We start from the raw sequence: 112,628 nt of genomic DNA, 5'->3' as shown, positions 1-112,628 counted from the left end.
GAGGGCACCCTGACCATAGGACGGGCCGATGGTACGGAACAGGCATGCTGTGCCGGGGTGGACGAACGGCGTTCCCGGAGCGCTCACCGGTCCCGCCGCGTCGGTGAGCGGTCGAATCACATCGACCAGCGGTCAGGGGAATCCTGACCGTTTCATGACAACGGTGGTAGCCGTCGGTGGTGCGGGGGAACACGGTCGGCGACGACGGTCACGGGGTCGCGGGCACCCCGGCGGGTGATGCCGCAGGTCAGACGTCTGAGCGCGGGCCCAGGCGGTCGACGGCGGCTGCGGCGTGCACCGCGTGCTCGCCGAGAAGCCGGGCGTGTGCCGCCTCAAGACTGAGGACGACCGCGCCGAAGACGGTGGCCAGCTCTCCGATGACGCTGCCGGAGACCACCAGGAACTCGTGCAGCGGCCGGGCAGCGGCCTGGACCGCCTCGACGACCTCGGGGACGTCGCCGATCTCGCCGCCGATCACCACGATGTCGGGATCGACGACGGCCGCCAGCGCGACACACGCCCTGGCCACGTCCCGCACGTACTCGTCGAGGACGGCCCGCACCTCGGCGGGGCCGGTCGCGACGTCGGCCAGGATCGCCCGCACCACGTCGCCGACGGAGGAGTCCTGGGCGCCGGGGGTACTCGACCGGTAGGCGTCGACCAGGCGGGAGGCCGCGAGACGGTCCTCCATCGCGTACCGGGAGGCCTGCTCGGCGCCGTCGGCCCAGGGGAACGGCAGCCGGGAGAGCTCACCCGCCGCGCCGTGGGCGCCCCGGACGAGGTGGCCCTCGTTGATGATCCCGGCGCCGACGCCGACGCCGAGCTGCAGGTAGGCCAGGCTCGGCACCTCGGCGCCGACCCCAAGCCGCATCTCGGCCACCGCCGAGCAGTTGACGTTGTTCTCCAGCCGGACCGGGCCGTCGTAGTGGTCCGCGAGCGCGCGGAGCAGGGCCGCGACGGCTCCCCGCTCCCGGTCGGCGTCGGCGGCCGAGACCTGGCGGCGGCCCGCGTCGACGATCTGCGGGACGGCGATCGTCACCGCGCGCAGCCGCCGCAGCCGGTCGGGCCGGGCGCACCACTCGGTGAGCTGCTCGACCGCCCGTTCCACGACCGAGGCGGACGGCTCCCGCCGCCGCGCGGTCCCGGGACCGCCGGGTTCGGTGACGGAGACGTGCGCGCGGTCCGTCCCGGCGAGGTCGACGGCCATCAGCTCGATGTGGGAGCTGCCCAGGTCGACGCCGAGCGCCCAGCCGACCTCCTCGGCCGCCTCGAACACCACGGCGGGCTTGCCCGTCGCCGGGACGTGCCTGCCGTTGCGGCGTACGTATCCGGCGCCTTCGAGCGAGCTGACGGCGTCGTTGACGCTCGGCTTCGACAGGCCCGTCGCCGCGAGCAGCCGGGGCCGGGTGGTCGACCCGTGCCCCAGCGTGTGACTCAGGACGTGCCGCTGGGTGGGGGGCAGTTCCAGGGGACGGACGTCGTCATGCAATCGAGGTCACACCGTCTCGGTCAGGGCGCGTACGGCGGCGGCCGAGCTCGCCCTGGACGCGCCGAAGGTTCGGATCACGCCGGTGGCGTGGGGGTACTCCGTCCCCGGGTATCCCATGTCGACGACGACCAGGCGCGGGGCCCGCAGCCTCTCGAAGACCTCCGCGCTGCGGGGGTGCAGCGGCAGGTCCCGGACCACCGCGACCACCACGTCGGACGGCGCGACACCGGACAGGTCGGGAAGGCCGTGGATCGGCGGGCTCAGGACCAGGTCGTGGAACGGGACGCCGGCCGCGCGCAGCTCAGGCCCGATGCCCCACGGGACGGGTCCCGCCGCGATGGAGGTCCGGTCGTCGAAGGTCAGGACGTGCACGGCGCCCCCGGCGATCGAGACGTCACCCTCGCGGACGGTCGCCCCCCACGCGGCCTCAAGGGCGATGGAACGCTCGGCCGTCGTGTCGGTCGCGCCCGGCGCGTCCGGAGTGCCGGGGTAGGCGCGGGCCATCGCCTGGATCCGCCGGTTGGCCTCCTCCAGCCGCTCGACGGGCAGCGCGCCGGACTCCGCCGCGGCGACGATCGCCTCGACGACGGCCCGGGTCGCCTCCTCGTACTGCTCGGCGCCCAGGCACAGCGCGTCGACACCGGCGCGCAGCGCGCCGACCGCGGCGGCGGGCAGCGACGAGGCGTGGTCGAGGACGCCGCGCATCTCCAGCGCGTCGGAGATGACGACGCCGTCGTAGCCGATCTCGTCGCGGAGCAGGTCGCCGATCACAGTCTCGCTCAGGGTGGTGGGGACACCGGGGTCGAGACAGTCAATCACGACATGGGCGGTCATCATGCTCGCCACGTTCGCGCCCGCGGCCCGTACGAAGGTCCGCAGGTGCTCCGACTCGAAGTCGGCGCGTTCGGCGGTGACCCGGCCGAGCGAGAGGTGCGAGTCGAGCAGGGATCCGCCGAGCCCCGGATAGTGCTTCAGGCAGGCCGCCACGCCCGCGCTCTGCAGGCCCTCGATCCAGGCCGCGGCGTGTTCGGCGTTGGCCTGCGGCGTACGGCCGTACGAGCGGGTGGTGATCGGGCTGGTCGGGCTGGTCACGTAGTCGCCGATGGGCGCGAGGTTGAAGTTGACGCCGAGGTCGCGCAGCTCGGCGCCGATGCCCCTGCCGACCGCCCTGGTGGCGTCGAGGTCGTCGTTCTCGCTCAGCACGCGGTTGCCGGGGTAGGGGCTGCCGCTGTCGTGGTGGATCCGGGTGACGTCGCCGCCCTCCTCGTCGATCCCCACGACGGCGTCGGGGCGCGCGTCCAGGATCTGCCGCACCAGCGCCGCGACCTGGGGCGGGGAGACGATGTTGCGGCCGAACAGGATGACGCCGCCCAGCCCCTCCCGCAGCAGGTCGAGCAGCCACTGCGGGGCCGTGGTCCCCTCGAACGCGGGCAGTACGGTGCCAAGGGCGAGATGACGCAGATGGGATGTCATGTCAGTTGTTCCTCATCGTTGCATGAAGCAGCGTTGCGCAGGGCCAGTTTGGCGAGCCGGACGGCCCCGAAGACCGGCTCCGTGTCGAGAACCGACAGCGGCAGCGTCACCTCCTGGGCGACCAGCCCGGAGGCGAACGCGGCCCGGAAGGAGGGCTGCTTGACCATGATCGCACCGGCGCCGACGACGGCGTCGGCCCGGACACCGAGGCGCAGCGCCGTCACGACGTTGCCCGCGAGCCGCCAGGCGTTGTCGGTTATGGCCTGCCGGGCGCAGGGCGAACCGGCCTCGGCGCACTCGAAGACGCCCGGCGCGAGATCTCCGAGGGTCTCCCGGGCGCGTCGCACGGCCCCGGGGAGCCTGCGGTCCTCGGTGACGCCGAGCGCCCCGGCCACGAACCGGCCGAACACCGGGTCGCTCTCCTCACGGTCCAGGCCCGCGGTGTAGAGCCGGAGCGCGTCGACCACGATGCGCGGCGCGCTCCCGTGGTCGCCGAGCAGCCAGCCCCAGCCGTCGGTGAGCACCGTGACCCCGTCGGCGGTCAGCCCGCCGACCACCGCGCCGGTTCCGGCGATCACCGAGAGCGCGTGCTCCCACCCCCCGGCCAGGCCGACAAGCAGGGCGTCGTTGCAGACCCGCACGGCCACGCCGGGACCGAACTCGGCGGCGACCGCGGCCTCAAGCTCCCTGGTCAGCGCCTCGGAGTCACATCCGCGCGCCCCGACGCCGACCGCGGCCAGGATGTAACCCCCGGGGGTGACCCGGCGCAGCGCGCCGTGGACCAGCCGGGCCCGCTCCACGGGCGACAGGTCGTTCCAGCCCGTGTTCGACCTGGTCTCCGTGACGAGCTGTTCGCCGGTGACCGCGTCCTCGACGCGGACCCTCAGGTACGAGCCGCCGATGTCGAGGCCCGCGACGCCGCGACGCGGCCGGTCGACCGTGCTCACGCGGCCGTCACGACCTTCGTGTCGAGGCGGGTGAACACCGGGTCCTCGGGGTGGCGGCCGGTGGTCGCGCAGGCCTCCTGGACGACCATCTGGAAGATCACGCTCGCCGCGATGGACAGCTCGGCGTCGGACAGCCCCGGCAGGTGGATCTGGTGCAGGGGGCCGCCTCCGCCGTACTCGATCGGGTCGGCTCCGATGAGGTGGACGGTGGAACCGTGGTCGGCCAGCTGCCGGGCGAGCAGTGCCTCCGACCCGCGGTTCACGATCAGGTGGACGGTGCCCGGCTTGGCGCTGTCCATGAAGCCGTGCAGGTAGGACCGGGTGTCGAAGGCGGAGGCGGGGATCGTGAGGCCCTCACGGAACAGCAGCGAACCCCCCTCGGCCGCGGCCAGCCCCGCCCCTGAGGAGACCAGGTCGACGTGGCCTGCGGCCAGCAGGTCGGCCGCCATACGGCTCGCGGCCCCGCGCCACCGCGTCACCGTGGCCAGCCGTCCGCCGAAGGAGCGCCAACGCTCCTCGTCGACGCCGCCGGTGAGGTGCTCGGCCAGCAGGGCCAGGGCCAGGGCGGTGGCGGTGTAGCCGACGGTCGAGACCCGGGAGTCCGCGACGTCGCCCAGCCACAGGTGCCGCGGCGTCAGGTCGGCCACCGGCGAGGGCACCCGGTTGACGACGCTCATGCGCGACTCGGCGGGAGCCACCGACAGCGCCCGCACGATCTCGACGCTGCGCCCCGACTGGGAGATCCCCAGGTACGTCGTCTCCGGCCGCACGTGCTCGGCGGTGAAGTCGGCCCCGGTCAGCAACTCGCACGAGACCCCCCGCGCGGTGAGCCCCGCCGTCAGCACGTGGGCCGCGGCACGGCTCGCCCCGATCCCGAACACGACCAGGCGCCGCGTCTGTGGCGCGGTGTGGCGGCGGAGCAGGTCCGGCAGCGTCGTGGCGAGCCGCGTCAGCGCCTCGGGCTGGCTGTCGAAGGCCTGGTCGAAGGTGTTCCATGGCGGGCTCTGAGGATTGCCGGTTGCTGTAGCCATGTTAGTAAGGTAGCTTACCTTACTCAGGATCGTCAAAAGCTCAGGATCCTGTGGAGGTACATCTCATGAACGACCGTCCGTCTCCGCTCCAGCCGACCCGTCGCTCGGTTCTGGCGCTCCTCGCCCTCTCCCCTGTCGCGGGCGCGCTGGCCGGCTGTGCCACCGGCGGCACCCGGCAGAGCGCCGCCCCGGCCGCCACTCCGACCGGGGCCGCGGCCGCGGGCAACCCGTTCGGGGTGGCCCAGGGCGCGCCCATCGAGGTCGTCGTCTTCGACGGCGGCTACGGCCAGACCTACATCAAGCTGCCCGTCGAGCTGTACCAGGGCAAGCATCCCAAGGCCAAGATCACCCAGACGGCGACCCAGCAGATCCAGCAGTCCCTCCAGCCGCGCTTCGTCGCCGGAAACCCGCCGGACGTGGTGAACAACTCCGGCTCCAACGCCATCGACTACGGCGCGCTCGTCAAGGACGAGGCACTGCTGCCCCTCCTTCCGCTGCTGGACGCCCCCTCGTGGAGCGATCCAGCGGCCAAGGTGCGCGACACCCTGCGCCCCGGTGTGGTCGAGGTGGGTACGCACGGCGGCCAGTTCACGGTCCTGAACTACTCCTACGGCGCCTACGGCGCGTGGTACAGCTCCGCGCTGTTCAAGGAGAAGGGGTGGACCTACCCCCAGACGTGGGACGAGTACCTCACGTTGTGCGACAAGATGGCCACCGCGGGCATCGCCCCGTGGACCTACCCCGGCCAGTTCCCGTACTACATGTTCTGGTGGCTGGCCTCGATGATCTACAAGGTGGCCGGCAAGGAGGTCATCGACAAGATCAACAACCTTGAGAAGGACGCCTGGACCGACGAGCGGGCCGTCGCCGCCCTGAAGGCCTTCGAGGCGATCCCCGCCAACGGCTGGGTGCTCAAGGGAAGCTCCGGGCTGAACCACACCGACGCGCAGATGCAGTTCCTGCTGGGCAAGGCCGGTTTCGTCCCGGGCGGCTCCTGGCTGGAGAAGGAGATGGGCGACAGCGTCCCGGCGGGCTTCGACATGTCGATCTGCCGCGTCCCGTCGATCACCGCGAACGACGACCGGCCCTTCGGGGCCCTGTGCGCCAAGGCGGGCGAGCCGTACATCGTTCCGCGCTCGGCGAAGAACACCGCGGGCGGCCTGGAGTTCCTGCGGGCGATGCTCTCCGACGAGAGCGCCGCGAACTTCATCGCCCAGGCGGGCACCCTGTCCTCCAACCGCAGGGCGAAGCTGCCCAAGGACGCCAAGCACGGTCTCGTGTCGATCGACGCCGCGCTGGCCGAGGCGGGCGACAACGTCTTCGGCGTCACCCTCGACACCCGTGACAGCCGGCTGTGGGGCGACATCGCCAAGGTGATGGGACGCTTCATGAACGGTGACGTGAAGGCGGACCAGCTCGCCAAGGAGGCTCAGCGCCTCACCGACGCGGCCCGCGGCTAGGACGAGCACCCCATGCGCAACCGGCACCAGAGCCGTGTCATCGTCGGCTTCCTCGCCGCGCCCGTCGTCCTGTACACGGTGTTCGTGGCCTCGCCATACGTGCAGGCGTTCTACATCGCCCTCACCGACTGGCGGGGCCTGTCAGCCGAGGTGGACCTCGTCGGCCTGGCCAACTTCGCCGAACTGTCCGGTGACCCGGTGTTCTGGAAGGCACTGCTCAACAACCTGATCCTGCTGGTGACCCTGCCCGTGGTCACCATAGGACTGGCGCTGTTCCTCGCCTTCATGCTCAACGCCGCGGGCGGGCCCCGCAGCGGAGAGATCCGGGGCGTGTGGGGCGCCGGGTTCTACCGGGTCGTCTACTTCTTCCCGTACATCCTGTCGATCGCGATCATCGGTGTGCTGTGGACGAACATCTACAACCCCATCAACGGCCTGCTCAACGGCGCGCTGCGCGCCGTCGGCCTCGAACAGGTCCAGCCGTCGTGGCTCGGTGACGAACGGCTCGCCTTCTGGGCCGTGCTCGCCGTACTGGTCTGGAACGGCGTCGGCTTCTACGTCGTGCTCTTCACCGCGGGCATCAAGGCCATCCCGGCCTCGCTGCTTGAGGCAGCGGTGCTCGACGGCGCGTCGAGAACCCAGATCTTCTTCCGCATCACGATCCCGCTGATCTGGGAGAACGTCCGGACGGCGACGGTCTATCTGGGAATCGCCGCACTGGACGCCTTCGCCGTGGTGCAGATCATGACCGCCGGCGGGCCGAACGACTCGACCCAGGTCGCCTCGTTCTACCTCTACCAGAACGCGTTCTCCTACGGCCGTTTCGGCTACGCCTCCGCGATGGGCGTCGTGCTCTTCGCCGTCACCCTCGCCCTGTCCGCCTTCACGCTCCGGGCGACCCGTAGAGAGAGGATCGAGTTCTGATGGCCACCGCCACGGGCCCGCGAAGGTCGTCCGGCCCCACGATCGCCGTCGCCCAGGTGTTCCTGGTCCTGTGGGCCGTGATCTCGACCGCGCCGCTGCTGTGGGCCGTCGTCAGCTCCCTCAAGTCGGATCCCGAGATCGTCGCCGACCCGTGGTCGCTGCCCGCGGCCCTGCGCTGGGAGAACTTCGCCCGGGCCTGGGACAGCGCCTCCATCGGGACGTACTTCGGCAACACCGTCATCGTGGTCGGTGGCGGCGTCACGCTGACGCTCCTGCTGTCGGCCATGGCCGCCTACGTGTTCGCCCGCTTCGAGTTCCGTCTCAAGGGAGTGCTCTACTACTTCTTCGTCGCCGGGATGACCTTCCCGGTCTTCATGGCGCTCGTCCCGCTGTTCTTCGTGGTCCAGAACCTGGGGCTCGGCGACTCGCTGCCCGGCCTCATCCTGGTCTACACGGCCTACTCGCTGCCCTTCTCCATGTTCTTCCTGGTGGCCTTCTTCCGCACGCTGCCGGGGGAGATCGCCGAGGCCGCCACACTCGACGGCTGCGGGGAGATCGCGACCTTCTTCAGGGTCATGCTGCCGATGGCCAAACCGGGACTCATCAGCGTCGGGATCTTCAACTTCATCGGCCAGTGGAACCAGTACCTCATCCCGCTCGTCCTCGTCAGCGACGACAGCAAGTTCGTGCTGTCACAGGGACTGGCCAACCTGGCGGTCGAACAGGGCTACGCCGGTGACCGCTCGGGCCTCTTCGCGGGCCTCACGATCGCCATGGCGCCGATCCTGATCGTCTACGCCCTCCTGCAGGGCAGGGTCCAGGCGGGGATGACGGCCGGTGCGCTCAAATAGGAGCTCGCCGGTCTGACCCGGAGAGCGCGGGCGGTGGCGTAACCTCCTGGGCGGAAGCCTGAGCACGACGGAGGGGACGGCGAAGAGGAACGTGGCGCAACGTCCGACGGCCGAGCAGATCGAGCGCCTGTTCGTCGGCACCTCGCCCCGCTACACCCGGGTCGAGGTCGCCGAGCTGGCGCGGCTGCCGCAGGAACTCACCGAACGGATCTGGCGGGCGCTCGGCTTCGCCACGCTGGCCGACGACGCGGTCGCCTTCACCGACGCCGACGTGGCCGCGCTCGGCCGGGTCAGGGCGATGCTGGAGGACGGCCCGCTGGACGAGCGGGCCGTCATCAGGATGACCAGGGCGATCGGCCAGACGACCGCCAGGCTGGCGCAGTGGCAGGCCGAGATCATGGTCGGCGCCGTGCTCGACGGGCAGGGACGGCCGAGCGACGCCGACCTCGCCGCGGTCCTGGAGGCCTCCCGCAGGCTGTTGCCCGACTTCGAGCAGGTGCTGGTCCACGTCTGGCGGGCCCAGCTCGCCGCGGCCGGGACCCGCCTGCTCGCCACGACCGACCTCAGCGAGGAGATCGTGCCGAACCGGCTGACCCTCGCGGTCGGCTTCGCCGACCTGGTCTCCTTCACCCAGCTCTCCCGCGAACTGGACGAGAACGGCCTGGCCGACCTGGTCGAGGGGTTCGAGTCGCGCGCCGCCGACGTGGTCGCCACGTACGGCGGGCGGCTGGTCAAGACGCTCGGGGACGAGGTGCTGTTCACCGCCGCGGAGCCGCGGACGGCCGCGGGGATCGCGCTCGGCCTGGTCGAGGCGATCCGCGACTACGGCCCCGAGGTACGCGTCGGGCTCGCCTACGGCCCCGTGGTGCCGATGATGGGCGACGTCTTCGGGACCACGGTCAACCTGGCCGCGCGGCTGACGGCCATCGCCCGTCCCGGCACGATCATCGCCGACGGCGAGCTGGCCGAGGCCGTCGAGGGGGCGGAGGGGGTCACGGTCCAGCGCATGCGCCGCCGTCCCGCGCGCGGGCTCGGCATGGTCCAGCCGTACGTGCTCAGAAGGGCCTGACGGGAGCCCGGTCCGGCCTGGTAAGCATGGACACCGGGGTGCCCGGTGAGGCACCGCCACGATGCCAGACGATCAAGGACGAGGTGCAGACATGCCGTACACCGTGCAGGGCGTGGTCGCGCGAGGCAAGGGGGAGCCCGTCTCCCTGGAGACCGTCCACGTGCCGGACCCGGGTCCGGGTGAGGCGGTGGTGAACGTCCAGGCGTGCGGGGTGTGCCACACCGACCTGCACTACCGCGAGGGCGGGATCAACGACGAGTTCCCGTTCCTGCTCGGCCACGAGGCCGCCGGGGTGGTCGAGGCGGTCGGTGAGGGCGTCAGCGACGTCGCGCCCGGCGACTACGTGATCCTGAACTGGCGGGCGGTCTGCGGGCAGTGCCGCGCCTGTCGCCGGGGCCGTCCGTGGTACTGCTTCAGCACCCACAACGCCACCCAGCCGATGACCCTTGAGGACGGCACGCCGCTCAGCGCGGCCCTGGGCATCGGCGCCTTCGCCGAGAAGACCCTGGTCGCCGCCGGGCAGTGCACCAAGGTCGACCCGGCGGCCCCGGCGACGGCCGCCGGGCTGCTCGGCTGCGGTGTGATGGCGGGCATCGGCGCCGCGATCAACACCGGCGGCGTGACCAGGGGCGACAGCGTGGCCGTCATCGGCGTCGGCGGGGTCGGCGGCGCCGCCGTGCACGGTGCCCACCTGGCGGGCGCGACGAAGATCATCGCGGTGGACATCGACGACCGCAAGCTCGCCTGGGCCAAGGAGTTCGGCGCGACCCACACCGTCAACTCCCGCGAGAGTGACCCGGTCGAGACGATCAAGGAGCTCACCGGCGGCAACGGCGCGGACGTGGTGATCGAGGCGGTCGGCCGTCCCGAGACCTACGTGCAGGCGTTCCACGCCCGCGACCTGGCCGGGACCGTGGTCCTCGTGGGCGTCCCGACCCCGGAGATGACGATCGAGCTGCCGCTGCTCGACGTCTTCGGCAGGGGCGGGGCGCTGAAGTCCTCCTGGTACGGCGACTGCCTGCCCAGCCGTGACTTCCCCATGCTCATCGACCTCTACCTTCAGGGACGGCTGAACCTGGACGGTTTCGTCTCCGAGACGATCGGCCTCGGCGACGTCGAGGAGGCCTTCGCCAAGATGCACCGCGGCGAGGTGCTGCGCTCGGTGGTGGTCCTGTGATCGACCGGGTCGTCACCTCGGGGACGTTCTCGCTGGACGGCGGGACGTGGGAGGTGGACAACAACGTCTGGCTGGTCGGTTCCGAGCGCGAGGTCGTGGTGGTCGACGCCGCGCACGACGCGGCGGCCATCGCCGGGCGGATCGGCGACCGGGAGGTCAGGGCGATCGTCTGCACCCACGCGCACAACGACCACATCGACGCGGCGGCCGACCTGGCCGCCCGGGTCGGCGCGCCGATCATGCTCCACCCGGCGGACCAGGTCCTGTGGGAGATGGTCTACCCGGACCTGCCGTACACGCCGCTCGGGGACGGGCAGGTGATCACCGCGGGCGGCGTCGAGCTGACCGTGCTGCACACCCCCGGCCACACGCCGGGCGCGGTGTGCCTGCACGCGCCCGAACTGGGCGTGGTCTTCACCGGCGACACGCTGTTCAACGGCGGCCCCGGGGCGACGGGCAGGTCCTTCTCCTCCTTCGAGACGATCATCGGGTCGATCGGGGAGAGGCTGCTCACCCTGCCGGGTGAGACGGTGGTCGAGACCGGCCACGGCGAGTCGACCACGATCGGCGCGGAGGCCCCGCATCTCCAGGAGTGGATCGCGAGGGGGCACTGATCGTCTGACGCGCCGGGACACGCGCGGCGGGGAAATGTTCTTCGTGTGGTCTACATCACATAGGAAAGCCTTACTGAATGCGTTATGTTAGGTATGCCTTACCTAGTTTGTAGTGCACCTGAGAAAGGCCTTTTCCCGCCGTGTATGTCTGCGTCTGCCGCGCTGTCACCGAAAACGAGGTGCATGACTGCATAGCGTCGGGAGCCCGCAGCGCGCGCCAGGTTCGTGACCGGACCGGTGCGGGTGGTGACTGCGCCTCCTGCGTGCGGAAGATCTGTGCGATCCTGAAGCGGTCTGAAGACTTGTTGCCGACCGCTTAGCCCGAGGAGCCCGCCATGCAGGGCGACAAGAAGATCATAGAGTTGCTGAACGAACAGCTCACGGCAGAGCTGACCGCGATCAACCAGTACTTCCTGCACGCGAAGATGCAGGAGAACTGGGGATACACCAGACTCGCGAAGTACACCCGCGAAGAGTCCATCGACGAGATGCGCCACGCGGAGAAACTGACGGATCGAATCCTCTTTCTCGAAGGCCTGCCCAACTATCAGCGGCTCGGTACGCTGCACATCGGCCAGACCGTCGAGGAGCAGCTGAGATCCGACCTCAACATCGAGCTTGAGGTCGTCAACCGGTTGAAGCCCGCGATCATTTTCATGCGGGAAAAGGGCGACGCCACCTCCGCTCGCCTCTTCGAGGAGATCCTTGAGGACGAGGAACACCACATCGACTATCTGGAGACGGAGCTGGGGCTGATCAGCAGCCTGGGCGAGCAGCTCTACCTGGCTCGCTACGCCGAGCCACCGTCGGCCTCCTGAGGTTGATCGTCCGAACACGCCCGCCGAATTCCTTTCGGAGGGCGTGTTCTGTTTTGTCGGAAACATTTGAGGGAACGGCCGGCGGGGCTGCCCTTTCCAGGCGGTTCTGATGCGGGAGCGCTACCGCGAAGGCTCCAGCCGTTGCGGGACGACTATCCGGGATTTATCAGTGTTTGCCCAGGTCAATGGATAGGTCAATGACGAGTCAAACCGCGCGCTGTGCCCGGGAAACGATCCCTTAAGGTCCTACGATCGCAACATGACCTGTGTACTTCTCGCCGAGGACGATACCTCGATCTCCGAGCCACTGGCGCGCGCGCTGCGTCGGGAGGGCTACCAAGTCGAGGTGAGTCCCGACGGCCCGCAGGCCCTGGAACGGGCGCTGTCGGGTGGCATCGACTTGATTGTTCTTGACCTGGGCCTTCCTGAGATGGACGGCCTGGAAGTCGCAAGACGCATACGCGCAGAGGGGCACGGCACGCCCGTGCTCATCCTCACCGCCCGTGTCGACGAGGTCGACACCGTGGTCGGCCTCGACGCCGGGGCCGACGACTACGTCACCAAGCCGTTCCGGCTCGCCGAACTCCTGGCCAGGGTTCGCGCGCTGCTGCGGCGCGGCACCTCTGAGACCCCCGTTGTCCAGGGGGTGCGCATCGACGCCGACTCCCGTCGCGCGTGGATGGGGGACAAGGAGCTCCACCTGACGACCAAGGAGTTCGACCTGTTGCGCGTCCTGGTCCGCGACGCCGGGAAGGTGGTCACCCGCGAGCAGATCATGCGCGAGGTGTGGGACACCAACTGGTGGGGCTCGACCAAGACCCTGGACATGCACATCTCATGGCTGCGCCGCAAACTGGGGGACGACGCCGCCAAGCCGCGATACATCACGACCGTGCGAGGGGTTGGCTTCCGCTTCGAACGCGAGTAGGGAATGCGCCGCCGCCTGCTCTCCTCAACCCTGCTTGTCGCCGTCATCGGGGTGTTGCTGCTGGGCATCCCCCTGGGCGTCGCGGTGAACCGGCTGATCGAGGAAGAGGCGACCCAGGAGCTTTCCTCCCAGGCCAAAAGCCTGCTGGGGGAGGTGGAGTATGCCCGGATTCAGGACCAGCCCGTCGATCCGGAGCAGCTCAAGCGCAAATACCCCGACCGATATATCCAAGTCTATGCGAAAGGGACTCCCCCCCAGGTGACGATGGTGGGGACCGAGCCCCCCGACAGTCGCAAGATGACCCAGGACGCCCAGTCGGAGAACGGCGTGTACGTCGCGGTCAGCCGGGACAAGACGCAGGTGGAGCGGGAGGTCAGGGCATGGCTCCTGCTCATCCTGGCGCTGGCCGCCGCGGCCCTCGCGGTCGCGGTAGGGCTCGCGGTCGTGCAGTCACGCCGGCTGACACTGCCGCTCAGCGACCTGGCCATGATCGCCGAGCGGCTGGGCTCCGGCGACGCGAGACCCAGCAAACACCGCTACGGCATCCAGGAGCTCGACCGGGTCGCCGAGGTGCTGGACCGCAGCGCCACCCGGATCTCGGATCTGCTGGCCAGGGAACGGGAGTTCGCGACCGACGCCTCGCACCAGCTCCGCACCCCTCTCACAGGTCTGACCATGCGACTTGAGGAGATCGTGGCGGCCGCGCACGAGCCGGGAATCGTCAAGGAGGAGGGCGAGGCGGCCATCGTGCAGGCGGAGCGGCTCACGGCGGTGATCGACGAACTACTGGCGGCGGCGAGAAGGCAGCGGCAGGCGCAGGCGGACGCCGTCACTCTGGACGACGTGCTCGACCAGCAGTTCATCGAGTGGGGCCCGGCCTTCCGCAGGGTGGGACGCAAGCTGAAGCTGTCCGGGACGCGCGGCCTGCAGGCGCTCGGCACCAGCGGAGGCGTCAGCCAGGTGATCTCCACGCTGCTGGAGAACTCCCTCGAACACGGCGGCGGCACCGTGACGGTCACCACCAGTGACAAGGACAGGTCGATCGTGATCGAGGTCGCGGACGAGGGGCAGGGGGTCTCCGACGAACTCGCCGGACGGATCTTCGAAAGGAACGTCAGCGGAGGTGGGGGCACCGGACTCGGGCTGACCCTGGCGCGGGCGCTGGCCGCCGCGGACGGCGGCCGTCTCGAACTCATCCGTCCTCGCCCGGCGGCCTTCGCGCTGTTCCTGCGCCAGGTGGACGACACCACGAGAAACCGGGTGGTCAGCGGCCCCGCGTGAGCCCTAGAGGACCCGGGTGTTCTCGTTCGGGAGCTCCCTGGGGATGTCCTCGGTCGCGGCCAGGAAGACCCACTTCTTGTAGGACCAGAACCTGAAGAGCGTCCCCAGGCCGACACCGACCAGATTGGAGATGTTGAAGCTCAGCGGGTCGGTCAGTTTGAGGGTGTACTGGGTGAAGCCGATGCACAGCAGCCCGATCAGCAGCCCGATCCCGTTGAGCAGGAAGAACAGGAAGTACTCCCTGGCCAGGCCGCTCTGCTCGCGGTGCCTGAAGGTCCAGTAACGGTTGCCGAGGTAGGCGAAGGTGGCGGCCACGGTCGTGGCGGCGACCTTGGAGGTCAGCGGCCCCTGGTGCAGGACGTACTGCATGAAGTTCAGCCCGCCGGTGTCGATGACGAAGGCGATGGCTCCGATGACCCCGAACTTGGACAGCTCGTGGATCAGGCCGACGAGCTGCTCGTAGGCGCGTCGCAGAAACAGCACGTCTCCCACACGGTCCCTTCGGATGGCTGAGGCCGTCGCTGGGAGGACCTCGGACGTTGTTCTGTCAGGTTACCGGCGCACCCGCTCGTCCCGTGTTTCGGCTGACCAGATGTTCCGCAAGCAGTCAGTTACGGTGTTTCAAGAAATATCGGATTTATGGCGATAAATCTAGGCGTATGGCGTTATTCCGGCCCGGGATGTCACACCTGGCACTCAGGGCAAAACATGACCGGCCCCACGCCGTACCCGGTGGCGCGGGGCCGATGCCCCTGCCGGTTCCCGTGCGGAGGGCCGGTAAACTCGACCGACGTGAGCAGCCCTTCCCCGGTCAGTCCCATCGGTCCCGTCGTCGGCGTCATCGGAGCAGGTCAACTGGCCCGGATGACCCAGCAGGCGGCCATCGCCCTCGGGATCGAGCTGCGGGTGCTGGCCAACTCCCTCGACGAGAGCGCGGCCAGGGTGATCGCCGACACCAGGCTCGGCGACTACCGCGACCTGGCGGTCCTGCGTGACTTCGCCAAGGGGTGCGACGCGATCACCTTCGACCACGAGCACGTGCCGACCGAGCACGTCCGGGCGCTGACCGAGGACGGCTTCGCCGTACACCCCGGTGCCGAGGCGCTGGTGCACGCCCAGGACAAGGCGGTGATGCGTGAGCGGCTGACCGCGATCGGCGCTCCCTGCCCGCCGTGGCGGCGGATCGCCTCCGTCGAGGACGTGACGGAGTTCGCCGCCGAGCACGGCTGGCCGGTCGTGCTCAAGGCGGTGCGCGGTGGCTACGACGGGCGGGGCGTGTGGGTCTGCCGGTCGGCGGAGGAGGCCGCCGAGGTGCTGGCCGGCGGGGTGCCGCTGATGGCCGAGACGTTCGTGCCGTTCGAGCGCGAGCTGGCCGTCCTGGTCGCCAGGTCGCCGCACGGACAGGGTGTCAGCTACCCCGTCGTGGAGACCGTCCAGCGCGACGGCATCTGTGTCGAGGTGCTCGCTCCCGCCCCGGGGCTCGACCCCGAGCGGGCCGCGCAGGCGCAGCGGATCGCCCTGAAGATCGCCCACGAGCTGGGCGTGACCGGGCTGCTGGCCGTCGAGATGTTCGAGACCGTCACCGGGCTGGTCGTCAACGAGCTGGCCATGCGCCCGCACAACAGCGGCCACTGGACCATCGACGGCGCCCGCACCTCCCAGTTCGAGCAGCACCTGCGCGCGGTGCTCGACCTGCCGCTCGGCTCGCCCTCGCTGGCGGCCCCCGTCGTGGTGATGGCCAACCTCCTGGGCGGCGACGACCCGGACCTGTTCTCCCGCTACGAGCACGTCATGGCGCACGACCCGGGAGTCAAGATCCACTTCTACGGCAAGGACGTACGGCCCGGCCGCAAGATCGGCCACGTCACCGCCCTCGGCACCGACCTGGACGAGGTCAGGGCGCGCGCCCAGCACGCCGCGGTCTACCTGTCCGAGGGCCGCTACACGTGAACGTCCGTAAGCGCGGCCGCGGGCCGCGAGGCGAGGAGAGAGCATGACCGCCGTCGGTATCGTCATGGGCAGCGACTCCGACTGGCCGGTGATGCGGCTGGCCGCCGAGGCGCTGGCCGAGTTCGACGTCCCCTTCGAGGCCGACGTGGTCTCGGCGCACCGCATGCCCGAGGAGATGATCGCCTACGGCAAGCAGGCGGCGGGGCGCGGCCTGAAGGTGATCATCGCGGGGGCCGGGGGCGCCGCCCACCTGCCCGGCATGCTCGCCTCGGTGACCCCGCTGCCGGTGATCGGTGTCCCGGTGCCGCTGAAGTATCTCGACGGCATGGACTCCCTGCTCTCGATCGTCCAGATGCCCGCCGGTGTCCCGGTCGCGACCGTCGCCGTCGGCGGCGCGCGCAACGCGGGGCTGCTGGCCGTACGGATTCTGGCGGCCTCGGATGAGGCGCTGCGGGTCCGGATGGAGGGCTTCCAGGAGTCGCTGCGGGACCAGGCCCACGCCAAGGGCGCCAAGCTGCGCGCCGAGGCCGCCTCCCTCGGCGGCTGATCCCTCCCTCCTCATCCGTGTGGATATCTCCCGCCCTTCGGGGCAGGAGAGGACCTTCGGCGGGATGAGGAGGGAGGAATCATGAGAAACGTGATACGGACCACCCTCGGGGTGACGGTCCTGATCCTGGCGGTCCTCGGCGGCATGGGAGCCGGCACCCGCCGCCCCCTCACCTCAGGGCAGGCGGCACTCCCGGCCCCCACGCCGGGAGAAGCGGGCAACAGCCGGATCCTCCAGCGGCGCGCCCCCGACGGGCTGGTCGAACACCCGGCGGGCCGCCACGTGCCCGGTCACCGCGACCCTGGGCTTCGGCCGGCGTGGTGACCGGTCACCGGGCAGACACTCCACGCACGACGCGGGGCGGCGCGGGCGGGTGGGAGACGGCCTAGCGGGAGCCCGTCGAGGCGGGCGGGGCAGGGGCGGAGCCGTACGCGAGGGCGGCGGCGACGCAGAGGTACGGCGCGGCGAACAGCGCGAAGATCACGCCATGCGCGGCGAACGGCGAAAGAGCGGCGTAGACGCCGTAGACCACCACCGTGCCCGCGTCCATGCCGATGCCCGCGAACGAGGTCACCGTGGCCCGGCTCGGCCCGGTGATCCGCCGCTGGAGCCTGGCGTCGGCGATCACGCTCGCCAGCTGGAAGACGCAGAAGCCCGCGCCGACCGCGACCAGCCCGGCGGGCCGCTCCGTCAGCGCCCCGGCCGCCATGACGAGCGAGGCCAGGGCGAGCACCGCGGCGAAGGCCCTGACCGGCATCCTGTTCGCGACCCCGGCCAGCAGGCCGCCGACCGCGACGCCACCCCAGACGATCAGCACGAGCAACGGCACGGTCGCCTCGGAGACGCCGGTCGCCGCCGCGAGCAGCGGGACGTACTCCTCAAGACCACCCCAGACCGCCGTCACCACCGCGACGAGCAGCAGGGCGACCCGGACCGGCCGGTTGTCCCGCACCTCGCCCAGGCCCGCCCGCAGCACGGCCACATACCCGCTCGCGTCCTCGTGCCGCGCCGAGGCCACCCTGTGCTCGGGCAGCGCCATACCGGTCAGGGCGCACAACACGCAGGTCAGCACACTGGCCACACCGAGGGCGAAATACCCGCCGACGCTCAGCACCGGGGTCGCCGCCGCGGTGGCCGCCGCGACGGCGACGAGCCCGATGGCACGGACCCTGCCCATCACCGTGGCATAGCGCCCGGCCTCACCCAGATGGTCGAGCTCCTCGTAGACGAGCGCCTCCATCGAGCCGGAGCGGAGCGAGGAACCCGCGCTCCAGAGCACGAACCCGAGCGCGAACGACCAGTAGGCCGGAACCAGGAACCACAGGGCGTAACCCACCGCGGACAGCAGCGGCCCCACCGACAGCAGCAGACGACGGGAGACGGCGTCGGCCCACGCGCCCGAGGGGACCTCCAGCAGCATGCCGCAGACGGCGCCGATGACGAACAAGGAGGAGATCTCGGGCACCGACAGGCCGTGGTCGGCGAACAGCAGAGCGTAGACCGGATAGAGGAGGACGAAGTCCTCAAGGGCCGCGTAGAGGTAGAGGGGACGGGTCAGCCGCTTCACACGGGCGCCCGACGCACGCGGAGAAAGTGCGATCATGAGGTCTTTCCACGAGACGAGATGGGACGGGGCTCCAGGTGCTCTGAGGCGCCAGGTGGCCCACGGCATCCGCTCTCGTTTCGACCTCTGGTCGTTCATCAATGTCGTCGGATCATGCCAGGATTATACGGACGTTCTGCCCGTGTCCGTCCTCCCGTTTTTCCCCTCGGCCGTCCGGCGGAACGCCCCGTCAGCCCTTGACCAGGTCAAGGATGTCGTTGTTCAGCTGCTCGCTGTGGGTGGCGAACAGGCCGTAACCGCCGGTGGGGTACTCCTTGTAGACGCAGCCCGGCACCAGCTGCGCGGTGCGCCTGCCGGTCATCTCCACGATCGCGGACTGGTCGGCCGTGCCGTGCACCACCAGCGTGGGGACGGTGATCGCGCGCAGGCCCTCGCGGTGGTCGGCGTGGAAGGTCGAACGCCACACCTCGATCGTCGCCCACGGCGCGGTGTCCAGGCACCGCCGCAGCGTGAGGTCGACCAGCGCGGGCGAGGCGTCGTTGCCCAGGTGGGTGGCGTAGAACCCCTGTGCCCGCTGGGCGAACCACTTGGGCCGGGGTCCTTCCTGAACTGGGCGATCACCGCCTCGCAGAGCATTTCGGGCGCGCCGTGCGGGTTGTCGTCCGTCCGCTTCAGGAACGGCAGCACCGCCGAGACGAACGCGACCCGCGAGACCCGCTCCTCACCGTGCCTGACCAGGTAACGCGCCACCTCGCCGCCACCGGCGGAGTGCCCGACCAGGGTGATCTCCCGCAGGTCGAGGTGCTCGACCAGGGTGGCGAGGTCGTCGGCCCTGGTGTCGATGTCGTATCCCCCCGAGGGACGGTCGGAGCGGCCGTGCCCACGCCTGTCGAGGAGGACGCACCGGTAGCCCTGCTCGACGAAGAACGGCACCTGGTACTCCCACATGTCGGCGCCCAGCGCCCAGCTGGCCACGAACATGATCGGCTTGCCGGTGCCGTAGTCCTCGTAGGCGAGACGGGTGCCGTCGGCGGTCTCGAAGTACGGCATGGCAATCTCCCCAGGATCTTTCGGTTGTTTCGCTGATCAGAACGTTATTGAAGTCCATCAAGGGAGGAATCGGTCATCCGTTAGGTAATCGCGTACGGTCCTGTCCGTCGCCGGTCGTCGCCGCGGATACTGTGTGCGGGAATCCGGCGCGGGGGAGAACGTCACCGGTCATCCTGGATCTCCGTATGAAGGTGCCCGGCGCGGCACCGACCCGACAGCGAAGGTGATGAGAGATGGACGTTGACCTGAGCAAGGCCGTCTGGCGCAGGGCGGTCACGGGTGACGACCCCACCGAGGACTGCGTCGAGGTGGCCGTGATCGACCCGGTCGACTCCGGCCACAAGGCGGGCCTCGGCTCGCTGTACGTGCTGCGCGACTCGAAGAACCCCGAAGGCCCGAAGCTCTTCTTCACCCGCTCGGAGTGGGAGGCCTTCGTGGGCGGCGTGAAACTCGGCGAGTTCGACAACTGACCGACGCCGGGGTCGAAGTTTGGGTCTGGTGGCGGGCCGGGTGAGGATCAACAATCCCGATCGTGACCTTGACTTCGATCGCTCTCGCCCTGTCCCTCGCCCTGCCCGGCGCCCTGTCCGGTGTGTCCGCCCCCGCCCAGGAGGCCACCTGGTGTCCTGAGGTTCCCGGCCACCGGGTCGAGTGCGGAACGCTTCCCCGGCCCCTCGTCCAGGGAAGGCCGGACCTGGGCGCCGTCACCGTCGGATACGCACGAATCCTCCGGCGGGAGACGGCCGGCCCCGCCAAGGGGACGATCCTCGTCAATCCCGGTGGCCCGGGAGGACAGGCGATCGCCCAGCACGAGACGTTCACCGCCCTGCTCGGGGGCCTGCTCACCGACCACGACCTGCTGCTCGTCGATCCCCGGGGAGTGGGCCGGTCGGGCCCCCTGACCTGCGGCGTTCCCGCGGGTGCCGTGGTGACCGAACCACGGGAGGGCCTGTTACGGCTGGTCGGCCGCTGCGCGGACAACCTCGGCCCGCGCGCCGCCGGCTACACCTCGGCCGCGACCGCCGACGACCTCGACGCCGTCAGGGCCGCCCTGGGCATCCCCAAGGTCATGCTGTACGGACTCTCCTACGGCACCTACCTGCTGCCCGTCTACGCCCAGCGGCATCCGGAGCGGGTCCAGTCGGCGGTGTTCTCCGCCGCCTACCCCATCGGTCTCGACCCGCTGGGCAGGGAGAGCGCCCAGGCCGTCTCCCTGACACTGCGGCGGATCTGCGAGCGGAGCGGGGCCTGCGACGGGGAGCGGGCCGTACGGGACCTGGGCAGGGTGGCCGCCAGGCTGCGGGCCGTACCCGCGCGGGTGCCCCTCACCGTCGGCGGACGGAACAGGTGGGTCGCGCTCACCGAGGACAGGTTCGCGCAGCTGGTCTACTCCTCGGCCAGCGTCGCCGTCGGGGCGGTGCCCTCGGAGGTCCCGGTCGTAGGCAGGCTGCCTAGGGCGTTGCGCGGCGCGGCCCGGGGGGACGACCGTGAGCTGGTCGCCCTGATGGGGGAGATCATGGCGGGAGACCTGGCGGCCTACGAGGGCATGGACATGGGCATCGCGGCCACCGTCTCGTGCAACGACTACCCCCGCCCGTGGCCGGTCGGGGCCTCGCTCGCCGAACGGCGCCGCCACTTCGAACGCGCGGTCCGACGGGCCAGGCCCGGCGAGTTCGGCGCGTTCAGCCCCCTGGGATTCGCCAGGGCGCAGGCCGACGCCGGGGACTACTGCCTGCGCTGGCCCGCCAAGGGCACCGGCAGGCCGTACGTCTCGACCGGGAGCTTCCCCGACGTGCCGGTGCTGGTGCTCAACGGCGACCTGGACGGCATCACCGCCGAGGCCAACGGGCGCAAGGCCGCCGCGCAGTTTCCCCGGGGGGTCTTCGTGTCCGTGCCCAACGTCGGCCATGTGTCGGAGTTCGAACCCAGCGGGTGTGTCGTGGGCGTTGTGACCGCGTTTCTTCGTGACGGCCGGACGCCGGACACCTCGTGCCTGGCGGCCATCCCCCCGGTCAAGGTCTCTGGGTGATCGCCGGGGTTTCGCTTTGCTGATCTTGACGTGTTTTGGGGATGCGCTTCCAAACGAGACGGTGTCACATTACCGTGCGTGATGCAGTTGTCACTGAAGGCATGATCGTGTCCCCTGATGACCGGTCATGCTGCGATACCGGTGTGAGACGTAAGACAGGAGTTCGGATGCCATCGTCGCGTGAGCTCGACAGCGGGTCAGGCCCGCTGGCGTTCTTCGCAGCAGAGCTTCGCCGCCTGCGCGACCAGGCCGGATGGACCCAGGAGCAGCTCGCAGAGGCGATCTCCTCCTCCGTCTCCCTGGTCGGGATGGTCGAGACCGCCAAGCGCAATCCGTCGCGTGACTTCATCGAGCGCTGTGACCGGATGCTCAACACCGAGGGGACGCTCATGCGGATCTGGCCGATTCTCAGCCAGGCCGCCTATCCCGTCTGGTTTCGTCCATGGGTGGGGATCGAACGCAGGGCGCACGTTCTCAAGAACTGGCAGCCGCTGGTCTTCCCCGGCCTGCTGCAGACCCCCGACTACGCCCGCGCCCTGCTGAAAGGCAGGCGGACGATGCCGGAGGAGCGGATCGAGGAGCTGGTCGCCGCCAGGATCGAACGGCAGAGCCTGCTGCACGGAGCCAATCCACCCCTGTTGTGGGCGGTGCTGGACGAGAGCATGCTCTACCGGCGGGTCGGCAGCCCCGAGATCATGCGCGGTCAGATCGCGGCCGTCATCGCGGCGATGGAGAACCGTCACATCTCCATCCAGGTGATGCCAGGGGACGCCAGCGTCACGGCCGGTCTGAGCGGGGCGTTCGTCATCGCCGGAATCGAGGGCACCACGGACACCGCCTATGTGGAATGCGCGATCGAAGGGCGGGTAACGGATCATCCGCGTGACGTGGCGGAGGTCAGCAGACGCTACGAGGAGCTTCGCACCGAGGCCATGTCCCCGGGGGCGAGCATCGATCTCATGACGAAGGTGATGGAGACATGGAAGCAGACCTGAGCGGGGCCGTGTGGCGTAAGGCGTCGTTGAGCAGCGACAACGGCGGAGAGTGCGTCGAGATGGCCGCGGTCGGCCCGCTGTTCGCGCTACGTGACTCCAAGGACCCCGACGGGCCGAAGCTGATCCTCACCCGTACGGCGTGGCGGGCGTTCCTCGGTGAGGTCAGGCAGGGTTCGTTCGACGTCTGATCAACCGGCCCCCTGACGCTCTCACGCGCAGGGGGCCGTCGCGTGTGTCAGGGGCGCCCCAGGGCGCGGTAGTGCCAGCCGGCCTCGCGCCAGACCTCGGCGTCGAGGGCGTTACGGCCGTCGACGATCTTGCGCCTGGCGACCACGGAGCCCAGGGCCTCGGGGTCGAGGTCGATGAACTCCTGCCACTCGGTCAGCAGCAGCACGACATGGGCGTCGCGGGCGGCGTCGAGGGCGGATTCGCCGTAGGCGAGCTGGGGGTGTGCCCGGCGGGCGTTCTCCTGGGCCGCCGGGTCGTAGACGGTGACCTGGCCGCCCTGCCGGCTGATCGTGACGGCGACGTCGAGGGCGGGCGAGTCGCGGATGTCGTCGGAGTTCGGCTTGAACGCGGCGCCGAGGACGGTCACCGTACACCCGTGGAAGGAGCCGCCGGTCAGCTCGCGGGCCAGGTCGACCATACGGGCGCGGCGGCGCATGTTGATCGCGTCGACCTCGCGCAGGAAGGTCAGCGCCTGGTCGGCGCCGAGCTCTCCGGCGCGGGCCATGAAGGCGCGGATGTCCTTGGGCAGGCAGCCGCCGCCGAAGCCCAGGCCGGGGTTGAGGAACTTGCCGCCGATGCGGTCGTCGAAGGACAGCGCCAGCGACAGCTGCTTGACGTCGGCGTGGGCGGCCTCGCAGACCTCGGCCATCGCGTTGACGAAGGAGATCTTGGTCGCGAGGAAGGCGTTGGCGGCGACCTTGACCAGCTCTGCGGTGGGGTAGTCGGTGATCACCAGGGGGGTCTGGCGTTCGAGCATGGCGGCGTAGACCTCGCGCATGACCTTCTCGGCCTTCTCCGAGGCGACGCCGAGCACGATCCGGTCGGGATACAGCGTGTCCTTCACGGCGAAGCCCTCGCGCAGGAACTCCGGGTTCCAGGCCAGCTCGGCGCCGGAACCGATGGGGGCGAGCCGTGCGAGCTTCTCTGACAGGCGTTGCGCGGTGCCGACCGGGACCGTCGACTTGCCGACCACCAGGCACTCACGTTCCAGGAACGGTGCCAGCGACTCGACCGCGGCGTCCAGATGGGAGACGTCCGCGCCGTACTCTCCGGGTTTCTGCGGGGTGCCCAGGCACAGGAAGTGCACATCCCCGAAGGCCGCGGCCTCCTCGTAGGAGGTGGTGAAGCGCAGCCGTCCGTTGGCGAGATTGCGCCGGAGGATCTCCTGAAGGCCGGGTTCGTAGATAGGCAGGTCCCCGGCCTGCAGGCGGGCGATCTTCTCCGCATCCACGTCGACGCCGAGGACTTCGAAGCCCAGCTCCGCCATGCATGCCGACGTCGTCGCACCCAGGTATCCGGTTCCCACCATCGTCAGGCGGTAGGCCACTGGTGTTCCTTTCGGTTTCTGCCCGATTCTGTGCCGTCAGAGTAGCGGCATCCACTTGTCTGTACTCTCACGCCACCTGCACAAACATCTAGCTGCACTGATCTACCACCCTGGAGCGGTCCATATTTTGTTGGACGTCCTAGTATTTCTCCATGAGCTTCCCTCTCTACGAGTTGCCCGAAGAGCACCAGATGCTCCGGGAGACCGTCCGTGCCCTGGCCGACGAGAAGATCGCTCCGCGGGCCGCCGAAGCCGACGAGACAGGGGAGTTCCCCTGGGACGTCTACAAGGCACTCGTCGCGGCCGACCTGCACGCCGTACACGTCCCGGAGGAGTACGGCGGCGCCGGGGCGGACGCGCTCGCGGCCGTCGTCGTCATCGAGGAGGTGGCGCGGGCGTGCGCCTCGTCCTCGCTGATCCCCGCGGTCAACAAGCTGGGCACCGTCCCGCTGCTGCTGTCGGCCTCCGAGGAACTCAAGCAGCGTTACCTGCCGCCGGTCGCGCGGGGCGAGGCGATGTTCTCCTACGCCCTGTCCGAGGCGGAGGCGGGCAGCGACGCCGCGGCGATGAAGACCCGAGCCGTGGCCGACGGCGACCACTACGTGCTCAACGGCGCGAAGATGTGGATCACCAACGCCGGGGTCTCCGAGTACTACACGGTGATGGCCGTGACCGAGCCGGGCGTGGGCGCCAAGGGCATCTCCGCCTTCGTCGTGGAGAAGTCGGACGAGGGCGTCAGCTTCGGGGCCAAGGAGCGCAAGCTCGGCATCCGGGCCTCCCCGACCCGTCAGGTCATCCTTGAGGACGTCCGCATCCCGGCCTCCCGCATGATCGGCGCCCCGGGCACCGGCTTCAAGACCGCGCTGGCCACCCTGGACCACACCCGCGTCACGATCGCCGCCCAGGCGCTCGGCATCGCCCAGGGGGCGCTTGACTACGCGATCGGCTACGTCAAGGAGCGCAAGCAGTTCGGCAGGCCCGTCGCCGACTTCCAGGGACTCCAGTTCATGATCGCTGACATGGCGATGAAGCTGGAGGCGGCCAGGCAGCTCACCTACGCCGCCGCCGCCAAGTCCGAGCTGGCCATGCACGGCAAGCCGCAGAAGGACCTCACCTTCATCTCCAGCGCCGCCAAGTGCGCCGCCTCCGACGCGGCCATGGAGATCACCACCGACGCGGTCCAGCTCCTCGGCGGGTACGGCTACACCAGCGACTACCCGGTGGAGCGCATGATGCGCGACGCCAAGATCACCCAGATCTACGAGGGCACCAACCAGATCCAGCGCCTGGTGATGGCCAGGCAGCTGCTGAAGTAGGTCGCTGAGAACCGTCCGCCGGTCTTCGTGGCCTCCATGAGGCTCTGTTCCGTCCCCGCTCCGTGAGACGCGGAGCGGGGCGGGACACGGGCGTCCCGTACCCGCACATAGGGAAGCGGAACGGGGAACGGCTTCGCCATCGGGTCGTTCCCGTGAAATCCACTGCCTGTGACCCTCTGAACTCACACGCTGGGCGAGGTTCAGGCTGAGTCATGGGGAAGGGCTCCCACGGGTAGACCGTGATGTCGGCTTCCTCCAGGGGGTCTTCGCGCTCCGGCCGGGCTTCGTCCAGGATCCGGTGCAGACCGATCGGGGGGTAAGGGGAGGCCGCCCTGCCGAATCGCAGCGGAAACGACCGGAATTCTTCGGTCGGTGGAGCGCCTGTCACCTCTTCAAGGGTCCGGACCTCGGGTTACGGCAGAGGCGAGACCGTTGTGAGCCGGCGATCTGGACGAATTCCAGGATCATTTCATCCAGACCGATGGTCGATCGCACTGTTCATTCCGGTCGGCTTGCGTCGACGGGAGCGGCGTATGAGTTTCCGCGGGCGACCGGAGATCGCCGGATACCGGCTTGGGTGATTGTATGTGTCGGGTTCGCGCGGGGTGAACCACTGACTGCGAAGGGTTGAGGTCGATCTCTCGTGTTCGACCCTGTGGGCCTGGGTTCGGAATCGATCCGTCGCTCGTCGGCATTTCTGAAATGCCGTAGTTGGCTGAGATCCGCTGACAAATTGTCTTCTCCCGGCGGGAATCATTAGCAGATCGACTGGGATTCGAGGTCGCGGACGGGGTGTTGGCGTGAACCAGCGTTCGTTGCGAGGCCGGTCGGCTGAAGCGCATGCCGTCAGGATATTTGCAGTACTTTAATTGGCAATGGAATCTCGTCCTATCCGTAGATAATGGGGAGGGAGTGGTCGCCACCTGTTTGTTATTGAAGGCAATCTATACTTTATTTGTATGTCGTGTGACGATTGCACCGCTTTGTCTCATCGTCGGAAAGGCTGGAGTGAACACACGACAACCGGCGTCTGATTTATCTGTTCGGACGCGCCGCCGTACCGTTCTGGTCGCTGTTCTCGCGATGCCGCTCTCGTTTGTGAGCGTGCCCGCCGTCGCTCAAGGACCCCCGCCGTCCCCTGTCCCGGCCTCCGGATCGACGACATCGTCGAACGCCGTTTCGGAGCCCACGCTCACGACCGCCTGGGAGAAGGCGGCCAAATCCGGCCGGCCCATCGAGATCCCCGCCCGCTTCACCGAGACCATGAAGGTTTGGGCGGTCCCCGACGGTAAGCATCTGAAGGCGGAGTTACACACCCGGCCCATACAGCTCAGGAACCCCACCACTCAGGCATGGGAGCCCATCGACCCCACCATCGTGATCCGGGGCGGGCGAATCCAGGCCACGCGGGTCAAGACCCCCCTGATCTTCGGCGGCCGAGGTAGCAAGAACCTTGTGTCCGCGGCGGGTGAGCAGGGCACGAGCGGTCTGAGCGTGACCAGGGCGTTGCCCGAGCCGAAGATCTCCGGCAACACGGTCACCTACCCTGACGCCGTGGCGCCCGGGGCGGATCTGGTGATTCTGGCCCAGGCCGAAGGGTTCGTCTCCCAAGTGGTCTTCCGGCGTGAACCGACCGGCCCGGTGAACGTACGGCTGCCGCTCACGCTCCCAAGAGGCACCACGTTCGGCAAGACCCCTCAAGGGCTGCCGCAGCTGAAGGACGCCAAGGGCAGGGCGAAGGCGGCGCCGATCGTGCTGACCGCAGTGGACGCCAAGGTGGAGGCCTCCCCGGAGGAGGGGAGGACCTCTCCGGTCCGGGCACGCGTCGAGACCTCCGGCGCGACATCGGAACTGGTGTTCTCGCCGGACGAGAAGTTCCTGTCGGACCCGGCGGTGACCTATCCGGTGACGATCGCCGCAGCCTCGGAGTACTTCGGCGGCGGTGTCCCCACCGACGCCTTCGTCACCAGGAACGATCCCTACAACAATCACGCCGCAGAAGGGTGGCTGCGCGCGGGAACCACGTCGACCAGCGCGGATGTCGCCCGTGTGTACCTGAAGTTCAACACCGAGGCCCCGGAACTCGAGGGGGCCACCGTCGTTGACGCGGACCTGAGAATGTGGAACTACAAGTCCAGCGGTCCCAACGGACAGTTGTGCGGGGACCCTCTGGGAGCGGGCATCGTGGCCGCGCGCGTCACCTCCCCCTGGACCCTCGACGGAACGGCCGACAGCCTGGACTGGTACAACCAGCCGTCGAGCACCGGCACCGAGGGGCTGAACCGGGCCGGTTACAACTACGACGCCCCCGCGAGCACTTGGTGCGCCAAGGACGAGGAACTCTTCCACAAGGTCACCGGTATGGCCCGTGCATGGATCGAACAGGACGTGCCCAACCACGGGCTGCTGCTGAGGGCCGCCAGCGAGACCGCGGCGATCAACTGGCGTCAGTACTACTCCGCCCAGTTCGGTGGTGGCGAGCCGTACCCGGGCTACCGTCACCCGCCCGCCCTCATCGTCGAGTACACACCGGCGCCCACGGTGACCGAATGGGTGAGGTTCGAGGGGGACGACCTGCCGGAGTTTCCCACTTACGAGCAGGCCAAGGCGATGGAGTCCGAGCCTCTGGACGCCGCCGCCAACTGGGGGCTGACCAACGAGGAGGCCAACGAACTCGAAAGTGCGGGCCTGGGCGTGCCCTACGAGATCTCCGCCAACCGGCTTGGGCCGCTGCCGGACGACGTCGAGGTCGATCCGGCCACCATGGAGCCCGACGAGGTTCCGGCGGGCAGTCTCCCGACGGACGAAACGAAGCCGACCGTCACCGACGTGCGACCAGCCGCCGACAGCACCGGCGTTCCGGTCGGCAGCACGGTCACGGCGACCTTCAGCGAACCCGTCTGGGAGCCGGAGATCGCCGTCAAGGACCCCGCCGGGACCGTGGTCCAAGGCACGAAGACCTTGGATACCACCAAGAAGGTCCTCACGTTCACCCCGGCTCAGCCGTTGAAGGCCACAACCATCTACAGCGCGGAGGTGAGCGAGGCCTACGACGACGACGGCAACAACATGGCCCCGCATTCCTGGCGCTTCACCACCGAGGACGACACGACGCCGCCGACGGTCTCCACGGTTGTCCCGCCGGCCCAGGCGACCGGGATCTCCGTCACCACACCGGTCACGGTGACGTTCGGCGAAGCGGTCACCGACGTCCTGCTCACACTGAAGGATCCGGCCGGCACGGCGGTCACCGGTACGACGGCCATGGATTCCACCCAGCAGGTGTTCACGTTCACCCCCGCTCAGCCGCTGGCCCCGGCGACCCCGTACACCGCCGAGGTGTCCGCCGCCAAGGATGTCGCGGGCAATCCCATGGCCGGGCCGTACACCTGGTCGTTCATCACCGGGGCGAACCCGCCCGCAGGGCTCGTGGCGGCCTACGGCATGGACGAGGGCGCCGGGACGAGCGTCGGTGACTTCTCCGGCCACGACAACACCGGAGTGGTCACCGCCGCGTCATGGCGCGACGGCAAGTACGGCAAGGCCCTGTCGTTCGACGGCTTGTCCAGCTGGATCACCGTGCAGGACGCCGCCTCGTTACGTCTGACGACGGGGATGACGCTCTCGGCCTGGGTCAACCCGACCACGGCGGCTTCCACGTGGCGCAGTGTGGCGACCAAGGAACTGGACGAGGGCGCCTCCTACAGTCTCTACGCGGCCAACGGCGGCGGATATCCGTCCGGCTGGGTGCAGGTCTCTCCTGAGGAACCTTCGACCGTCGACGGACCGTCGCCGCTGCCGGTGAGCGCTTGGAGCCATCTGGCGATCACCTACGACGGTGCCGCCCTGCGATTGTTCGTCAACGGCGGGCAGGTCGCCGAGACCGCGCTCAGCGGCGGCCTCCACGACGACGGCGGCGCGCTGCGGATCGGCGGCAACTCCGTCTGGGGGGAGTACTTCAGCGGCCTGATCGACGAGGTGCGCGTCTACAACCGCGCCCAGACCGACGCCGAGATCCAGACCGACATGAACACCCCCATCGGCTCCGGCACCTCAGGTCCCAGCCCCACGCCGACCGTGACTCCCACGGCGACCCCGACTCCCACTCCCACGGTCACGCCGACTCCGGTCCCGGGGCTGGTGGCGGCCTACGGCATGCAGGAGGGCACGGGCACGACCGTGGGTGACTCCTCGGGGCAGAACAACACCGGCGCCGCCACCGACACCACCTGGGCGGCGGGTAAGTACGGTACGTCGCTGTCGTTCAACGGCTCCTCCAGCTGGGTCACGGTTCCACACGCCGCGTCGCTGAGGCTGAGAGACACGCTGACGCTTTCTGCATGGGTACGGCCGGCGGCGCTGGGCGGTGTCTGGCGCAGTGTGCTCATGAAGGAGAACGCCGAGGTGGGTGGCGTCTACGGTCTGTACGCCGACTCCGAGTACACGGCGCCCTCAGGCTGGCTCCAGACCGCCCAGGAGGGAGGCGGGCTCACAGGTGAGGCCCCGTTGCCGCTGAACCAGTGGAGCCATCTGGCGGTCACCTACGACGGCGCCATGATGACCCTCCACGTCAACGGTGCCAAGGTCGCGCAGGCGCCGATAACCGGCGAGGTCGTCGATGACGGCGGCGTGTTGCGGCTCGGCGGTAACAGTTTCTGGGGCGAGTTCTACAGCGGCCTGATCGACGAGGTGCGCGTCTACAACCGCGTCCAGACCGACGCCGAGATCCAGATCGACATGAACACCCCGATTCCCGCCGCCCCGGCGCCGGCCGAACCACGCGCCGTGTCCGCCGCCACCCCGAGCATCGTGAAACTGGCGGTGTCAGGCGACAGGGGAGCCTCCGGCACCACGCCGCGACTCACCGTCTGGGTGTCAGACCGGCAGGGTCGTCCGGCGAAGGTCGAAGTGGAGGTGACCCGTCAGCCGGACAAGTTGTCGAAGTCCGCAGCGCCGAAGGGCAAGCGGGCGACGGGCGAGCGGCCGACCTGGTCGGGTACGGTGACCGGGAAGGCCGAGACCTCCCGCCACACGCTACGGATTCCGGCCGGCAAGCTCAGGAAGGGCCAGCAGGCGCGCTGGCGAGCGCGGGCGACCGTCGCCGGAGCGCCCGGCGCCTGGTCGCAGTGGCAGACGTTCACGGCCGGCGGTGATCGGCCGGACAGCGGGCCGCCGGTGCGGACCACCGCCCCGGCCCCTTCTCCACCATCCGTCACGGCCCCGACCGTGGCCTCGGACCCGGACACAAGCGGACCGTTCAGCTACGAGCGCATGAGCCGTACCGACTGCGACAAGGCGCGACGACAATCCCCCCGGCCCTGGCACGGATGGGGCTGGACCGTGCTCAAGCCCTACACAGGCTGCTACAGCAGGAAACTGGGCTGGGGTGACTGGAAGCTGAACCCGTTCACCCGCCAGCCGGTGAGCAAATGCCCGCAGACCCATGCCGTCATCATGACGGCCAACGTGCTGGTGTACACGAACCTTGGCACCAAGAACGGCGCACCGGTCGTCTACGGCGAAAACGACAAGGACCTCACGGCCCAGGACATCAGCGTCTGGACCAGCATCACCGATGTGTTCGTCGAGGATTCCAAATGCAGGATCACCACGGCGTTCGACGGTTTGGGAGTCCAGGTCGCGGTCGACGCCGTTGGGGCGGACGGTTCCAGTTGCACGATCGTCAAAGGACAGAACCGGAGCACGACGATCGGGGGCCTCAAGAGCGACGGTGAGGACGCCTTCGTCTTCCGGTCCGGTGGAGCGAAGATCAGCAACTGCACGCTGCGCCCCAAGCTGTATCCTCCACAGAACGTCAAGGACCTAGATCCGAGACCCTTCCACCTGTGGGAATACCTCGCCACCGAACAGGATCCCCCGACCAGGAAGGGCGACCTCCCCTTCGTCGCACGCTGTGACACCAAGCGCATCTCCTTCCTCGTCAAGGTCCCCAAGGGGGAGAACCCGTGGAGAGGCAACAGCGGAGGATGCAGACTTCTCGGCGCCGACCGGGTCTACACCATGTACACAGAAGACTCTTATCGAAAGCAGGTGGCTCAGCACATCCTGTTCGCCTTCCAGCATCCGCAGGACACGGACCCGAAGGTGGACCGGGAGGGCAAGGCCATCCCCAAGGATTTCCCAGGTAACTACGACAAGTGCGGGAAATCATTCGGTCCCCACCTGGAGCCCTGCGTCAAGGTTCCCCTGACCAAGCGATCCGGCACCGAACGCATTCCGGGTGGCGGCGCGAAATACGACTCGAAGAACAAGAGCGAGCGTGACAGGTACTGCAAGAACCTGCCCGGACGCGGCGAGGGCATGCAGTGCGACGAGTATCCGTTCGCATCCAGCTGGGAGGCGATAGGGGTCGATGGGAAACTTGAGAAGAGTACCTGGATTCCCACGCTCAATGCCTCACTTCGTTATGTCACCGCAGAGCAGAACGGGGCAGCCGGTCGTGATCTGAGCGCCTTCTACGCCCGCTATCGTGTGCTCCCCGACGAGACACCCGAAGGAGGACTACGAGACAAGCCGGGCAACGCCTTCTTCGTGAGAATCGTGGAAGGCCCTCCTCCGGCGCCTTCGTCGTAAGAATGTGAACAACCCGACAACCGGAATTCAGGAGGGGGCGTTCCCACGGGGCGCCCTCTCCTTCAGGAGGCGGCCATGCGATCACGCACCTACCTGCACGACCTTCTGGCCTCGACTCTCTTCACCGAGGACCTCGACAGCGACACGGACCTGTGGGCGCTGGGATTCACCGCCATCTGGGTCAAAGGCGCGGGTCTCGACACCCTCGCCCGAGCTTTCTCCCTGGACCTCACGACCCGTGCTCCATGCCATCTGAGCGAGATTCTCGATCACGCCATCGCCGACGGATCCTGCTGGGTCGCCGAGGTCAACGACTGGATCGGCATCGTACCGGCCGTCGCCGACGACGAGGTCTTGCGCTCCGTCACCGAAGGTGGTCATCAGGCCATCGGTTTCAGCATGGACATCAATCACAACGCCTGTTTCGGCTACGCCCGCGACGGACGCATCATCGTCTCCTTCGATCCGACCTCACCGGAGGATCGGTACGGCGAAAACCCATACGCGCTCGATCGCCTGACGGACGGCCTGCGCTTCCAGATCGACACCGAGGCCGAGAACCCCGACGATCTGGTGGAGGTGGAGGAGAGCATCAGCTCGGCGCTGGCACTGATCGGACGCGTCACGGAGACCGATATGGCCGCCGACTGGTTCCAGGCGTGGCACTCGCGCATCGGCAGGAGCCAGGAGCCGCGTGTCCCTGGAAACCGTGCCGAGATTCCGTGATCGTGCGTGAGCCGGAGAAACAACTGTTCGACGAGGGCGCCGGTATGGTCTGGTCCGTTGGTGGAAGAGCCCCAGGAGATCCTAAGTTCTAGTGGCCGTCGCGGTCGGCATGGACCAGGGAGGGTGGTGCCTCCTGCCGTGATGGAGACGAGGAACAGGCCATGCCAGGCGGTGATGACGATCACCAGGGCGGTCATGGCGAGCAGGCGGCCGATTGGGGACGCTGCGGTCTTCGGCGAAGCCGGCGGCTGCGCCAAGGAGCGCAAGCGGTTCGGCAGGCCCGTCGCCGACTTCCAGCCCTGTTCCGTGAGACACGATTTAAGGATGGAATCCGGTCATATCGTGGAGGGCTTTTTAGGAAGTCTCCGAACCCTGCTGAAGATCGGTGACCACGGCTGTGAACTCCTCACAGAACGATCTTTCGGGGCGTTGTGACGGTACGGTGTGCCGATGGGAGACGTCTACGAACTCGTGCTTTCGGCGGACATTCGCGCTGACGTGACCGACGACGAGCTCGCCGAGCTGCGGTGGCACGTGGGGGAGGGGCCGCGGCCTGAGCGGTTGCCGATCGGCTCCGACAGATACGTGGAAACCTATCCGCTCGGTGATCCCGATGACCCCGATTGTGAATGGGAGAACGCGGAGGCGGAGCCCGTGTTCGCGCAGCGGGGCGCTGCCCGGTGGGTGGGGGGCGCGCTCGTCGCCGAGTTGGTCGCGCGAGAGCGGTCGGACGGCTGGGCGCTGACGGTACGCCAGGAACTCCATCCCGACGACTTCTACCGGCTCCGGACATTGCTGGACTGGCTTGGCCGGTGTTCGGTTGACGCGCATGCCGGTGGCGCCGGATTCTTCGTCGGTTACCTGCGCTTCCACGAGAGCGTTGAGATCGCGCCACTTGTCCTGTCGAACGGGCGGATTCGCGTGCCGGAGGACATCGAAACGCACACCCCGTACTGGGAGGACACCGGGTTGTGACCGGCCAGGCCCGTGACACGTCGGAGGAGAAGAAACGGACATGGTGCTACCGGCAGATGTTCGTTCTGGGCGCCGCATTGCTGCTCACAACCGGAGACCATATGACCGACCGCGACGATCCGGGGAAGGCGAGACAATCGGTGGTCACACCGGCAGGGAAGGACGACACGTCGAACGCTAAGGTCATCGACAAGGACCAGCGCGTCGAGATTGACGAGAACAGCCCGCTTTGGCCGCTGTTCGAGGGGCTTCCTTACGGCGATTCCACCGCCACGGATTCCAAGAAGGAATGACCGCCGGTCTCCGGAGAAATCATCGAACGATCATGTTCCGGGTGACTGTGACCGAGGGGTTTTCACGGTTCGGAGCAGGTGCCTGATCGCTTTCCTGAAGCAGGCGGCTTTCGAACCGGCCATCGCCGCATGAAGGGCGGCCTCTGCCGGATCCGGCTCATCTGAATCCGGGGCCGGGTCCGCTGGTGGAAGAGCCCCAGGGCGATCGCGAGGAGGGCGCAGGCCGCGGCCGTCGTGGTCAGCACGGGCCAGGGGAGGGTGCCTCCTGCCGTGATGGAGATGAGGAACAGGCCGTGCCAGGCGGTGATGACGGTCACCAGGGCGGTCATGGCGAGCAGGGGGACCGTCAGGTGCCACCAGGCGGCCGGCCCGGAGGCGTCGCGGTCTTCGGCGAAGCCGATCCAGGCGGCCTGGAGCAGCGCGAACACTCCCACGAGGCCGAGTAGTGTCAGCCACGTCCCCAGCCCGGTCCGCCGGACCGCCCCGTCGATCCAGCCGCCGCCCGGGGCCGTGGTCTCCATCACGGGCAGCGTCGCGTAGGCCGCGCGGGCGACCCGTGGGTACTGCCCCCTGGTGTCGCTGACGACCACGACCAGGTTCCTGGTCCGTTCGGTACGGCCCCGGCCGACCTGGCCGGTCAGCGTCCGGATGCCGTACCAGCTCCGGAGCTCCTTCAGCCTGTCGTCCTCGTGGTTCCCGGGGACCAGCGCGCCGGTGCACGGCAGTTTCAGCATCCGGAGCGTCCGGCACGGCCCGACGAGCGTCGCGAGCCTGCCGTCCTCACCGATCGTCAGCACCGCGAGCGCCGACGTGCGGGGAAGGGCCCGGGAGAACCTCTCCAGGTCCGGGTGCCCCGCCGTACGCACGACCAGGAGGGTGTCACCGATGCGCCGCTCCGTCGTCAGGGCCGCTCTCGCCGTGTCTCCGATCCGTCCCTCCCAGATCTGGATGAGGGTCAGGACCCCCAACAGGACGACCAACGCCGTGAACAGGCGTACGAACGGGGCGGGCCGCACCGCGAGCCGCAGACCGCCGGTGAGGAGTCCGGGGCGCCCCGAGTCCGCGCCGCGCCTGGCGAGTTCGCGGCCCCCGGACACGGCGAGCGCGGTGGCCGCCGAGGGCAGCAGAACCCACAGGCCGGCCGTGCCCACGGCGAAGGCGATCAGTTTCCCGGCCGGAGGGAAGTACTGGCTGAGGGCGACGGTCCCGACCGCGAGAGCGCACGCCACGAGGCGCCGTTTCGGAACGGAGTACGGCGGGGCGCCGGGCCCTCTTTCCGCCTCTCGGTCTCCTTTCTGTGCCGTCTGGTCGTCCGTTCGCGCCTCGGGGGTCTTTCTCGCCGTCCGGCGCGGGGCGGCCACGAGGACGAGCCCGGTGGTGAGGCTCGTGAGGATCGCCGCACAGCCGAGAGGCCAGGCGGCGCGGATGTCGGCGGAGTTCAGCACGTAGCCGGTGGCCGGCACGGGCAGGTCGACGCACGCGGCCAGGACGAGCACGAGACCTCCCGCCACGCTGCCGATCACGAGCGGCGGAACCTCCTCGCCGAGCCCCGTCAACGCCCGGCGCCACCGTGGTCCGGTACGGTTCCCGGTTCGCGGGGCGCGTCGGGCGGCGACCGCCATGAGCGCCAGGGCGGGCACCAGCGTGAACGTCCCGAGCGCGAGCAGCACCTCGGACAGGTCACGCTGGTCCAGCGTCTCGACCAGCGGGAAGGGCCGTCCGAACCCGGTGATCGGCAACCATGATTCGCGTTCCACCGCGTTCGGGGAAGTGGGCGGGCGAACGTAGGCGAGCCGCTCCGAGGGTGACAGGAGCCCCTCCGGCCCGATGAGCCCGCCGAAGCGCCCGTAGCGGGTCCGGACCTCCTCCGTGGCCCCGCGTCTCAGCAGCTCCGGGGAGAGCATCGCCTCTCCCGGCGCGGGCCATCGGGTCAGCCCGGGAGGCGGCGGCGCCGAGGCGTCCAGTGGTTCGACGAACACCACGCTGTGCTGCAGGCCCCCCACCGCGTCGAATCTCGACGCCCACCAGGCGACGGCGTCTCGTGCCGTCTCGGCGATGACCGGGCCGCGCGCCCGGTCCCTGGCCGCGCGTCCCTCGTATGTCGCGACCGCGAGAACCATGGCCGACATGACCACGGCCAGCACGCACGAGGCGGCCAGGAGGGCCCACCGGCCCGTCACGGGGCCGGACTCCAGGTCTCCGGCCGGAACCGGCGATCGGCTCGTACGGCTCCGCGGTACGCCATGGGAACGCACTTGCCTCCCGCTGTCGGTTCCGGGCGTCAGGACGAAGGCCGGGTCGACGGTGCCGGCCCGGCCAGGTGATGGACTTCGGGTCAGGGGGAGACCCAGGGCCCGACGTCGTCGGGGGCGTGGTTGTTCTCGTCGATGGCGCGAAGCTTGATGATCTTCGATCCGCTCCCGGAGTAGGCGGTTCTTCTGTAGCCACTGTGGTTCCAGAGGGTCCGCTTGGTCCCCGGGCTGCTCTGCCGGTAGTACTCGGCCTTGACCGGGTCACCGTCGTCGCTGTTGTCCTTGACCGCGATCTTCCCCGGGTTGCCCTGCGCGGGCGCCCAGGCGTGGGCGCCGCCGCCGTAGGAGCTGACCGCGACCGCGTTGGCGGTCGGAATCACGAGTCCGGCTGTGAGCACCGCCCCCGCGACCCATCTGATCTTCACCATAATGCCTCCCGTAGCGCCGTTCTGGTTTTGGAACCACTCGAACTTGATTTGGAGAGTGGTCAATTAAAGAGAGCGGCTGTAATAACAGTATGTTTTTGCCGCGCTTCGTCAAGGCGGTGTGTGTTGTGAATCGGGTGGGCATTGAATTGTGTCCTGGCCGGTCAGAATGGCGCGGTGGTTGTGTCGTCGTTTATTTGTCTGCTTATTTCCACATAAAAGGGGATGTGGAAGAAGGTGGCGGACCCGGCCGGAGGGTGTTTCCCGTTCCGTGGAATACCGGCCCTGGTCGCCGGTCGGCTGATCGGCCGAGGCGTTTTCACGGTGACGGGCACGGGCGGGGCCGTCGGGGAGAGCGCGTGGTCGGTCTCGGGGTGGCGACTCGCTAGGGTGGGGCCTTCGATCTTGACCCCCTTCGATCTTGACCCCGGGAAGAGCCGCATGTTACGTCGTCATCGTTTCGGTGTTCCCGCCCTGCTCGTCATGGGCGTCTACCTCGTCGCGGTGGTGGTCGCCGCCGGGGCCGCGTGGGTCACCGGTGATCTCGGTGCGCTGTGGTGGCTGACGGTGTTCACCGAGGCGGGCGCGGGCGCGGCGGTGACGTGGCCGAACGTGATCGTCCTGGTCCTGGCCGGAGCGCTGTGGGCCTGGGCGCTGTGGCAGTGCCTTCGCGGGCCGCTGGCGGGGCCGTCGCCCACCCTGGACCGGGACGAACGGCGGCTGAGGGCGGCGCTGTACGCGACCGCGGCGACCTGGTTGCTCTACTTCGCCGTGCCGTCGTGGCCCTGGTGGGTGACGGTGCTCGACTCCCTGCTGATGGTGGTGGTCGTGCTGCTGTTCCGGCCGGTGCTGACACGCGGTGTGAAGGGCGCCGACCGCACGGGGGCCGTGGGCGTCCTGGCGTACGGGGGCGTCGCCGTCTCCGAGGTGCTCGCCCTCCTCGGCCGGGACACGCCCGGTCAGCTGAACCTGATCTGCGCCCTGGCGGCCCTGGTCTGGACGGTGCTGGTGCTGCGGGCGCAGTGGATGGACGGCCGCTGGCGGACGGCCACCGTCCGGTACGGCATCGCCTCCCTGCTGCTGCCCGTTCTCTGGCCGCTGGCCGGGCTGCTCGCAGGAGGGGAGGCCGTCCGCGACGCCCTGACGGTCGTCGACGCACTGGGCATGGTCTGGCTGATCCGTTCCGCCCATGACCTGGCCGACCCTCGGCCGGCGGCCGACTCCCCGCCCCTGCCGGTCGCGGCGGAGGGCTCATCACCTCACCGGTGAACCCGGGAGGTGTGGGCGGATCTCCTCGACGCCGGGAAACGGCTCGGCCGTCGTCCCGCTCTCCCGCAGGTTGAGGAAGTCGACCTCGAAGGAGACCGACAGGTCGTCACAGCGGGCCGCGAAACGCTTGACGTGCTCAAGCTCGCGGTGCGCCTCGAAGGCGGCGCGGTCACGGTACGGCTCGTGGAAGATCCGCTGGAGCGGCCGCCCCTCGACCGTGTGCGTGGTGTAGATCAGCGTGTCGGGTTCGCTCTCCCGGACCTTCGCCACGGTCCGGGCGGTCAACCGGTCGAACCGTCGGCGCCCGCCTGGTCCTCGCACGTGAAACGCACCATCGATCCGAACACGGGTCTCTCCCGCGTCAGCCGGTGGGGAAGGCGATCACGCCTGCCTCGGCGCACAGGACATCCTGGGCGGGGGTGGCGCCGCTCACGCCTATGGCGCCGACGGGATCGCCGTCGTGTTCGAGGAGGAGACCACCGGCCAGGGTGGTCGGGCGGAAGGGCAACTGGTCGCCCGCCAGGTCGAACACCTCGGGGTAGTTCTCCCTGAGCCCGGTCAGGTCGGCGCTGTCGCGGCGGAAGGCGGCGGCCGTACGGGCCTTGCAACGGGCGACCTCGGGGGTGAACCAGGTGGCGCCGTCACCGCGGACGACGAGGACGTCCCGGCCGAGGGCGTCGACCACCGCGACGCTGACCCGCAGGTCCTCCTGGGCGGCGCGGGCCAGCGCGGCCTCGGCCATCGCGCGTGCCTCGTCCAGTCTCAGTTCCCGTGCCACGACATGTCCCTCCCGCGTCGAGTCGTACGGTCCCACTATGTAGGACATCACAGCAAAAGTCGTATACGACCGGACCCGGTGGGAATCAGGGAAATCGGCGTCGTGATACTGGTTCTGACCCGAGCGCCCCGCCGGCTCCCGCACGGACCGGAACCCCGCGAGAAGGAGATCCATGAACGTCGGCACCCCCGGCCAGGACGGACGGCACCAGGACGGGCGGACGCGATGACGGTCGCCGCACGGCCCGCCGCGCTGTCCGGGCTCCGGCGGGTACGGGTGCTGGTCACGCTCGGCGCCCTCTCGGCCTTCGGCCCGCTGTCGATGGACCTCTACCTGCCGGTCCTGCCCGAGCTCGGCAGGGCACTGCGGACCACCGACGCCTTGGCCCAGATGACCATGTCGATGTGCATGGTCGGGCTGGCGCTCGGCCAGCTCCTGGCCGGTCCCATCAGCGACCGGATCGGACGCCGCCGCCCGCTCCTGCTGGGGGTCGCGACGTACGCGGTGGCGTCGGTGCTGTGCGCGCTCGCCCCCGGGATCTGGTCGCTGATCGGCTTCCGCCTGGTCCAGGGACTGGCCGGGGCGGCCGGGCTGGTCATCGCCAGGGCGATGGTCCGCGACCTGTTCGACGGCGACGAGGCGGCGAAGGTGTTCTCGCTGCTCATGCTGGTCGGCGGCCTGGCGCCGGTGGTCGCCCCGCTCGCCGGTGGCCAGCTCGCCCGCTTCACCGACTGGCGGGGCATGTTCGTCGCGCTCGCCGTCATCGGTGTGCTGCTGTTCCTGGCCGGGCTCACCCTGCCGGAGACGCTGGAGAAGCAGGCGCGGCACACCGGCGGGCTGCGCGAGACGGGACGGCAGTTCACGGTGCTCGTGCGCGACCGGGTCTTCGTCGGCTACGCGATGCTGCTGGCGCTGGCGGGCTGCTCGCTCTTCCTCTACATCACGCTCAGCCCGTTCGTGCTGCAGGAGGGCTACGGGGTGACCGCGCAGACCTTCTCGGCGATCTTCGCGGTCAACTCCGTCGGCATCGTCCTCGGCGGCAACGTCAACGGTCTCCTGGTCGGCCGGTACGGCGCCCGCCGGATGCTGGGCTCGGGACTCGTCGTCGGTCTGGTCGGGGCGGTGGCCGCCCTCGCCGGGGTGCTGGCGGGCTGGGGCCTCTACGGCCTGCTGCCCGGCCTGTTCCTGGCGGTCGCGAGTGTCGGCATGTCCACGCCGAACGCCAACGCGCTGGCCATGACGCCGCACGGCGAACGGGCCGGGACGGCCTCGGCGATGCTGGGCGTGCTGCAGTTCCTGCTCGGCGCCGTGGTGCCGCCGCTGGTCTCCCTGGCGGGCGCGAGCGCGCTGTCCATGACGCTGGCGATCTGCGTGACCTCCGTCACGACGCTGGCCGTGCTGTTCGCGACGCTCCGGGCGCGGCCCCACGCCGCCTGAGCTGGGGTACGGCCCGGCGCTGGGCGCGGGAGACCACCTCGCGCAGCACGTCGGGCCGGTTGGTGATGACGCCGTCGACCCCCTGGGAGATCACCCGGCGCATGGCCTCCCGGTCGTCGACGGTCCAGGTGAACACCTCCATGCGGTGGTCGTGGACGTTCCTGACGTAGCCGGGGGTGAGATCGCCGTACGTCGGATTGATCTGACGGGCGAACCTGGACAGATCGTCGAGCCGGGAGGCCGGGGGCGTGCCGAGCAGGCCGATCGGGACCTGGGGCATGATCCGGTGGAACGTCCGCATCGAGTCCCAGTCGAACGACTGCACGACGAGCCGTCCCGGGGCCAGCCAGGCCGGATGGCGGCGGAGCTCGTCGGCGACGCGCTCCTCGACGCCCGGATACAGGCTGGGCGCCTTGATCTCAAGCAACAGGCCGAGGCCGCTGTCGTCCATCGCGCGCAGCGCCTCACCCAGGGTGGGCACCCGCTCGTCCCGGTACTTCGCGGCGAACCACGAGCCCGCGTCCAGCCTGCGGATCTCCGCCAGCGTGAAGTCCCCGACCCGCCACGGCGACCGGCCGGGGAAGATCCGCTCGACGTCGGTGGTGCGGTTCAGGGTGGTGTCGTGCACCACGACGAGTTCGTGGTCCCTGCTCTCCTGGACGTCGAGCTCGAACAGGTCGGCGCGCTGCTCACGCGCCAGTTCGAAGGCCGTGACGGTGTTCTCCGGCGCGTACGCCGACGCCCCGCGATGGGCGACGACGCTCACCGGCCGTACGGCGGCAGCGGCGGGGGCGGCGGGGGTGGCCGTCAGCGCCGCCACGAGTGCGGTCGTGACGAAGAGGCCGAGTCGTCGGAACATGGGTCTCCTCGGGTCGGAGGGATGACCTACGATTCCAAGCTGACTGAGGCCTGTGACAACAAGTTGAGGAACAAGTAACCCGGCGATGCCGGGCAGGTGAGCAGACGCGACGGCGGTTTACCCGGACCCGGGCGGATCTTCCCCTCGGGGAGGGGAAGATCGCCGGTCTCAGCGGCGGCCGGACAGGTTCGCGGTGTAGGTGGAGTAGCCACAGGGGTAGCCCCCGAAGCCACGTATCGAGATCCGTCCGGAGACGGTGCCGTCGTTGCGGAAGGTGTAGGAGGCGCCGCCCTCCGTCGGGAAGTAGACGCAGCTGGTGAGGGTGCCGGTCGCGGTGAAGTTGTTCGAGCCCGAGGCGCTGATCCGGCTGTCGGGGGAGACGGTCGCGGTGTTCCCGCTGGTCCTGACATAGGCCATGTCGAGGGCCGCGGTGCCGCCGAAACAGGCCGAGTTGCTGCCGTACCAGATGGCGCCGACCTGCGGGGCTCCGGCGGGGAAGCCCGACTTCAGGCAGACGTCGACCGGGTTGGTCCCGTTCGTGGTGACCCGGGTGACGGTGCTGCGCAGGACGAGCGTGGCCGAACGCCGGAAACTCCTGCCGCTGACGGTGCCCGAGATGACGACGCTGTAACTGACGGCCGTGCTCGACCGGCCGGTGGCCGTGCCCGCGTGGGCGGTCGTGGGGAGTGTCGCGGCGATCAGTGCGGCACCGGCGAGGGTGGACGTGATGACGCGTGTGCGCATGGTGTGCTCCTGACGGAAAGGGCGGACCCCCAAGGGGATTTTGGGATGGCCGCTCCTTGGGCCGCCATCCCCAAACATGGGGATGCCACCGGGGGAGGGGGGACGGAAGGATCAGCACAGGCGCAGCTCCATCGCCCAGCGCAGCGCCGCGGCACGGGGGGAGAGATCCTTCTCCCCGGGGTGGGAGGCCAGGTACTTCCGCTTGGCCGCCTCCAGGTGGTCGGCGACGGTACCCGGCCTGATCCCCAGCTCCCTGGCGGTCTCCTTCAGACCCAGGCCCCGGCAGCCGACGACGGCGACCACGTCCAGCTCACGGGGGGAGAGGCGGTTGATCCTGCGGCGGTGGGCCGTCAGGGCGAACGCCCCCGCGAGCGCGGCCTCAAGCTCTGCCTCACCGGTCCCCGAGACGGTCCCCGAGACGGTCCCCGAGACGGGCCCCGAGACGTTTCCCGAGAGGTTTCCCAAGGCGGCGAGGACCTCCTCGTGGCCGTCGCCCTCGGCCAGCGCGCGCAACGCCGTACGCTGCCTGGCCGACAGGTCGCCCGCGCCCAGCGGGCGGGCCGCCGCGTCGTCGAGCAGGAGGGCGGCCAGCAGCGGGGAGACGTGGTGACGGCCCGCGCTGACCAGGCCGACGGCGTGGACGTACTCCGCGTGGGTGGTGAAGCGCTTCTCCACGTATCCCCAGGCCCCGGCGGCGACCACGTCGAGCACCTGGGCACGGCCCGCGACCCCGGAGGTGGCCAGCACCCGCCAGCCCCTTGAGGTCAGGTGGGCGACGGCCTCCGCGCCCGAGCGGCCCTCGGGAAGCGAGTGGTCACAGACGGCGACGTCCCCCGGGCCGCCCTCAGGCAGGGACTCCACGGCGGTCACCGGTTCGAGCACCGTGTGCCCGGCGCGGCGCAGGGCGTCGGCCAGCGGGTAGGACACGATCGGATGGTCGTCGACGATCCCGACCCGTGCCCGGCTCACCCCCGGTCCCCGGGCCAGCGCAGGACGACCTTGGCGCCACCGCCAGGGGGGCACTCGATCGTCCAGCTCCCGCCGTGCCGTTCGACGGCGGCGAAGCTGCGCGACATCCCGCCGCCCCGCCGTACGGGGCTCTCGGGCAGGCCGCGGCCCCGGTCGCGCACGACGACGGTCACACCGTCGTCGTGCGCCTCGGTGTACAGGTGCACGCCGTCCGGGTTGCCCGCGTGCCTGGCCACGTTGTTCAGCGCCTCACGGGCGGCGGAGGCGAGCGCCGCGCCGACCTCGGGGGGAGGGTCGTGGTGGACGCGCAGCACGTGGGTGAGCTCAAGTCCCAGGTCGGCGGCGCTCTCGGCCACCTCGGCCATCAGGTCGGCGAACGCCGTCGCGTGCTCGTCGGTGATGAACCGCCTGGCCCGCTGGGCGGCCCTGCGGGCGGCACGGGCGGTCGGCGGATCGAGGGACGGGCTGCCCGCGACCCGTTCGACGATCGGCAGCAGGTCGTCGTGGATGGCCCGGTGCGCCGACTCGCGCTGGCGCGCCGTCTCCTGGCGGCGTTTGTACTCGGCGATGAGCTCCTGGCGTTCCTCGGCCAGTCGCTGCGCCAGCACCGTCTGGCCCGCCAGGTCACGCAGCTCCCTGCCGATCAGTACCGCGATCAGGAACCACAGCGTGAAGCCCAGCAGGTCGGACAGCAGCTTCTGGGTGAGGTTGGGATAGATGGAGGCGGTCCACGCCACGGCCAGCACGGCCACCGCCGCCACGGCCCTGCGGCTCCAGCCGAACCCGAAGCCCAGCACCGCCGAGGCGGCAAGGCAGAAGGGCAGCAGGGCCGTCAGGACGACGTTGCGTTCGTGGGGGAGGGCGGCGCGTGAGCCGATCGTCATCACGACCAGGCTCACCAGGACGTCGGCCCAGACGAGCGGCGGGTCGTGCAGGGTGCCGTGCCAGGCCCTGGCCGTGAACCACACGGCCTCGACGGCGGCCAGGAGCGCCACGCAGGCCGCCGCCCAGGGAAGGGCGAGCCGGTCCCACGAGACCAGCGGGACGAGCAGGAACGCCGTGGTGCCCACCCTGGCGTAGATGATCATCCTGGCCATGCGCCGTTCGGTGGCGGCCTGGACGTCGTGCCGTAGCAAATCCACGTCTAGGCGACGTGCCTGGGCCCTCGACCGGGTTACCGCGTGCCCTGATCGTTACCCCCGCGCGGGCGCGCGGGGGTCAGGCGACGGACAGAGCCTCCCGCAGGCTGCCCCGGGTCTCGATGTACCTGTCGAGATTGGTCATGGTCAGCAGGCGGGCGACCATGCCGGGCCGTACGACCAGGATGAGGCGGCCCTGGGCGTCCCTGGCACGGGTGAGCGCGCCGACCAGGACACCGAGGCCGACCGAGTCGCAGAACGAGATCTCGGTCAGATCGAGCACCAGGCAGGGATGTTCGATCATGCCGAGGGCACGGCCGATCTCCGTGTCGAGACGCGGCGCGACCGACATGTCCAGTTCCCCCGCGGCGTGGACCACGACACAGGGACCCCTGCGCCATCTGCGGACCTCAAGAACCGTCATGGCCATCACCTCCTCACCGGATCCCTGCCCCGGGAGGAGGCGGACTCACTTCTTGCAGATGTTCTCGGTCGCGGTCTTCGCCTCGGGAAGCGTGCTCGCCGAGGGGCTCGGGGTCGGAGCCGGGGTCGAGGTAGGGGCTGAGGAGGGGGCCGTGACGGTGACCTTCCTGGCTCCCGGGTACTTCTGGCCGACGACCACCTCGATCCGGTCGCCGAGGTCGTCGACCACGCGCACCTCGGCTCCCGGCAGCGCGGCGGCCAGGGTGCGCGCGGAGTCCTCGCGGCCGGGGCCGTACCGGATGAGGGTCTTGTCGTGGTCACGCTCGCGGGTGTCCCCGGCGGGCTGCGGCACCCGGAACCCGGCCTTGATCAGGTCGTTCCTGGTGCGCGCGCCCAGGCCCCTGATCAGGGTTCCGTTGAGCACCTTGACGGCGATCCGCGACGGCGGCACGGTCAGCGGGGTCGCCGACGGCTTCGCGGACGGCTTCACAGAAGGGGTTACGGAAGGTTTCACGGAGGGGGTCGCCGAGGGGCTGTTCGTGGGCTTGGCGGGCTTGGTGAGCGGGTCGTCCGCGGCGATCCTGCGGAACATCTCGGCCGCGGCCTCCTTGTCCCACAGCACGGCCGACTCACCGGTCGGCGTCTTGTAGTCGACGTCGGCGAGCGGGACCGTCGCGAAGGAGACGTCGTCGGTCGAGACGTTCTTGAGCTGTTCGGCCAGGCCGAGCAGGTCCCTGCGGAGCGCGTCGTCGACACTGAGCGTGCCGAGGGTGCTGTTGACGAACGCGCTGAGCCTGACGGGATTGGCCAGCGTGCCGCCGCTCAGCGCCCGCTGCAGCAGGGCCGAGATGACCTGCTGCTGCCGGTCGATGCGGTCCAGGTCGGAGCGGGCGGTGGCCCGGGTCCGGGCGTAGGACAGGGCCTTGGCGCCGTCGAGGGAGTAGTTGCCCGCCTGGAGCTGCAGCCCGGTCTTCGGGTCGTCGATGGCCACGGGGGTGCAGACGTCCACACCGCCCAGGGAGTCGACGACCTGGATGAAGCCCAGCACGTTGACCTCGACGTAGTGGTTGATGGTCAGCCCGGTGACGTTCTGCACCGTCCGTACGGCCAGCTTGGGCCCGCCGAGCTGGTAGGCCGCGTTGATCTTGCGCATGCCCTGGCCGGGGATCGTCGTCCAGGTGTCACGGGGCAGGCTCACCACGGTGACGCGGGTGTGGTCCTCCGACAGGTGCAGGACCATCATGGTGTCGGTGCGCTGCCCGCTCTCCCGGCCGAGCTTGAGCTCGTTCTGCTGCTTGCGGGTGAGGTTGTCGCGCTTGTCCACGCCGACGACCAGGATGTTCATCGCGCCGGTGGCCTGCGAGCCGGGCACCCCCGCGTCGACCGACTTGATCTGGCTGCCCACGTAGTTGGTGAACGCCCAGGTCGTCCCGGAACCGCCGAGGACCAGGCAGGAGAGCGCGCCGGCCAGGACGAGGCCGCGCCGCCGTGACCGGGCACCCCGGGCGGGCCTGCGCTCACGCCGGGGGGCGACTCGGACCTTGCCGTAGGCGTCGCCGCCCACCCGCACCCCCGAGTCCTCTTCTCCCGACTCGCGCATGCGTGGCCCCCTAGGCTTGCTGGGTCGATGAGGTACCCGTCCGTACAGTAGCGTGAGCGACGCCATGAAGCAGTTCCCCGACTCGCCCGCGCCGGCGTCGTCTCCCGAGACACGTGTCTGGCCGCCCATCTCCATCGTCATCCCGGTGCTGAACGAGGAGCGCCATCTGCGGGAGGCGGTGCGCCAGGTCCTGTCGCAGCGTTACGACGGCCCGATCGAGGTCGTGCTCGCGATCGGGCCCTCGAAGGACCGCACCCAGGAGGTCGCGGACGCGATCGCCGCGGAGGACCCCCGGGTGGTCGTGGTCCCCAACCCGACGGGCCGCACGCCCAACGCCCTCAACGCCGCCATCGCCGCCTCGCGCAACGCCATCGTCGCCCGGGTCGACGGCCACGCCATGCTGCCCGAGGACTACCTCAAGGTCGCGGTCGAGACCCTTGAGGAGACCGGGGCCGACAACGTCGGCGGTGTCATGGCGGCCGAGGGCGTCACGCCCTTCGAGCAGGCGGTCGCCCGCGCCATGACCTCCAAGATCGGCGTCGGCGGGGCCAGGTTCCACACCGGCGGAACCGCCGGGCCCGCGGACACGGTCTATCTCGGGGTGTTCCGCAGGGAGGCGCTCGAACGCGTCGGCGGCTACGACGAGCACTTCCAGCGGGCGCAGGACTGGGAGATGAACCACCGCATCCGCGAGACGGGCGGCCTGGTGTGGTTCCAGCCCAGGATGCGCGTGTCCTACCGGCCGAGGCCGAACGTCAAGGCGCTGGCCAAGCAGTACTTCCACTACGGCCGCTGGCGCAGGGTGGTCGCCCGCACCCACGAGGGCACGATCAACCTGCGCTACCTGGCGCCGCCCGCCGCGGTGCTGGCCATCATCCTGGGGCTGGTCGTCTCGCCGTTCTTCTGGCCCGGCCTGCTGCTGCCCGGTGGCTACCTCGCGGCGATCCTCGCCGGGTCCGCGCTCACCGGGAGCGGACTGCCGACCTCCGCCCTGCTCAGACTGCCGCTGGTCTACATGACCATGCACATGTCGTGGGGATGGGGCTTCCTGACGAGCCCGCGCAGCCTGGTCAAGCCCGCCAAGGGCTGAGGTTCCCGGCGGGCCGTACGGCTCGCCCCGGAGTCTCAGCGGGCCGTACGGCTCACCCCGGAGACGAGGACGTCGACCACCGTACGGGCGAGGTCCGCACGCGACGGCTCGGGCGCCGGTGCCGTCAGGGGTCCCGCCGGTTCGGGGGCCAGGCAGCTGACGCGCACGCCGTCGGCCGCCCACTCCCCGGCCAGCGCCCGGGTCAGGGCGACCACCGAGGCCCGCGCGGCCGACCGCAGGGCGTGCCCCGCCCCGGGGTACGGCACGGCGGAGTGGAACAGCAGGTGACCCCGCCGCTCACGCAGGTGGGGCAGGGCGGCGTCGGCGACGACGACGGGACCGAGCTGGGCGGCGCCGGTCCTGCCCAGGTCACCGGCGGCCGGCGCCTCGACCACGCCGACGACGTGGTCGATCCCGCCGCTCTCCTCGGCCACGCGTGCCAGGGCCTCCTCGACGGAGCGCGGGTCGCTCACCAGCGTCCAGGGGAAGGAGAACACCGCGGCGCCGTGCCGTCCGGCCAGTTCGGCCACCGCCGCGCCCACCCCGTCCCCGTCCCCCTCGCCGAAGATCACCACGGTTCCGCCGTTCAGCGCCGCGCCGTACGCGGCGGGCGGCTGCTCCGGCACCCGCTCGGCGGCGAGCTGGAACAGCCGCTCGGCGATGAACACGTCGACCGGGTGGGTGACCTTCATGTTGCGCTCACTGCCGGGCACGACGTGGATCGGCACGTCGGGCAGGTAACGCAGCACGACGCCGCAGTCGTCGGTCGGCGGCCGGTCGGCGAAGCCGGGATCGGCGAACGCCCGCTCGTAGGCCTCGCGGATCACCGGCAGGCGGAAGCACTGCGGGGTCTGCACGCGCCGCAGCGCCGCCCGGTCCGGGACCTCACGGACGACCTCCCCGTCCGGTCCCCGCCCGACGACCACGATCGTGTCGGAGGTGGGGATCGCGACCTCGACGGCCCGGTGGGTCCGCAGCGCCTCGACGCACTCGGTGATGACGCGCGGTTCGAGCAGCGGCCGTACGGCGTCGTGCAGCAGCACGTCGCACTCGCGCTCTTCGTGCTCTCCGTGATCTTCAAGGGCCCGCAGCGCCCGCCAGGTGGTCTCGGTACGGCTGGCGCCGCCCTCAAGGACCCGGCTGACCTTCGTGAACCCCCCCGCCGCGACGACGCGCTCCACATCCTCGGTGAAGCCGGGCGTCATCAGCACGAGGATCTCGTCGATCTCCGGGGCGTCCTGGAACACGGCCAGCGTGTGCTCGATGATCGACCTGCCCGCGATCTCGACGAGCTGTTTGGGGGTGTCGAGCCCGACCCGCCTGCCGACCCCGCCGGCCAGGAGAACCCCGACGGTGTGCGGGCGTGGTTCAAGAACGGTCAAGGTCTGACTCCTCCAACGGTCTGGATACGGCGAGCGTAACGGTTGACCGTCCGATCCCGGCCCGCGGTCCCGTGCTATGCGGTCAAGATCTCGCTACCCTGAGTGCGCACTCCCCGATTCGTACGGCGAAGCCGTCGGATACGAAGGAGCTCTTCTTGCCCGATCCCGATGCCTCCCTCCCCGCGGAGGGCCTCCCCCCAGACATTCCATCCGACGGCTCCACACCTGTTCCCGCCGCCCGGACGGCCACCGTCGTGCTCGCCACGACGGACGCCGCGGGACTGCGCGGGCAGGGCGGCACTCTGCTCGACCGGCTGACCGCACAGCTCTCCGGGCTGCCCACCGGGGACGTGCACGTGGTCACCCGCTCAGGTGACGTCATCCGCGCGCCCGGCGGCGCCTACATGATCGGCTCGGAGGGGTCCGGCGGCCTGGCGGACGACCTGCGCAGGGTCGCGGGCGTCGCCCGTACGGCCACGGGACCGGTCGCGGTGCTCGCCGGGAACCTGGTGGCCCACACCGAGGCGCTGGCGCTGCTGCTCGAACGCCCGGGACGCGACACCGGCGCCCTGGTCACCAGGGGGGACGGAACCCCGACGGTCAGGATCGACAGGGGGCTGGTCTCCGCGGCGGGGACCTCCCTCCACGACGTGGAGGGCCCGAACGGCGCCTTCCACGGTGCCTTCCAGGTGGGCGCCGACGACGTGCGGACCCTGGCGGCGACCGCGGAGACGCTGGCCGACCTGGCCGAGGCCGGTGGCCTCGGGACGACGGACGGCGCGGAGGCGGGCGAGCTGCTGCTGTCCGGCCTGCTGCGCTCCGGTGTCGCGGTGCGAGCCGTCGGGCTCGGACGGCTGCGCTGCGACCGGGTGACGACGCAGGAGGAGGCGAACGCGGCCCTGCGGCGGCTGAGCGAGGTGGACGAGTCCGAGGCCCGGCTGGACGCGGCGATCAAGAGCGACGACGGCTTCTTCGCCACCTTCTTCGTCAGCTCGTGGTCCGGACACGTGGTCAGGGTCGCGGCGCTGCTGGGCCTGCGGCCGAACGCGGTCACCGGTGTCTCGGTCGGCCTGGCCGTACTGGCCGCCGTCTGGTTCTCCGCGGGCACCCGTCCCGCGCTGGTGACCGGGGCCGTGCTGGTCTACCTGTCGTTCGTGCTCGACTGCGTCGACGGCCAGCTCGCCCGCTACACCCGGCTGTTCTCCCCGCTCGGCGCCTGGCTCGACGCCACCTTCGACCGGGTCAAGGAGTACGTCGTCTATCTGGGACTCGCCCTCGGCTACCAGGGGGAGGGCATCTGGCCGCTGACCGTGGGGGCGCTGATCCTGCAGACGCTGCGGCACACGGTCGACTTCTCCTACGTGGGCGCCAGGGCGGACGCCGAGCGGGCGGGCCACGCCTGGGCGGGGGCCGCGGGTTCGCCGGCCGCCAGGAGCGACGTGGCCGTGGCCGCCGAGGGGCCCCGGCGGCGGGGGCGCGATCCGTACGGACCGGTCGTGACGCCCGCCGAGCCGCCGGTGCCTCCAGCGCCCCCGGCGTCTCAGGTGCCTCAGGAGCCGCCCGCACGGCGGGGCAACGCGGTCGTACGGCTCTCGCACCGTCTGGAGCAGGACTCCCTCACCCGCTGGCTGAAGAAGATCATCGTGCTGCCGATCGGGGAGCGGATGGCGTTGATCGCGGTGACCGCGGCGCTCTTCGACGCGCGGGTGACGTTCCTCGCGCTGCTGGGGTGGGGCTGCGTCGCCATGCTCTACACGCTTTCCGGCCGGGTCGCCAGGTCGATGAGCAGGTGAGAGGGGAGCCATGGTCACCGTTCACATGACGCCGGTGCCGCGCGGCAACGTGGTCGCCTACCGCGACGACGGGGTGCTGTCGCGGGGGATGGGCGCGCTGGTCGTCGGGCAGTTGCCGCCGCTGCCGCCCGTGCTGGTCGGCACGTTCGTGACCGGGGTGCTGCTGCTGGTCGGGGTCGCGGGCACCGACGGGCTGGCCGTCCTGGCCCCCGCCGTCGCGCTGCTGCTGGCGGGCCCCGGCAGCTCACACCCGCACGACGGCCGCCTCGACTGGCTGGTGCCGCCGATCCTGCGCCTGACCGAGTACGGCTTCGTGGCCTCGGTCGGGTTCGCCCACGACGTGCCGCCCTGGTTGATCTTCACCCTGCTCGGCGCGATGGCCTTCCACCACTATGATCTTGTCTATCGTCTGCGGCAACGCGTCTATCCGCCGCAGTGGCTGGCGACCTTCGGGCTCGGCTGGGACGGCCGGATGCTGCTGGTCGCGCTCGGCGGGCTGACCGGGCAGGTCACGCTGGTGTTCGCCCTGCTTGCGCTGTATCTGTGGGGTCTGTTCGGGTGGGAGAGCGTTACCTGCTGGCTGGCCGTACCCCGCTCGAAGGCGGGCTCGGCCGGCCTGGAGACGCATGACTGAGAACACCCGGCAAACCTCCGATTACACGATCAAGGCCTGAAGGCAACTAACCTTTGGGACCAGGAGTGCCCGTCGAGGGGCTCACTTGGATGAGGAGTGCACGTTGCTGGGAATGGTGCTGGCCGCCGGGGCCGGACGACGCCTGCGGCCGTACACCGACACGCTGCCCAAGGCGCTCGTGCCGGTCGACGGTGATACCACGATCATGGACATCTCGCTGCGGAACCTCGCCGCGGCCGACCTCCGTGACGTCGTGGTCGTCGTCGGATACCAGGCGCAGGCCGTACACGAGCGCAAGGCCGAGCTGGAGCGGCGGCACGGCGTGAAGCTCACCCTCGTGCACAACGACAAGGCCGAGGAGTGGAACAACGCCTACTCCCTGTGGTGCGCCCGTGACCATTTCGACCAGGGTGTGCTCCTGGTCAACGGCGACACCGTGCACCCGGCCTCCGTCGAGGAGACGCTGCTTTCCGCGCCGGTGACCGGCGACATCCTGCTCGCGGTCGACAACGTCAAGAAGCTCGCCGACGAGGAGATGAAGGTCACCCTCGACGACGACGGTCACCTCAAGCTGATCACCAAGCTGATGGACCCGGCCGCCGCGGCCGGTGAGTACATCGGCGCGACGCTGATCCGTCCCGGTGCCGCGGAGCGGCTCGCCGACGCCCTCAGGGCCACCTTCGAGCGCGACCCGCAGCTGTACTACGAGGACGGCTATCAGGAGATGGTCACCCGCGGCGAGAAGATCGCCGTAGCCCCGATCGGGGACGTCCCGTGGGTCGAGGTGGACAACCACGACGACCTCGCGAGGGCCCGGGAGATCGCGTGCCGATACTAGCCAGGATGCTGCCCGCCCCGCTGACCATGGAGGTACGGCGGGGCGCGGTCGCCCAGCTCGGCACGCTGCTGGCCGACAGCAGGGTGGCGACCTCGGGGCGGGTCGCGGTGGCCGTCGGAGTGGGGCAGGGCGACCGGATCGCCTCGGTCATCGCCCCCTCACTCGGTGAGGCCCAGGTCTTCCGGGTGGCGAACGGCTCCGTCGACGCCGCGGTCTCGCTCGGCGCCGACCTGCGCAAGGGCGCCTACGAGGCGGTGGTCGGCATCGGCGGAGGCAAGACGATCGACGCGACCAAGTACGCCGCGTCGCTCGCCGGGATCCCCATGGTCGCGGTGGCGACCAACCTGTCGCACGACGGCATCTGCTCGCCGGTCGCGTCGCTGACCCACGACGGCGGCAAGGGCTCCTTCGGTGTGCCCATGCCGCTGGCCATCGTGGTCGATCTCGACTTCGTGCACGACGCGCCCGACTCCCTGGTCCGTTCCGGGGTCGGCGACGTGGTGAGCAACCTGTCGGCGATCGAGGACTGGCAGCTCGGCAACACCGAGCGGGGCGAGCCGATCGACGGTCTGGCCTGCGCGATGGCCCGCACCTCGGCCGAGGCGGTGATCGGCAGGAACGACTCCATCGAGTCCGACGCCTTCCTCACCGTGCTGGCCGAGGCGCTCATCATGTCGGGGATGGCGATGGTCATCGCCGGGTCATCCCGTCCTTCGAGCGGCGGAGACCATGAGATCCTGCATGCCGTGGATCAGCTTTTCCCCGGCACCTCGAACCACGGCGAACTCGCCGGAATCGGTGCCGCCTTCTGCTTCTTCCTCCGCGAGGACTCGCGGAGACTGACCCAGGTCGTCGAGTGCCTGCGCGGGCACGAGCTTCCGGTCACCCCCGGCGACGCCGGACTGACCGAGGAGCAGTTCACCGAGGCCGTCATGCTGGCGCCCTCGACGCGTCCGGGACGTTACACGATCCTGGAGCACCTGCGCCTGTCCGAGCCGGAGATTCGCGAGCGGGTGGGGGACTATGTCCGGGCCGTCGGTCGCTGAGTTCCGCGCGGTCGCCCAGCCGCAGTCGACCATGGGTCGCAACAGCGGCGAGCACTGGGCGGGCTCGCTGTACATGCGCAAGCTGTCGATCTACGTCACCTGGTTCCTCGCCAAGACGCCGATCACCCCCAACCAGACCACCTGGCTGATGATCCTTTCCGGACTGCTGGCGGGCGTGGTGCTCACGGTGCCGGGGTTCTGGGCCGCGGTGGGCGCGGCCCTGCTCATCCAGCTCTACCTGCTGCTCGACTGCTCCGACGGGGAACTGGCCCGGTGGACGGGCCGTACCTCGATCACCGGTGTCTACCTGGACCGGGTCGGGCACTACTTCGCCGAGGCCGCCCTGCTCATCGGTCTTGGCTTCAGGGCCTCGGAGGTCCTGCCCGACTGGTACACCGTGCTGGGCTTCGCCGCCGCGCTCGGCGCCATCCTGATCAAGGCCGAGACCGACCTGGTCGACGTGGCGCGTGCCCGCTCCGGGCTGATCGCGGCGACGGAGAGTTCGGCGGAGCAGTTCCGCTCGCGGGGCCTGGGCATGGCCCGCAGGGCCGCGGCGGCGCTGAAGTTCCACCGGCTCGTCCAGGCGGTCGAGCTGTCCCTCATCGTGGTGCTCGTGGCCCTGTGGGACGCCCTCAGCGGCGGTCTGGCCGCGACGCGGGTGCTCATGGTCGCCTGCGTGGTGGTCGCCGTGCTGCAGACCGCTCTGCACCTGGTGAGCATTCTGGCCTCCAGGCGGCTTTCGTGAGGAACCGGATGGCGTTTCGGTGCGTCGTAGGTGCGGACGTCCCACTGTTTGGTGGGTGTTCGCCGGAGGTTCCGATACGCTTATTTCCCGGTAAATCAGGAAGTTGTACTGAAGCCAGAATCGCCCCACCCAGCAGACTCGGTGATCATGAAAGTATGCCCCGCACGTGCTCTCGACGCGTCAAGGCGATGACGCGTTGAAGATCTCGTGCGTCATCCTCACCATGGGCAACCGGGTCCCTGAGCTGGCCCGGGCCGTCGAGTCGGCCGTCAACCAGGTCGACGGCGATGTCGAGATCGTCATCGTCGGCAACGGCGCGGACGTGCCCGAGCTGCCGGTCACCGTGCCCGCGGGATCGGCGGCCTCGATCAGGACCGTCCGGCTCAGCCACAACACCGGCATCCCGGCCGGTCGCAACCGCGGCGTCGAGGAGTGCTCCGGCGACGTCGTCCTCTTCCTGGACGACGACGGCTGGTACGGCGAGAGCAACGTCATCTCCCACCTTCGTGAGCGCTTCTCGACCGAGCCCGACCTGGCGGTCGTCTCCTTCCGCGTGATGGATCCCGAGGGCGGTGTCGGTCAGCGCCGTCACGTCCCGCGCCTGCGCGCGGGCGACCCCGAGCGGTCCTCACCGGTCACCACCTTCCTCGGTGGCGCCTGCGCCATCCGCCGGTCGGCCTTCCTCCAGGTCGGCGGCCTCCCCGAGCGTTTCTTCTACGCCCACGAGGAGACCGACCTGGCCTGGCGGCTGCTCGGCGAGGGCTACCGGATCGAGTACGACGCCCAGACGGTCATGTACCACCCGCAGGTCCCGCCGACCCGCCATGCGGACTTCTACCGCCTCAACGCCAGGAACCGCGTCTGGCTGGCCCGGCGCAACCTCCCCTGGCCGCTGGCGGCTTTCTACCTCCTCAACTGGATCGTTCTCACCCTGCTCAGAGAACGTTCCCGTCCGGCGCTGCGCGCCTGGTTCACCGGCTTCACCGAGGGGATGCGCGAGCCCGCGGGCGAGCGCCGTCCGATGGGCTGGAAGACCGCCTGGCGCATGCTCCGCCTGGGCCGTCCCCCGATCGTCTGAGCCGTCAGCCGGGCGCGGCGGCGTGCGGCTGACCGAGATCGTCTTCTCCTTGCCGAGGAGCGGTTCCACCGGGTTCGAACCGGTGGCCGCACGGGCGCGACCGGTCGGTCATGCGCTTCGGGCGTGCGGATCCTGCGGGGCTGTCAGGAGAGGGGCGAGGCGTTCGAGCTGGTCGACGGCGGAGACCAGGTCGTTCGCCAGGGGATGCACGAGGACGTGGTCGGCGCCCGCCTCCAGGTGGGCGCCGAGCCTGTCGGCGACGGTCTTCTCGTCCCCCCAGCCCAGGATGGCGTCGATGAGCCGGTCACTGCGTTCACCCGCGAGGTCGTCGTCCCCGTAGCCCAGGCGCCTGAAGTTGACGGTGTAGGGGGTCTCGACGTCACGGAACCGGGCGGGGGTCAGGGCGCGCATCCGCGCCCTGGCGGAGACCGGGTCGGTGTCGAGGACGACCGCCTGGTGAGGGATCAGCAGTTTGCCGGGCCCCAGCCGCTCGCGCGCGATCGCGGTGTGCTCGACCGGCTGCATGAACGGGTGCGCTCCGTCGGCGTGGTCGGCGGCGAGCCGGTGCGCCCGGGGCCCCAGGGCGGCCAGGACGAGGGGGTAGCCGATCTCCGGGAGCAGCGTCGTCGCCGCAGTCGCCATCGCCTCTAGATAGGCCTGTAGCTCTCCCAGTGGGCGGTCACCGCCGTGCCCGCCGAGACCGAGGACGAACCGCCCGGGGTAGGCCTCGGCGAGGGTGGCGGCGCCGCCGTGTGCGGCGAGGGGCTCGCGCATCCGGATGTTCGCCACCCCCGTTCCGACGACGATCCGGTCGGTCGCGGCCAGCATCACGGCGTGCTGGGTGAACACCTCACGTCCGGCGCCGAGGGAGGTCGCCGGGGGTTCGCCGCTCCACAGTGAGCCGTAGCCGAGCCGTTCGACGCGGGCGAACTGCTCACGTTGCACACCGACGGGGGTCCTCAGCAGGGTGGGCGGGGCCAGCCAGACACCGAACCGGCCCAGCCTCAGACGTGTCTCTTCCACGGTCACGATCGCTTGCCTCCGGGGTATGGGAGGACTCCCTACTATTCGGAGGAGTCCTCCGTTTTGTGTACACCACAATACGGAGACTGCCTCCGTTTGACAATCGACGCATGTCGTCGAGCGGCCTGTCACAAGGCGGCTGCTGTGTCGTGAGGAGAGGGAAGCCCTGTTCCAAGCGGCCGGGTTGCCCGGCCTCTCCCGAGGGCGGGTTGCCGGGGCCTTGTCCTGAGGAGGCCGGGTGGGGGCGCCTTGCGCCATGGACGGGCCCCGGGGCGACCGGAGGGGGTCGCGGTGGGGCGGACGGAGGGAGCCGTCGGCCTGGGCGCACCGGGCGGAAGGCGCCGGGTGGAGGGCGCCGGGTGGGGCGCGTCGAGTGGGGGCGCCGGGCGGAGGGTGTACTCGCCCACCTCGACCAGCCGCTGTTCCGGGTGCCGCTGCCGGTCGAGGTGGGCGAGGCGCCGATGGCGGCCGTCCGGGTCGGGCGGCCGCCATCGCTGTGGTCCGTGGACCAGCTCGTGGGAGGGACTAGGGAATCCAGTTGAAGGTGTCCGGGTCGGGGCCGACCCGCTCGTCGCGGTTGAGGGCGGAGATCGTGTTCATCTCCTCCTCGGAGAGCTCGAAGTCGAAGATGTTGAAGTTCTCCTGCATGCGCTCGCGCCTGAGCGACTTGGGGAAGACGATGTCGCCCCGCTGGATGTGCCAGCGCAGCGTCACCTGGGCGGGTGTCCTGCCGTGTCGTTCGGCGATCCGTACGATCGTCGGGTCGGTGAGCACCTTGCCCTGCGCGATCGGCGACCACGCCTCGGTGGCGATGTCGTGCTCGGCGTCGAACGCCCTGATGTCGTCCTGGGTGAGGTACGGATGCGCCTCGATCTGGTTGACCGCGGGCACGGTCTCGGTCTCCTCCAGGACCCTGCGCAGGTGGCTCACGTGGAAGTTGGAGACGCCGATGGCCCTGACACGCTCCGAACGGTAGATCTCCTCCAGGGCCCTCCAGGTCTCCACGAAGTCACCGACGGCGGGCAGCGGCCAGTGGATGAGGAACAGGTCCAGGTAGTCGAACCCCAGCTCCTCCAGCGTCCGGTCGAACGCCTTCAGGGCGTCGTCGTGGGCGTGGAAGCCGTTGTTCAGCTTGCTCGTGACGAACACCTCGCCCCGGTCGAGACCGGACGCCCTGACCGCCTCGCCGACCTGTGCCTCGTTGCCGTACATCTCGGCGGTGTCGATGTGCCGGAAGCCGACTTCGAACGCGGACAGCACCGCCGCCTTCGTCTCGCCAGGTTTGATCTGGTAGGTCCCGAACCCCAGCTGCGGGATCTCGACGCCGTTGTTCAACCTGATGATGGGTACCGAAGTCATCCGATTTCCCCTTGATGTCTGTGTGTTGAGCCCCAAGCATGCCGGTACCCGGCTTTGTGCCGTTTAACAGGTACCCCCTCGACATCGCCGACCGGCATCGTGACCCCGCCGACCTGGAGAGAAGGGACAAATTTCCCTTATGTGGTGATAAGTGGTGAGAAGCGGGAAGGGGTGCGGCACCCAAGGGCGGGGAAGAGCCCCCGGGCCGCAAGGTCCGCCGAAGCCGTACGAGGGCGGCGCCGGTGGTCGTCCGGCCCGGGGGTTCCGCGCGCCTCGCGGCCTCTCCGGGGTTCACGCGGCGGCGTCTGCGGGCTCCGGGTCGGAACGGGGAGACGGGAGGGGGCCGGAGGGCTCGGGAAGCCTCAGCGTGATCAGGACGGCCACGGCCAGGACCGCGACGAGGCAGACCAGCACGGTGCGCACCCCCCAGGCGTCGGCCAGGGCGCCGAAGGCGGGGGAGAGCAGGCCGCCGACCGACAGGGTCAGCCCCAGGGTGAGCCCGCTGGCCGTTCCCACCCGGTTGGGAAGGTAGTCCTGAGCCAGGGTGACCTGGGCGGCGAAGGGCACGAACAGGGCGGTGCCGAACAGCGCCGTACAGCACAGCACCCCCGCCAGGCCGGGTGAGAACACGACGCCCGCCACCGCGAGCGCGGCCGTCAGATAACCGAGGCGGATCGTGCTCAGCCGTCCCCGTCGTTCGGCGAGCCATCCGCCCGCGAGGGTGCCGACCACGCCGCCCGCGGTGAAGACGGTGAGCGTGGCCGTCCCGGTGGCGGTCGAGACGTGGAAGCGGCCGATGACGTTCAGGGCGGCGAAGGAGCCCATGACGACATAGGGGATCGACCAGAATACCGCCAGGGCCGACAGCCGGGCGAACGCCCGCCAGTCGTCGCGCCCCGTGGCCCCCTCCGCGCTCGCCGGGGCGGTCGCGGTTGCCGGGCCGGAGTCGGAGACGCGCCGGGCCAGGAGGTAGCCGACTCCGGCCACCACGGCGGGCACGGCAAGCAGCCAGGTGCCCCGGGTTCCGGCGGCGTTGAGGACGAGGGCGACGAACAGCGGGGCGAGCGCGCCTCCCACGTTGCCGCCGACGGAGAAGACGCCCATCGAACGTGCGGAGCCGCCGCCGGCGACCCGTGCGGCCTTGGCCGCCGCGGGATGGTAGGCGGCGACGCCCAGGCCGGAGACCGCGATGGCGAGCCATGTCCACGCGTAGTCGTCGACCAGGCCGGACAGGCCGACCCCGACGCCGGCCGCGATCATGCCCACGGCGACCAGCCAGCTCATCCGGCGGCGGTCCACGGCTACGCCGAACAGCGGCTGCACGACGCTGGACAGCCCCGTGGCGGCCACGACGATCCCCGTGGCCAGCGCGTAGCTGTAGCCGCGCTCGGCCACCAGGAAGGGGAGCAGGGCGGGGACGGCGCCCTGGTACATGTCGTTGACCCCGTGGGTGACTGTGAGCAGCCCCAAGGCCCTGCGGTTCTTCACTCTCTCGTGCGTCCTTCTCGTGAAAGTCCGAGGACTGTCCTCAGACCTCAGACAACATAAGGTGTCGATCGTCCCTGGAGTTCCGCAACTCCAGGGACGAGGTCAGGAGGTCGCCAGCAGGGTGGCGGCCTTGGCGCTCCAGCGGCCCTCGCTGCGGGTGATCCGCACCGGGTGGTCGAAGCACGCACTGATCAGGTCGGTGGTCAGGACGTCGTCAACCGGGCCGGAGGCCAGGCAGTGGCCCTTCCTGAGCAGCATCGCGTGAGTGGTGCTCGCGGGAAGCTCCTCCAGGTGGTGGGTGACCAGGACCGTGGCCAGTGAGGGATGCTCGTGCCTGAGCAGGTCGATGCTGCCGAGGAGCTGCTCGCGGGCGGCCAGGTCAAGGCCCGTCGCCGGCTCGTCGAACAGCAACAGCCGTGGCCGGGGCATCAGCGCCCTGGCGATCAGGGCCCGGCCACGCTCGCCCTGCGACAGCGTGGGCCAGCGCGCCTCGCCTCTGGCGCCCATGCCCAGCAGCTCGATCAGGTGGTCGGCGCGCTGGGTCTCCTCGGCGGTGGGCGCCCAGCGGGGCACGAGCGCGATGGTGTTCGTCAGGCCGGTCAGGACGACCTCTTTGACCCGCAGCGGGGAGTCGGGGGCGTGACGCGGGTCGACGTGACCCAGGTAGGAGCGCAGCTCCCGCATGTCGACCCGGCCCAGCCTGCGCCCGAGCACCTCGACGACGCCGCGGGTGGGGTGGGTGACCGCGCCCAGCAGGTTGAGCAGTGTGCTCTTGCCCGCGCCGTTGGCGCCGAGCAGGGCCCAGTGCTCACCCCGGTGCACGGTCAGGGAGATCTGCCGCAGCAGGTGGTTGCCGTCGCGCACGACGTCGACCTCCTGCGCGTGCAGGACGGGCCCGGTTTCCGAGGGCTGGGAGACGATCATCGGTCGGCCATCTCCGCCCTGATGAACGCCATGGTGCCCTCCAGGTTGTCGGCCGTGGCGGCCACCGCGGCCTCGGCGTCGCCGCGCGCCAGCGCCTCAAGCACGTCGGCGTGGGCGCACGAGACGTCGGGCAGGGCGGCCTCGTGGGTGACCATCTCGATCAGCGCCGCGCGCAGCACGGGGCGCACCACGTCGAACAGGCCGACGAGCACAGCGTTGCCGGACAGCTCCACGATCGCGTGGTGGAAGTCGAGGTCGGCGTCGACAAAGGCGGCAGGGTCACCGCCGACCCGCTCCTGGCGCTCGCGCAGCCTCGCCCTCAGCCGCTCGACGTCCTCGGGGCGGATGCGCCGCGCGGTGAGCCTTGCGGCCTCGACCTCAAGGGCCCTGCGCACCTCGTAGGCCTCAAGCAGCCGGGCCCGGCGCAGGAGCTGGCGCACGTCCGGCCCCTCGTGGGGGATCGCGGACAGGTCGGTGACGAACGTGCCCGAGCCGTGCCGTACGTCGACCAGACCGTCACGGGCCAGCAGGCGGATGGCCTCGCGCACCGAGGAACGGCCGACGCCGAGCTCCTCGGCGAGCCGCACCTCGCTGGGCAGCCGTTCACCGGCCTTCCAGCGCTGCTCCCTGAGCAACTCGCGCAGCAGGCTCTCCAGTTGCGGCACGACGGGTCCGTGCCGCAGGCCGGGTGACTCGGCCATCTCCCACCTCCCATGGGCTCTCCTCGATGCGAGAACCCTAACAGGTCCTCAGACCTCTGAAGACCGACGAAGGTCTTCCGGGAGCACATGAAGGCTTCCCGGGCCCCACGAAAGCTCCCAGGACCATGAGGCTCCGATAGCCGGGAAGGCCTTCCTGGCGAAGGCTCCCAGCACCCCTGGAGGTCAGAGCACGCGGAGATCACCGGCCGGTTGCTGTTGTGCTCCCTGGGGAGAGCGGGACGGGGAGAATCGCTAGAGTTCGAAAATCCGAACATGGCTCCATCGGCGTTCTACGGCGCCGCGAAAGGTTCCGGCGTGGACGTCTACACCCTCGGCGAGGCCTTCGCCATCGTCAGCAGCAGCCGGATCCGTCACGAGAACGAGGTCAGGCTGGACGTCACGGGATCGGAGTTCACCGTCGCGGTCGGCCTGGCCAGACTCGGCCACAAGGTCGCGTGGCTGGGCAAGGTGGGCGCGGACGAGCTGGGCCAGCGGGTGCTCACCGCGCTGCGCGGCGAGGGAGTGGACGTCTCCGACGCCAGGACCGAGGACGGCTCGGCGACCGGGATGATCCTGCGGGAGACCAGACCGGGGCAGGCGGCCAAGGTCACCCACTACCGGGGAGGCACCCGGCTCGCCCAGGGGAACGTTCCCATAGACCGCATCGCGGCCGTGCGCATCCTGCACGTCAGCGGGGTCACCGCCGCGCTGAGCGCGCGCGACGCCATGCAGGCCGCGGTACGGGCGGCACAGGCGGCGGGGGTCGTCGTCTCGGTGGCCGTGGACTACCACGACCGGCTCTGGCCCGACCTGCGGGAGGCGGAGGAGGTCCTCGGCGCCCTGGCAGGCTCGGCCGACCTGCTGTTCGTACGGCAGAGCGAACTCGACCTGGTCAAACCCGCCCTCGGCGGCGGCAGGCAGGTCGTGGTGCTCAGGGGGACCAGGGGGGCGAGCGTGCGGGTGGACGGCGTCCGCCACGACGCCCCGGGCATCGTGGCGCCCGTGGTCGACCCCGGAGGGTGCGAGAACGCCTTCGTCGCGGGCTATCTCAGCGCCCTGCTCGACCGGCTGCACCCGACGGACAGGCTGCGCAGGGGCGCCCAGCTCGCGGCCTTCGCCGCGTCGAGCCCCAGCGACTGGCAGGGCCTGCCGACCCGCGCCGAACTGCCGCTCCTCGAACTGGAGGGCTGACCTACAGCTGCTTGGCCTCGCCGAGCGTCATGGCCAGGTGGGAGACCGTACCGGTCAGCACCGCGCGCCTGGGCAGGCCGAGCTCGCTCAGCTCCTTGGCGATCGGGTGGTTGCCCAGGCGGATCAGCGCCCCGCCGAGGCGGGCCCGGACCCCGCGCAGGGTGGCCGACCAGGGGACACGGCGGGTGACACCGTCGAGCTGGCCGTAGGCCCTCGGCGGCGTGACCCTGCCCACGAAGGGGACGGCCGCCCCCGGCTTGACGAGCAGGTCGAGCACCAGGCGGCCGTCCCTGCGCACCACGCACCGCTTGTACGGCGAGGCCATCCGCAGGTCGATGTCGGCGACCTCCCGGGGGAAGCCCCAGATGGCGCGTCCCGCCTCCGCGGCGAATTCCCGGTCGGACGGCAGCCAGTGGACGAACGACCCCGCCCCGGCCCGGCGCAGCTCGGCGAGGTTGGCCCGCAGGCCACGAGCCCTGGGCGGCGGCCCGGCGTCGGGCGGCCTGGTCAGGAAGGAGACGGCGAACTCCCGGCAGGCCTCCAGGTCACCGTCGGCGTGCTCGGCGAACGCCAGTGTGCACAGGGCCCTGCCCGGCAGCACCTCGGCGACGTCGAAACCCGAGTAGGCGATCACGGCCCGGGCGGCGTCCGCTCTGACGAGATAGGAGGCCGCGCACGCCACCGCGTCGCGGACGCGGACGGGGGTGGATATCTCACGTCCCTGGATCAGATGGCGTGCCATGCCTCCAGTACACCAATCTCCACGGCGGACGTCACCGGTTTGCCGGCCCATTCCTCAAGGCGGCCGACGAACTCACCCGCGTGGTCGGGCCAGTGGTGCTCGTTCAGCGCCTGCTCGTACCCGCGCTTGCCCATCGCCGTGGCCCCGCCGGGGTCGTCCCGCAGCCCGAGCACGGCGTGCAGCGCCGCGTCCACGTCCCCGAACGGCACGACGACGCCGCAACCGACCCGCTCGACCATCGAGGCGGCGGCGGGCAACGGCGTCGTCACCACCGGGACACCCCTGGCCATGTACTCCACGACCTTGGTCGGCATCGACTGCCGGTAGTTGGGCACGTCGTGCAGCAGGGAGAGCCCGGCGATCGCCCCCTCGGCCATCCGCAACGCGTGCTGGTTGGGCACGTAGCCGTACCAGTCGAGCACGCCCTCCCGCTGCGCGTCCCGCAGCAGCGGCCTGATCTCCTGGTCGGCCGCCCCGACCAGGTCGGTCCTGATCCCGTGCGGCAGCAGCCGCCTGGCCAGCTCGACCAGCTCGACGGCCCCCCTGGCCGCCGACAGCTGGCCGACGTAGATCACCCGGTTCCCCCCGGGCGGGGCGGGCGGGCGCCGGGGCACGTAGGTGGTGTTGAGCACCACGGGATGGGGCCTGGAGAAGCGCTCCTGGTAGGCCTCCTCGGCCAGGATCAGGTGCATGCGCCGCTCGGCCCTGGCCTCGACCCCGCGCACCAGCGACGGCAGCGTACGGCGCAGCACCTCGGGCAGGTACGGCTTGGCCTCAAGGGCGGCGGCCGTGTCCTCGTGCACGTCCCACACGGTCGCGGGCCTGCGCCTGGGCAGCCGGAACAGCAACTCGATGTCGTGGACGATCAGCAGGTCGGCGCCCTCGATCCCGCGTTTGAGGGCCTTCCTGGCCGCCTTGAGCGCGCGCCTGCGGCGCCGCCCGGTCGCGCGGGGAACGTCGATCGCCCTGATCCCGGGATCGGGCGTGACGTTGCAGTCGGTGAAGGGCGCGACATAGGTGATGTCATGCCCGGCGTCGAGGAGCGCCCGGATCTGCCGATGCATGATCCGGGCGTCTTCGGGGTGATGGACGATCGTCCCGACACATACCCGCATATGCCGATGCTGAGTGCCGGTTCCGTCCGCACCGGATGCGTTGAGTGAACTACCGGGGAACGGCGGCTGAACTCTCCTTCGAGGAGGGCCTGCGGTACAGCCAGACCAGGCGGGGTTCGAGCAGCCATTTGAAGAGCGTGCGGGTCTGCGGCAGGCTCAGGATGATCGCCAGTACGAGCGAGCTCGACGCGATCGCCAGCACGCCGAGCGGGCCGTACAGCCAGGGGAAGCTCAGCCACTTCTGGTCCTTGGCGATGAGCACGACGACACCGTGCAGCAGGTAGGTGTAGAGCGTGCGGGTGCCCAGGTCGGAGAACCAGGTCTCGCGCCTCGGCACGAGCGCCAGCAGCGCGACCGAGAGCGTCAGGCCCGCCAGCAGCATGGCCGCGCGCACGCTCAGGCCCATCCACCAGCTGAGGTGCATGTACTTGAAGCTGTAGCGGTAGTAGACCGGGTCGAGGCCGACCCTGGGGGCGAGGTAGACGGCCACCGCGACGCCTCCGGCGACGACGAACCCGGCGGCGATCCGCACCCAGAACGGCTTGAGCAGGTCGAAGTGCTCGGGCTTGAGCAGCAGGCCGAGCACGTAGAACGGCAGCAGGCCGAAGAACCGGTCGAGGCTGAAGTCGCCGGATATCTCGGAGAAACCGGCCACCATGTATATGGTCACCGCGACCAGCAACGGCTGGCGCATCCGCGTCCAGATGGGGGTGGAGATCCGCCAGAGCACCAGCGCGACGAGATACCAGTTCAGCCAGGCCGGGTCGATGATCGTCAGGGTCCACTTCTGGCCGAGCGCGTAACGCAGCAGGGCGTACCCGATCTCGATGAACGCGTACGGCACCAGCATGGTGTCGACCAGCTTGTTGATCTTCGCGTTCGAGTTCCAGAAGTTGCGTCCCAGATAGCCGCTGATCAGCACGAACGCCGGCATGTGGAACGTGTAGATGAACAGGTAGGCGGCCCTGGAGGAGTGCGCGGCCAGGGTCGGCACCAGCGAGTGCCCGATGACCACCATGACGATCAGGACGAACTTGACGTTGTCGAGGTACGGCTCGCGCTTCTTCTTCGCCGGGGGAGCGGTGGGCTCCTCCTCGGCGTAGGCCCGCTGCTCCCACTCCAGGGCCGCCGGACCTCCGACGGACGAGGGGGCGACGGCCGGTCCCGCGGCGTGCGCGCCGACGGGAACCGGGGCCCTCTGCTGCTCGGTGACCTGGGGGTGTTCGTCCAGGTAGGCAGGGATTCTGGGCCGGGCGTTCAGGTGCGAGGCCGCCCGTGAGCCCCGGCGGCGCGGCGTGGTCCGCTCGGGGAGCTCGGCGGGAGCCGGTGCGGTGTACCCGGCCTGCTCGGCGGGCGCGGGGGGTTCCTGAGACGGGACGGGGTGGGCCTGCTCCCAGGGGGAGACGGTCGCCTCTCCCCACGCGGAGGGCCGACGGTCGGCCTCCTGGGGCTCGGGCTGCTGCCGGGCGGAGTTCTCCCAGTAGGAGAAGGTCTCCGAGGAGGGGGGCTCGGACGGGGTGCCCGAGGTCCACGCCCGTGCCTGGGCCGCGCCGAACTCCTGAGCCCACCGCGCGTCCCGCTCCCGGGACTCCGGCCTCTGGGGCAGGGGCTCCCGGGTCTCCGGCCTCTGCGACGCGGGTTCCTGGGACGCGGTGGTGTGCGGGGGGTCGTGAGGGCTGGGGTAGGGGCTGCGCGCCTGCCGTGCGGCGGACGGCGCCGCGCCCGCCCCGGAGGTCTCCTCACTCCCGAAAGCGGAGGACCCCTCCCAGTACGGCGTGCTCGTCTCCCCGCCGGGCGCGTTCTCCGGCTCCCGGTAGGCGGGGTAGCCCCACGCGGTCACCTCGCCCGCCCCCTCCGCAGGGTCGGGGGCCGGAGGCTGGGGCCACGGCGCCGCCCTTCCGTCCTGCCCGCCGGTTTGCCCGCCGCCTCCGGCGCCACTGGCGCCGTCGTCCCATGGGGCCGGTACCGGGGAAGAGGGTCGGGTGTCGCTCACGAGGAAAACGCTCAGCTATCTGTCGGAGACGGGGAAGCGGACCGGCGAGATCGCCCGGGACACGGACGGATGACGGAGTCGTCCACCGGTCGGACCACCATAAACGCTCTTGGACGCCCTGTCGCACGAGCTCGCCGCGTTTCACGGGGTTTCGTGACCGTCGGGGCGGCCCGGAGCTGGGAGAACGGCCCCGTTCCCGGAGGAACGGGGCACGGGGCGGCACCGGCGGTACCGGGGACAGGGCTCAGAGACAGGGGTTGGTGTTGGCGTCGACCACGTCGCCCTTGATGCTGTCCGGGATCTTGATGGGAGCGGCGACACCCTGCCAGTCGGCACCGATGACCAGCTGGATGACCGGCCCCTGGCCGTCCGTCGTGGTGGCCGGGGCGCTCGCCGTCGGCGTCGCGGTGGGCGCGGTCGAGGCCGTTCCCGTGGCCGACGGGACGTACGGCTCGCTGCCGCCCGGCTTGAGCTTGCCGCCCTCCGGCTTGACCTTCTCCTTGTTGAGGAGCTTGGCGGCCACCGGGGCGGCGTAGTCGGCGCCGTCCTGGGCGTTCCTGGCGTACAGGATGCGTGTCTTCGGCTGGTCGGCGCCGCTGGGCAGCCGCGCGTTGCCGACCTCGGTCACCGTGAAGCCCTGGGCGGCCAGCGCGTCGGCCACCTCCTGCGCCCTGCCGGCGACGCTGGTGCCGTTGAGCACCTGGACCCTGACCTGGGAGGGCTTGATCGCGGGTTTGGCGGGGGCCGAGGTCTGGCCTGGGCTGGCCGAGGGCTTCGGCGTGGCGGTCGGCTGCACCTCGATGTCGCTGCGGATCGCGGCGAAGAGCTGGTCGGCCTTCGGCTGGGCCCACTCGACCCGGCCGGGGTCGGGCGCGTACGGCTTCCAGGGGACGGTGACGGACTTCAGGCCCTTGGCGTTGAGGGAGGCCGCGCTCTGCGCGATCTCCAGGAGCCGTCCGGTGGTGAGGTTGCGGTCCATCGTCACCGAGGAGGTCGCGGCCTCAAGGAAACTGGTCAGCTTGCCGAGGTCGGTGAGCAGGTCGGAGCTGGTCGCCTTCTTCATCACCTGGGTGAGGAAGACCTGCTGGCGCTTGATGCGGCTGATGTCGCTGCCGTCGCCGAGCGTGTAGCGGGCACGGACGTAGGCCAGGGCGGTCTCGCCCTTGACGATGTGCTTGCCCTTCTTCAGTTCGAGCTTGGCCTTCTTGTCCGTGACGTCCTTGGGCAGGCAGATCTCGATGCCGCCGAGGGCGTCGATGATGCCCTTGAACCCGGAGAAGTCGACCTTGACGAAGTGGTTGATGTGGATGTCGGTCAGCGTCTCGATCGTCTTCCACGTGCAGGTGATGCCGCCGTCGTTGAAGGTCGCGTTGATCTGCCGGAGACCGGCGGGGATGATCGCCTTGGTCTTGGGGTTCTGGCACTCGGGCGCCTGGACCATCGAGTCGCGGGGAAAGCTGATCAGCGTCGCCTTGTCGCGGTTCGGGGAGATGTGCAGGAGGATGATCGTGTCGGTCCGCTCACCCGTTCCCTGCAGGTGCTGGCCGTACTTCTTGTTGCCCGCGCCGTCGCGGCTGTCGGAGCCGACGACGAGGACGTTGAGCGCGCCCGTCTCCGGCGGGCGGTCGGCGCCCAGCTTGCCCTCGACGTCCTCACGGGTGATGTTGCCCTCGATGTCCCGGTAGAACTTGTAGCCGGTGAGGGTGCCGACCACCATGACGCCGGTCAGCGCGACGCTGACCCAGGCGCCGACGCCGAGCTTGGCGGCCTTGCCGCCCGACCCTCTCGACCGGCCGCCGCCGTTCCTCCTGGGAGGTTCCTGGTAAAGAGGGGAGATCTCCTCAGGCGTCACGCCGTTCCCGGCCGCGCGCCTGGACGCCCTGCGCCCAAGGGCCGGCTGGGTGGTGTGATCGCTCATGGCGACGTGCCGCTGGTCGCTCATGCGATCTCCTTGCTCGGCGGCGACACCCGCTGTCTCGGCTCGCTCATAGCGCCCAAAGAGTAGGTCACGAAGTCGGCGTGGGGAGTCGTGATGGTACGAACTCAGCCATGATCTCCCCCCGGGGACTGCGCGGTGATCCGGCCGCCCAGCATACTCAAATACGGACATTTCTTGGAATGTTACTGAAGGAAGGTTTACTCGCGGCGAAAGCCGCAGCAAGGCAGGCCAGTGGTACGGCGGGCAGCACGTAGCGGTAGTCGAACTCCGCCACCGCCGCGGGCATGACCAGCAACGTCACCGCCGTCGCCCAGGGCAGCGCCCACACCACCGGGACGGATCCGGCCGACCTGGCCCGCCGTACCCCCGCGACGACCGGAGGGAGGAGCAGGATCACCAGCAGCGCGGCGCCGGGCAGCGCGGCGACGCCCTGGTAGGCCCGCATCCAGCCCGCGTACGGCTCGACCACCTCGGTCTCGATCGGCCCCCGCTCGTAGAGCCGGGCGAAGGAGGCGCCGACCAGGGCCGGGTAACGTCCCGGCGGCTCGGGCGTCGCGGCCGGGAAGAGGTAGTGGTCGTAGATCTCCTGGTCGGGGTAGACGGGCCGGTCCAGCGTGAAGGAGCGGCCGAGCTCCGTCAGGACCGAGCCCAGATAGTCCAGCGGCTGGCTGCGGATGGCCAGCGAGGCGAACTCCCCGGCCAGCGCGTCGGTCTCCCGGGTGAAGGTGATGCCGGGCAGCCTGACCAGCGGGGAGTCCTGGCCCCAGAGATACTCCTGCGAGGGGGGCCGCGACGCGGGCGGCCGGGGGTCGCACAGGACGGCCAGCTCCGCCGACGGCCTCATCACCGCGCAGTCGGCGAACGTCATCGTCTTGGCGTACAGGAAGGCGCCGTTCGCGCCGACCAGGCCGATCCTGCCGGTGGTCGCGTGGAACCAGACGCCGTAACCCAGGATCGGCAAAGCCGCCGCGGCCAGCGTCACCGCCGCGACCGCCACCCGGCCCCGCTGCCGGTAGAGCAGCCACGCGCCCAGGAGCGCGACCAGCGGCAGCCCGACCGTCCTGGTCAGCGTCGCCGCCGCGACCAGCAGGCCGATCGCGCACGCCCCGGCCATCCGCCCCCGCTGACTCCCGGGCTCCCGTACGGCCAGGCAGACGGCGGCCACCACGAGCGTCGTGAACAGCGTGTCGGAGACCAGCAGGTGCTCCAGCTCGATCTGGTAGGCGTCCAGCAGGACGGGGACGCAGGCGAGCGTCGCGGCCCAGGCGGGGGCGCGCAGCCGCCTGGCGGTGAGGTAGACCATCACGCCCGTCAGGAGCCCGAGCAGGTGCTGGACGCCCGCGACGAGGGCGAAGCTGTGCAGGGGCTCCAACAGCCGCAGGAACATCGAGTAGCCCGCCGGGCGCACCAGGTCGGGCCTGGGCCGCATCGCGGTGACCACGTAGGTGTAGGAGTCGGGGAACCACAGCGCGGGCCGGTAGCCGAGCATGGCGAGCGCCCGCAGGACGACCCCGAGACCGAGCACCACCAGGAACCACCGCTGCCTCAGCGGTTCCAGCGCGGCCCGCTCCGGCACCGGGAAGAGCCCCCTGCGCCCCCGCACCCACCCGACCACTACCGCCCCCTTCGCATGCTGCGCGTACGCTACCGGCTCGGCCCGCCCGTCGCGCGCCCCCGTCGCCGTCGCGCGGCGGGGCCGCTACGCTCGGGGCCAGCCATGAGGATCGGCCCGTGGGACAGCGCGCGCGGACCCACGGCGGGCAGGGTGCTCGCCGTGCTCTCGGCCGTGCCCGCGCTCGTCCTGGCGGGCTGGCTGCTAGCCGGGTTCGCGCTGCTCATGCTGGGCTGGTTCAGGCCGGTCGCCGCGCTGCCGCTCGGCCTGCTGGTCGCGGCGCTGCTGTGCCGCTACGGCCTGCGCCGCCTGCCGGAGACGGTCGAGGCGACCGCCGGGCAGACGGCCGCGGTCGTCGCCGTCGCGGCCGGTTCCGCGATCTTCAACACCGTGTTCGGCAGCGAGCAGCTCATCGTCCGCCGCGACCCGGCGACCTACGCGCAGTACGCCGTCTGGCTGGCCGAACACGGCTCGCTGCCGATCCCGTACCAGGAGGCGGCCTTCGGCGGGGCCGACCCGGCGCTGGTCTTCGGCAGCATGGGCTTCTACGACTTCGGCGGCGTGGTCGTGCCGCAGTTCATGCCGGGGCCGCCGATGATCCAGGCGCTCGGTCACTGGCTGGGCGGGCTGGGCGGCCTGCTGCTGGTCCCCCCGCTGCTCGGCGCCATGGCGGTGCTGGTCGTCGCCGGGCTCGTCGCCAGGTTCGTCGGCGCCCGCTGGGCGCCGCTGGCCGCCCTGGTGTTCGCGGTCAGCCTGCCGATCCTCTACACCTCGCGCACCACCTTCAGTGAGATCCCGTCCCTGATCATGCTCTTCGGCGGGCTCGTCCTGCTCCACGACGCACGGGCCAGGCTGCGTTCGGGCGTCATGGGGCTCGGCTACCTGCCACCGGTCCCCTCGGGGGAGCGGCCGGGGCTGGTCCGCGCGGCCCAGGCCTACGGCGCCGTCGCGGGCGCCGACCTGGCGGGCCTGGTGTTCGGGCTGGCCGTGCTGGTCAGGATCGACGGCCTGCGCGACATCCTGCCCGTGCTCGCCTACGCCGGGCTGCTGATCGCCATGCGCAGGGTCGGCGGCCGTCAGGAGGGACGGCTCGGCCTGCCGCTGCTGTGCGGGCTGGCCGTGGGAACCGGGGTCGGCCTGGCCGCCACCTACTTCCTGTCCCGGCCGTACCTGACCTACCTGGGAGCCTCGGTCAGGCCGCTGCTGGCCATCTGCGGGGCGGTCCTGGCCCTCACCCTGGTGGCGGCGGCCCTGGCCCCGGTGCTCGCCCCGCCGCTGCGACGGGCCGTACGGCTGCGCGGGCTTCCCGAGATCGCCGCGGGCCTGGTGGTGCTGGTCGTCGCGATCTTCGTGGCCCGGCCCTGGCTGCAGACCGTGACCCGCATCCCGGTGACCGCCGACGACGCGCTGAACGCCGCGTTCATCCAGCGAACCCAGGCGGACAACGGCCTGGCGGCCGACCCGACCCGGCTCTACTACGAGGAGTCGCTCTACTGGGTGATCTGGTACCTCGGCGTTCCCGCCGTCGCCCTGGCCACCATGGCCGCCGCCCTGCTGACGCGCAGGCTGGTCAGGCGGCGCGGGTTCGGCTGGCTGCTGCCGCTGGCCGTGATCGGCTGGACCACGGTCGCCACGCTGATACTGCCCTCCATCACCCCCGACCACCCGTGGGCCTCCCGGCGCCTGGTGCCCGTCGTCATCCCCGGGCTGGTGCTGCTGGCGGTCTGGGGGCTGCGCTGGGTCAGGGACAAGGCCCGCAGGCTCGGGTACGGCAGGCCCGTGCAACGCGGGCTGGTCGTCGCGGGCGTGCTGCTGCTGCTCGTGCCGCCCGTGGTCACCTCGGCGGGCGTCGCCTTCACCCCGGTCGAGCGCGGTGAGCGCGCCGCGGTCGAGGCGATGTGCGCGGCCCTGCCCGCCAACGCCTCCGTGCTGATCGTCGAACGGGTCACCGGTGACCGGTTCACCCAGGTCGTCAGGGGCACCTGCGGCGTGCCGACCGCCAAGGTCTTCCACCGGCAGGGCGCGGACATCCCCATCCCCTCCGACGTCAACCGTCTGGTCGGCCGCGTCCGGGCGGCGGGCCGGGTGCCCGTCCTGCTCGCGGTCAGGGCCGACCAGCTCGCTCCGTACGGCGATCCGGTCCAGGTGATGAAGCTGCGGGCCCGTCAGGACGAGCGTTCCCTCGTCGAGCCGCCGAACGGCACCTGGTCGATGGCCGTGGACGTCTGGATGACCGTCCCGCCCGCCTCCTGAAGGCCCGTAGGTAACGGTTTCGCCCGCCGGGGACCACCTCGTCAAGCGGTGATCGAATCCGTGATATCCATTCATGGCTGTTGTGAAGGACATCTGGTTATCGCGGTGGGTGACGCATTGGACACGATTGTTCCCGGGAGCGGGTCCGGTGGCTCGCGGAGACGGGCACGGGCCCGCCGCGCCGTACTGAGCGGGGTCGCGGCCGTGGCCGTACTGCCGGTGCTCCCGCCGACGGCCGCGCAGGCGGTGCCGTCCCCCAAGGCGCCGTCCCCCGAGGCGTCGGCTGCCAGGGCGTCGGCTCCCCGGGCGGAGTCCCCGCAGGGACGCTCCCCCGAGGCCGCGACTCCCACGGCACGGCCTCCCAAGGCGCCGTCCCTCAAGGCGGGGTCCTCCGCGACCGGCCAGAAGTTCTCCCCGCCGCCCGCCGGTCCCTGGCCGAAGGGCGGGACATTCTCCGTCTTCCTGTGCTGGGACGACGCCCCGTGGGAGAACTGCCACGGCAGGGCCGTGACCGCCGAGCAACGGCGTGCTCTCGGGGAGAGGCTGCGGGCGATGCCCCAGGTGAAGGACGTGCGGTTCGTCTCCCGCCAGGAGGCCCTGGCGGACTACCGCAGGGCCTACGCCGGGGACGAGGTCATGCTCTCCGTCCTCAAGGCCGGGGACCTGCCGGAGTCGTTCGTCGGGACGCTCCGTGACCGGGCCGACATCGCTCCCTTCCCCGCCGCGCTCAACCGGGCTCCGGGCGTCGCCAACGCCGGTGCCTTCGGCCACCCCTTCTGGCGGTACAAGGCCGACGCCTACCTCACGCTCTGCGGGGCGGACGACTGCGCGGGACGCGGCCGGGCCACCTCCCAGGAGAGGAAGGCCGTCGAGGCGAGGCTGGCGGGCATGGAGGAGGTCGAGCACGTCTACGTCGAGGACGCCGCCCACGCCCGGCGCGTCCTGTCCTTCATGTGGGCAGGGCGCCTGCCCGACTCGGCGACCGTGTCCGAGGGATACTTTGTAAAGCTCGCCGACCCGACGGACGCCCGGTCATTCGCCGCGACGATGGAGGAACTGCCGGGCGTCGGCGGCGCCGGTGTCGTGGAGACAGGCTGAGCCGGACGGCGAAGTGCACTCGCCTCCCAGCCGGGCAGAGTATCCTCGCCCGTCGTGAGCACGCCCGAGACGCCGAAGAGTGGAACCGCCGTGGACGCAACACCGTACGTCACAATCGTCCTGCCCTGTTACAACGAGCAGAACCACGTCATCGACGAGGTCGAGCGCATCTGCCGGGCGATGGACGACAGCGGTTACACCTACGAGCTCGTGGCCGTCGACGACTTCTCGACCGACGCGACCCTGGCCAGGCTGCACGAGGCCGCGCCGCGTTTCCCCAACATGCGGGTGCGGGCCTTCCACCGCAACGGCGGCTCGGGCACCGTGCGCAGGATCGGCACGCAGGAGGCCCGGGGCGAGATCGTCGTGTGGACCGACGCGGACATGACCTACCCGAACGAGCGCATCCCCGAGCTGGTGGCGATCCTGGACAAGGACGCGGCGATCGACCAGGTCGTGGGCGCGCGGACCACCGAGGAGGGCTCGCACAAGTTCCTGCGGGTGCCCGCCAAGTGGTTCATCCGCAAGGTGGCCGAGCGGCTCGCCGGGCAGAAGATCCCCGACCTGAACAGCGGGCTTCGGGCCTTCCGCAAGTCGGTGGCCAAGCCGTACCTGCGGCTGCTGCCTCCCGGCTTCTCCTGCGTCACCACGATCACGCTGTCGTTCCTGTCGAACCAGCACGACGTCTACTATCTGCCGATCGAGTACAGCAAGCGGGCGGGCACGTCGAAGTTCAGCTTCGTCTCCGACGCCTACCGCTACATCCTGCAGGTGCTGCGGATGGTCATGTACTTCAACCCGCTCAAGGTCCTCATGCCGCCCGCGCTGTGGCTGGTCGGCATCGGCCTGGTCAAGGGCGTGGTCGACATGATCCGCTACGGGTTCTACCTGACCAGCAACACCATCGTCATCTTCCTGTCCGGTCTGCTCATCGGCTCGCTCGCGCTGCTGGCCGACCTCATCGTGCGCTCCAGGAGCGAGTAGATGCGCGTCGCGATCGTCGGGCCCGCCCACCCCTACAAGGGCGGCGGGGTCGCGCACACCACGGAACTGGCCCACCGTCTGCGGGCGGCCGGGCACGACGTGCTGATCGAGTCGTGGCGGGCGCAGTACCCCTCCTTCCTCTACCCGGGCACCCAGACCGTGGACACCCCCGACGGCGCCCCCTTCCCCAACGTCCTGCGCGACCTCGACTGGCGCCGTCCCGACGGCTGGGCGCGCGCGGGGCGCCGCCTGGCGGGGGCCGACCTGGTGATCCTCGTCGTGCTCAGCCCGGTGCAGGTGCCCGCCTACCTGGGCATCCTGTACGGCCTGCGGCGCCGTACCCGGGTCGTCGCGCTGTGCCACAACGTGCTGCCCCACGAGCGCAAGCCGTACGACGTGCCGTTGATGCGGGCGCTGCTGCGCAGGGTCGACGGGGTGCTGGCCCACTCGCGGGCGCAGGGGGACCTGGCCCGAGGGCTGACGCCCGCTCCGGTGACGGTGGCCGAGATGGCGCCGCACCTGCCCGCCGCCCTGCGCGGACGTGCCCGGGGAGCGGGTGAGGAGGTGGCCGGGCGGCTGTTGTTCTTCGGCCTGGTCCGTCCGTACAAGGGGCTCGACGTGCTGATCAGGGCGCTGCCCGAAGGGGTCTCGCTGCGTGTCGCCGGAGAGTTCTGGGGCGGTCTCGACGAGACGAAGGCGTTGGTCGCGCAGCTCGGGCTGACCGACCGGGTCGAACTGCGACCGGGTTACGTGGCCGACACCGAGGTGCCGGAGCTGTTCGCCGACGTGGACGCGCTGGTCCTGCCCTACCGCGGCGGTACGGCCAGCCAGCAGGTGTGGCTCGGCCACGAACAGGGCGTGCCGGTGATCGCCAGCCGGGTGGGGACGCTCGGCGACCACGTGACCGACGGCGTGGACGGCCTGCTGGTCGAGCCGGGCTCGGTGGAGTCCCTGCGGGCCGCGCTTGAGGCCTTCTACCGGCCGGGAGAGCCGCAACGGCTGCGGTCCGGGGTCAAGCCGGTCGACCCCGAACCCTACTGGGACGCCTACCTGGCGGCTCTGGTCGGTGACCGGTAAGGGACACGGCACGCCGGTACGCTTGGGCCGCGCGCCCCGGCGGGCAGGGGCGGGCCGTGATGGCGACGAGGAACGGTGAACGGACGATGAGCGGCGAGCGGGTTGCGCAGCTGGAGTACTCCGAGTTCCAGGCGGCCATGCTGGACGAGGAGAAACGCCGCCGCAAGGCCGCGAAGATCGTGGCGGTGCTCGGCCACTTCCTCGGCAGGAGGGAGCGGGTCCTCGAAGGGCTGACGGTCGCCGACATCGGCTGTTCGGCCGGGTTCATCGCCGACGAGCTGGCGGCGGCGGGCGCGCGGCGGACGTTCGGCGTGGACATCGACGTGCCGGGCCTGCGCAAGGCCTCGGCGCGGTTCGGTGAGCGGGTCAGCTTCGTCTGTGCCGACGGTACGGCGCTGCCCTTCCCCGACGACTCCATCGACGTGCTGGTCTTCAACCACATCTACGAGCACGTGGTGGACCCTGACGCGATCATGGCGGAGATGCGCCGGGTGCTGGCCCCCGACGGCGTGCTCTACCTGGGCCTGGGCAACCGGCTCGGGGTGATGGAGCCGCACTACAGGCTGCCGTTCCTGTCCTATCTGCCGCCCGCGCTCGCCGACCGTTACGTGCGCCTGTCCGGGCGGGCCGACAGCTACTACGAGCGCTACCGGACCCGCAGGGGGCTGCGCCGGATGGTCAGGGGACTGCGGGTGTGGGACTACACCTTCCCGGTGCTGGCCACCCCGGCGGAGTTCGCCGGGTCCGAGCTGTTCCCCGGCGCGGTCGGCCGGGCCGCGGAGGGTGTCCTGTCCCGGCTGCCACGGCCGGTGCTCGGCGCGCTGCTGCCGGTCGTGCCGACCTACCTGTGGGTGGCGACCAAGGGGCGACGCCGTCCCGCGGGGGCCGCCCTGCCGCAGCCGCCGGAGCCGGTGCTCCCTCTGTGAGACCCCTGTGAGATTGGAACCGTGAGAGCGTGAAACGCCTGGTCCGGATCGCGTTCCTGGTCGTCGCGCTCGGCTTCGGCGCGTGGGCGGTCGCCCGGCAGTGGGACGACATCCGCGCCGGGTTCGCCCGGCTCTCCTGGCCCGGCCTGGTCCTGTCGCTGCTGGCCGTCATCGCCGCGCTGGGCGGCGGGATGATGACGTGGCGGGCGCTGCTGGCCGACCTCGGCTCGCCGCTGCCGTTCCGCCCCGCCGCGAAGGTCTTCTTCGTCGGCCAGCTCGGCAAGTACATCCCCGGCTCGCTGTGGCCGGTCCTGGCCCAGATGGAGATGGGCAGGGAACTCGGCGTGCCCAGGTCGCGCAGCGCGGCGGCGTTCTTCCTGACGATGCCGGTGCAGCTGGGCAGCGGGCTGGTGGTCTCGGGAGTGACGCTGCTGGCCGCCATGCCGGGTTCGGCGGCGCCGTACGCCTGGGTGTTCCTGCTGATCCCGGTGCTCGCGGTGGCCTTCGAGCCCCGGGTGGTCAACGCGGTCCTCGGGTTCGGGCTGCGGAAGCTGGGGCGTGAGCCGCTCGAACGCCCGCTCACCCGCGGGGGCATGCTCACCGCGCTCGGCTGGGCGCTGCTCGGCTGGACCGCCTACGGCCTGCACCTGGCCGCCGTCGTCCGTGACTTCGGCCCCTCCGGGCTTTCCGCGATCGTCTTCTCCATCGGGGCGTTCGCGCTCTCCTGGTGCCTGGGCATCATGACGTTCGTGGTCCCGGCGGGGGCGGGGGTGCGCGAGGTGGCCATGGTCGCGGTGCTGGCCCCGGTGCTGAGCCAGGGACAGGCGATCACGGTGGCGCTCTGCTCCAGAATCGTGATCGTGGTCGGTGACCTTGTTTGCGCCGGTGCGGCCGGGATCGCGGCCCGTCGTGACGTCGGTCCCACGCACGATCAAACAACGGGAAAACCCGTGTGATATACCCCACGTTTTCGAAGACGCTCGCAATAGAGTGAGGGGGAAATGGGAGAAGGAGCCCGCGCTGACCCTTGAGGGGGAGTGATCGTTCTTGACGCCCCGAGTGCTCGTCGACGCGGCCGCGGTTCCGGCTGACCGTGGTGCTCTGATCAGATATGTCGACGGACTTCTCGCCGCGCTTGACCGGGCGGGAGCCGACCTGGCGATCGTGTGCCAACGCGCCGACGCCGAACGTTACGCCGGGCTCGCCCCTTCGGCCAGGATCGTTCCAGGGCCGCTCGGCATCGCCAACCGGGCCGCCAGGATCGCCTGGGAGCAGACCGGGCTGCCGGTCGTCGCCCAGCAGGTGGGCGCCCAGGTGATCCACGCCCCCTACTACTCGATGCCGCTGCGTTCGGGGCTGCCCGCCGTGGTGACCGTGCACGACGTCACGTGGTTCACCGAGGCCTCCCAGCACGACACGGTCAGGGCCTCCTTCTTCCGTTCGGCGACCCGCACCGCCGTACGGCACGCCGCGCGGGTCGTCGTCCCCTCGAAGGCGACGAGGGACGAGCTGGTCAGGGTGCTGACCGCCGACCCGACGAGGATCGACGTGGCCTACCACGGGGTCGATCCCCGGCTGTTCCACCGGCCCTCGGAGCGGGAGCTGGCGCACGCGGCCGACCGGCTCGGGCTGCACGGCACGCCGTACGTTGCCTTTCTCGGCCCGATGGAGCCGCGCAAGAACCTGCCGAACCTGATCAGGGGGTTCGCCAGGGCGGTGCGCGAGCTGCCCTCGCCGCCCGCGCTGGTGCTGGCGGGCGGGGTCCACGAGGCCGACGTGGACGCCGCGATCGACGAGGTGCCCTCGGACGTCAGGGTCGTCCGTCCCGGCTTCCTGGCCTTCTCCGACCTGTCCGGTTTCCTCGGCGGCGCGCTGGTGGCGGCCTTCCCCTCCCGGGGGGAGGGCTTCGGGCTTCCCGTCCTTGAGGCCATGGCCTGCGGCACACCGGTGCTGACCACGCACCGGACCTCGCTGCCCGAGGTCGGCGGGGACGCGGTCGCCTACACCGAGCCCGACGAGGCAAGCATCGCCGACGCGCTGCGTTCGCTGCTGACCTCGCCGGAGCGCCGCGCGGCGCTTTCCGAGGCGGGGCACTCCAGGGCGAAGGAGTTCACCTGGGACGCCTCGGCCGAGGCCCATCTGTTGTCCTATCAGCGTGCGCTCGATTAGCGAAAGAATCGATCTTCCATCGGTTAATGGGCTATTCAGCACGCCGTTGAACGGTGAGCTAATCTCGCGGGATGATGGAGACCTCTTTGTCGGAGCTTGAGGCGATTCTTCTTGTCGGAGGACAAGGAACGCGACTGCGTCCGCTTACCCTGGGCACCCCGAAGCCGCTGCTGCCCACGGCGGGGGTCCCCTTCCTGGCGCACCAGCTGGCGCGGGCCCGTTCGTTCGGGGTACGGCGCATCGTGTTCGCCACCTCCTACCGGGCCGAGATGTTCTCCGAGGCGTTCGGGGACGGCTCGGCGTTCGGGCTCTCGCTGGAGTACATGACGGAGGAGACGCCGCTGGGCACCGGCGGCGCCATCAGGAACGCCGCCGACGCGCTGACCTGCGGCCCGGACGCCCCGGTGCTGGTGCTCAACGGCGACATCCTGTCCGGCCACGACATCGGCGACCAGGTCGCCAGGCACATCGCCAGACAGGCCGCGGTGACGTTGCACCTGACCGAGGTCGAGGACCCCTCGCGGTTCGGCTGCGTGCCGACCGACGGGGACGGCCGGGTGACCGCGTTCCTGGAGAAGACACCGAACCCGGTCACCAACCGGATCAACGCGGGCTGCTACGTCTTCACCCGCTCGGTGATCGACACCATCCCGGCGGGGGAGGTCGTCTCCGTCGAACGGGAGACCTTCCCCGGCCTCATCGAGGACGGCGCCCTGGTGCTCGGCTACGCCGACGCCTCCTACTGGCTGGACGTCGGCACCCCCGCCGCGTTCGTCCAGGGTTCCCGCGACCTGGTCCTGGGCCGGCTGGCCTCCCCGGCCCTGCCCGGGCCGACCGGTGACCTGCTGGCGCTGCCCGGCGCCGTGGTCGACGCGGGGGCGAAGGTGGACGGCGGTTCCGTCGTCGGCGCCCGCGCGGTCGTCGAGGCGGGGGCGCAGGTCTCCGGCAGCGTGCTCGGCGACGACTGCGTGATCCGCGCCGGGGCGTCGGTGACCGACTCGGTCGTGGGCATCGGGGCCAGGGTCGAGCCGGGCGCGGTCCTGCGGGACGTGGTCGTCGGTGACGGCGCCGTCGTCGGGCCGGGCAACGAACTGCTCGCGGGCAGCCGGGTCTGGCCGGGTGTCGTGCTGCCCGAGTGCGCCATCCGTTTCTCCAGCGACCGCTGACCCGCTCCCTTGGCCGAAAGACGGTGGCGGCCGGACCGGCCGCTCGATCTCAGGGCGACTCTGCGTCCGTTGCGGCACGGCCCCGGGGACCCCGCCTGGCGGCACACCCCCGACGGGGCGTTCTGGCGCACCTGCGCCACCCCCGACGGACCGGGCACACTGCGGGTCGCCGTCGCCGACGGCCGCGTCACCGGTGCGGCGTGGGGTCCCGGAGCCGGATGGCTGCTGGAGACGCTGCCCGCGCTGCTCGGCGAGGACGACGACGTCTCGGGCTTCGTCCCGGAGCACGAGGTGGTACGGCGCGCGGCGAAACGGCACGAAGGGCTCAGGATCGGACGGACCTTCCGGGTCTTCGAGTCCCTGGTGCCCGCCGTACTGGAGCAGAAGGTGGTCAGTGAGGAGGGCTGGCGGGCGTGGCGGTGGCTGCTGTACCGCTACGGTGAGCCGGCTCCGGGGCCCGCGCCCGAGGGGATGCGGGTCTTTCCCGGACCTGAGGTGTGCCGGTCGATCCCCTCGTGGGACTGGCACCGGGCGGGGGCCGAGGCCGTACGGGCCAGGACGATCGTGAACGCCGCCCGGTACGCCGCGAGGCTGGAGGCGGCGGGGGACAGCGCCGCGACCGATCTGCTGCTGCGGGCGCTGCCGGGGATCGGAGTGTGGACGTCGGCCGAGGTGCGCCAGCGCTCACACGGCGACGCGGACGCGCTCTCCGTCGGCGACTATCACCTGTCGTCGCTGGTCGGCTGGGCGCTGACGGGGCGGCGGACCGACGACGCGGGGATGTTGCGGCTGCTCGCCCCCTACCTGGGGCATCGTCACCGGGTCAGCAGGTTGCTGAGGTCGGACGGCGAACGCCCGCCCGCACGGGGGCCGAGGGCACGGGTGCGGGACTACCGGTCCTTCTGACGGGGAGCCTTCTCCTGGACGTGGCAGGGTCGTCGTCGCGCCAGTCACGGCCGTCACGGGTGTCGGTGCCTATCAGCGGGGCCAGCGCGGACACGGCGAGCAGGGCGAGGAGGAACCAGAGCATCGTGAACTCCTGTGGAGCGGTTTCCGGGGATGCCTCCAATATATGCAGGTGCAATAATTTACGTCTATCGAGATTTGCTTGAGGGTCCACTTAAGCAGTGCTGAAGTCGGAGCCGTACCCCGCGCCCGGTCCGTCCGGAGCAGGGTCGTAATGTGCCGTCATGAGCGACAACCCCACCGACAGCGCGATGCGTAGGGCGCTGGCCCGCGCCCGTGACGGCAAAGCTCTTGATCTCACCGAAGCCACCGTCCTCCTGCACGCCAGGGACGGTCATCTCGACACCCTGCTCGAACACGCGGGCCGAGTCAGGGACGCGGGTCTCGAAGCCGTCGGACGGCAGGGAACCATCACCTACAGCCGCAAGGTCTTCATACCGCTGACCCGCCTGTGCCGTGACCGCTGTGGGTACTGCACGTTCGCCACCGCTCCGCACAAGCTGGAGAGCGTTTTCCTGAGCCCCGACGAGGTGCTGGAGATCGCCAGGCAGGGCGCCGCCATGGGGTGCAAGGAGGCGCTGTTCACCCTCGGCGACCGTCCCGAGGACCGCTGGCACCAGGCCCGCGAGTGGCTGGACGCGCACGGCTACGACGACACGCTCTCCTACGTCCGCGCGATGGCCATCCGGGTCCTTGAGGAGACCGGCCTGCTGCCGCACCTCAACCCGGGCGTCATGACCTGGCGTGACCTGCAACGCCTCAAGCCGGTCTCGCCGTCGATGGGCATGATGCTGGAGACGACCTCACGGCGCCTGTTCGAGGTCAAGGGCATGCCGCACCACGGCTCTCCCGACAAGGACCCCGCCGTACGGCTGCGCGTCCTTGAGGACGCGGGCCGCAGCAACGTGCCCTTCACCACCGGCATCCTCATCGGCATCGGCGAGACCGTCGAGGACAGGGCCGAGTCGCTGTTCGCGCTGCGCAGGGTGGCCCGCGAGTACGGCGGTCTCCAGGAGACCATCATCCAGAACTTCCGCGCCAAGCCGGACACCGCGATGCGCGGCATGCCCGACGCCGACCTGCAGGAGCTGGCCGCCACGATCGCGGTCTCCCGGCTGGTCCTCGGCCCCCGGATGCGGGTGCAGGCCCCGCCGAACCTGGTCGACGCCGAGTACGACCTGATGATCAGGGCCGGGATCGACGACTGGGGCGGTGTCTCGCCCCTGACCCCCGACCACGTCAACCCGGAACGGCCGTGGCCGCAGATCGAGGAACTCGCCGCCCGTACCGCCGCCTCCGGCTTCACGCTGCGTGAGCGGCTGACGATCTACCCCGAGTACGTGCTCGCAGGTGAGCCCTGGCTCGACCCCCGCCTTCACGCGCACGTGGCGGCCCTCGCCGACCCGGAGACGGGGCTGGCGCGGGAGGACGCCGTCCTCGTCGGCCGTCCCTGGCAGGAGCCCGACGGCGGCTTCGTCTCGGCGGGCCGTACCGACCTGCACACCGCGGTGGACACCGAGGGGCGGACCGCCGACCGTCGCGAGGACTTCGACGACGTCTACGGTGACTGGGACGCGCTCAGGGAACGGCTGCCCGTGGCCGCCGCTCCCTCCGTGCTGGTCGGGGAGGTCGGCCGGGCCCTGCGGAAGGCCGCGGAGAGCCCGGCCGCGCTGACCGAGGAGGAGGCCGTCGCCCTGCTCGACGTGGCGGGCGACCAGAACGGGGCAGGGGCCGACGACGCGGCCCTCGACGAGCTGTGCCGGATCGCCGACGACCTGCGCAGGCAGGCGGTCGGCGACGACGTGACCTTCGTGGTCAACCGCAACATCAACTTCACCAACGTCTGTTACACCGGCTGCCGCTTCTGCGCGTTCGCGCAGCGCCGTACCGACGCCGACGCCTACACCCTCAGCCTGGAGCAGGTCGCGGACCGGGCCTGGGAGGGCTGGCAGGCCGGGGCGACCGAGGTGTGCATGCAGGGCGGCATCCATCCGGACATGCCGGGCGACGCCTACTTCGACATCGCCAGGGCGGTCAAGGCGAGGGTGCCGGGAATGCACGTCCACGCCTTCTCCCCGATGGAGGTCATCAACGGTGCGAGCCGTACGAACCTGTCCATCGAGGACTGGCTCGTCGCGGCCAGGGAGGCGGGAGTCGACTCGCTGCCCGGCACCGCGGCCGAGATCCTCGACGACGACGTGCGCTGGGTGCTGACCAAGGGCAAACTGCCGGCCAGGGAGTGGATCGAGGTCATCTCGACCGCGCACCGGGTCGGCATCCCGACGACCTCGACGATGATGTACGGCCACGTGGACACCCACGCCCACTGGGTACGGCACATTCAGCTGATCCGCCGCATGCAGGAGGAGACGGGCGGTTTCTCGGAGTTCGTCCTGCTGCCGTTCGTGCACCACAGCGCGCCCATCTATCTGGCCGGGATCGCCAGGCCGGGACCGACGGCGCGGGAGAACCGCGCCGTGCACGCGCTGTCCAGGATCCTGCTGCACGGCGCGATCGACAACATCCAGTGCTCGTGGGTCAAACTCCGTGACGACCTGTGCCGTCAGGTGCTCCAGGGCGGCGTCAACGACCTGGGCGGCACGTTGATGGAGGAGACGATCAGCCGGATGGCGGGCTCGGAGAACGGCTCGTTCAAGACGATCACCGAGATCGGGGAGATGGTGGCCCCGACCGGGCGGCGGATCCGTCAGCGGACCACGGAGTACGGCACGCCGGACGCCGAGCGGCTGGCCGCCTCGGCCGCCAGCGACGGCGTCTGCCGCAGCGTCCGGGGCCTGCTGCCCCTCGAACAGGTCTGAGTCGCTGGGCGGGGCCCCTCGGCGGGGTTCCCGCCCGGCGTGTCATCTTCTCCGCGTGAGTCCGTCGAGGATCAGGTCGAGCCCGAAGTCGAACTCGTCGCCGAAGTCGTAGCCGGGCTTGAGAACGTGCTCGGTCGCCATCTCGACGAGGTGGGGATATCCCTCGGCGAAGGCCTGCTGCGCCATCGGCTCGACGATCTCGGTCACGTTCTGCGGGCCGTCGAAGGGCAGAGACGCCTCCTGGAGGGCGAAGCCGTACACGTAGCTGTCGAGCAGCGCGTAGGCGTGGGCGGCCATCCGCACCGGGAAACCCGCCCCGCGCAGGATGCCGAGAACCGCGTCGTGATGCCGCAGGGTCGCGGGGCCGGGGGTGGTCCGCGACTCCAGGAGCCCGAGCGCCCAGGGGTGGCGCCGCAGCACGAGACGGGCCGAGGACGCCCGCCGCCGGATCTCCTCTCGCCAGTCGCCGTCGGCCGACGGCAGCTCGATCTCCTGGAAGACGAGGTCGACGATGCCGTCGAGGATCTCCTCCTTGCCGGCGACGTGATGGTAGACCGACATCGGTTTGACACCGAGCTCCTGGGCGAGCGAGCGGATCGTCAGCGACCCGATTCCCCCCGCGTCGGCGACCGCGAGGGCGCCGCGCAACACCCGTTCACGGCTGAGCTGAGCCATCGCGCCCTCCTGGACGATTGTCGTTTCGTACTTAGTACGTTACCGTGACCGTACTTAGTACGAGCGCACTCCGGACCGGGCTTCGCCGGGCCCGGTGACGTCCGGGTCCGGTGAAGCTCGGTCCGGTGAAAGAGGGAAGAGATGTCAGCCAGAGCAACGGGACGAGCCGTGGGTGCTCTTTTTCTGCTCGCGTTCGTCGTGTACATCCCCGGCAACGCCCTGACCGGTGCCGCCGCCGACCAGATGCGGACGTCGGCGGGAGCACTGTTGATGCTGGTCAACTCCGTCGCCGTCGCCGGCATCGGAGTGCTGATGTTCCCCGTCCTGAAACGCCACCACGAACTCTCCGCCCACGCCTACCTGGTCTCCAGGGTCGTCGAGGCGGTGATGCTGGCCGTCGGGATCGTCTTCCTGCTTCTGCTGGTCCCCCTCGCGCGGGACACCTCCCTTTCCCCGTCGTTGGCCGCCGTCCTGCGGCAGGGGAACCTTTACGCCTACCAGATCGCCATGGTCTCCCTGGGCCTTGGCAGCCTGCTGTTCTGCCGCGTTCTGTTCCGGGCGAAACTCGTGCCCGGATTCATGGCGGTGTGGGGGACGGTGGGCTACGCCGTTTTCGCGGTGGGTGCGATTCTCGAAATCCTCGGGTACGGCGTCGGCACGGCCCTTTCGGTTCCCGGCGGCCTTTTCGAAGTAGGCCTGGGAGTGCTGCTGACGGTGAAGGGATTTCCCGCCGAGTCCGAGGAGGCCGAGGCCGAGGAGGCCCGTGCCCTACCGGTGCTTCCGGGGTGATCGGCCTGGCCGTCGCAGCGTTCGCCTGAGCGTCTCGAAGGCGGTCGGGCGCGGCAGGTCCGGCAGTGCGTCGCTGATCCGGACGGCGCATTCCCGCGGGCTGTGGACGCTCGTGTCGACGTCGATGTCATGCAGCTCGTGGGAATGGACCCGGTGGTACTGCAGAGCCGCCAGCCCGGGTTGCCGGTCGCCACGTTCGGCCTCACGGCGCTCCAGTTCGGGCAGCGGGCAGCGCACCGCCACCAGCACCGTGTTCTCGGGCACGAGCACATCGAGAAGGTCCAGCAACCGCCAGCGCCGGCTGAGCGGATGGTCGACGACGAGGTTGTTCCCCGCCGCGGCCATACCGGCGACGGCGCGGTGAAAGCCCTTTACGGTGCGGTCGACCTCGGCCTGCAGGTCCTCCTCGGCTATCTCACGCTTGCACCGCATCGCGTGAAAGGCGTCAACCGGCATGTGGAACCACGTCCCGTCCAGAATGTCGAGCAGTTCCCCGGCGATGCTGCTCTTGCCGGAACTGGACGTGCCGTTGAGCAGAATGACCCTGCCTCCGGCCGGGGTTCCGGGAACGGAGGCGTGATCCGGATCCTGCGCCATGTCACCCTTTCCCTGGTGATCGCCGAACTCGATCATCGTAGACGGGCAAGATCCACCAGGGTGACCGCGAGGCCTGCGGCGACGCCTCCGGATGACCGTACGGCGGGGGGCGCCGGAACTCCGCCACACACCTCGGTGAGCGGGACGAACGTCTTTCAGTCGGCCGTGTCGACGACCTTGTTCAGGAAGTTCGTGAGGTTGGTGGCGGTGCGGGTTATCAGTTCCTCCAGGGTCAGGGACTCGTGGAGGCGGGCGCCGGGGGCGGCTTCCTTCTTGCCGCGGAGGTAGAGGGAACAGGCCAGGTCGGTGCAGATGTAGGCGCCGACGGAGTTGCCCTGCTGCCCGGTCTTTCCCGCCCTGCGGGCGGTCAGCAGGCTCACGCCGTCTCCGGGGTGCACGGTCAGGCACAGCGAGCACATGCTGCGCCGTACATGACCGGCGTGGGGGGCGGCCTGGCGCAGGGCGATCGCCACGAGGCCGTCGCCGGACTCGGCGACCATGTAGGCCCGCTCCGGTGAGGCGGGGTCGCGCCAGCCGAGGAAGTCCAGGTCGTCCCAGGGCCGCGTGGCCAGATCCCGGGGTACGGCCAGCCGCTTCGCCTCTCCCTTGGTGCAGTTGACGAAGGCCGCGCGGATGTCGCGCTCGGTAACCGGTCTCATGGTTGGGACGCTATCCTTTCCTAGGAACTCTAGGCAAATGGTTAATCCATCTAAGTTGTGAGAGGGAGGCGTATGGCGCGCGCGGGAGTGACCGTCGAACGGCTGACGCGGGCGGCGGCGGACCTGGCCGACGAGATCGGCTTCGAGAACGTGACCGTCTCGGCGCTCGCGCGGGGATTCGGCGTCACGGACGCGGGCCTGTACTCCCACGTCAAGAACGTGCGCGACCTCAGGACGAGGGTGGCGATCCTCGCGCTGACCGAGCTGGCCGACCGGGCCGCCGCCGCGTTGACCGGGCGTTCGGGCAAGGACGCGCTGGTGGCCTTCGCCAACGCCTACCGCGACTACGCCAGGGAACATCCTGGGAGATACGCCGCGGCGCGCTTCGAACTGGACCCGGAGAACGCCTCCGCCGAGGCGGCCACCCGGCACTCGACGATGACGCGGGCGCTGCTCCGCGGCTACCACCTGCCGGAACCCGCCCAGACGGACGCCGTACGGCTGCTGCACGGCTTCTTCCACGGGTACGTCAGCCTGGAGACGGCGGGCGGGTTCAGCCACTCGAAGGCGATCGACGAGTCCTGGGCCAGAAACCTGGACGCCCTCGACGTCCTCCTGCGGAACTGGCCGTCGCAAATGTGAGGTCCGAGGAGCGCCGGTGCCCGGGTGCGGGCGGTACGACGATGGCGGCATGGGATATGAGATTCGGGCGATCGACGCCCAGGTCGTGAAGGAGTTGCTGGAGGGTGACGACGCGGGCCGCCCGCCCCGGGTGTCGACCGAGCGGGAGGGCGCTCCGCTGCGCTGCTGCCTGACCAGGGCGGGAGCGGGGGAGAGGGTCGCGCTGCTGTCGTACGCGCCGCTGCGCCGGTGGGCGGCGGAACGAGGAGTGGACCCGGGCGCCTACGACGAGCGGGGGCCGATCTTCGTGCACGCCGGCGACTGCCCCGGCGCCGGGTCCGACGGCTGGCCCGAAGGGCACGAGTCGCACCGGATGCTCCGGGCCTACGCCGCGGACGGGCACATCCTGGGGGGACGCTACCTGGCCGCCGGCGAGGACCCGGACACGGCGCTGCGGGAGGTGTTCGGGGACCCGGAGACGGCGGTGGTCCACGTCCGCGCGATCGAATTCGGCTGCTTCCACTTCGAGGTACGGCGCGGCTGAGGACAGACCGCACACGGTGACGATGTCAGGTGTGGTATGAATCCCGGCGGTGTTTGACGACCTGAACCGTCACCGTGTGCTTGTCCTCATCGATGCGGTAGATCACCCGGTAGGTCCCGCGTCGGGCGACGTGGAGTCCCTCATATGGCTCCTGGAGGGGTTTGCCGACGCGCCACGGTTCTTTGGCGAGCGCGCCGGTGATCAACTCCCAGGCCGCGACCGCCACCGTCTCGGGCAGACTCGCCGTCAGGACACGTCGTGCGGGAGGGGCCAGGAGGACGGTGTAGCGGTCGCTCACGCGCTGGCCCTGCCAAGACGGTTCGCCATGATGGCGGCCATCTCCTCCTCGGTGGTCACATCGCCGCGGGCCTCGGCGGACGCCGCCTCGACCAGGTCGGTGCGCATCTGTGGGTCGGCGAGGATTTCCAGGGTCTCCTGGAGGGACTCCCACTCGGCCACGGACACGATCACGGCGTGTGGCCGCCCGTTCCGGGTCAGGGTGAAGTGGTCATGCTCGCGAGCGGCCCGGTCGGCCAGTTCGGTCAGCCGATCCTTGGCCTCACTGATCGGGATGATCTCCATACGTCCATGATATCTGCTTGGCCGATATGACGGCCAGATTCTCGGCCATTGCCCTCCCTGGGCGACGTCCACGTGACCTGGAGCCCCTGGGGATCGGGTCCGGGGAACACGGTTCGGCGCCCGACGTGGTTTTCGTGGGATGGCGCCGTGTGACCTGGGGCTCAGACCTCTGGCGGAAGGGTTCAGCCCTCCGGGTAGAAGAGGAAGAGGGTGCAGCCGACGGTCGTCTGGGGGACGTGGGAGGAGCCCGCGGGGGCGTGGATGAAGGTGCCCGCGGGGTAATCCCGGTCGCCGTCGTTGAAGACCCCGGAGACCACGAAGACCTCCTCGGGGCCCGGGTCGTGGACGTCGATCCCCTGCCAGGACGTGTTCGGGTCCATCTGGAGCACGTAGGCCTTGGCGCCGTTGCCCCCCTTCCACAGGGAGTGCAGGCGAATGCCGGGAAAGAGCTCACGAACCGGGGCGTCCTGGACGGTGGACCACACATACCGCTCTGTCGTCATGTGGCCAGCCTGGTGGCCGGCCGTCTCCCTGCCGAGTGTCAGGAATGACGTCGTACGGTACTTTCTTGCCATGCATCGGATGACGGCGCTCGTCCGCCCCGGGCAGTCGACCTTCGAACTCGCCTGCGCGGCCCAGGTGTTCGGGGTCGAACGGCCGGGCCTTCCCGTCAGGTACGCCTTCGGCGTGTGCGCGGAGCGGCCCGGCCCGATCCCGACGCTCGCCGGGTACGACATGCTCGTGAACGACGGGCTGGAGGCACTCGACCATGCGGACACCGTGGTCGTCCCGGGCTGGCTGCCCGTCGAGGAGCCGCCGTCTTCCGAGGTCGTCCGGGCGCTGCGCCGCGCGCACTCCCGTGGCGCGCGGGTGGTCAGCATCTGCTCCGGCGCCTTCGCGCTGGCGTACGCGGGTCTGCTCGACGGACGGCAGGCGACCACCCACTGGGCGTTGGCGGGGGAGTTCGCCAGACGCTTCCCGCATGTCCGGTTGGACCCGGACGTGCTGTACGTGGACCACGGCGACGTGGCCACCAGCGCCGGGGCGGGGGCCGGGTTCGACCTGTGCGTGCACCTGGTCCGTGGCGACCAGGGGGCCCGGTACGCCGCGCACATCGCCAGGACCATGGTCATGCCGCCGCACCGTGAGGGCGGGCAACTGCAGTACTCGGCGCCGCCGCACCCCGAGCAGATCGACGGCACGCTCGCGCCGTTGCTGGAGTGGGTCGCCGGGAGGCTCGACGAACCGGTGACCGTCGAGGACATGGCCGGGTGGGCGGGGCTCTCGGCGCGCACCCTCGCCCGGCGGTTCACCGACCAGCTCGGCACGAGCCCGGGACAGTGGCTGCTCGCCCAGCGGATCGCCGTCGCCCAGGACCTGCTGGAGTCCTCCGACCTCCCGCTGGAGGCCGTCGCCCGCCGGGCCGGCCTCTCCTCCTCGACCAACCTCCGCAGGCGGTTCCTCACGGCCCTGGGCACGACCCCCGGCGCCTACCGCCGAGCGTTCCGGGCCCGGTCGCGGTGATCAGACCATGAACAGCAGGGCGGCGCTGAGGAGGACGGTTACGGCGGTGGCGAAGTGGATGCCGAAGGCGACGGCCTTGGTGCCGCCGTGGCGTAGGACGATGACCGTGTCCACGAACGGGACGATCGCGACGACGAGCATGAACCACGCCTCGGCCCTGGCGCCGGCGAAGGCCAGCAGGGCCAGGCCGAGGAGGCCGTAGGTCAGGTCGCGCAGCCCCTTGATGGTCAGGTAGGCGGCGTCGCCGTTCTCCTTGGCGGGGACGCCGTAACCGGCGGCGGCGGGGCCCGGCGTCAGGAGGAACCTGAGGCCGATGAAGGCGATGAGGAGATCGAGGAGTACGGCCAGCCCGTAGGCGACGGGGGTGAGCATGAGCATCTCTCTTTGCTAGCAACGCTAGGAACAGGAGTGAAGCTAGCATGCCTTAGGCAGGAAATCTAGCGGCGCTAGAAGTGGAGTGGGGTGCTCCTGGAGGGCGGACGGCGACGGCCTCTGGGAAACGGGGACGAGTTGTGTGGGGGGTGATGGCGGGGTTCCCGGGAAGGCGACGGCTCCTGGGGAACGGGGCGAGTCATGCGGGAGGCGACGGCCTCGGAGGGGGCGGCGCTTCGGAGGGCGTTCCCGGAGGGGGAGCGGGCGGTTGTGGCGCCTCGGGAAAGGGGTGGCGAGCCGTGGGTGTGGCGGTGTTCCCGGTGGAGGGAACGTTCCCGAAGCTCATTGAAAAGAGCGGCTGGCGCTTCCCCGCCGATGTCTCCGGATTATTCGCGTGGCAATGGTTGACATATTCTTGAAAAGAATTCCTCCGGTCCGGAGTCGATGGGCGACGGAGAGTGATACGCCTTCGTCCGGCCTGTCTAATAGGCGGATCGGATGCCGGGGGGAGGGGTGGAAGAAGAGCGTGTGGCCTGCGTGTTACGCCGAAGTTAACGCTGTGAGGTGTGTCGTTCCGTAGTGCGGGGGACACGGGAATGAATCATCGTGTATTTTTCACGGTCAAGATCATGATGTGGTCACATGGTTTCACAGATGGATGTGTGTAAGGCTCTGAGGGTGCTGGACAGGGAGTTGAAGACGTCAGATGTAAAGTACCTGTAAATAGAAGAGGGGGTTATCTGTTGGATATCAGTGTCCTTGGTCCGCTGAGAATCAGTGAAGGCGGAATCTCCGTGGTGCCGAGCGCGGGCAAGCCACGGCAGGTCCTCTCCCTTCTCGCGCTGCGCGGGGAACGGGTGGTCCAGGTGTCCACCCTGATGGAGGAACTCTGGGGGGACCGCATACCGCGCAGCGCCTCCACGACCCTGCAGACCTACGTGCTCCAGTTGCGTAACAAGATCGCCGCCGCGCAGCCCAGGGAGTCGGGACGTTCCCCCAAGGAGCTTCTTGTCACCTGTTTCGGCGGCTACATGCTCAAACGCGGCCCGGGGCTCTCCGACGCCGAGGAGTTCGAGGCGCAGGCCACCGCGGGCATCGCCGCGCACGAGGCGGGTGACCCCCGGGCACTGGCCACGCTCGAACGGGCCCTGCGGCTGTGGCGGGGGCCGGCCCTGGTGGACGTCCCGCACGGCAGAATCCTGCAACGCGAGGTCATGAGCATGGAACACCTGCGGATGAGCGTGCTCGAACAGCGGATCGACGCCGCCCTGCAACTGGGCAGACAGGCCGCGCTGCTCCCCGAGCTGAGTGTCCTGGTCGCCGAGCACCCCATGCACGAGGGCTTCCGTTCCCAGCTCATGCTGGCGCTGTACCGCACGGGCAACGTGTCACGGGCGCTTGAGGAGTTCCACCGGCTGCGGGCCAAGCTCGTCGAGGAACTCGGCATCGAACCGTCGGCCCGCCTGCGCCGCCTGCACCTGGCGATGCTCGCCGGGGACCCGACCCTCGACCTGGTCACCGACGGCGGAGGCATCCGGCCCAGGCCGTACGGCGTCGGCCTCCCCGAGAGCTTCTCGACCAGGGTTTGAGCGCGCTGCGGCACTCTGCACGTGAGGTGTTCGCCGAAGCGAGGGAGCCGAGTTGACCGACACGACCGACATCACGCCGACCGACCGTCCCGCGCGTCCCGTCGCCCTCGTCACCGGGGCGACCAGCGGGATCGGGCGGGAGATCGCCGAACGGCTCGCCCGCCGTGGCGCCGCGGTCTTCGTCTGCGCCCGCGGGGCCGAGGACGTCGCCGCGACCGTCAAGTCCCTGCGTGAGCAGGGGTACGAGGTGGACGGCACGACCTGTGACGTCTCCAGGCCCGAGGAGATCCGCGCGTTCGTGCGCACGGCCAGGGAGCGGTACGGCCCCGTCGACATCCTGGTCAACAACGCCGGGCGCAGCGGGGGCGGAGCCACCGCCGAACTCGACGACGACCTCTGGTTCGACGTCATCAACACCAACCTCAACAGCGTGTTCCTGATGACGAAGGAGGTGCTGAACGCGGGCGGGATGCTGGCGGCGGGCCGGGGCCGCATCATCAACATCGCCTCGACGGGCGGCAAGCAGGGGGTGGTGCACGCCGCGCCGTACTCGGCCTCCAAGCACGGTGTGGTCGGTTTCACCAAGGCGCTCGGCCTCGAACTGGCCAGGACCGGCATCACCGTCAACGCGGTCTGTCCCGGGTTCGTCGAGACGCCCATGGCCGAGCGGGTGCGCAAGCACTACGCCGCGATCTGGGGGGTGGACGAGGAGGAGACCAAGAGCCGCATCACCACCCGCGTCCCGATCGGGCGTTACGTGGAGCCGAAGGAGGTGGCGGCCATGGTGGACTACCTCGTCGACGACGACGCCCAGGCCGTGACCGCCCAGGCCCTCAACGTCTGCGGTGGCCTGGGCAACTACTGACGGCTCCCGGCCGGGCATGACCTGACGAGGAGGGGCGGCGCCGCCCAAGGGCGGGGCCGTCCAGGACGGGATCGCCACGGCGAGATCGCCCTAGACGGACAGTGCCAGACAGACAGTGCCAGACAGACGGTGCCGCCCCGGAGCCCGCTCGGCTCCGGGGCGGCGTCATGTCATCGGGGTGTCACCGGGCGGCCCTGGCCTGGGCGGCGGCCGCCTCCAGAGTGGCCAGGCTGTTGCGGCTCAGCGCCGTACGGACGTACTCCCGGGCGTCGGCGAGCGTACGGCCCGGCCCGAGGACGGCGGGCACCGCCTCCGGCGAGATCACCGCGGTGTGCCGGGAGGTCACGACAGCGCCGCCGGTGCCGCCGGTGCCGTCGGTGAACGTCCACAGCCCGCTGTGGCCGAGCAGCAGGGCCGGGGTGAGCTGCTGTTTGTAGGCGATCCAGGCCCCCGGCTCGCAGATCCGGATCGAACGGGTCTCGTGCGCCGCGCCGTCCGCCGTACGGGTGCTCATCTCCAGCACCTGCGCGCCCTGCGCGTCCTCACGCAGGCTGACCCGTTCGACGTGCGGCAGCCGCCGCTCCCACAGGTCGGCGCGGTGGATGAAGTCGTAGGCCTCGGCGGCGGTCCCCGGCACCTCGACGGTGTCGGTGAAGGAGACGACCACGTCCTGTGGGCGCGGTGCCAGGGTGGCGATCCGGGCGAGGGCGGCCAGTTCCTCGGGACTGTTGCGGTCGAGCGCGGCGGTGACCCAGGTGAGGGCCTCCGGCGTGCCGTCGGTCTCGAAGACGTGCTCAAGGACGATCTCGGTCCGGCCGCCGGGAAGCTCGCGGAAGCGCCAGCCGCCTCCCATCGAGGAGAGCGGGGGCCTGCTGTGCTCCTGCCGGAAGGTGACCGAGAGCCCCTGCGGGTCCAGCTCCCTGCGCGAGGTCCAGCTCCGCACCTCGTCGTTCACCACGGCCCAGATGCGGAAGCGCTCCCGGTTCGCGTCGCGTTCCAGGTGCCGGACGTACACGCTGGGCCCGAAGACGGCGGGCCAGGTCCCGGCGTTGGAGACCAGGTCGTACAGCACGCGGGCCGGGGCGTCGACCGTGAGCGTGTGCTCGGTGCGGTGTGTGCTCATCTACTGGCCTTTCGATGTCACGTCGGGGAAGGTCCCGTCCCGGGAGGGCGCCACGCCCGGAAGGTCCGAGGAAGTCCTGGGAAGGCGCCGAGACCCGGGAGGGTCGGGGAGGTCTCAGGAGCGGGCCGCCGCGTTGGCCAGGGACAGCAGCGCGGCCGGGGTCTCGGCCGCCATGACGTCGCCGTCGTCGAGGTCGATGCCGTAGCGCTGCTTGAGCCTGGCGGCGGTCTCGATCAGGGCGAGGGAGTCGTATCCCAGCTCCTCGAACGTCCGGCCGTCGCCGTCGAACTCGGCTCCCTCGGCCTCCCCGGCGCACTCCACCAGGACGCGGCGCAGGTCGTCGATGCTCAGTGCGGACATGGTCGTGCTCCTTTCACACCACGCCGTCTTCCACGGCGTGGTTCGGGCTGGGAACGGGATCAGTTCGTCCAGGCGCGTACCACGACGGCCGCGTTGAAGCCGTGCCTGCCACGGGCCACGACGAGCGCGGTGGAGACCGGCAGGGCGCGCGGCTCCCCGACGACGAGGTCGATGCCGTAGGAGCCGGGGACGTCGCTGGTGTGCGCGGTCGGCGGGATCACCCCGTCCCTGATGGACAGCAGGGCGGTCACGACGTCCAGCGGGCCGCCGCCCGCGTAGAGCCGTCCGGTCAGGGCCTTGGGCGCGGTCACCGGCACCGCCCCCGGGCCGAACAGGCCGCTGATGGCCTGGGCCTCGGCCAGGTCGAGGCGCGGCACGCCCGCGGCGTCGGCGAAGACCACGTCGATGTCACCGGGCCGCAGACCGGCGCGGGCGATGGCCTGCTCGGCGGTGTGGCGCAGCGCGGGCGGCCGGTCGGAGCCGGGAGGCGGGTCGAAGGCCGCCGCGTATCCGGCGATCTCACCGTAGATCCGCGGCGCTCCCCGGCGTTCGGCGGCCTCGGCGGACTCCACGACCAGTACGGCCCCGCCCTCGCCGGGCACGTAGCCGCCGGCCGCGGCGTCGAAGGGCAGGTAGGCGCGGCGCGGGTCGGACTCCGCGCTGACCAGGCCGCCCGCGAACTGGGAGAGGTACCCCCACGGGTCGAGCGCGGAGTCGACCCCTCCGCTGATCACCAGGCCGGTGCCCTCCCGCACCGTACGGCAGGCGTGCCCCAGCGCGTCCAGCCCGCCCGCCTGCTCGCCGACCAGGGCGGCACCGGGGCCGCGCAGCCCGTTGCGGATGGAGATCTGGCCGGTGTTGACCGCGTAGAACCAGGCGAAGGACTCGTAGACGCTGACGTAGGACGGCCCCTGGTCCCACAGCTTGTGGAACTCCCTGTGGGTGAACTCGAACCCGCCGGTGGCGTTGGAGGTGATCACCCCCATGTCGTAGTTCTCCCCGTCGCCGGGTTCGACGGCGGCGTCGGCGAGCGCCCAGTCGGCGGTGGCCAGCGCCAGCCGGGTCGAGACGTCGGTCTGCGGCAGCAGCCTGGCGGGCAGGTGGTCCTCGGCGACGAACCCGGTGATCTGCCCGGCCAGTTTGAACGGGTAGCCGGAGGCGTCGAACCTGGTCATCTCCGTGATGCCGCTGCGGCCCTCGAGCACGTTCCGCCAGTACTCCTCGGTGCCCAGGCCGTTGGGCGCGGCCACACCGACGCCCGTGACGACCGTGGGAACGTGCCCGGCCGGCGCGGGCCGTACGGCCGGGCCGCTCACGCGACGGCTCGCAGGACCATGGCGCTCTGGAAGCCGCCGAAGCCGCTGCCGACCGTGAGCACGGTGCGCACCGGCAGCTCCCTGGCGGTCAGCGGCACGTAGTCCAGGTCGCAGGCGGGGTCGGGTTCGTGGAGGTTGGCGGTCGGCGGCACGACGTCGTACTCGATGGCCAGCGCGCAGGCGGCGATCTCGATGGCGCCGATCGCGCCGAGCGAGTGGCCGACCATCGACTTGATGGAGCTGACCGGCACCCGGTAGGCGTGGGAGCCGAGCGCCAGTTTGAAGGCGGCGGTCTCGTGCCGGTCGTTCTGCTGGGTGCCCGAGCCGTGGGCGTTGACGTAGTCGATGTCGGTGGCGTCGGCCCGCGCGTCGTCGAACGCGTTCCTGATCGCCTCGGCCATCTCCCGGCCGTGCCTGGTCAGGCCCGTCATGTGGTGGGCGTTGCACCGGGTCGCCGAGGCGCCGAGTTCGGCGTAGATGTGCGCGCCCCTGGCCCGCGCCGCCTCGTACTCCTCAAGGACGAACACGGCGGCCCCCTCGGCGAGGACGAAGCCGTCACGGGTCCGGTCGAAGGGCCGGGAGGCGTGCTCGGGGTCGTCGTTGCGCGGTGTGCTCGCCTTGATCGCGTCGAAGCAGGCGACGACGATCGGCGAGATCGGGGTGTCCGTCGCCCCGGCGATCATGATGTCGGCGCTGCCCTCCCGGATGAGCCGTACGGCGTGGCCGACCGCGTCGATGCCGGAGGTGCACCCGTCGGAGACCATCGTCACCGGCCCCTGCGCCCCGACCGTCCAGGCGACCTCGGCGGGCATCGCCCCCGGGCTCAGGTAGTCGAACATGTGCGGCGACAGGTAGGCGGGGTCGACGAGCCAGTTCCTGCCCGCGTCCGACATGACGAGGTACTCCTTCTCCAGGCTGGTCGCCGAGGCGACCGCGCTGCCCAGGCTCACCCCGACCCGGTAGGGGTCGAGCGCGTCGAAGTCGAGTCCGCTGTCGGCGACCGCGTCCCGGGTGCAGGCGACGGCGAACTGCGTCGCCCGGTCCATCCTGCGGATCTGCCGGGGGGTCAGGCCCTCGGCGACGGGGTCGAAGGCGGCCTCGGCCGCGACCTGCGAGCGGAAGGGTGAGGCGTCGAAGAAGGAGATCCGGCGGGTGGCCGTCCTCCCCGAGGTGAGCAGGTCCCAGAACTCCTTGGTGCCTGCCCCGCCGGGAGTGCGGACGCCCATCCCCGTCATGACGACGCGCCGGCCTCTGGCTGAACTTTCCATCGGCGTACCTCCAGGCTGTGTACCCGTGTGCGGGCGTCCGTCGATCGCGGAGCCAGCAGCAGCATGGGTCAGCCGCCTTGAGCACAGCTCGAAATCGGCTCGGGGACCCGATGGAGGAAGGCTCGACCGCGCTTCGAGTCGTGTCGGAGACACTCGCGCCGTCCGATCGTTCCCGGCGTCCACGAGGGCGCCGCGGGGCACACGGGAAGGAGCAGGCACATGCCCGACCTCGTCTCCGACGAAGTGGTTGAGCGTTATCGGCGGGAGGGGTTCATCCGAATCCCCGGCGTACTGACGCCGCAGGAGGTGGAGAGCCTCCTGGCGGTCTCCCTTCTCCGTCTCGACGAGGCGGAGAAGGTGAACTGGGACCGGGCCGATGGGCGGGTCATGGACTGGGTCCCCCACGTCGACCGTGTCAGTGAGGAACTGCGCGGCCTGGCGCTGCACCCCCGGGTGACCGCCGTCGCCGAACGGCTGGCGGGAGGCCCGCTGCGGCTGTTCAAGTCGGAGCTCCTGCGCAAGGGCACCGCGGGGTCGGCCCTGACCCCGCTGCACGCCGACGCCCCGGCCATCCCGTTCGCCGGCCGGTCCATCGGCCTGACCGCCTGGGTGGCGCTGACCGACGTCCCGGTCGAGCGGGGCTGCATGAGCTACATCCCCGGCTCACACCTGGTCCCGCACGAGCGGGACGACTCCGGGGACCAGGACCCCTTCCGCTGCCCGGTGAACCTGGTCTGGGAGCCGCGGGTCACCGTCCCGGTCCGGGCCGGGGACGTCACCTTCCACCACGAGCGGGTCCTGCACCTGGCGGGCCGCAACGACACCGACGAGGTCAGGGTCTCGCTGGCCACCGTCTACATGGACGCCGAAGCCGTCTACGAGCCGAGCGACCTCGTCCCCGACGACCTGGGCGGGCTGCTGCCCGGCCAGCCGCTCGACGACGACCGCGTCTTCCCCCTCATCGGAGCCCACAGCTGACCACCGGAAGGACCGGGAGCACGTTCATGAGCACCTACGTCTGGAGCTACCTGGCGGAGTACGACAACGAGCGCGAGGACATCCTCGACGCCGTGGACACGGTCTTCCGTTCCGGCCAGCTGATCCTGGGGCCCAGCGTCAAGGGTTTCGAGGAGGAGTTCGCCGCCTACCACGGGCTCAGGCACAGCGTCGGCGTGGACAACGGGACGAACGCCGTCAAGCTGGGGCTTGAGGCGCTCGGGGTCGGCCCCGGCGACGAGGTCGTCACGGTGTCCAACACCGCGGCCCCCACCGTGGTCGCCATCGACGGGGCGGGGGCCAAACCCGTCTTCGTGGACGTCCGCGAGGAGGACTTCCTCATGGACACCGCCCAGGTGGCCGCCGCGATCACCCCGCGGACCAAGGCGCTGCTGCCGGTGCACCTGTACGGCCAGTGCGTGGACTTCGCGCCGCTGCGCGCCCTGGCCGACGAGCACGGGCTGAAGATCCTTGAGGACTGCGCCCAGTCGCACGGCGCCCGTCACCACGGCAGGCTGGCCGGGACGCTCGGGGACGCCGCGGCCTTCTCCTTCTACCCGACCAAGGTGCTCGGCGCGTACGGCGACGCGGGGGCGGTGGCCACCTCCGACGACGAGATCGAGCAGAACCTGCGGCGGCTGCGCTACTACGGCATGGAGAAGGTCTACTACGTCGTGCAGACCCCCGGGCACAACTCCCGGCTCGACGAGGTGCAGGCCGAGATCCTGCGCCGCAAGCTCCGCAGACTCGACTCCTACATCGCCGCACGTCAGGCGGTCGCCAGGCGGTACGAGGAGGCACTCGGCGACCTCACCGGCCCCGGCGGGCTGCTGCTGCCGTCCACGGCGCCGGGCAACGAGCACGTCTACTACGTGTACGTGGTCCGCCACCCGGAACGGGACCGGATCATCGAGCGGCTCAAGTCGTACGGGATCTCCCTGAACATCAGCTACCCCTGGCCGGTGCACACGATGACCGGCTTCTCCCACCTGGGCTACGGCGCCGGGTCGCTGCCGGTGACGGAACGGCTGGCCAAGGAGATCTTCTCCCTGCCGATGTACCCGGCGCTGTCGGAGGAGCTGCAGGACAAGGTGATCGCCGCGCTGCGCGAAGTGCTGTCCACGCTGTAGGAGCCGACCCGTTGGAGGGCGTCAGATGAACGAGAGCGAGGTCCTCGGGGCCTACGACAGGGCCGACCTCTACGAGGTGGTCTACGAGGGCAGGGGCAAGGACTACGAGCGGGAGGCCGCGGTCACCTCGGCGCTGATCCGCGAGCGCAACCCCGGCGCGCGGAGCCTGCTCGACGTCGCCTGCGGGACCGGCTCGCACCTGCGTCACTTCGCCGGGACGTTCGGCGAGGTCGCCGGGGTCGACCTGTCCGAGCGGATGCTCGCCAGGGCCCGCGACCGGGTCCCCGGGGTGCCCCTGTGGCAGGGCGACATGCGCAAGTTCGACCTCGGAGTCACCTACGACGCGGTGACCTGCATGTTCAGCTCGGTCGGCTACCTGGCCGACGTCGGTGAGCTGACCGCGACGCTGGAGAGCTTCGCCAGGCACCTCAACCCGGGTGGCGTCGTGGTCGTCGAACCCTGGTGGGCGCCGGAGAACTTCCTCCCCGGGCACGTCCAGGGGGACGTGGTGAAGGTCGGCGGCCTGACGGTCTCCCGGGTCTCCCACTCGACGTGGCAGCGGGAGGGAGCCGCCAGCCGGATGGAGGTGCACTGGACGGCCGCCCACCCGGAGACGGGGATCAGCCACCACTCCGACGTCCACGTCATGTCGCTGTTCTCCCGGCGGGAGTATCTCGACGCCTTCACCCGCGCGGGCTTCGCCGCGGAGTTCGTCGAGCACGACTGGGCGGGGCCCGGCCTGTACGTCGGCGTCCTGGGCGCCGGGTGAGCGGGATGCGCGTCCGTGAGCTGAAGGTCGAGGGGGCCTACGAGCTGACCCCCGAGGTGTTCGGGGACGAACGGGGCTTCTTCCTGTCGCCCTACCAGGAGGAACCGTTCGTCAGGGCGGTCGGGCGCCCGCTGTTCCCGGTGGCGCAGGCCAGCCACAGCCGGTCGCGGCGCGGGGTGGTCCGCGGCGTCCACTTCACCGCCACACCCCCCGGCATGGCGAAGTACGCCTACTGCGCCGGGGGCGTCGCCCTGGACGTGGTCCTCGACACCCGGGTGGGGTCGCCGACCTACGGCGTGTGGGACAGCGTGGTCCTCGACCAGCGGGACTTCAGGTCGGTCTACCTCCCGGTCGGCGTCGGGCACCTGTTCGTCGCGCTTGAGGACGACACGGCCGTCTCCTACCTGCTGTCCACGGGATACGTCGCGGAGAACGAGCTGGCGGTCTCGCCGCTCGACCCGGCCCTGGGGCTGCCGCTGCCGCGCGACCTGGACCTGATCCTGTCCGAGCGCGACCGGCGGGCTCCCACGCTCGCCGAGGCGGAACGCGCCGGGATCCTGCCGGACTACGCCGCGAGCCGGACCCTGGACGGTCTGCGGGCCGCCGGGCACGGCGCGTGAGAGAGGAGCCGTACGGCATGGGCCTGCGAGAGGCGGCGGTCGTGGTCACCGGCGCGGGACGCGGCATCGGGGCCGCGCTGGCCAGGCGGTTCGCCGAGGAGGGCGCCCGGGTCGTCGTCAACGACCGCCACCCTGAGCGCGCCGAGGAGGTGGCCGGGGAGATCGGCGGGATCGCCCTGCCCGGCGACGCGGAGCGGGGCCTGGTGCCCGAGGCCCTGCGCCTGCTCGGCGGGCGGATCGACGTCTACTGCGCCAACGCGGGAGCCGTACGGGCCGGTGGTCCCGAGGCGCCCGAGGAGGACTGGGAGAGCGCCTGGCAGGTCAACGTGATGGCCCACGTGCGGGCCGCGCGGGACCTGCTGCCCGGCTGGCTCGAACGGGGGCAGGGGCGTTTCGTCTCCGTCGTCTCCTCGGCGGGACTGCTCACCATGGTCGGGGCGGCGCCGTACGCGGTGTCCAAGCACGCGGCGCTGGCCTTCGCCGAGTGGCTGTCACTGACCTACCGGCACCGCGGCGTCAGCGTGCACGCCGTCTGCCCCCGCGGCGTCCGCACCGAGACGCGCAGGGCCGCGAGTTCGAGCGGGTTGACGCTCACCTCCACCGCCATCGGCCCGGAGGAGGTCGCCGACGCGCTGCTCAAGGGGATCGCCGAGGAGCGGTTCCTGATCCTTCCGCATCCCGAGGTCGCCGACCAGGCCGCCGAGCGCGTCACCGACCACGAGCGCTGGCTTGAGGTCGTCAACGGGTTCCAGCGGCAACGGGAGAGCACATAGCGGCCCGGCGCCGCGATCGTCGAGATCGTCCAGAGAGGACTCCGCCGTGAAGGCTCTGGTGCTGGCAGGCGGGACGGGAACCCGCCTGCGCCCTTTCAGCTACTCCATGCCAAAACAGCTCATCCCCATCGTCAACAGACCGGTTCTCGAACACGTCCTGGACAACCTCAGGGCCGTCGGCGTCACCGAGGCCGGGATCGTCGTCGGCGCCGGGGAACGGCAGATCCGCGAGGCGATCGGTGACGGCGGCGGGCTGGGGATGAGCGTGACCTACATCCCGCAGGACGAGCCGCTCGGCCTGGCGCACTGCGTCACGATCGCCAGGCCGTTCCTCGGGGAGGACGACTTCGTGATGTACCTCGGGGACAACATGCTGCCCGAGGGGGTCGCCGAGCCCGCGGCGCGCTTCACCGCGAACCGGCCCGCCGCACACGTGGTGGTACGCAAGGTCGCCGATCCGCAGTCGTTCGGAGTGGCCGAGTTCGGCCCCGACGGCAGGCTTGAGCGGGTGGTCGAGAAACCGCGAAGGCCCCGCAGCGACCTCGCCCTGATCGGCGTCTACTTCTTCACCGCCGCCGTCCACCGGGCCGTCGCCGCCATCCGGCCGAGCGCCAGGGGCGAGCTGGAGATCACCGACGCGATCCAGTGGCTGGTCGACGACGGGGCCGAGGTCACGGCCGCCGAGTACCCCGGTTACTGGCGGGACGTGGGCCGGGTCGAGGACGTCCTCGACTGCAACCGGCGGCTGCTCGGCGGCCTGCCCCCGCGTCTCGACGGCTCGATCGACGCGGCCAGCGGCGTCACCGGCCCGGTGGTCGTCGAGGCGGGCGCCCGTGTCGTACGGTCCCGCATCGAGGGCCCGGCGCTCATCGGCGGCGACAGCGTGGTCGAGGACAGCGAGATCGGCCCCGGCACGACCGTCGGCAGGGGGTGCGTGATCAGCGGCACCCGGCTGCGGGACTCGGTCGTGATGGACGGGGCCCGCCTGACGGGCGTGGCGGGGCTGCGTGACTCCGTCATCGGGCGCGGCACGGTCGTCGGGGGGCGTCCGCCGGACGGCGTGTTACGGCTCGTGGTCGGCGACGAGGCCAGAATCGAGACGGCGGCATGAGACTGCTGGTCACCGGCGGCGCCGGTTTCATCGGCTCACACTACGCGCGCACCGTTCTCGACGACGGCTACCCGGGCTTCCACGACGTCCGGGTCACCGTGCTCGACAAGCTCAGCTACGCCGGCAACATCGCGAACCTGCCGATCGGGCACCCCCGCCTCGAATTCGTGCACGGCGACGTCTGCGACCTGCCGCTGCTGCTCGACCTGCTGCCCGGGCACGACGCGGTCGTCCACTTCGCCGCCGAGACGCACGTCGACCGCTCCCTCAGGAACGCCGCCGAGTTCGCGCACGTCAACGTGGGCGGCACCCAGACGCTGCTGGAGGCCTGCCTCGCGGCCGGGGTCGAGCGGGTGGTGCACGTCTCGACGGACGAGGTGTACGGCTCCATCGAGGAGGGCTCCTGGCACGAGGAGTGCCCGCCGCTGCCCAACTCCCCCTACGCGGCCTCGAAGGCGGCGGCCGAACTGTTCGTCCGCTCCTACTGGCGCACCTACGGGCTCGACGTCTCGATCACCCGCTGCTCCAACAACTACGGCCCCCACCAGCACCCCGAGAAGATGATCCCGTTGTTCGTCACCAACCTGCTCGAAGGCGAGCCGCTGCCCCTGTACGGCGACGGCCTCAACGTCCGCGACTGGCTGCACGTCGACGACCACTGCCGGGGCGTCCAGCTCGTCCTGACCGGAGGAGGCGCGGGCGAGGTCTACAACATCGGCGGCGGCAGCGAGCAGACCAACATCGCCGTCACCGAACGGCTGATCGCGCTGCTCGGCGCCGACCGCTCGGTGATCCGTCCCGTGGCCGACCGCAAGGGGCACGACCGGCGCTACTCCCTCGACGACACCAAGATCCGTGAACGACTCGGCTACCGGCCCGCCGTACCGTTCGAGCGGGGGCTGGCCGAGACGGTCGCCTGGTACCGGGACAACCCCGGCTGGTGGGGGCCGGTCAAACACGCCCTGCGGACGGCGGCGGGGGTGGGGGCATGACGGCCGGGCTGTTCGACCTGCCGAGGCTGCGCGCCAGGGAGGACGCCGGACTGGCCGAACGGCTCGCGCGCTCGCTGGCGGAGACGACGGCGGGCTGGCAGCTGAGCACCGCGCAGGTCACGGACTGGCTGGCCGAACGCGCCCTGGCCCACCGCTTCGTCGTCGAACGCATCCCGTTCGCCAGACTCGACCAGTGGGACTTCGTCGAGGACGGCGCGAGGCTGGCCCACCACAGCGGCAAGTTCTTCACCGTCGAGGGGCTGCGTGTCACGGCCGACCAGGGGCCCGTCCTGAGCTGGGACCAGCCGATCATCAGACAGCCCGAGGTCGGCATCCTCGGCCTGCTGCTCAAGGAGTTCGACGGGGTTCCGCACCTGCTGATGCAGGCGAAGATGGAGCCGGGCAACCCCAACCTGCTGCAACTGTCGCCGACCGTCCAGGCCACCCGGAGCAACTACACCAAGGTGCACCGGGGCTCCGAGGTGCGTTACCTGGAGTACTTCGTCGATCCCACCAGGGGACGGGTCCTGGCCGACGTGCTCCAGTCGGAGCAGGGCTCGTGGTTCCACCAGAAGATCAACCGCAACATGATCGTCGAGGTGGACGAGGACGTCCCGATCGGCGACGACTTCCGCTGGCTGACGCTCGGGCAGATCGGGGAGCTGCTGCGCCGGGACAACGTCGTCAACATGGACGCCCGTACGGTCCTGGCCTGCGCGCCGATCGGCTCCGACGAGGCGGGCGCGCTGCACAGCGACACCGAGCTGCTGTCCTGGTTCACCGCGGAGCGGGCCAGGCGGGAGATGCGGGTGGAGCTGATGCCGCTGACCGAGGTGAACGACTGGCGGCGCGGCCCCTGGTCCATCGACCACGACGCGGGCCGTTACTTCAGCATCGTCGCGGTCTCCGTCGCGGCGGGCAACCGCGAGGTGACCCGCTGGACCCAGCCGCTGCTCGAACCGCACGGCCTGGCCGTCACGGCCTTCCTGACCAGGCGCATCGGCGGGGTCCCGCACGTCCTGGTGCACGCCAAGGCGGAGGCGGGACTGCGCGACACGATCGAGCTGGCCCCGACCGTCCAGTACACCCCGGAGAACTACGCCCACCTGAGCGGCGCCGACCGGCCGCCCTTCCTGGACCTGGTGCTGACCGCCAGGCCGGAGAGCGTCCGCTACCGGGCGATCCACTCGGAGGAGGGCGGCAGGTTCCTCAACGCGGAGGGCCGCTACCTGGTGGTGGACGTGAACGAGGCGGACGCGCCGCTCGACCCGCCGCCCGGCTTCCGCTGGGTCACCCCGGGGCAGCTGCGCTTCCTGGCGCGGCACCCGCACTACGTCAACGTCCAGGCGCGCTCCCTGCTCGCCTGCCTCAACACCGGCGCGGTCGGCTGGTGAGCCCGACAAGCCCGACAGGAAGGACGGAACGGATGGGAACGCGACCAGGCGCCGTGACGGTCATCGGCGCGGGCACGATCGGGCTGGGCTGGATCACGTTGTTCGCGGCGCACGGGCTGGACGTCACCGTCAACAGCAGGCGCCCCGACGCCCGGCGGGTCGTCGAGGAGGGGCTGCGGACCTTCGCGCCGACGCTGCCCGGCGGCGGGCGTGACCCGGAGGAGCTGCTGGCCGGGCTGCGTTTCGAACCCGACGTGGCGCGGGCGGTCTCCGGCGCCGACGTGGTGCAGGAGAACGCCCCGGAGGACCCGGCGCTGAAGCGGGAGCTGTTCGGGGTGATCGCGGGCGCGGCCCCGTCCGGGGCGCTGCTGCTGTCCTCGACCTCGACGCTGGTGCCCGACGACTTCGGCGAGCGGGTCCCGGACCAGGGCAGGCTGGTGGTCGGTCATCCCTTCAACCCGCCGCACGTGGTGCCGCTGGTCGAGGTGGTCGGCGGCACGCGCACCACCCCGGAGGCGATCGAGGAGACGATCGCCTTCTACCGCTCGGTCGGCAAGGTCCCGATCGCGCTGCGCAGGCCGGTGCCCCGGTTCGTGGCCAACCGGCTGCAGACGGCGCTGCTGCGGGAGAGCATCCACCTGGTCCGCGAGGGCGTGGTCACGATGGAGGAGCTGGACAGTGTCGTGGTCAACTCGATCGGCCTGCGGTGGGCGACGGTCGGGCCGTTCCAGGCCTTCCACCTGGGGGGCGGCGAGGGAGGTCTGCGCCGCTGGCTCGGGCACCTGGGCCGGGGACTTGAGGCGAGCTGGCGGGAACTCGGCAGTCCCGAGCTGACGGAGGAGACGATCGAGCTGCTGAGCTCGGAGGCGGAACGGGTCTACGGCGTGGGAAATTACCCGGAACTCTCCACAAAAAGGGACATTAGGCAGAATGCCATCCTTGATGCCCTTGCTCGTGTTGAATCCGGAAATATCCGGCAACTGAACGGGGCTCGCGGCACCGTGGCGGAGTCCGGATGAGCGGCCGACCATGTTTCTCAAGTGTCATTCGAGCGCCTCTTTCTAGCATTATGAGGACTTCTCGAAAGGAGTCCGCCAGATGAGAGAAGTTACGGCCCCACCGGATTTGTACGCGCGGATACAGCAGTTCCACGCCACCCAGATGCACGCGCTCGACGGTGGTGAATTCGACGCCTACGCCGAGACCTTCACCGAGGACGGCGAGTTCCGGCACACGCCGGGACGGCCCGCGGCCAGGACCCGCGCGGGCATCGCCGAGGAGCTGAAGGCCTTCCACCGGGAGCGCTTCGCCGGCGACCCCGTGCAGCGGCGCCACTGGTTCAACATGCTGCGCGTGGAACCGGGCTCCGGCGGCGAGATCCACGCCACCTTCTACGTGCTCGTCGTCGCGACCCGCCCCGGGGTCAGGCAGCCGGAGATCGCGCCGAGCTGCGTGGTCCACGACGTGCTGGTCGAGGACGCCGACGGCGGCCTGCTGGTCAGGTCCCGATGGGTCGAGCACGACTGGCAGCCGGAACCGGCCACCACGGTCGGCGCGGCGGCGGGCGGCCCAGTGAATGGCCCTGTGAACGGCCCTGTGAACGGCTCAGTGAACGGTGAGGTGTCGCGGTGAGCGTGCCGTACCTGGCCAGGACCAGGATCGACGGCGAGTGGACGCCGATCGAGTACTCCAGGGACTTCACGGTGACCGCTCCGGAACGGGTCGCGCCGGGAGAGGAGTTCACGGTCGTCTTCGCCAGCGCGCCGATCCTGGCCCTGCCCGCGTTCAACCGGACGCTGACCGACCTGCGGATCGCCTACCGGGTCTCCGGCCAGGCGGCCGTACTGGAGTGGGAGCTGCGCGGGGGCGACACCCCCGGCGGGCTGGAGTTCACCGCCGAGCGGCAGGACGACGACCTGGTGGTCGGCTTCGGCGGGACCATCGCGGGCGGGGTCGAGGTCGCGGTGCCCGACCTGGTCGTCACGGTGCGCGCGGAGGGGCCGGGCACGGTCACCACGTCGCCGGGGGGCTCCGGGTTCGACCGGCCCGCCTTCGGGTGGACGCGTGAGCACGCGGTCAACGGCCAGTGGGACCCCTTCCAGTGCTACGTCCCCGTTGACGCGCCGGTGGTCTTCACCACCACCCTGATCTCCTCCTGACCTCGTGTCTCTCCTACGCCGGGGACGGCTCACGCCGAAAAACCCGGAAAACCTCCTGGAAAACAATGGGTAACGAACGAAGGAAACACGCATGAACAAGTGGACCCTCCGTACCGCCGCCGCGGCCTGCCTCGCCGCCGTGGCCCTGACCGGCCTGACCGCCCCGGCCGAGGCCCGGCAGACCACGACGACGGGGGCGACGGGGACAGCGACGGGGGCCGTGCGGACCACCGCGACGGTGACGGTTCCGTACATCTCGCGGACCCGCATCGACGGCGTGTGGACCCCCATCGAGGGCTACACCCGCGACTACACCGTGACCGCCCCCGCGACGGTCGAGCCCGGCGGCGACTTCCGTGTCAGGTTCGACTCGGCGCCGATCTTCGCGGTGCCCGCGCACAACAAGACGCTGACCGACCTGCGGATCGCCTACCGGGTCTCCGGCGACGCCACCGTCCTGCGCTACCGCCTCGAAGGGGGCAGCAACCTCGGCGGCGCCCACTTCTGGGTCGAGCGGAACGGCTCCGACCTGGTCCTGCGCAGCAACGGCACCTTCCAGGGCGGGGTCGAGTTCGACGTGCCCGACCTGGTGGTCAAGGTCCGGGCGGGTGCCACGGGCACGGTCACGACCTCGCCCGGCGGTTCCAGCTTCGCCGACCCGGCCTTCTACTGGTACCGCGAGCAGACCGTCAGCGGTCAGTGGGACCCGTTCGAGAACTACGTGGACCCGGCGAGCCCCGTGACCTTCACCACGACCACCATCGGGTGATCCGACATGCCGGAAGCCACCCCCGCCTCCCTGTCCCCTGACGCCGTCAGGGAGACCGCCGCCGTGGCCGCCAAGCGTGCCGCGGAGGCCGAGGCGAACAGACAGCTCACCCCCGACGTGGTCGAGGCGATCGTCCACGCGGGCTTCGTCAGGCACTTCGTGCCCGCCGGGTACGGCGGCGCGGCGGGAGGCTTCGCCGAGTTGCTGTCCGCCGTGACACAGGTGGGGGAGGGCTGTGCGTCCGCCGCCTGGTTCGCGTCCCTGACGGCGGGCACCGGCAGACTGGCCGCCTACCTCCCCGAGGAGGGGCGGCGGGAGGTCTGGGCCGAGGGCCCCCACGCCGTGATCGTGGGGGGCCTCGTCCAGGCCGGTACGGCCGAGCGGGTCTCCGGCGGCTGGCGGGTACGCGGCCAGTGGCCGTACGTCAGCGGGATCGCCCACTCGGACTGGGCGCTGCTGTGCGCGAGAACGGAGCGGGGGGCCAGGTTCTTCGCGGTCCCCCGCGCCGCGTACGGCGTCGCCGACACCTGGTTCAACAGCGGCATGCGGGCGACCGGGAGCAACACCCTGATCCTCGACGAGACCGAGGTCCCCGAGGCCCGCTCGGTCGCGCTCGACGACCTGCTCGCCGGTGAGGCCCCCGACGCGCGGGCCGTCTGCCACCGGGTGCCGATGAAGGCGGGCAACGGGCTCACCCTGACCGCCCCGCTGCTCGGCGCCGCGCGCGGCGCGCTGCGGCGCTGGTCGGAGCTGGTGCGCGACAAGCTGCTCGCGCCCGCCGGGGCGATCTCCGGTGGGGTCGGCAGGGGCTCCTACGAGCTGACCCTGGCCCGCGCGGACGGCGAGGTGGACGCGGCGGCCCTGCTGCTGCGGCGGGTCGCCGAGGTCGCCGACCAGGCGCCCGTCGACGCCCTGCTCACCGCGCGCAACGGGCGTGACTGCGCGCTGGCGGCCGACCTGCTCGCGACCGCCGCCGACCGGCTGCTGCGCAGTTCGGGGAGCAGGGGCCAGTCGGAGAGCGAGCCGCTGCAACGGCACTGGCGCGACGTGACCACCGGCGCGGGTCACGCCGGGCTGCAGCTGCCCGCCGTGGCGGGCGCGTTCGTGAGCCGGTCCGCCCTGCCGTCGGCGGGGTGACCGGCCACAGGAACGACCACAGAAAGGGGAACGTCTCATGGTCGCGCCTGAGCTGGTCGAGGTGGCCGAGGGCGTCCACGCCTACCTCCAGCCGGACGGGGGCTGGTGCCTCAACAACGCCGGAGTGATCACCACGCCCGACGGGGCCGTGGTCGTGGACACCGCGGCCACCGAACGCCGGGCCCTGGCGCTGCGGGACGCCGTCGACGGGGTCGCCGGGGGAGAGCGCAGGCTCGTGGTCAACACCCATTTCCACGGCGACCACGTCTTCGGCAACGCGGTCTTCGGCCCCGAGGCGACCGTGGTGAGCCACGCGGGCACGCGCGAGGAGATCGCCGAGACCGGGCTCGCGCTGACCGGGCTGTGGCCCGACGTGGAGTGGGGGGACGTCGGGGTCGTGCCGCCCGGCGTCACCTACACCGACCGGCTGACGGTGCACGCGGGCGGCAGGCGGATCGAACTCATCTCGGCGGGCCCCGCGCACACCCGGCACGACACCGTGGTCTGGCTGCCGGAGGAACGCGTCCTGTTCGCCGGGGACATCGTCATGCCGGGCTGTACGCCGTTCGTGATGATGGGGACGGTCAGCGGGACGCTGGCCACCCTGGACCTGCTGCGGGAGCTGCGCCCCGAGGTCGTCGTCGGCGGCCACGGCCCCGTCGCCGGGCCGCACGCCTTCGACGAGACCGAGGCCTACCTGCGCTGGCTGCTGCGGGTCGCGGCCGACGGGGCACGGCGCGGGCTTGACGCCCTCGGCACGGCCCGCGAGTGCTCCCTCGGCGAGTACGGCGGGCTGCTCGACCCCGAGCGGCTCGTGGGCAACCTGCACCGGGCACTGCTCGAACTCGGCGAACCGGGCGGTGAGCCGGGCCTGCCGCTGGACGTGCCCGCCGTGTTCGGGGAGATCGTCGAGTTCAACGGCGGCCTGCCCGCCTGTCACGCCTGACCAAACCCTCGACAGAAACCGGGGACGTGCGCATGAGAGTTCTCTTCGTGGCGGGCCACACGGCCGGGGCCTGCTATCCACTCGTCCCGCTGGCCCAGGCCGTACGGCTCGGCGGGCACGAGGTCTTCGTCGCGGGTCACGAGGACGTCCTTCCCGTCGTCGCCGCCGCGGGCCTGCCCGGGGTCGCGATCTCGTCGAGGACGCTGTCCGACTTCCTCGTGGACCGCGGGGGGCGGACCGTCGAGCTTCCCGAGCCGGGACACGAACACGACCTGGCCGTGGGCCGGGTGTTCGGCCGCTTCGCCGCCGACGGCCTGGACGGGCTGCTGGCCCTGGTGCGGGACTGGCGTCCCGACCGGGTGGTCGGGGTCGCCACGGCCTACGCGGCGCCGCTGGCCGCGCACGACGGCGGTGTGCCGTACGTCCGGTTCGCGACCGATCTGGCGGAGCCGGTCGTCCACATGCTGGCGGCCGTCGCCGAGCTGGGACCGGAGCTGGAGAAACTCGGCCTGTACGAGCTTCCCGCGCCGTGGCGCTCGGTCAGCGTGGCGCCGCCCAGCCTGCGTGCCCCCGACGCGGCCCCCGCCCTGCCGCTGCGGCACATCCCCTACGAGACGCAGAGCGCCCTGCCGCCGTGGGTCCACCCCGGACAGGACAGGCCGCGTGTCCTGGTGCACGACCACGGTGAGACGCGGCCGGACCTGCTGGAGGGGCTGCGGGAGCTGGAGGCCGAGATCGTGGTGACCGGCCAGGAGGAGGGGCCGGTGCCGCCCGGCGTGCGCGCAGGCCGGGTCCCGCTCGGCGTCGCCGTACGGCCCGGGGACGTCGTGGTCCACCGGGGGCGCCCGGACGTCGTCCTGACCTGCCTGGCGCGGGCGGCGGCGCAGGTCCTGCTGCCCGGCGACCCCGGCCTCGACGAGCACGCCGGCAGGCTGGCGCGTCTCGGGGCGGCCAGACAGGTCGGGGACTCGGCGGTCCCGGGGGCTCCGGTGGAGACGGAGGAGGTCGTCGCGGCCTGCCGGGAGGTGCTGGCCGATCCCGCCTACGGGCAGGCGGCGCACCGGCTGCGCGCCGAGATCCACGAGATGCCGCTGCCCGCCGACCTCGTTCCCCTGCTGACCGAGGAGGTCGTGGCGTGAGAGTCCTGTTCGTGGCCGGGGGGACGTCCGGGGTGATCTTCTCGATCATCCCGCTGGCCCAGGCGGCGCGTAACGCCGGGCACGAGGTGGTGATGGCGGCCCCGGAGAACGTGGTGCCGACCATCACCTCGGCCGGGCTGACGGCCGTCGCGGTCACCTCGCGCAAAATGCTGGACACCCTGCTGTACGACGACGGCGAGCGCCGTCCGATCCCGACCGACCTGCACGAGCGCTACATCTTCAACGGGCGTTGCTTCGGGCGCTACGCCGGCTGGTGCCTTGAGGGGCTGCTCGACTTCGCCGACCGCTGGCGCCCCGACGTGGTGGTCGGGGGCACGCTGGTCTTCGCCGCGCCGCTGGTCGCCCGCCACGCGGGCGTGCCGTACGTCAAGCAGGCGGTCGACATGGGCGAGCCCCGCACGATCGACCTGGCCGCCGCCGCGGAGCTGGGGCCCTGGCTGAAGCGGCTCGGTTTCCACGAGATGCCGCGTTCCGACCTGTTCGTCGACATCTGCCCGCCCAGCCTCAGGGAGGCGGACGCGCCGCCCGCCCAGATCATGAGATACATCCCCTACTCCACCAAGGGCCGCGTCGAGTCCTGGATGTACACCAAGGGGGACAGGCCCCGGGTGCTGGTCTCCGCGGGCAGCCGGGTCACCCCGGACCGCGACTTCGAGATCCTCAGCGGCCTGGTCGCCAAGGTGGGCGCGCTGGACGTGGAGCTGCTGGTCGCGGCACCCGCCGACGTGGCGGAGGCGCTGCGGCCCCTGCCGGACAACGTCAGGGCCGGTTGGCTGCCGCTGGACGTGGTGGCCCCGACCTGCGACCTGGTGGTCAGCCACGCCGGAGGCACCACGGTCCTGGGGAACATGCACTACGGAGTGCCCCAGCTGCTCATCCCCTACCTGCCCTACGCGCTCGGCTTCACCAGAAGGCTCACCGACTACGGCGCCGCCAGGATGCTGCCTCCCGAGGACGACTCCCCGGAGAACGTGGCCGAGGCCTGCCGGGAGGTGCTGGGCACCCCCTCCTACCGGCAGCGCGCCCGCGACGTCGCCCACGAGATGTCCCTGCTTCCCGGCCCCTCCCAGGCGCTGGCCGCCGTCGAGCGGCTGGTCCACACCTCCCGATAGGAGTCCCGATGACACAGACACCCCTGCACCTGGCCCTGGTCGTGGGAAGCGTGCGTGAGGGCCGTTTCGGGCCGACCGTGGCGAACTGGTTCGCCGAGCAGGTCGCCCAGTACGGGCGGTTCACCACGGACGTCGTCGATCTGGCGGAGTTGCCGTTGCCGGTCGTGCTGCCCGCCTTCGGGAGCGACCCGGCCCCCGAGGTCGCGGCCGTCGCGGCCCGGCTCTCCGGGCGGCTCGCCGCCGCCGACGCCTTCGTCGTGGTCACCCCCGAGTACAACCACAGCCTGCCCGCCTCGCTGAAGAACGCGCTGGACTGGAGCGACGCCGAGTGGCGGGCCAAGCCGGTCGCGCTGGTCTCCTACGGCGGGCGTTCGGGGGGCATACGGGCGGCCGAGCACACCCGGCAGATCCTGGCCGCCCTTGAGGCGGTCACGGTGCGCGAGGTGCTCACCTTCCAGTTCCCCAGGGAGGTCTTCGGCGAGGACGGCAGGCCCAAGGACCCTGAGGGCTACGCCTCGACGGCCAAGGAGATCCTGCGGGAGCTCGAATGGCTGGCGAGCACCCTGCGTGAGGGACGCGGACGGCGGCCCCATGCCGGCTGAGGGGACGATGCTCGCCGTCCGCGTCCACGAGTACGGCCCGCCCGAGGTGCTGCGCCCCGAGGAGGTCCCGGTGCCGAGGCCGGGACCCGGGCAGGTGCTGGTCGAGGTCGAGGCCGTCAGCGTGGGGTTCGCGCAGACCCAGATGCGGCGTGACCTCTTCCCCGCCCCGATGTGGCGGCCGACGTTCCCCATCGTGCTCGGCGGCGACGTCGTCGGCGTGGTCGTCGAGACCGGCCCCGGAGTCGAGGACGTACGGCCCGGCGACCGGGTGGGCGCCTACACGCTGCACGGCGCCTACGCCGAGTACGCGGTGCTCGACGCCGCCTCGCTCGTGCCGGTGCCGGAGGACCTGGACGCCGTGCGGGCGACCGTACTGCCCGGCTCGGGGCCGATCGCGATGGGCACGCTCGGCGTGGCCGACCTGCGGCCGGGGGAGCGGGTGCTGGTCCACGCGGCCTCCGGCGGCATCGGCCACCTGGCCGTGCAGCTGGCCGTACTGGCGGGGGCGGGGCAGGTGATCGCGACGGCGGGTTCGGCGGCCAAGCGCGACTTCGTCCGGGATCTGGGCGCCGACCTGGTCGTGGACTACGGCGAGGACGACTGGGCGGAGCGGGTGCGGGAGGCGACGGGCGGCGCCGGGGTGGACGTCGTCCTCGACAGCGTCGGGGGGCAGGTGCTCCGGCAGGGGATCGGTCTGCTGGCGCCGTTCGGACGACTGGTGTTCTACGGGTCATCGCACGGTGGATTGGATATTCCTCACATATCGCCCATGGAGTTGATAGGGATTAAATATGTGACGGGATTTGCCCTTTCCGCCTGGCGGGCCGCCCGTCCCGATCGTTATCGGACGGACCACAAATTGCTGGTGGACCATCTCAGGGACGGCAGCGTCAAAGATGTCGTCCACGCCGTCCTCCCTCTCCGGCAGGTGGCCAGGGCACACGAGATCATCGAGGGCCGTCGCCATATCGGGAGGGTCGTCCTAAGGGTTGGCCGAAACGCCGACAATCACTTCCCGGCTTGACCTCTAGCGTGCTTGAGGTTGCAGCATCGAAGGCGTCGAAACCCGTTTTCCGAGTTCGCCGCGCACTGGCCGCGGGACGGGAGGATTCCCCATGTCTACCGATAACCAGACCAGGACCGTCGAGGTCTACGCCGACGTGTTGTGCCCGTGGAGCTACATCGGCAAAAGGCGTCTTGAGACGGCCCTGGCCGGGACGGAGGGCAGGGAGCGGCTTGAGATCGTCTGGCGCAGCTACGAGCTGTCGCCGGAGGAGGGCCGTACTCCCGGCAGGACGGCGGCCGAGGCGATGGGCGACTGGTGGGGCGAGCAGGGCAGCGCCAGGGTCGAGCTGATCCACACCCTCGGCCGGGCGGAGGGCGTGGACATCGACCTCACCCTCGCCAGGCCCGTCAACACCTTCGACGCCCACCGGCTGCGTCACCTGGCCGCCGACCACGGCCTGGCCGACCAGGTGATGGAGCGGTTGCTGCGCGCCTACCTCTGCGAGGGCGGCAACGTCAGCGACCCCGAGGTCCTGGAGCGCGTCGGTGTCGAGGCCGGTCTCGACGCCGGGCAGGTCCGCGCGCTGCTCGACGGCGACGCCTACGCCAAGGACGTCCGCGCCGACGAGCGCAGGGCGAAGGAGCGGGGCGTCAACGGCGTGCCGATGCTCATCATCGACGGCAGGCCGCCCGTCAGCGGCATCCAGCCTCCCGCCGACCTGACCCGCCTGCTCCAGGACGCGCTGCGCCCGGCGTCCGTCGCGGGCGACTGACGGGTTCGACACCTCACCGACACGACAGCACGAGAGGAATCACACCCGCATGGACATCGGTATCGGGCTTCCCGGGCACGCCCCCTGGACACAGGGCCGGGCCCTGGTCGACTGGGCGCGCCGGGCGGAGGAACGCGGCTTCTCCACGCTCTCCGTCAGCGACCGCCTGGTCTGGACGACGCCCGAACCCCTGATCACGCTGGCCGCCGCGGCCGGGGCCACCTCCCGCATCCGGCTGCTCACCAGCGTGCTGCTGGCGCCGCTGCGGGCCAACCACGCGCTGTTCGCCAAGGCCGTGACCACCCTCGACCAGCTCGCCGGTCCCGGCAGGCTCCAGCTCGGCCTCGCCCCCGGGCTGCGGGACGACGACTTCACCGAGGGCGGCGTCGACTACGCCACCCGGGGACGGCAGTTCGACCGGCTGCTCGACCGGCTGGCCGGGGTCTCCCGGGGAGAGGACCCGGTCGGCCCCCGCGCCGCGACGGACGGCGGGATCCCGCTGCTGTTCGGCGGGCACTCGGAGGCGGCCCTGCGGCGCATCGCCACCCGGGGCACCGGGTGGATCGCCGGCGACGCGACGGTCGAGGGGGTGCG

General features: G+C 70.6%; 109 protein-coding genes (1 of these 109 cut by a window edge). 68 read left to right on the top strand and 41 right to left on the bottom strand.

The window, feature by feature from the left end:
- Positions 1-247: 247 nt before the first annotated feature.
- From ABZ463_RS03930 to ABZ463_RS03915, 4 genes are read right to left on the bottom strand one after another with little or no spacing between them, the layout of a single operon-like run.
- Positions 248-1,489 (bottom strand): ROK family transcriptional regulator, encoded by a 1,242-nt coding sequence (locus ABZ463_RS03930; protein WP_352009988.1) that lies wholly within the window; start codon positions 1,487-1,489, stop codon positions 248-250.
- Positions 1,490-1,495: 6 nt separating this feature from the next.
- Positions 1,496-2,962, bottom strand: coding sequence for a glycoside hydrolase family 3 N-terminal domain-containing protein (locus ABZ463_RS03925; protein WP_362772699.1), 1,467 nt, complete (start codon positions 2,960-2,962; stop codon positions 1,496-1,498).
- Positions 2,959-3,909, bottom strand: coding sequence for a BadF/BadG/BcrA/BcrD ATPase family protein (locus tag ABZ463_RS03920; protein ID WP_362772696.1), 951 nt, complete (start codon positions 3,907-3,909; stop codon positions 2,959-2,961). The genes ABZ463_RS03925 and ABZ463_RS03920 overlap by 4 nt, the downstream gene beginning before the upstream one ends.
- Positions 3,906-4,940: a hypothetical protein gene (locus ABZ463_RS03915; protein ID WP_352009985.1), complete on the bottom strand. Its 1,035-nt coding sequence runs from the start codon at positions 4,938-4,940 to the stop codon at positions 3,906-3,908. Before ABZ463_RS03915 ends, ABZ463_RS03920 begins: the two co-directional genes overlap by 4 nt.
- 65 nt (positions 4,941-5,005) lie before the next feature.
- Between ABZ463_RS03915 and ngcE the strand changes: the two genes are divergently transcribed.
- From ngcE to ABZ463_RS03865, 10 genes are all read left to right on the top strand, one after another.
- Positions 5,006-6,400 carry an N-acetylglucosamine/diacetylchitobiose ABC transporter substrate-binding protein gene (gene ngcE / locus ABZ463_RS03910; protein WP_352009984.1) on the top strand — a complete coding sequence of 465 codons (1,395 nt, stop codon included), beginning with the start codon at positions 5,006-5,008 and terminating at the stop codon, positions 6,398-6,400.
- A gap of 12 nt (positions 6,401-6,412) precedes the next feature.
- A complete protein-coding gene (locus ABZ463_RS03905) occupies positions 6,413-7,324 on the top strand; it encodes a sugar ABC transporter permease (protein ID WP_352009983.1) in 912 nt (303 codons plus the stop codon).
- Complete coding sequence (locus ABZ463_RS03900) at positions 7,324-8,175, top strand: carbohydrate ABC transporter permease (RefSeq protein ID WP_352009982.1); 852 nt, start codon at positions 7,324-7,326, stop codon at positions 8,173-8,175. Before ABZ463_RS03905 ends, ABZ463_RS03900 begins: the two co-directional genes overlap by 1 nt.
- A gap of 91 nt (positions 8,176-8,266) precedes the next feature.
- The gene (locus ABZ463_RS03895; protein WP_352009981.1) at positions 8,267-9,244 is read left to right on the top strand and encodes an adenylate/guanylate cyclase domain-containing protein; all 978 of its coding nucleotides are present in this window, start codon (positions 8,267-8,269) and stop codon (positions 9,242-9,244) included.
- A 91-nt stretch (positions 9,245-9,335) separates the two neighbouring features.
- Complete coding sequence (locus ABZ463_RS03890) at positions 9,336-10,421, top strand: S-(hydroxymethyl)mycothiol dehydrogenase (protein ID WP_362772689.1); 1,086 nt, start codon at positions 9,336-9,338, stop codon at positions 10,419-10,421.
- Complete coding sequence (locus tag ABZ463_RS03885; protein ID WP_352009979.1) at positions 10,418-11,035, top strand: MBL fold metallo-hydrolase; 618 nt, start codon at positions 10,418-10,420, stop codon at positions 11,033-11,035. The genes ABZ463_RS03890 and ABZ463_RS03885 overlap by 4 nt, the downstream gene beginning before the upstream one ends.
- A 140-nt stretch (positions 11,036-11,175) precedes the next feature.
- Positions 11,176-11,355 (top strand): (2Fe-2S)-binding protein, encoded by a 180-nt coding sequence (locus ABZ463_RS03880; protein ID WP_352009978.1) that lies wholly within the window; start codon positions 11,176-11,178, stop codon positions 11,353-11,355.
- Positions 11,356-11,370: 15 nt separating this feature from the next.
- Positions 11,371-11,853: a bacterioferritin gene (gene bfr, locus ABZ463_RS03875; protein WP_362772684.1), complete on the top strand. Its 483-nt coding sequence runs from the start codon at positions 11,371-11,373 to the stop codon at positions 11,851-11,853.
- A gap of 259 nt (positions 11,854-12,112) precedes the next feature.
- Entirely contained in the window at positions 12,113-12,781 is a 669-nt protein-coding gene (locus tag ABZ463_RS03870; RefSeq protein ID WP_012888073.1) for a response regulator transcription factor, read from the top strand.
- A gap of 3 nt (positions 12,782-12,784) precedes the next feature.
- A complete protein-coding gene (locus tag ABZ463_RS03865) occupies positions 12,785-14,062 on the top strand; it encodes an ATP-binding protein (RefSeq protein WP_352009976.1) in 1,278 nt (425 codons plus the stop codon).
- 3 nt (positions 14,063-14,065) lie between these two features.
- Here the strand turns inward: ABZ463_RS03865 and ABZ463_RS03860 are convergent, their stop codons facing one another.
- On the bottom strand, positions 14,066-14,545 hold the full coding sequence (locus ABZ463_RS03860; protein WP_352009975.1) for a GtrA family protein: 480 nt from the start codon (positions 14,543-14,545) through the stop codon (positions 14,066-14,068).
- A 381-nt stretch (positions 14,546-14,926) separates the two neighbouring features.
- On the opposite strand from ABZ463_RS03860, the gene ABZ463_RS03855 reads away from it, so the two are divergent.
- The 3 genes from ABZ463_RS03855 to ABZ463_RS03845 all read left to right on the top strand — a co-directional run bounded on the left by ABZ463_RS03855 (position 14,927) and on the right by ABZ463_RS03845 (position 16,883).
- Complete coding sequence (locus ABZ463_RS03855; protein WP_362773279.1) at positions 14,927-16,012, top strand: 5-(carboxyamino)imidazole ribonucleotide synthase; 1,086 nt, start codon at positions 14,927-14,929, stop codon at positions 16,010-16,012.
- 43 nt (positions 16,013-16,055) lie between these two features.
- Positions 16,056-16,559, top strand: coding sequence for a 5-(carboxyamino)imidazole ribonucleotide mutase (gene purE / locus ABZ463_RS03850; RefSeq protein WP_352009974.1), 504 nt, complete (start codon positions 16,056-16,058; stop codon positions 16,557-16,559).
- Between the two features lie 81 nt (positions 16,560-16,640).
- Positions 16,641-16,883 (top strand): hypothetical protein, encoded by a 243-nt coding sequence (locus tag ABZ463_RS03845; RefSeq protein ID WP_362772679.1) that lies wholly within the window; start codon positions 16,641-16,643, stop codon positions 16,881-16,883.
- A 61-nt stretch (positions 16,884-16,944) separates the two neighbouring features.
- Here ABZ463_RS03845 and ABZ463_RS03840 read toward each other — a convergent pair whose 3' ends face one another.
- The 3 genes from ABZ463_RS03840 to ABZ463_RS03830 all read right to left on the bottom strand — a co-directional run bounded on the left by ABZ463_RS03840 (position 16,945) and on the right by ABZ463_RS03830 (position 19,173).
- Positions 16,945-18,162, bottom strand: coding sequence for an MFS transporter (locus ABZ463_RS03840; protein ID WP_362772676.1), 1,218 nt, complete (start codon positions 18,160-18,162; stop codon positions 16,945-16,947).
- Positions 18,163-18,352: 190 nt separating this feature from the next.
- Entirely contained in the window at positions 18,353-18,484 is a 132-nt protein-coding gene (locus ABZ463_RS03835) for a hypothetical protein (RefSeq protein WP_362772673.1), read from the bottom strand.
- Positions 18,481-19,173, bottom strand: a complete 693-nt coding sequence (locus tag ABZ463_RS03830) for an alpha/beta hydrolase (RefSeq protein ID WP_362772670.1) — start codon at positions 19,171-19,173, stop codon at positions 18,481-18,483. Before ABZ463_RS03830 ends, ABZ463_RS03835 begins: the two co-directional genes overlap by 4 nt.
- A gap of 233 nt (positions 19,174-19,406) precedes the next feature.
- Between ABZ463_RS03830 and ABZ463_RS03825 the strand changes: the two genes are divergently transcribed.
- The 4 genes from ABZ463_RS03825 to ABZ463_RS03810 all read left to right on the top strand — a co-directional run bounded on the left by ABZ463_RS03825 (position 19,407) and on the right by ABZ463_RS03810 (position 22,385).
- Positions 19,407-19,643, top strand: a complete 237-nt coding sequence (locus ABZ463_RS03825) for a DUF397 domain-containing protein (protein ID WP_352009970.1) — start codon at positions 19,407-19,409, stop codon at positions 19,641-19,643.
- Between the two features lie 62 nt (positions 19,644-19,705).
- Complete coding sequence (locus ABZ463_RS03820) at positions 19,706-21,202, top strand: alpha/beta fold hydrolase (protein ID WP_362772666.1); 1,497 nt, start codon at positions 19,706-19,708, stop codon at positions 21,200-21,202.
- Between the two features lie 167 nt (positions 21,203-21,369).
- On the top strand, positions 21,370-22,197 hold the full coding sequence (locus tag ABZ463_RS03815) for a helix-turn-helix transcriptional regulator (protein WP_352009968.1): 828 nt from the start codon (positions 21,370-21,372) through the stop codon (positions 22,195-22,197).
- Positions 22,182-22,385: a DUF397 domain-containing protein gene (locus ABZ463_RS03810; protein WP_352009967.1), complete on the top strand. Its 204-nt coding sequence runs from the start codon at positions 22,182-22,184 to the stop codon at positions 22,383-22,385. Before ABZ463_RS03815 ends, ABZ463_RS03810 begins: the two co-directional genes overlap by 16 nt.
- A gap of 47 nt (positions 22,386-22,432) precedes the next feature.
- On the opposite strand, the gene ABZ463_RS03805 is transcribed toward ABZ463_RS03810, so the two are convergent.
- Complete coding sequence (locus tag ABZ463_RS03805) at positions 22,433-23,752, bottom strand: UDP-glucose/GDP-mannose dehydrogenase family protein (protein ID WP_352009966.1); 1,320 nt, start codon at positions 23,750-23,752, stop codon at positions 22,433-22,435.
- A gap of 152 nt (positions 23,753-23,904) precedes the next feature.
- Between ABZ463_RS03805 and ABZ463_RS03800 the strand changes: the two genes are divergently transcribed.
- From ABZ463_RS03800 to ABZ463_RS03780, 5 genes are all read left to right on the top strand, one after another.
- Positions 23,905-25,068 (top strand): acyl-CoA dehydrogenase family protein, encoded by a 1,164-nt coding sequence (locus ABZ463_RS03800; protein WP_362772661.1) that lies wholly within the window; start codon positions 23,905-23,907, stop codon positions 25,066-25,068.
- A 966-nt stretch (positions 25,069-26,034) separates the two neighbouring features.
- Positions 26,035-31,662, top strand: a complete 5,628-nt coding sequence (locus ABZ463_RS03795) for a LamG-like jellyroll fold domain-containing protein (RefSeq protein WP_362772658.1) — start codon at positions 26,035-26,037, stop codon at positions 31,660-31,662.
- Between the two features lie 75 nt (positions 31,663-31,737).
- The gene (locus ABZ463_RS03790; RefSeq protein WP_362772655.1) at positions 31,738-32,388 is read left to right on the top strand and encodes a DUF6461 domain-containing protein; all 651 of its coding nucleotides are present in this window, start codon (positions 31,738-31,740) and stop codon (positions 32,386-32,388) included.
- A 450-nt stretch (positions 32,389-32,838) separates the two neighbouring features.
- On the top strand, positions 32,839-33,363 hold the full coding sequence (locus ABZ463_RS03785; protein WP_362772652.1) for a hypothetical protein: 525 nt from the start codon (positions 32,839-32,841) through the stop codon (positions 33,361-33,363).
- On the top strand, positions 33,360-33,656 hold the full coding sequence (locus tag ABZ463_RS03780; protein ID WP_362772649.1) for a hypothetical protein: 297 nt from the start codon (positions 33,360-33,362) through the stop codon (positions 33,654-33,656). Before ABZ463_RS03785 ends, ABZ463_RS03780 begins: the two co-directional genes overlap by 4 nt.
- Positions 33,657-33,718: 62 nt before the next feature.
- Here the strand turns inward: ABZ463_RS03780 and ABZ463_RS03775 are convergent, their stop codons facing one another.
- A complete protein-coding gene (locus ABZ463_RS03775; RefSeq protein WP_362772646.1) occupies positions 33,719-35,836 on the bottom strand; it encodes a hypothetical protein in 2,118 nt (705 codons plus the stop codon).
- Positions 35,837-35,991: 155 nt separating this feature from the next.
- Entirely contained in the window at positions 35,992-36,336 is a 345-nt protein-coding gene (locus tag ABZ463_RS03770; protein WP_362772643.1) for a hypothetical protein, read from the bottom strand.
- 438 nt (positions 36,337-36,774) lie between these two features.
- On the opposite strand from ABZ463_RS03770, the gene ABZ463_RS03765 reads away from it, so the two are divergent.
- On the top strand, positions 36,775-37,602 hold the full coding sequence (locus tag ABZ463_RS03765; protein WP_362772640.1) for a hypothetical protein: 828 nt from the start codon (positions 36,775-36,777) through the stop codon (positions 37,600-37,602).
- On the opposite strand, the gene ABZ463_RS03760 is transcribed toward ABZ463_RS03765, so the two are convergent.
- Positions 37,588-37,887, bottom strand: coding sequence for an antibiotic biosynthesis monooxygenase (locus ABZ463_RS03760; RefSeq protein ID WP_362772637.1), 300 nt, complete (start codon positions 37,885-37,887; stop codon positions 37,588-37,590). The genes ABZ463_RS03765 and ABZ463_RS03760 overlap by 15 nt on opposite strands.
- A gap of 76 nt (positions 37,888-37,963) precedes the next feature.
- A complete protein-coding gene (locus ABZ463_RS03755; RefSeq protein ID WP_362772634.1) occupies positions 37,964-38,428 on the bottom strand; it encodes a heme-binding protein in 465 nt (154 codons plus the stop codon).
- A 177-nt stretch (positions 38,429-38,605) separates the two neighbouring features.
- Here ABZ463_RS03755 and ABZ463_RS03750 point away from each other — a divergent pair, with 177 nt between their 5' ends.
- Positions 38,606-39,817 (top strand): multidrug effflux MFS transporter, encoded by a 1,212-nt coding sequence (locus ABZ463_RS03750; protein WP_352009956.1) that lies wholly within the window; start codon positions 38,606-38,608, stop codon positions 39,815-39,817.
- On the opposite strand, the gene ABZ463_RS03745 is transcribed toward ABZ463_RS03750, so the two are convergent.
- From ABZ463_RS03745 to ABZ463_RS03720, 6 genes are all read right to left on the bottom strand, one after another.
- Positions 39,762-40,676, bottom strand: a complete 915-nt coding sequence (locus tag ABZ463_RS03745) for a glycerophosphodiester phosphodiesterase family protein (protein ID WP_362772629.1) — start codon at positions 40,674-40,676, stop codon at positions 39,762-39,764. The two genes, ABZ463_RS03750 and ABZ463_RS03745, sit on opposite strands and share 56 nt — an antisense overlap.
- A 168-nt stretch (positions 40,677-40,844) precedes the next feature.
- Positions 40,845-41,420, bottom strand: a complete 576-nt coding sequence (locus tag ABZ463_RS03740) for a hypothetical protein (RefSeq protein WP_352009954.1) — start codon at positions 41,418-41,420, stop codon at positions 40,845-40,847.
- A gap of 111 nt (positions 41,421-41,531) precedes the next feature.
- Positions 41,532-42,389, bottom strand: coding sequence for a response regulator (locus ABZ463_RS03735; protein ID WP_362772624.1), 858 nt, complete (start codon positions 42,387-42,389; stop codon positions 41,532-41,534).
- On the bottom strand, positions 42,386-43,531 hold the full coding sequence (locus ABZ463_RS03730) for an ATP-binding protein (RefSeq protein WP_362772621.1): 1,146 nt from the start codon (positions 43,529-43,531) through the stop codon (positions 42,386-42,388). The genes ABZ463_RS03735 and ABZ463_RS03730 overlap by 4 nt, the downstream gene beginning before the upstream one ends.
- 76 nt (positions 43,532-43,607) lie before the next feature.
- Positions 43,608-43,952, bottom strand: a complete 345-nt coding sequence (locus ABZ463_RS03725; RefSeq protein WP_362772618.1) for an STAS domain-containing protein — start codon at positions 43,950-43,952, stop codon at positions 43,608-43,610.
- Between the two features lie 45 nt (positions 43,953-43,997).
- Positions 43,998-45,551, bottom strand: a complete 1,554-nt coding sequence (locus ABZ463_RS03720) for an LCP family protein (RefSeq protein ID WP_362772615.1) — start codon at positions 45,549-45,551, stop codon at positions 43,998-44,000.
- Between the two features lie 64 nt (positions 45,552-45,615).
- Here ABZ463_RS03720 and ABZ463_RS03715 point away from each other — a divergent pair, with 64 nt between their 5' ends.
- On the top strand, positions 45,616-46,641 hold the full coding sequence (locus ABZ463_RS03715) for a glycosyltransferase (protein WP_352010173.1): 1,026 nt from the start codon (positions 45,616-45,618) through the stop codon (positions 46,639-46,641).
- A 35-nt stretch (positions 46,642-46,676) separates the two neighbouring features.
- Here ABZ463_RS03715 and ABZ463_RS03710 read toward each other — a convergent pair whose 3' ends face one another.
- Positions 46,677-48,023, bottom strand: a complete 1,347-nt coding sequence (locus ABZ463_RS03710; RefSeq protein WP_362772612.1) for a bifunctional cytidylyltransferase/SDR family oxidoreductase — start codon at positions 48,021-48,023, stop codon at positions 46,677-46,679.
- Between the two features lie 155 nt (positions 48,024-48,178).
- Between ABZ463_RS03710 and ABZ463_RS03705 the strand changes: the two genes are divergently transcribed.
- From ABZ463_RS03705 to ABZ463_RS03680, 6 genes are all read left to right on the top strand, one after another.
- Positions 48,179-49,816 (top strand): CDP-alcohol phosphatidyltransferase family protein, encoded by a 1,638-nt coding sequence (locus ABZ463_RS03705; protein WP_362772609.1) that lies wholly within the window; start codon positions 48,179-48,181, stop codon positions 49,814-49,816.
- Between the two features lie 10 nt (positions 49,817-49,826).
- Positions 49,827-50,450 carry a DUF5941 domain-containing protein gene (locus tag ABZ463_RS03700; protein WP_352009947.1) on the top strand — a complete coding sequence of 208 codons (624 nt, stop codon included), beginning with the start codon at positions 49,827-49,829 and terminating at the stop codon, positions 50,448-50,450.
- Positions 50,451-50,553: 103 nt separating this feature from the next.
- Entirely contained in the window at positions 50,554-51,288 is a 735-nt protein-coding gene (locus ABZ463_RS03695; RefSeq protein WP_352009946.1) for a phosphocholine cytidylyltransferase family protein, read from the top strand.
- A 5-nt stretch (positions 51,289-51,293) separates the two neighbouring features.
- Complete coding sequence (locus ABZ463_RS03690; protein ID WP_352010172.1) at positions 51,294-52,334, top strand: iron-containing alcohol dehydrogenase family protein; 1,041 nt, start codon at positions 51,294-51,296, stop codon at positions 52,332-52,334.
- On the top strand, positions 52,312-53,079 hold the full coding sequence (locus ABZ463_RS03685) for a CDP-alcohol phosphatidyltransferase family protein (protein WP_352009945.1): 768 nt from the start codon (positions 52,312-52,314) through the stop codon (positions 53,077-53,079). Before ABZ463_RS03690 ends, ABZ463_RS03685 begins: the two co-directional genes overlap by 23 nt.
- A gap of 196 nt (positions 53,080-53,275) precedes the next feature.
- Complete coding sequence (locus tag ABZ463_RS03680; RefSeq protein WP_352009944.1) at positions 53,276-54,157, top strand: glycosyltransferase family 2 protein; 882 nt, start codon at positions 53,276-53,278, stop codon at positions 54,155-54,157.
- Between the two features lie 108 nt (positions 54,158-54,265).
- Here the strand turns inward: ABZ463_RS03680 and ABZ463_RS03675 are convergent, their stop codons facing one another.
- The 5 genes from ABZ463_RS03675 to ABZ463_RS03655 form a co-directional block, all read right to left on the bottom strand.
- Positions 54,266-55,180 (bottom strand): TIGR03620 family F420-dependent LLM class oxidoreductase, encoded by a 915-nt coding sequence (locus tag ABZ463_RS03675; RefSeq protein ID WP_362772603.1) that lies wholly within the window; start codon positions 55,178-55,180, stop codon positions 54,266-54,268.
- Positions 55,181-55,705: 525 nt separating this feature from the next.
- Positions 55,706-56,539 (bottom strand): aldo/keto reductase, encoded by an 834-nt coding sequence (locus tag ABZ463_RS03670; protein WP_362772600.1) that lies wholly within the window; start codon positions 56,537-56,539, stop codon positions 55,706-55,708.
- Between the two features lie 291 nt (positions 56,540-56,830).
- The gene (locus ABZ463_RS03665) at positions 56,831-58,027 is read right to left on the bottom strand and encodes an MFS transporter (protein WP_362772597.1); all 1,197 of its coding nucleotides are present in this window, start codon (positions 58,025-58,027) and stop codon (positions 56,831-56,833) included.
- A gap of 102 nt (positions 58,028-58,129) precedes the next feature.
- Positions 58,130-58,951, bottom strand: a complete 822-nt coding sequence (locus ABZ463_RS03660) for an ATP-binding cassette domain-containing protein (RefSeq protein ID WP_362772594.1) — start codon at positions 58,949-58,951, stop codon at positions 58,130-58,132.
- Entirely contained in the window at positions 58,948-59,652 is a 705-nt protein-coding gene (locus ABZ463_RS03655) for an FCD domain-containing protein (RefSeq protein ID WP_352009939.1), read from the bottom strand. The genes ABZ463_RS03660 and ABZ463_RS03655 overlap by 4 nt, the downstream gene beginning before the upstream one ends.
- Positions 59,653-59,925: 273 nt before the next feature.
- Here ABZ463_RS03655 and ABZ463_RS03650 point away from each other — a divergent pair, with 273 nt between their 5' ends.
- Positions 59,926-60,843, top strand: coding sequence for a PfkB family carbohydrate kinase (locus ABZ463_RS03650; RefSeq protein ID WP_362772590.1), 918 nt, complete (start codon positions 59,926-59,928; stop codon positions 60,841-60,843).
- A gap of 1 nt (position 60,844) precedes the next feature.
- On the opposite strand, the gene ABZ463_RS03645 is transcribed toward ABZ463_RS03650, so the two are convergent.
- From ABZ463_RS03645 to ABZ463_RS03625, 5 genes are all read right to left on the bottom strand, one after another.
- Entirely contained in the window at positions 60,845-61,585 is a 741-nt protein-coding gene (locus ABZ463_RS03645) for an acetoacetate decarboxylase family protein (RefSeq protein WP_362772587.1), read from the bottom strand.
- The gene (locus ABZ463_RS03640; protein WP_352009936.1) at positions 61,570-62,700 is read right to left on the bottom strand and encodes a glycosyltransferase family 4 protein; all 1,131 of its coding nucleotides are present in this window, start codon (positions 62,698-62,700) and stop codon (positions 61,570-61,572) included. The genes ABZ463_RS03645 and ABZ463_RS03640 overlap by 16 nt, the downstream gene beginning before the upstream one ends.
- Positions 62,701-62,749: 49 nt before the next feature.
- Positions 62,750-64,693: an acyltransferase family protein gene (locus tag ABZ463_RS03635; RefSeq protein ID WP_362772582.1), complete on the bottom strand. Its 1,944-nt coding sequence runs from the start codon at positions 64,691-64,693 to the stop codon at positions 62,750-62,752.
- A 244-nt stretch (positions 64,694-64,937) separates the two neighbouring features.
- Complete coding sequence (locus ABZ463_RS03630) at positions 64,938-66,635, bottom strand: LCP family protein (RefSeq protein WP_352009934.1); 1,698 nt, start codon at positions 66,633-66,635, stop codon at positions 64,938-64,940.
- Between the two features lie 154 nt (positions 66,636-66,789).
- Positions 66,790-68,247 carry a phospholipid carrier-dependent glycosyltransferase gene (locus ABZ463_RS03625; RefSeq protein ID WP_362772578.1) on the bottom strand — a complete coding sequence of 486 codons (1,458 nt, stop codon included), beginning with the start codon at positions 68,245-68,247 and terminating at the stop codon, positions 66,790-66,792.
- A gap of 102 nt (positions 68,248-68,349) precedes the next feature.
- Here ABZ463_RS03625 and ABZ463_RS03620 point away from each other — a divergent pair, with 102 nt between their 5' ends.
- The 10 genes from ABZ463_RS03620 to ABZ463_RS03575 all read left to right on the top strand — a co-directional run bounded on the left by ABZ463_RS03620 (position 68,350) and on the right by ABZ463_RS03575 (position 81,702).
- The gene (locus ABZ463_RS03620) at positions 68,350-70,497 is read left to right on the top strand and encodes a hypothetical protein (RefSeq protein ID WP_362772575.1); all 2,148 of its coding nucleotides are present in this window, start codon (positions 68,350-68,352) and stop codon (positions 70,495-70,497) included.
- 105 nt (positions 70,498-70,602) lie between these two features.
- A complete protein-coding gene (locus ABZ463_RS03615; protein ID WP_362772572.1) occupies positions 70,603-71,595 on the top strand; it encodes a permease-like cell division protein FtsX in 993 nt (330 codons plus the stop codon).
- Positions 71,596-71,685: 90 nt separating this feature from the next.
- Positions 71,686-72,579 carry a glycosyltransferase family 2 protein gene (locus ABZ463_RS03610; RefSeq protein WP_362772569.1) on the top strand — a complete coding sequence of 298 codons (894 nt, stop codon included), beginning with the start codon at positions 71,686-71,688 and terminating at the stop codon, positions 72,577-72,579.
- On the top strand, positions 72,580-73,656 hold the full coding sequence (locus tag ABZ463_RS03605) for a glycosyltransferase family 4 protein (RefSeq protein WP_362772566.1): 1,077 nt from the start codon (positions 72,580-72,582) through the stop codon (positions 73,654-73,656).
- Positions 73,657-73,742: 86 nt separating this feature from the next.
- Positions 73,743-74,582 carry a class I SAM-dependent methyltransferase gene (locus ABZ463_RS03600; RefSeq protein ID WP_362772563.1) on the top strand — a complete coding sequence of 280 codons (840 nt, stop codon included), beginning with the start codon at positions 73,743-73,745 and terminating at the stop codon, positions 74,580-74,582.
- 29 nt (positions 74,583-74,611) lie between these two features.
- Positions 74,612-75,538 (top strand): lysylphosphatidylglycerol synthase transmembrane domain-containing protein, encoded by a 927-nt coding sequence (locus ABZ463_RS03595; protein ID WP_352009927.1) that lies wholly within the window; start codon positions 74,612-74,614, stop codon positions 75,536-75,538.
- Between the two features lie 91 nt (positions 75,539-75,629).
- On the top strand, positions 75,630-76,751 hold the full coding sequence (locus ABZ463_RS03590) for a glycosyltransferase family 1 protein (protein WP_352009926.1): 1,122 nt from the start codon (positions 75,630-75,632) through the stop codon (positions 76,749-76,751).
- A 71-nt stretch (positions 76,752-76,822) separates the two neighbouring features.
- Positions 76,823-77,917, top strand: a complete 1,095-nt coding sequence (locus ABZ463_RS03585; protein ID WP_352009925.1) for an NDP-sugar synthase — start codon at positions 76,823-76,825, stop codon at positions 77,915-77,917.
- 69 nt (positions 77,918-77,986) lie between these two features.
- Entirely contained in the window at positions 77,987-78,823 is an 837-nt protein-coding gene (locus ABZ463_RS03580; RefSeq protein WP_352009924.1) for a DNA-3-methyladenine glycosylase 2 family protein, read from the top strand.
- 284 nt (positions 78,824-79,107) lie between these two features.
- Positions 79,108-81,702 (top strand): bifunctional FO biosynthesis protein CofGH, encoded by a 2,595-nt coding sequence (locus ABZ463_RS03575; RefSeq protein ID WP_362772558.1) that lies wholly within the window; start codon positions 79,108-79,110, stop codon positions 81,700-81,702.
- Positions 81,703-81,744: 42 nt separating this feature from the next.
- Here the strand turns inward: ABZ463_RS03575 and ABZ463_RS03570 are convergent, their stop codons facing one another.
- On the bottom strand, positions 81,745-82,377 hold the full coding sequence (locus tag ABZ463_RS03570; RefSeq protein ID WP_362772555.1) for a TetR/AcrR family transcriptional regulator: 633 nt from the start codon (positions 82,375-82,377) through the stop codon (positions 81,745-81,747).
- A 168-nt stretch (positions 82,378-82,545) separates the two neighbouring features.
- On the opposite strand from ABZ463_RS03570, the gene ABZ463_RS03565 reads away from it, so the two are divergent.
- Positions 82,546-83,166, top strand: a complete 621-nt coding sequence (locus tag ABZ463_RS03565; RefSeq protein ID WP_362772552.1) for a DUF4386 domain-containing protein — start codon at positions 82,546-82,548, stop codon at positions 83,164-83,166.
- Here ABZ463_RS03565 and ABZ463_RS03560 read toward each other — a convergent pair.
- Both ABZ463_RS03560 and ABZ463_RS03555 read right to left on the bottom strand, forming a co-directional pair.
- Entirely contained in the window at positions 83,146-83,799 is a 654-nt protein-coding gene (locus ABZ463_RS03560) for an AAA family ATPase (RefSeq protein ID WP_362772549.1), read from the bottom strand. The two genes, ABZ463_RS03565 and ABZ463_RS03560, sit on opposite strands and share 21 nt — an antisense overlap.
- A 119-nt stretch (positions 83,800-83,918) precedes the next feature.
- Positions 83,919-84,422 carry an FBP domain-containing protein gene (locus tag ABZ463_RS03555; RefSeq protein WP_362772546.1) on the bottom strand — a complete coding sequence of 168 codons (504 nt, stop codon included), beginning with the start codon at positions 84,420-84,422 and terminating at the stop codon, positions 83,919-83,921.
- A 72-nt stretch (positions 84,423-84,494) separates the two neighbouring features.
- Between ABZ463_RS03555 and ABZ463_RS03550 the strand changes: the two genes are divergently transcribed.
- On the top strand, positions 84,495-85,064 hold the full coding sequence (locus tag ABZ463_RS03550) for a WHG domain-containing protein (RefSeq protein ID WP_352009918.1): 570 nt from the start codon (positions 84,495-84,497) through the stop codon (positions 85,062-85,064).
- Between the two features lie 49 nt (positions 85,065-85,113).
- Positions 85,114-85,587 carry a DUF1203 domain-containing protein gene (locus tag ABZ463_RS03545; protein ID WP_362772543.1) on the top strand — a complete coding sequence of 158 codons (474 nt, stop codon included), beginning with the start codon at positions 85,114-85,116 and terminating at the stop codon, positions 85,585-85,587.
- A gap of 25 nt (positions 85,588-85,612) precedes the next feature.
- Here the strand turns inward: ABZ463_RS03545 and ABZ463_RS03540 are convergent, their stop codons facing one another.
- The 3 genes from ABZ463_RS03540 to ABZ463_RS03530 form a co-directional block, all read right to left on the bottom strand.
- Entirely contained in the window at positions 85,613-85,885 is a 273-nt protein-coding gene (locus ABZ463_RS03540) for a type II toxin-antitoxin system RelE/ParE family toxin (protein ID WP_362772540.1), read from the bottom strand.
- Positions 85,882-86,169 carry a type II toxin-antitoxin system Phd/YefM family antitoxin gene (locus ABZ463_RS03535; RefSeq protein WP_362772537.1) on the bottom strand — a complete coding sequence of 96 codons (288 nt, stop codon included), beginning with the start codon at positions 86,167-86,169 and terminating at the stop codon, positions 85,882-85,884. Before ABZ463_RS03535 ends, ABZ463_RS03540 begins: the two co-directional genes overlap by 4 nt.
- 182 nt (positions 86,170-86,351) lie before the next feature.
- The gene (locus tag ABZ463_RS03530; RefSeq protein WP_362772534.1) at positions 86,352-86,672 is read right to left on the bottom strand and encodes a cupin domain-containing protein; all 321 of its coding nucleotides are present in this window, start codon (positions 86,670-86,672) and stop codon (positions 86,352-86,354) included.
- Between the two features lie 79 nt (positions 86,673-86,751).
- Between ABZ463_RS03530 and ABZ463_RS03525 the strand changes: the two genes are divergently transcribed.
- On the top strand, positions 86,752-87,693 hold the full coding sequence (locus tag ABZ463_RS03525) for a helix-turn-helix domain-containing protein (RefSeq protein WP_362773274.1): 942 nt from the start codon (positions 86,752-86,754) through the stop codon (positions 87,691-87,693).
- On the opposite strand, the gene ABZ463_RS03520 is transcribed toward ABZ463_RS03525, so the two are convergent.
- Entirely contained in the window at positions 87,694-88,071 is a 378-nt protein-coding gene (locus ABZ463_RS03520; protein WP_352009913.1) for a DUF4267 domain-containing protein, read from the bottom strand.
- A gap of 788 nt (positions 88,072-88,859) precedes the next feature.
- Here ABZ463_RS03520 and ABZ463_RS03515 point away from each other — a divergent pair.
- Both ABZ463_RS03515 and fabG read left to right on the top strand, forming a co-directional pair.
- Positions 88,860-89,654, top strand: a complete 795-nt coding sequence (locus tag ABZ463_RS03515) for an AfsR/SARP family transcriptional regulator (protein WP_352009912.1) — start codon at positions 88,860-88,862, stop codon at positions 89,652-89,654.
- Between the two features lie 52 nt (positions 89,655-89,706).
- The gene (gene fabG / locus ABZ463_RS03510; protein ID WP_352009911.1) at positions 89,707-90,519 is read left to right on the top strand and encodes a 3-oxoacyl-ACP reductase FabG; all 813 of its coding nucleotides are present in this window, start codon (positions 89,707-89,709) and stop codon (positions 90,517-90,519) included.
- Positions 90,520-90,700: 181 nt separating this feature from the next.
- Here the strand turns inward: fabG and ABZ463_RS03505 are convergent, their stop codons facing one another.
- The 4 genes from ABZ463_RS03505 to ABZ463_RS03490 all read right to left on the bottom strand — a co-directional run bounded on the left by ABZ463_RS03505 (position 90,701) and on the right by ABZ463_RS03490 (position 94,586).
- Entirely contained in the window at positions 90,701-91,642 is a 942-nt protein-coding gene (locus ABZ463_RS03505; protein ID WP_362772529.1) for an SRPBCC family protein, read from the bottom strand.
- Positions 91,643-91,756: 114 nt separating this feature from the next.
- A complete protein-coding gene (locus ABZ463_RS03500; protein ID WP_352009909.1) occupies positions 91,757-92,002 on the bottom strand; it encodes an acyl carrier protein in 246 nt (81 codons plus the stop codon).
- A gap of 59 nt (positions 92,003-92,061) precedes the next feature.
- Positions 92,062-93,318 (bottom strand): ketosynthase chain-length factor, encoded by a 1,257-nt coding sequence (locus ABZ463_RS03495; protein ID WP_362772525.1) that lies wholly within the window; start codon positions 93,316-93,318, stop codon positions 92,062-92,064.
- Positions 93,315-94,586 carry a beta-ketoacyl-[acyl-carrier-protein] synthase family protein gene (locus ABZ463_RS03490; protein WP_362772522.1) on the bottom strand — a complete coding sequence of 424 codons (1,272 nt, stop codon included), beginning with the start codon at positions 94,584-94,586 and terminating at the stop codon, positions 93,315-93,317. The genes ABZ463_RS03495 and ABZ463_RS03490 overlap by 4 nt, the downstream gene beginning before the upstream one ends.
- 219 nt (positions 94,587-94,805) lie before the next feature.
- On the opposite strand from ABZ463_RS03490, the gene ABZ463_RS03485 reads away from it, so the two are divergent.
- The 20 genes from ABZ463_RS03485 to ABZ463_RS03390 form a co-directional block, all read left to right on the top strand.
- Positions 94,806-95,564 (top strand): phytanoyl-CoA dioxygenase family protein, encoded by a 759-nt coding sequence (locus tag ABZ463_RS03485; protein WP_352009906.1) that lies wholly within the window; start codon positions 94,806-94,808, stop codon positions 95,562-95,564.
- A 26-nt stretch (positions 95,565-95,590) separates the two neighbouring features.
- The gene (locus tag ABZ463_RS03480) at positions 95,591-96,712 is read left to right on the top strand and encodes a DegT/DnrJ/EryC1/StrS family aminotransferase (protein ID WP_362772518.1); all 1,122 of its coding nucleotides are present in this window, start codon (positions 95,591-95,593) and stop codon (positions 96,710-96,712) included.
- A 25-nt stretch (positions 96,713-96,737) separates the two neighbouring features.
- A complete protein-coding gene (locus ABZ463_RS03475) occupies positions 96,738-97,481 on the top strand; it encodes a class I SAM-dependent methyltransferase (RefSeq protein ID WP_352009904.1) in 744 nt (247 codons plus the stop codon).
- A 5-nt stretch (positions 97,482-97,486) separates the two neighbouring features.
- The gene (locus ABZ463_RS03470) at positions 97,487-98,101 is read left to right on the top strand and encodes a dTDP-4-dehydrorhamnose 3,5-epimerase family protein (RefSeq protein WP_362772515.1); all 615 of its coding nucleotides are present in this window, start codon (positions 97,487-97,489) and stop codon (positions 98,099-98,101) included.
- Positions 98,102-98,118: 17 nt separating this feature from the next.
- Positions 98,119-98,874, top strand: a complete 756-nt coding sequence (locus ABZ463_RS03465) for an SDR family oxidoreductase (protein ID WP_352009902.1) — start codon at positions 98,119-98,121, stop codon at positions 98,872-98,874.
- A 46-nt stretch (positions 98,875-98,920) separates the two neighbouring features.
- The gene (locus tag ABZ463_RS03460) at positions 98,921-99,985 is read left to right on the top strand and encodes a glucose-1-phosphate thymidylyltransferase (protein WP_352009901.1); all 1,065 of its coding nucleotides are present in this window, start codon (positions 98,921-98,923) and stop codon (positions 99,983-99,985) included.
- Entirely contained in the window at positions 99,982-100,977 is a 996-nt protein-coding gene (gene rfbB / locus ABZ463_RS03455) for a dTDP-glucose 4,6-dehydratase (protein WP_362772510.1), read from the top strand. Before ABZ463_RS03460 ends, rfbB begins: the two co-directional genes overlap by 4 nt.
- Positions 100,974-102,371 (top strand): NDP-hexose 2,3-dehydratase family protein, encoded by a 1,398-nt coding sequence (locus ABZ463_RS03450; RefSeq protein WP_362772507.1) that lies wholly within the window; start codon positions 100,974-100,976, stop codon positions 102,369-102,371. The genes rfbB and ABZ463_RS03450 overlap by 4 nt, the downstream gene beginning before the upstream one ends.
- A 32-nt stretch (positions 102,372-102,403) precedes the next feature.
- Positions 102,404-103,390, top strand: a complete 987-nt coding sequence (locus ABZ463_RS03445; RefSeq protein WP_352009898.1) for a 3-hydroxyacyl-CoA dehydrogenase NAD-binding domain-containing protein — start codon at positions 102,404-102,406, stop codon at positions 103,388-103,390.
- A 79-nt stretch (positions 103,391-103,469) separates the two neighbouring features.
- Positions 103,470-104,003 carry a nuclear transport factor 2 family protein gene (locus tag ABZ463_RS03440; RefSeq protein WP_362772503.1) on the top strand — a complete coding sequence of 178 codons (534 nt, stop codon included), beginning with the start codon at positions 103,470-103,472 and terminating at the stop codon, positions 104,001-104,003.
- Positions 104,000-104,530 carry a hypothetical protein gene (locus ABZ463_RS03435; RefSeq protein WP_352009896.1) on the top strand — a complete coding sequence of 177 codons (531 nt, stop codon included), beginning with the start codon at positions 104,000-104,002 and terminating at the stop codon, positions 104,528-104,530. The genes ABZ463_RS03440 and ABZ463_RS03435 overlap by 4 nt, the downstream gene beginning before the upstream one ends.
- A gap of 91 nt (positions 104,531-104,621) precedes the next feature.
- Positions 104,622-105,299, top strand: a complete 678-nt coding sequence (locus ABZ463_RS03430) for a hypothetical protein (RefSeq protein WP_352009895.1) — start codon at positions 104,622-104,624, stop codon at positions 105,297-105,299.
- 6 nt (positions 105,300-105,305) lie between these two features.
- The gene (locus ABZ463_RS03425; RefSeq protein ID WP_352009894.1) at positions 105,306-106,436 is read left to right on the top strand and encodes an acyl-CoA dehydrogenase family protein; all 1,131 of its coding nucleotides are present in this window, start codon (positions 105,306-105,308) and stop codon (positions 106,434-106,436) included.
- Between the two features lie 37 nt (positions 106,437-106,473).
- Complete coding sequence (locus ABZ463_RS03420) at positions 106,474-107,382, top strand: MBL fold metallo-hydrolase (RefSeq protein ID WP_352009893.1); 909 nt, start codon at positions 106,474-106,476, stop codon at positions 107,380-107,382.
- 32 nt (positions 107,383-107,414) lie between these two features.
- Positions 107,415-108,521: a nucleotide disphospho-sugar-binding domain-containing protein gene (locus tag ABZ463_RS03415; protein WP_362772497.1), complete on the top strand. Its 1,107-nt coding sequence runs from the start codon at positions 107,415-107,417 to the stop codon at positions 108,519-108,521.
- The gene (locus ABZ463_RS03410; RefSeq protein WP_352009891.1) at positions 108,518-109,654 is read left to right on the top strand and encodes a nucleotide disphospho-sugar-binding domain-containing protein; all 1,137 of its coding nucleotides are present in this window, start codon (positions 108,518-108,520) and stop codon (positions 109,652-109,654) included. Before ABZ463_RS03415 ends, ABZ463_RS03410 begins: the two co-directional genes overlap by 4 nt.
- A gap of 8 nt (positions 109,655-109,662) precedes the next feature.
- The gene (locus ABZ463_RS03405; protein WP_362772492.1) at positions 109,663-110,256 is read left to right on the top strand and encodes an NAD(P)H-dependent oxidoreductase; all 594 of its coding nucleotides are present in this window, start codon (positions 109,663-109,665) and stop codon (positions 110,254-110,256) included.
- The gene (locus ABZ463_RS03400; protein WP_362772489.1) at positions 110,246-111,280 is read left to right on the top strand and encodes a zinc-binding dehydrogenase; all 1,035 of its coding nucleotides are present in this window, start codon (positions 110,246-110,248) and stop codon (positions 111,278-111,280) included. Before ABZ463_RS03405 ends, ABZ463_RS03400 begins: the two co-directional genes overlap by 11 nt.
- A 91-nt stretch (positions 111,281-111,371) precedes the next feature.
- Entirely contained in the window at positions 111,372-112,034 is a 663-nt protein-coding gene (locus tag ABZ463_RS03395; protein WP_362772486.1) for a DsbA family oxidoreductase, read from the top strand.
- Positions 112,035-112,083: 49 nt separating this feature from the next.
- On the top strand, positions 112,084-112,628 hold the 5' portion of the coding sequence (locus ABZ463_RS03390; protein ID WP_352009887.1) for an LLM class flavin-dependent oxidoreductase. It continues 313 nt past the right edge of the window; only the first 545 of its 858 coding nucleotides appear in the window; its start codon is at positions 112,084-112,086; the stop codon falls past the right edge of the window.

This window comes from Streptosporangium sp. NPDC020145, assembly GCF_040631275.1.
Taxonomy (GTDB): domain Bacteria; phylum Actinomycetota; class Actinomycetes; order Streptosporangiales; family Streptosporangiaceae; genus Streptosporangium.
The sequence above is the reverse complement of the archived record's forward strand: the minus strand, read 5'-3'. Positions and strand labels throughout refer to the sequence as shown.

What these genes read in the sequence shown, in the direction of transcription:
- ABZ463_RS03855 (WP_362773279.1), top strand. Translation starts at nt 14,927, where the DNA reads ATGACCCAGCAGGCGGCCATCGCCCTCGGGATCGAGCTGCGGGTGCTG.
- ABZ463_RS03765 (WP_362772640.1), top strand. Translation starts at nt 36,775, where the DNA reads ATGTTACGTCGTCATCGTTTCGGTGTTCCCGCCCTGCTCGTCATGGGC.
- ngcE (WP_352009984.1), top strand. Translation starts at nt 5,006, where the DNA reads ATGAACGACCGTCCGTCTCCGCTCCAGCCGACCCGTCGCTCGGTTCTG.
- ABZ463_RS03490 (WP_362772522.1), bottom strand. Translation starts at nt 94,586, where the DNA reads ATGGAAAGTTCAGCCAGAGGCCGGCGCGTCGTCATGACGGGGATGGGC.
- ABZ463_RS03715 (WP_352010173.1), top strand. Translation starts at nt 45,616, where the DNA reads ATGAAGCAGTTCCCCGACTCGCCCGCGCCGGCGTCGTCTCCCGAGACA.
- ABZ463_RS03815 (WP_352009968.1), top strand. Translation starts at nt 21,370, where the DNA reads ATGCCATCGTCGCGTGAGCTCGACAGCGGGTCAGGCCCGCTGGCGTTC.
- ABZ463_RS03870 (WP_012888073.1), top strand. Translation starts at nt 12,113, where the DNA reads ATGACCTGTGTACTTCTCGCCGAGGACGATACCTCGATCTCCGAGCCA.
- ABZ463_RS03550 (WP_352009918.1), top strand. Translation starts at nt 84,495, where the DNA reads ATGGCGCGCGCGGGAGTGACCGTCGAACGGCTGACGCGGGCGGCGGCG.
- ABZ463_RS03810 (WP_352009967.1), top strand. Translation starts at nt 22,182, where the DNA reads ATGGAAGCAGACCTGAGCGGGGCCGTGTGGCGTAAGGCGTCGTTGAGC.
- ABZ463_RS03415 (WP_362772497.1), top strand. Translation starts at nt 107,415, where the DNA reads ATGAGAGTTCTCTTCGTGGCGGGCCACACGGCCGGGGCCTGCTATCCA.
- ABZ463_RS03475 (WP_352009904.1), top strand. Translation starts at nt 96,738, where the DNA reads ATGAACGAGAGCGAGGTCCTCGGGGCCTACGACAGGGCCGACCTCTAC.
- ABZ463_RS03770 (WP_362772643.1), bottom strand. Translation starts at nt 36,336, where the DNA reads ATGGTGAAGATCAGATGGGTCGCGGGGGCGGTGCTCACAGCCGGACTC.
- ABZ463_RS03745 (WP_362772629.1), bottom strand. Translation starts at nt 40,676, where the DNA reads ATGTTCCGACGACTCGGCCTCTTCGTCACGACCGCACTCGTGGCGGCG.
- ABZ463_RS03750 (WP_352009956.1), top strand. Translation starts at nt 38,606, where the DNA reads ATGACGGTCGCCGCACGGCCCGCCGCGCTGTCCGGGCTCCGGCGGGTA.
- ABZ463_RS03905 (WP_352009983.1), top strand. Translation starts at nt 6,413, where the DNA reads ATGCGCAACCGGCACCAGAGCCGTGTCATCGTCGGCTTCCTCGCCGCG.
- ABZ463_RS03480 (WP_362772518.1), top strand. Translation starts at nt 95,591, where the DNA reads ATGAGCACCTACGTCTGGAGCTACCTGGCGGAGTACGACAACGAGCGC.
- ABZ463_RS03560 (WP_362772549.1), bottom strand. Translation starts at nt 83,799, where the DNA reads ATGATCGAGTTCGGCGATCACCAGGGAAAGGGTGACATGGCGCAGGAT.
- ABZ463_RS03575 (WP_362772558.1), top strand. Translation starts at nt 79,108, where the DNA reads ATGAGCGACAACCCCACCGACAGCGCGATGCGTAGGGCGCTGGCCCGC.
- ABZ463_RS03535 (WP_362772537.1), bottom strand. Translation starts at nt 86,169, where the DNA reads ATGGAGATCATCCCGATCAGTGAGGCCAAGGATCGGCTGACCGAACTG.
- ABZ463_RS03650 (WP_362772590.1), top strand. Translation starts at nt 59,926, where the DNA reads ATGGCTCCATCGGCGTTCTACGGCGCCGCGAAAGGTTCCGGCGTGGAC.
- ABZ463_RS03835 (WP_362772673.1), bottom strand. Translation starts at nt 18,484, where the DNA reads ATGACCGGCAGGCGCACCGCGCAGCTGGTGCCGGGCTGCGTCTACAAG.
- ABZ463_RS03465 (WP_352009902.1), top strand. Translation starts at nt 98,119, where the DNA reads ATGGGCCTGCGAGAGGCGGCGGTCGTGGTCACCGGCGCGGGACGCGGC.
- ABZ463_RS03790 (WP_362772655.1), top strand. Translation starts at nt 31,738, where the DNA reads ATGCGATCACGCACCTACCTGCACGACCTTCTGGCCTCGACTCTCTTC.
- ABZ463_RS03925 (WP_362772699.1), bottom strand. Translation starts at nt 2,962, where the DNA reads ATGACATCCCATCTGCGTCATCTCGCCCTTGGCACCGTACTGCCCGCG.
- ABZ463_RS03725 (WP_362772618.1), bottom strand. Translation starts at nt 43,952, where the DNA reads ATGACGGTTCTTGAGGTCCGCAGATGGCGCAGGGGTCCCTGTGTCGTG.
- ABZ463_RS03640 (WP_352009936.1), bottom strand. Translation starts at nt 62,700, where the DNA reads ATGCGGGTATGTGTCGGGACGATCGTCCATCACCCCGAAGACGCCCGG.
- ABZ463_RS03830 (WP_362772670.1), bottom strand. Translation starts at nt 19,173, where the DNA reads ATGCCGTACTTCGAGACCGCCGACGGCACCCGTCTCGCCTACGAGGAC.
- ABZ463_RS03405 (WP_362772492.1), top strand. Translation starts at nt 109,663, where the DNA reads ATGACACAGACACCCCTGCACCTGGCCCTGGTCGTGGGAAGCGTGCGT.
- ABZ463_RS03425 (WP_352009894.1), top strand. Translation starts at nt 105,306, where the DNA reads ATGCCGGAAGCCACCCCCGCCTCCCTGTCCCCTGACGCCGTCAGGGAG.
- ABZ463_RS03890 (WP_362772689.1), top strand. Translation starts at nt 9,336, where the DNA reads ATGCCGTACACCGTGCAGGGCGTGGTCGCGCGAGGCAAGGGGGAGCCC.
- ABZ463_RS03755 (WP_362772634.1), bottom strand. Translation starts at nt 38,428, where the DNA reads ATGTCCTACATAGTGGGACCGTACGACTCGACGCGGGAGGGACATGTC.
- ABZ463_RS03800 (WP_362772661.1), top strand. Translation starts at nt 23,905, where the DNA reads ATGAGCTTCCCTCTCTACGAGTTGCCCGAAGAGCACCAGATGCTCCGG.
- ABZ463_RS03520 (WP_352009913.1), bottom strand. Translation starts at nt 88,071, where the DNA reads ATGCTCATGCTCACCCCCGTCGCCTACGGGCTGGCCGTACTCCTCGAT.
- ABZ463_RS03530 (WP_362772534.1), bottom strand. Translation starts at nt 86,672, where the DNA reads ATGACGACAGAGCGGTATGTGTGGTCCACCGTCCAGGACGCCCCGGTT.
- ABZ463_RS03395 (WP_362772486.1), top strand. Translation starts at nt 111,372, where the DNA reads ATGTCTACCGATAACCAGACCAGGACCGTCGAGGTCTACGCCGACGTG.
- ABZ463_RS03555 (WP_362772546.1), bottom strand. Translation starts at nt 84,422, where the DNA reads ATGAGACCGGTTACCGAGCGCGACATCCGCGCGGCCTTCGTCAACTGC.
- ABZ463_RS03915 (WP_352009985.1), bottom strand. Translation starts at nt 4,940, where the DNA reads ATGGCTACAGCAACCGGCAATCCTCAGAGCCCGCCATGGAACACCTTC.
- ABZ463_RS03505 (WP_362772529.1), bottom strand. Translation starts at nt 91,642, where the DNA reads ATGAGCACACACCGCACCGAGCACACGCTCACGGTCGACGCCCCGGCC.
- ABZ463_RS03900 (WP_352009982.1), top strand. Translation starts at nt 7,324, where the DNA reads ATGGCCACCGCCACGGGCCCGCGAAGGTCGTCCGGCCCCACGATCGCC.
- ABZ463_RS03525 (WP_362773274.1), top strand. Translation starts at nt 86,752, where the DNA reads ATGACGGCGCTCGTCCGCCCCGGGCAGTCGACCTTCGAACTCGCCTGC.
- ABZ463_RS03645 (WP_362772587.1), bottom strand. Translation starts at nt 61,585, where the DNA reads ATGGCACGCCATCTGATCCAGGGACGTGAGATATCCACCCCCGTCCGC.
- ABZ463_RS03430 (WP_352009895.1), top strand. Translation starts at nt 104,622, where the DNA reads ATGAACAAGTGGACCCTCCGTACCGCCGCCGCGGCCTGCCTCGCCGCC.
- bfr (WP_362772684.1), top strand. Translation starts at nt 11,371, where the DNA reads ATGCAGGGCGACAAGAAGATCATAGAGTTGCTGAACGAACAGCTCACG.
- ABZ463_RS03600 (WP_362772563.1), top strand. Translation starts at nt 73,743, where the DNA reads ATGAGCGGCGAGCGGGTTGCGCAGCTGGAGTACTCCGAGTTCCAGGCG.
- ABZ463_RS03785 (WP_362772652.1), top strand. Translation starts at nt 32,839, where the DNA reads ATGGGAGACGTCTACGAACTCGTGCTTTCGGCGGACATTCGCGCTGAC.
- ABZ463_RS03585 (WP_352009925.1), top strand. Translation starts at nt 76,823, where the DNA reads ATGATGGAGACCTCTTTGTCGGAGCTTGAGGCGATTCTTCTTGTCGGA.
- rfbB (WP_362772510.1), top strand. Translation starts at nt 99,982, where the DNA reads ATGAGACTGCTGGTCACCGGCGGCGCCGGTTTCATCGGCTCACACTAC.
- ABZ463_RS03605 (WP_362772566.1), top strand. Translation starts at nt 72,580, where the DNA reads ATGCGCGTCGCGATCGTCGGGCCCGCCCACCCCTACAAGGGCGGCGGG.
- ABZ463_RS03440 (WP_362772503.1), top strand. Translation starts at nt 103,470, where the DNA reads ATGAGAGAAGTTACGGCCCCACCGGATTTGTACGCGCGGATACAGCAG.
- ABZ463_RS03630 (WP_352009934.1), bottom strand. Translation starts at nt 66,635, where the DNA reads ATGAGCGACCAGCGGCACGTCGCCATGAGCGATCACACCACCCAGCCG.
- ABZ463_RS03845 (WP_362772679.1), top strand. Translation starts at nt 16,641, where the DNA reads ATGAGAAACGTGATACGGACCACCCTCGGGGTGACGGTCCTGATCCTG.
- ABZ463_RS03450 (WP_362772507.1), top strand. Translation starts at nt 100,974, where the DNA reads ATGACGGCCGGGCTGTTCGACCTGCCGAGGCTGCGCGCCAGGGAGGAC.
- ABZ463_RS03570 (WP_362772555.1), bottom strand. Translation starts at nt 82,377, where the DNA reads ATGGCTCAGCTCAGCCGTGAACGGGTGTTGCGCGGCGCCCTCGCGGTC.
- ABZ463_RS03740 (WP_352009954.1), bottom strand. Translation starts at nt 41,420, where the DNA reads ATGCGCACACGCGTCATCACGTCCACCCTCGCCGGTGCCGCACTGATC.
- ABZ463_RS03620 (WP_362772575.1), top strand. Translation starts at nt 68,350, where the DNA reads ATGAGGATCGGCCCGTGGGACAGCGCGCGCGGACCCACGGCGGGCAGG.
- ABZ463_RS03700 (WP_352009947.1), top strand. Translation starts at nt 49,827, where the DNA reads ATGGTCACCGTTCACATGACGCCGGTGCCGCGCGGCAACGTGGTCGCC.
- ABZ463_RS03825 (WP_352009970.1), top strand. Translation starts at nt 19,407, where the DNA reads ATGGACGTTGACCTGAGCAAGGCCGTCTGGCGCAGGGCGGTCACGGGT.
- ABZ463_RS03655 (WP_352009939.1), bottom strand. Translation starts at nt 59,652, where the DNA reads ATGGCCGAGTCACCCGGCCTGCGGCACGGACCCGTCGTGCCGCAACTG.
- ABZ463_RS03840 (WP_362772676.1), bottom strand. Translation starts at nt 18,162, where the DNA reads ATGATCGCACTTTCTCCGCGTGCGTCGGGCGCCCGTGTGAAGCGGCTG.
- ABZ463_RS03445 (WP_352009898.1), top strand. Translation starts at nt 102,404, where the DNA reads ATGGGAACGCGACCAGGCGCCGTGACGGTCATCGGCGCGGGCACGATC.
- ABZ463_RS03720 (WP_362772615.1), bottom strand. Translation starts at nt 45,551, where the DNA reads ATGCGCGAGTCGGGAGAAGAGGACTCGGGGGTGCGGGTGGGCGGCGAC.
- ABZ463_RS03865 (WP_352009976.1), top strand. Translation starts at nt 12,785, where the DNA reads ATGCGCCGCCGCCTGCTCTCCTCAACCCTGCTTGTCGCCGTCATCGGG.
- ABZ463_RS03420 (WP_352009893.1), top strand. Translation starts at nt 106,474, where the DNA reads ATGGTCGCGCCTGAGCTGGTCGAGGTGGCCGAGGGCGTCCACGCCTAC.
- ABZ463_RS03545 (WP_362772543.1), top strand. Translation starts at nt 85,114, where the DNA reads ATGGGATATGAGATTCGGGCGATCGACGCCCAGGTCGTGAAGGAGTTG.
- ABZ463_RS03690 (WP_352010172.1), top strand. Translation starts at nt 51,294, where the DNA reads ATGCTGCCCGCCCCGCTGACCATGGAGGTACGGCGGGGCGCGGTCGCC.
- ABZ463_RS03660 (WP_362772594.1), bottom strand. Translation starts at nt 58,951, where the DNA reads ATGATCGTCTCCCAGCCCTCGGAAACCGGGCCCGTCCTGCACGCGCAG.
- ABZ463_RS03400 (WP_362772489.1), top strand. Translation starts at nt 110,246, where the DNA reads ATGCCGGCTGAGGGGACGATGCTCGCCGTCCGCGTCCACGAGTACGGC.
- ABZ463_RS03500 (WP_352009909.1), bottom strand. Translation starts at nt 92,002, where the DNA reads ATGTCCGCACTGAGCATCGACGACCTGCGCCGCGTCCTGGTGGAGTGC.
- ABZ463_RS03485 (WP_352009906.1), top strand. Translation starts at nt 94,806, where the DNA reads ATGCCCGACCTCGTCTCCGACGAAGTGGTTGAGCGTTATCGGCGGGAG.
- ABZ463_RS03470 (WP_362772515.1), top strand. Translation starts at nt 97,487, where the DNA reads ATGCGCGTCCGTGAGCTGAAGGTCGAGGGGGCCTACGAGCTGACCCCC.
- ABZ463_RS03670 (WP_362772600.1), bottom strand. Translation starts at nt 56,539, where the DNA reads ATGACTTCGGTACCCATCATCAGGTTGAACAACGGCGTCGAGATCCCG.
- ABZ463_RS03685 (WP_352009945.1), top strand. Translation starts at nt 52,312, where the DNA reads ATGTCCGGGCCGTCGGTCGCTGAGTTCCGCGCGGTCGCCCAGCCGCAG.
- purE (WP_352009974.1), top strand. Translation starts at nt 16,056, where the DNA reads ATGACCGCCGTCGGTATCGTCATGGGCAGCGACTCCGACTGGCCGGTG.